98 protein-coding genes and 3 pseudogenes (2 of these 101 running past the window's edge) are annotated in these 115,343 nt (G+C 60.9%); 37 read left to right on the top strand and 64 right to left on the bottom strand.

Annotated elements, in window-relative coordinates; all coding sequences use genetic code 11:
* From ACSQ20_RS20080 to ACSQ20_RS20030, 11 genes are all read right to left on the bottom strand, one after another.
* A protein-coding gene (locus ACSQ20_RS20080) for a hypothetical protein (RefSeq protein WP_436023535.1) crosses the window boundary here: on the bottom strand, positions 1-856 show its 5' portion. 452 nt of this gene lie to the left of the window's left edge; the window shows 856 of its 1,308 coding nt (coding positions 1-856); the start codon lies at positions 854-856; its stop codon lies off the left edge, out of view.
* A 178-nt stretch (positions 857-1,034) separates the two neighbouring features.
* Complete coding sequence (locus tag ACSQ20_RS20075) at positions 1,035-1,535, bottom strand: phage protein NinX family protein (RefSeq protein ID WP_436023533.1); 501 nt, start codon at positions 1,533-1,535, stop codon at positions 1,035-1,037.
* Positions 1,519-2,334, bottom strand: coding sequence for an endonuclease/exonuclease/phosphatase family protein (locus tag ACSQ20_RS20070; protein ID WP_436023531.1), 816 nt, complete (start codon positions 2,332-2,334; stop codon positions 1,519-1,521). Before ACSQ20_RS20070 ends, ACSQ20_RS20075 begins: the two co-directional genes overlap by 17 nt.
* Positions 2,331-4,541 carry a VTT domain-containing protein gene (locus ACSQ20_RS20065; RefSeq protein ID WP_436025763.1) on the bottom strand — a complete coding sequence of 737 codons (2,211 nt, stop codon included), beginning with the start codon at positions 4,539-4,541 and terminating at the stop codon, positions 2,331-2,333. Before ACSQ20_RS20065 ends, ACSQ20_RS20070 begins: the two co-directional genes overlap by 4 nt.
* Before the next feature lie 160 nt (positions 4,542-4,701).
* Entirely contained in the window at positions 4,702-5,169 is a 468-nt protein-coding gene (locus ACSQ20_RS20060) for a thioesterase family protein (protein ID WP_436023529.1), read from the bottom strand.
* 152 nt (positions 5,170-5,321) lie between these two features.
* The gene (locus ACSQ20_RS20055; RefSeq protein ID WP_436023527.1) at positions 5,322-6,008 is read right to left on the bottom strand and encodes a hypothetical protein; all 687 of its coding nucleotides are present in this window, start codon (positions 6,006-6,008) and stop codon (positions 5,322-5,324) included.
* A 466-nt stretch (positions 6,009-6,474) separates the two neighbouring features.
* Positions 6,475-6,855 (bottom strand): helix-turn-helix domain-containing protein, encoded by a 381-nt coding sequence (locus tag ACSQ20_RS20050; protein WP_436023525.1) that lies wholly within the window; start codon positions 6,853-6,855, stop codon positions 6,475-6,477.
* Complete coding sequence (locus ACSQ20_RS20045; protein ID WP_436023523.1) at positions 6,852-8,015, bottom strand: NAD(P)/FAD-dependent oxidoreductase; 1,164 nt, start codon at positions 8,013-8,015, stop codon at positions 6,852-6,854. The genes ACSQ20_RS20050 and ACSQ20_RS20045 overlap by 4 nt, the downstream gene beginning before the upstream one ends.
* Before the next feature lie 13 nt (positions 8,016-8,028).
* Positions 8,029-9,393, bottom strand: a complete 1,365-nt coding sequence (locus ACSQ20_RS20040; protein ID WP_436023521.1) for an FAD-dependent oxidoreductase — start codon at positions 9,391-9,393, stop codon at positions 8,029-8,031.
* On the bottom strand, positions 9,378-9,692 hold the full coding sequence (locus ACSQ20_RS20035; RefSeq protein ID WP_436023519.1) for a (2Fe-2S)-binding protein: 315 nt from the start codon (positions 9,690-9,692) through the stop codon (positions 9,378-9,380). The genes ACSQ20_RS20040 and ACSQ20_RS20035 overlap by 16 nt, the downstream gene beginning before the upstream one ends.
* Positions 9,693-9,729: 37 nt before the next feature.
* Positions 9,730-11,346: an ABC transporter substrate-binding protein gene (locus tag ACSQ20_RS20030; protein WP_436023517.1), complete on the bottom strand. Its 1,617-nt coding sequence runs from the start codon at positions 11,344-11,346 to the stop codon at positions 9,730-9,732.
* Between the two features lie 278 nt (positions 11,347-11,624).
* Between ACSQ20_RS20030 and ACSQ20_RS20025 the strand changes: the two genes are divergently transcribed.
* From ACSQ20_RS20025 to ACSQ20_RS20015, 3 genes are all read left to right on the top strand, one after another.
* Positions 11,625-12,485, top strand: a complete 861-nt coding sequence (locus ACSQ20_RS20025) for a GNAT family N-acetyltransferase (RefSeq protein WP_436023515.1) — start codon at positions 11,625-11,627, stop codon at positions 12,483-12,485.
* Between the two features lie 7 nt (positions 12,486-12,492).
* Positions 12,493-13,419: a 2-hydroxyacid dehydrogenase gene (locus tag ACSQ20_RS20020; RefSeq protein ID WP_436023513.1), complete on the top strand. Its 927-nt coding sequence runs from the start codon at positions 12,493-12,495 to the stop codon at positions 13,417-13,419.
* Positions 13,420-13,521: 102 nt separating this feature from the next.
* A complete protein-coding gene (locus ACSQ20_RS20015) occupies positions 13,522-14,016 on the top strand; it encodes an Lrp/AsnC family transcriptional regulator (protein ID WP_436023511.1) in 495 nt (164 codons plus the stop codon).
* Between the two features lie 151 nt (positions 14,017-14,167).
* Here ACSQ20_RS20015 and ACSQ20_RS20010 read toward each other — a convergent pair whose 3' ends face one another.
* The gene (locus ACSQ20_RS20010) at positions 14,168-15,430 is read right to left on the bottom strand and encodes a hypothetical protein (RefSeq protein WP_436023509.1); all 1,263 of its coding nucleotides are present in this window, start codon (positions 15,428-15,430) and stop codon (positions 14,168-14,170) included.
* A gap of 1,208 nt (positions 15,431-16,638) precedes the next feature.
* On the opposite strand from ACSQ20_RS20010, the pseudogene ACSQ20_RS20005 reads away from it, so the two are divergent.
* Positions 16,639-17,072, top strand: a pseudogene (locus tag ACSQ20_RS20005) (isocitrate/isopropylmalate family dehydrogenase); the annotation flags it as partial.
* Positions 17,073-17,131: 59 nt separating this feature from the next.
* Here the strand turns inward: ACSQ20_RS20005 and ACSQ20_RS20000 are convergent.
* From ACSQ20_RS20000 to ACSQ20_RS19975, 6 genes and pseudogenes are all read right to left on the bottom strand, one after another.
* Positions 17,132-18,964, bottom strand: coding sequence for a hypothetical protein (locus ACSQ20_RS20000; protein ID WP_436023507.1), 1,833 nt, complete (start codon positions 18,962-18,964; stop codon positions 17,132-17,134).
* A 69-nt stretch (positions 18,965-19,033) separates the two neighbouring features.
* On the bottom strand, positions 19,034-19,804 hold the full coding sequence (locus ACSQ20_RS19995) for a hypothetical protein (protein WP_436023505.1): 771 nt from the start codon (positions 19,802-19,804) through the stop codon (positions 19,034-19,036).
* A gap of 162 nt (positions 19,805-19,966) precedes the next feature.
* Entirely contained in the window at positions 19,967-20,377 is a 411-nt protein-coding gene (locus ACSQ20_RS19990; protein WP_436023503.1) for a DUF4148 domain-containing protein, read from the bottom strand.
* Between the two features lie 263 nt (positions 20,378-20,640).
* Positions 20,641-20,997, bottom strand: coding sequence for a helix-turn-helix domain-containing protein (locus ACSQ20_RS19985; protein WP_436023501.1), 357 nt, complete (start codon positions 20,995-20,997; stop codon positions 20,641-20,643).
* A gap of 5 nt (positions 20,998-21,002) precedes the next feature.
* A complete protein-coding gene (locus ACSQ20_RS19980) occupies positions 21,003-21,305 on the bottom strand; it encodes a type II toxin-antitoxin system HigB family toxin (protein WP_436023499.1) in 303 nt (100 codons plus the stop codon).
* Between the two features lie 166 nt (positions 21,306-21,471).
* A pseudogene (locus tag ACSQ20_RS19975) lies at positions 21,472-21,947 on the bottom strand (IS5 family transposase); the annotation flags it as partial.
* Here ACSQ20_RS19975 and ACSQ20_RS19970 point away from each other — a divergent pair.
* Positions 21,947-22,328, top strand: a pseudogene (locus ACSQ20_RS19970) (MFS transporter); the annotation flags it as partial. The pseudogenes ACSQ20_RS19975 and ACSQ20_RS19970 sit on opposite strands and share 1 nt — an antisense overlap.
* Positions 22,329-22,441: 113 nt before the next feature.
* Here the strand turns inward: ACSQ20_RS19970 and ACSQ20_RS19965 are convergent.
* The 10 genes from ACSQ20_RS19965 to ACSQ20_RS19920 all read right to left on the bottom strand — a co-directional run bounded on the left by ACSQ20_RS19965 (position 22,442) and on the right by ACSQ20_RS19920 (position 30,663).
* Positions 22,442-23,236, bottom strand: coding sequence for a DUF4397 domain-containing protein (locus tag ACSQ20_RS19965; protein WP_436023497.1), 795 nt, complete (start codon positions 23,234-23,236; stop codon positions 22,442-22,444).
* A gap of 433 nt (positions 23,237-23,669) precedes the next feature.
* The gene (locus ACSQ20_RS19960) at positions 23,670-25,367 is read right to left on the bottom strand and encodes a ShET2/EspL2 family type III secretion system effector toxin (protein ID WP_436025761.1); all 1,698 of its coding nucleotides are present in this window, start codon (positions 25,365-25,367) and stop codon (positions 23,670-23,672) included.
* 666 nt (positions 25,368-26,033) lie between these two features.
* Complete coding sequence (locus ACSQ20_RS19955) at positions 26,034-26,810, bottom strand: HAD family hydrolase (RefSeq protein WP_436023495.1); 777 nt, start codon at positions 26,808-26,810, stop codon at positions 26,034-26,036.
* A 123-nt stretch (positions 26,811-26,933) separates the two neighbouring features.
* Positions 26,934-27,644, bottom strand: a complete 711-nt coding sequence (locus ACSQ20_RS19950) for an RNA polymerase sigma factor (RefSeq protein ID WP_436025759.1) — start codon at positions 27,642-27,644, stop codon at positions 26,934-26,936.
* Positions 27,644-27,979, bottom strand: a complete 336-nt coding sequence (locus ACSQ20_RS19945; RefSeq protein ID WP_436025757.1) for a cupredoxin domain-containing protein — start codon at positions 27,977-27,979, stop codon at positions 27,644-27,646. The genes ACSQ20_RS19950 and ACSQ20_RS19945 overlap by 1 nt, the downstream gene beginning before the upstream one ends.
* A 13-nt stretch (positions 27,980-27,992) precedes the next feature.
* Entirely contained in the window at positions 27,993-28,529 is a 537-nt protein-coding gene (locus ACSQ20_RS19940; protein WP_436023493.1) for a DUF4142 domain-containing protein, read from the bottom strand.
* Between the two features lie 136 nt (positions 28,530-28,665).
* Positions 28,666-29,058 carry a COG4315 family predicted lipoprotein gene (locus ACSQ20_RS19935; protein WP_436023491.1) on the bottom strand — a complete coding sequence of 131 codons (393 nt, stop codon included), beginning with the start codon at positions 29,056-29,058 and terminating at the stop codon, positions 28,666-28,668.
* 139 nt (positions 29,059-29,197) lie between these two features.
* Entirely contained in the window at positions 29,198-29,989 is a 792-nt protein-coding gene (locus ACSQ20_RS19930) for an anti-sigma factor family protein (protein ID WP_436023489.1), read from the bottom strand.
* Positions 29,986-30,507, bottom strand: a complete 522-nt coding sequence (locus ACSQ20_RS19925; protein WP_436023487.1) for a sigma-70 family RNA polymerase sigma factor — start codon at positions 30,505-30,507, stop codon at positions 29,986-29,988. Before ACSQ20_RS19925 ends, ACSQ20_RS19930 begins: the two co-directional genes overlap by 4 nt.
* 12 nt (positions 30,508-30,519) lie before the next feature.
* Positions 30,520-30,663 (bottom strand): hypothetical protein, encoded by a 144-nt coding sequence (locus tag ACSQ20_RS19920; RefSeq protein ID WP_436023485.1) that lies wholly within the window; start codon positions 30,661-30,663, stop codon positions 30,520-30,522.
* A gap of 235 nt (positions 30,664-30,898) precedes the next feature.
* Here ACSQ20_RS19920 and ACSQ20_RS19915 point away from each other — a divergent pair, with 235 nt between their 5' ends.
* Positions 30,899-31,627 (top strand): FadR/GntR family transcriptional regulator, encoded by a 729-nt coding sequence (locus ACSQ20_RS19915; protein WP_436023483.1) that lies wholly within the window; start codon positions 30,899-30,901, stop codon positions 31,625-31,627.
* 69 nt (positions 31,628-31,696) lie between these two features.
* Here ACSQ20_RS19915 and ACSQ20_RS19910 read toward each other — a convergent pair whose 3' ends face one another.
* Positions 31,697-33,439, bottom strand: a complete 1,743-nt coding sequence (locus ACSQ20_RS19910) for an IlvD/Edd family dehydratase (RefSeq protein WP_436023481.1) — start codon at positions 33,437-33,439, stop codon at positions 31,697-31,699.
* 322 nt (positions 33,440-33,761) lie between these two features.
* On the opposite strand from ACSQ20_RS19910, the gene ACSQ20_RS19905 reads away from it, so the two are divergent.
* From ACSQ20_RS19905 to araH, 9 genes are all read left to right on the top strand, one after another.
* Positions 33,762-34,727, top strand: a complete 966-nt coding sequence (locus ACSQ20_RS19905; RefSeq protein ID WP_436023479.1) for an ABC transporter substrate-binding protein — start codon at positions 33,762-33,764, stop codon at positions 34,725-34,727.
* 42 nt (positions 34,728-34,769) lie between these two features.
* Complete coding sequence (locus ACSQ20_RS19900; protein ID WP_436023477.1) at positions 34,770-36,299, top strand: sugar ABC transporter ATP-binding protein; 1,530 nt, start codon at positions 34,770-34,772, stop codon at positions 36,297-36,299.
* Positions 36,296-37,348 carry an ABC transporter permease gene (locus tag ACSQ20_RS19895; protein WP_436023475.1) on the top strand — a complete coding sequence of 351 codons (1,053 nt, stop codon included), beginning with the start codon at positions 36,296-36,298 and terminating at the stop codon, positions 37,346-37,348. The genes ACSQ20_RS19900 and ACSQ20_RS19895 overlap by 4 nt, the downstream gene beginning before the upstream one ends.
* A complete protein-coding gene (gene yjfF, locus ACSQ20_RS19890) occupies positions 37,345-38,469 on the top strand; it encodes a galactofuranose ABC transporter, permease protein YjfF (RefSeq protein ID WP_436023473.1) in 1,125 nt (374 codons plus the stop codon). Before ACSQ20_RS19895 ends, yjfF begins: the two co-directional genes overlap by 4 nt.
* Complete coding sequence (locus ACSQ20_RS19885; protein ID WP_436023471.1) at positions 38,469-39,395, top strand: dihydrodipicolinate synthase family protein; 927 nt, start codon at positions 38,469-38,471, stop codon at positions 39,393-39,395. The genes yjfF and ACSQ20_RS19885 overlap by 1 nt, the downstream gene beginning before the upstream one ends.
* Positions 39,396-39,434: 39 nt before the next feature.
* On the top strand, positions 39,435-40,364 hold the full coding sequence (locus ACSQ20_RS19880; RefSeq protein WP_436023469.1) for a Gfo/Idh/MocA family protein: 930 nt from the start codon (positions 39,435-39,437) through the stop codon (positions 40,362-40,364).
* 87 nt (positions 40,365-40,451) lie between these two features.
* Entirely contained in the window at positions 40,452-41,456 is a 1,005-nt protein-coding gene (locus tag ACSQ20_RS19875; RefSeq protein WP_436023467.1) for an arabinose ABC transporter substrate-binding protein, read from the top strand.
* 56 nt (positions 41,457-41,512) lie between these two features.
* Complete coding sequence (gene araG, locus ACSQ20_RS19870) at positions 41,513-43,063, top strand: L-arabinose ABC transporter ATP-binding protein AraG (RefSeq protein WP_436023465.1); 1,551 nt, start codon at positions 41,513-41,515, stop codon at positions 43,061-43,063.
* A 69-nt stretch (positions 43,064-43,132) separates the two neighbouring features.
* On the top strand, positions 43,133-44,158 hold the full coding sequence (gene araH, locus ACSQ20_RS19865; RefSeq protein WP_436023463.1) for an L-arabinose ABC transporter permease AraH: 1,026 nt from the start codon (positions 43,133-43,135) through the stop codon (positions 44,156-44,158).
* Between the two features lie 36 nt (positions 44,159-44,194).
* On the opposite strand, the gene ACSQ20_RS19860 is transcribed toward araH, so the two are convergent.
* Positions 44,195-44,782, bottom strand: coding sequence for a TMEM175 family protein (locus ACSQ20_RS19860; protein WP_436023461.1), 588 nt, complete (start codon positions 44,780-44,782; stop codon positions 44,195-44,197).
* 131 nt (positions 44,783-44,913) lie between these two features.
* On the opposite strand from ACSQ20_RS19860, the gene ACSQ20_RS19855 reads away from it, so the two are divergent.
* Together ACSQ20_RS19855 and ACSQ20_RS19850 are read left to right on the top strand one after the other, a co-directional pair.
* The gene (locus ACSQ20_RS19855; protein WP_436023459.1) at positions 44,914-47,007 is read left to right on the top strand and encodes an NAD(+) synthase; all 2,094 of its coding nucleotides are present in this window, start codon (positions 44,914-44,916) and stop codon (positions 47,005-47,007) included.
* A 351-nt stretch (positions 47,008-47,358) separates the two neighbouring features.
* Positions 47,359-50,334, top strand: a complete 2,976-nt coding sequence (locus ACSQ20_RS19850) for a hypothetical protein (protein WP_436023457.1) — start codon at positions 47,359-47,361, stop codon at positions 50,332-50,334.
* A gap of 10 nt (positions 50,335-50,344) precedes the next feature.
* Here ACSQ20_RS19850 and ACSQ20_RS19845 read toward each other — a convergent pair whose 3' ends face one another.
* Positions 50,345-50,881, bottom strand: a complete 537-nt coding sequence (locus tag ACSQ20_RS19845; RefSeq protein ID WP_436023455.1) for a peroxiredoxin-like family protein — start codon at positions 50,879-50,881, stop codon at positions 50,345-50,347.
* A 102-nt stretch (positions 50,882-50,983) separates the two neighbouring features.
* On the opposite strand from ACSQ20_RS19845, the gene ACSQ20_RS19840 reads away from it, so the two are divergent.
* Both ACSQ20_RS19840 and ACSQ20_RS19835 read left to right on the top strand, forming a co-directional pair.
* Entirely contained in the window at positions 50,984-51,775 is a 792-nt protein-coding gene (locus ACSQ20_RS19840) for an AraC family transcriptional regulator (RefSeq protein ID WP_436023453.1), read from the top strand.
* Positions 51,776-51,872: 97 nt separating this feature from the next.
* The gene (locus tag ACSQ20_RS19835) at positions 51,873-53,039 is read left to right on the top strand and encodes a DUF4382 domain-containing protein (protein WP_436023451.1); all 1,167 of its coding nucleotides are present in this window, start codon (positions 51,873-51,875) and stop codon (positions 53,037-53,039) included.
* 407 nt (positions 53,040-53,446) lie between these two features.
* Here ACSQ20_RS19835 and ACSQ20_RS19830 read toward each other — a convergent pair whose 3' ends face one another.
* Entirely contained in the window at positions 53,447-54,109 is a 663-nt protein-coding gene (locus ACSQ20_RS19830) for a hypothetical protein (protein WP_436023449.1), read from the bottom strand.
* Positions 54,110-55,029: 920 nt separating this feature from the next.
* On the opposite strand from ACSQ20_RS19830, the gene ACSQ20_RS19825 reads away from it, so the two are divergent.
* Both ACSQ20_RS19825 and ACSQ20_RS19820 read left to right on the top strand, forming a co-directional pair.
* Positions 55,030-55,566, top strand: coding sequence for a cytochrome b (locus tag ACSQ20_RS19825; RefSeq protein ID WP_436023447.1), 537 nt, complete (start codon positions 55,030-55,032; stop codon positions 55,564-55,566).
* 332 nt (positions 55,567-55,898) lie between these two features.
* On the top strand, positions 55,899-56,357 hold the full coding sequence (locus ACSQ20_RS19820) for a hypothetical protein (protein WP_436023445.1): 459 nt from the start codon (positions 55,899-55,901) through the stop codon (positions 56,355-56,357).
* Positions 56,358-56,395: 38 nt separating this feature from the next.
* Here the strand turns inward: ACSQ20_RS19820 and ACSQ20_RS19815 are convergent, their stop codons facing one another.
* The 3 genes from ACSQ20_RS19815 to ACSQ20_RS19805 all read right to left on the bottom strand — a co-directional run bounded on the left by ACSQ20_RS19815 (position 56,396) and on the right by ACSQ20_RS19805 (position 59,053).
* Positions 56,396-57,739 (bottom strand): leucine-rich repeat-containing protein kinase family protein, encoded by a 1,344-nt coding sequence (locus ACSQ20_RS19815; protein WP_436023443.1) that lies wholly within the window; start codon positions 57,737-57,739, stop codon positions 56,396-56,398.
* Positions 57,740-57,819: 80 nt separating this feature from the next.
* Positions 57,820-58,422 (bottom strand): DUF1571 domain-containing protein, encoded by a 603-nt coding sequence (locus tag ACSQ20_RS19810; protein ID WP_436023441.1) that lies wholly within the window; start codon positions 58,420-58,422, stop codon positions 57,820-57,822.
* Between the two features lie 34 nt (positions 58,423-58,456).
* A complete protein-coding gene (locus tag ACSQ20_RS19805) occupies positions 58,457-59,053 on the bottom strand; it encodes a short chain dehydrogenase (RefSeq protein ID WP_436023439.1) in 597 nt (198 codons plus the stop codon).
* Between the two features lie 110 nt (positions 59,054-59,163).
* On the opposite strand from ACSQ20_RS19805, the gene ACSQ20_RS19800 reads away from it, so the two are divergent.
* On the top strand, positions 59,164-59,652 hold the full coding sequence (locus tag ACSQ20_RS19800; RefSeq protein WP_436023437.1) for an SRPBCC family protein: 489 nt from the start codon (positions 59,164-59,166) through the stop codon (positions 59,650-59,652).
* A gap of 25 nt (positions 59,653-59,677) precedes the next feature.
* Here the strand turns inward: ACSQ20_RS19800 and ACSQ20_RS19795 are convergent, their stop codons facing one another.
* The 3 genes from ACSQ20_RS19795 to ACSQ20_RS19785 form a co-directional block, all read right to left on the bottom strand.
* The gene (locus ACSQ20_RS19795; protein WP_436023435.1) at positions 59,678-59,947 is read right to left on the bottom strand and encodes a hypothetical protein; all 270 of its coding nucleotides are present in this window, start codon (positions 59,945-59,947) and stop codon (positions 59,678-59,680) included.
* Between the two features lie 366 nt (positions 59,948-60,313).
* Positions 60,314-61,606 carry an RNA polymerase sigma factor gene (locus tag ACSQ20_RS19790; RefSeq protein ID WP_436023433.1) on the bottom strand — a complete coding sequence of 431 codons (1,293 nt, stop codon included), beginning with the start codon at positions 61,604-61,606 and terminating at the stop codon, positions 60,314-60,316.
* Positions 61,596-61,952, bottom strand: a complete 357-nt coding sequence (locus ACSQ20_RS19785) for a YciI family protein (RefSeq protein ID WP_436023431.1) — start codon at positions 61,950-61,952, stop codon at positions 61,596-61,598. The genes ACSQ20_RS19790 and ACSQ20_RS19785 overlap by 11 nt, the downstream gene beginning before the upstream one ends.
* A 221-nt stretch (positions 61,953-62,173) precedes the next feature.
* Between ACSQ20_RS19785 and ACSQ20_RS19780 the strand changes: the two genes are divergently transcribed.
* Positions 62,174-64,216: a hypothetical protein gene (locus ACSQ20_RS19780; RefSeq protein WP_436023429.1), complete on the top strand. Its 2,043-nt coding sequence runs from the start codon at positions 62,174-62,176 to the stop codon at positions 64,214-64,216.
* Between the two features lie 18 nt (positions 64,217-64,234).
* On the opposite strand, the gene ACSQ20_RS19775 is transcribed toward ACSQ20_RS19780, so the two are convergent.
* The gene (locus tag ACSQ20_RS19775) at positions 64,235-64,867 is read right to left on the bottom strand and encodes a CGNR zinc finger domain-containing protein (protein WP_436023427.1); all 633 of its coding nucleotides are present in this window, start codon (positions 64,865-64,867) and stop codon (positions 64,235-64,237) included.
* 92 nt (positions 64,868-64,959) lie between these two features.
* Here ACSQ20_RS19775 and ACSQ20_RS19770 point away from each other — a divergent pair, with 92 nt between their 5' ends.
* Entirely contained in the window at positions 64,960-65,850 is an 891-nt protein-coding gene (locus ACSQ20_RS19770) for an alpha/beta fold hydrolase (RefSeq protein ID WP_436023425.1), read from the top strand.
* On the opposite strand, the gene ACSQ20_RS19765 is transcribed toward ACSQ20_RS19770, so the two are convergent.
* The 3 genes from ACSQ20_RS19765 to ACSQ20_RS19755 all read right to left on the bottom strand — a co-directional run bounded on the left by ACSQ20_RS19765 (position 65,814) and on the right by ACSQ20_RS19755 (position 68,182).
* Positions 65,814-67,046 (bottom strand): MFS transporter, encoded by a 1,233-nt coding sequence (locus ACSQ20_RS19765; protein WP_436023423.1) that lies wholly within the window; start codon positions 67,044-67,046, stop codon positions 65,814-65,816. The genes ACSQ20_RS19770 and ACSQ20_RS19765 overlap by 37 nt on opposite strands.
* 94 nt (positions 67,047-67,140) lie before the next feature.
* Entirely contained in the window at positions 67,141-67,299 is a 159-nt protein-coding gene (locus ACSQ20_RS19760; protein ID WP_436023421.1) for a hypothetical protein, read from the bottom strand.
* A 208-nt stretch (positions 67,300-67,507) separates the two neighbouring features.
* Positions 67,508-68,182, bottom strand: a complete 675-nt coding sequence (locus tag ACSQ20_RS19755) for a hypothetical protein (RefSeq protein WP_436023419.1) — start codon at positions 68,180-68,182, stop codon at positions 67,508-67,510.
* A 398-nt stretch (positions 68,183-68,580) separates the two neighbouring features.
* On the opposite strand from ACSQ20_RS19755, the gene ACSQ20_RS19750 reads away from it, so the two are divergent.
* A complete protein-coding gene (locus ACSQ20_RS19750) occupies positions 68,581-70,038 on the top strand; it encodes an FAD-binding protein (protein WP_436023417.1) in 1,458 nt (485 codons plus the stop codon).
* Here the strand turns inward: ACSQ20_RS19750 and ACSQ20_RS19745 are convergent.
* Complete coding sequence (locus ACSQ20_RS19745) at positions 70,009-71,037, bottom strand: AraC family transcriptional regulator (protein ID WP_436023415.1); 1,029 nt, start codon at positions 71,035-71,037, stop codon at positions 70,009-70,011. The genes ACSQ20_RS19750 and ACSQ20_RS19745 overlap by 30 nt on opposite strands.
* Positions 71,038-71,234: 197 nt before the next feature.
* Between ACSQ20_RS19745 and ACSQ20_RS19740 the strand changes: the two genes are divergently transcribed.
* Complete coding sequence (locus tag ACSQ20_RS19740) at positions 71,235-71,648, top strand: SRPBCC family protein (protein ID WP_436023412.1); 414 nt, start codon at positions 71,235-71,237, stop codon at positions 71,646-71,648.
* A 125-nt stretch (positions 71,649-71,773) separates the two neighbouring features.
* Entirely contained in the window at positions 71,774-72,760 is a 987-nt protein-coding gene (locus tag ACSQ20_RS19735) for a hypothetical protein (protein WP_436023410.1), read from the top strand.
* A gap of 40 nt (positions 72,761-72,800) precedes the next feature.
* Here ACSQ20_RS19735 and ACSQ20_RS19730 read toward each other — a convergent pair whose 3' ends face one another.
* Complete coding sequence (locus ACSQ20_RS19730; RefSeq protein ID WP_436023408.1) at positions 72,801-74,111, bottom strand: hypothetical protein; 1,311 nt, start codon at positions 74,109-74,111, stop codon at positions 72,801-72,803.
* Positions 74,112-74,518: 407 nt separating this feature from the next.
* Between ACSQ20_RS19730 and ACSQ20_RS19725 the strand changes: the two genes are divergently transcribed.
* The gene (locus ACSQ20_RS19725) at positions 74,519-75,601 is read left to right on the top strand and encodes a TAL effector repeat-containing protein (RefSeq protein WP_436023406.1); all 1,083 of its coding nucleotides are present in this window, start codon (positions 74,519-74,521) and stop codon (positions 75,599-75,601) included.
* 43 nt (positions 75,602-75,644) lie between these two features.
* Here ACSQ20_RS19725 and ACSQ20_RS19720 read toward each other — a convergent pair whose 3' ends face one another.
* The 3 genes from ACSQ20_RS19720 to ACSQ20_RS19710 all read right to left on the bottom strand — a co-directional run bounded on the left by ACSQ20_RS19720 (position 75,645) and on the right by ACSQ20_RS19710 (position 77,791).
* On the bottom strand, positions 75,645-76,031 hold the full coding sequence (locus ACSQ20_RS19720; protein WP_436023404.1) for a DUF2917 domain-containing protein: 387 nt from the start codon (positions 76,029-76,031) through the stop codon (positions 75,645-75,647).
* Between the two features lie 270 nt (positions 76,032-76,301).
* Entirely contained in the window at positions 76,302-76,739 is a 438-nt protein-coding gene (locus tag ACSQ20_RS19715; RefSeq protein ID WP_436023402.1) for a cupin domain-containing protein, read from the bottom strand.
* 14 nt (positions 76,740-76,753) lie between these two features.
* Positions 76,754-77,791: a fatty acid desaturase family protein gene (locus tag ACSQ20_RS19710; RefSeq protein WP_436023400.1), complete on the bottom strand. Its 1,038-nt coding sequence runs from the start codon at positions 77,789-77,791 to the stop codon at positions 76,754-76,756.
* A gap of 332 nt (positions 77,792-78,123) precedes the next feature.
* Between ACSQ20_RS19710 and ACSQ20_RS19705 the strand changes: the two genes are divergently transcribed.
* On the top strand, positions 78,124-79,350 hold the full coding sequence (locus ACSQ20_RS19705; RefSeq protein ID WP_436023398.1) for an MFS transporter: 1,227 nt from the start codon (positions 78,124-78,126) through the stop codon (positions 79,348-79,350).
* Here ACSQ20_RS19705 and ACSQ20_RS19700 read toward each other — a convergent pair.
* From ACSQ20_RS19700 to ACSQ20_RS19680, 5 genes are all read right to left on the bottom strand, one after another.
* Positions 79,320-80,732: a diguanylate cyclase gene (locus tag ACSQ20_RS19700; RefSeq protein WP_436023396.1), complete on the bottom strand. Its 1,413-nt coding sequence runs from the start codon at positions 80,730-80,732 to the stop codon at positions 79,320-79,322. The genes ACSQ20_RS19705 and ACSQ20_RS19700 overlap by 31 nt on opposite strands.
* 133 nt (positions 80,733-80,865) lie before the next feature.
* Positions 80,866-81,456 carry a hypothetical protein gene (locus ACSQ20_RS19695; protein WP_436023394.1) on the bottom strand — a complete coding sequence of 197 codons (591 nt, stop codon included), beginning with the start codon at positions 81,454-81,456 and terminating at the stop codon, positions 80,866-80,868.
* 121 nt (positions 81,457-81,577) lie between these two features.
* Complete coding sequence (locus tag ACSQ20_RS19690; protein WP_436023392.1) at positions 81,578-82,195, bottom strand: DUF4136 domain-containing protein; 618 nt, start codon at positions 82,193-82,195, stop codon at positions 81,578-81,580.
* Between the two features lie 51 nt (positions 82,196-82,246).
* Positions 82,247-84,688, bottom strand: coding sequence for a CHASE2 domain-containing protein (locus tag ACSQ20_RS19685; RefSeq protein ID WP_436023390.1), 2,442 nt, complete (start codon positions 84,686-84,688; stop codon positions 82,247-82,249).
* Positions 84,689-84,700: 12 nt separating this feature from the next.
* Positions 84,701-86,017: a FecR family protein gene (locus ACSQ20_RS19680; protein WP_436023388.1), complete on the bottom strand. Its 1,317-nt coding sequence runs from the start codon at positions 86,015-86,017 to the stop codon at positions 84,701-84,703.
* A 466-nt stretch (positions 86,018-86,483) separates the two neighbouring features.
* Between ACSQ20_RS19680 and ACSQ20_RS19675 the strand changes: the two genes are divergently transcribed.
* The 3 genes from ACSQ20_RS19675 to ACSQ20_RS19665 all read left to right on the top strand — a co-directional run bounded on the left by ACSQ20_RS19675 (position 86,484) and on the right by ACSQ20_RS19665 (position 91,515).
* Complete coding sequence (locus tag ACSQ20_RS19675) at positions 86,484-87,200, top strand: response regulator transcription factor (protein WP_436023386.1); 717 nt, start codon at positions 86,484-86,486, stop codon at positions 87,198-87,200.
* 164 nt (positions 87,201-87,364) lie between these two features.
* On the top strand, positions 87,365-90,400 hold the full coding sequence (locus tag ACSQ20_RS19670) for an ATP-binding protein (protein WP_436023384.1): 3,036 nt from the start codon (positions 87,365-87,367) through the stop codon (positions 90,398-90,400).
* Positions 90,401-90,444: 44 nt separating this feature from the next.
* Positions 90,445-91,515, top strand: coding sequence for a response regulator (locus ACSQ20_RS19665; RefSeq protein WP_436023382.1), 1,071 nt, complete (start codon positions 90,445-90,447; stop codon positions 91,513-91,515).
* Positions 91,516-91,558: 43 nt separating this feature from the next.
* Here the strand turns inward: ACSQ20_RS19665 and ACSQ20_RS19660 are convergent, their stop codons facing one another.
* From ACSQ20_RS19660 to ACSQ20_RS19620, 9 genes are all read right to left on the bottom strand, one after another.
* Entirely contained in the window at positions 91,559-91,843 is a 285-nt protein-coding gene (locus tag ACSQ20_RS19660; RefSeq protein ID WP_436025755.1) for an H-NS histone family protein, read from the bottom strand.
* A gap of 269 nt (positions 91,844-92,112) precedes the next feature.
* Positions 92,113-93,510 (bottom strand): aspartate aminotransferase family protein, encoded by a 1,398-nt coding sequence (locus ACSQ20_RS19655; protein WP_436023380.1) that lies wholly within the window; start codon positions 93,508-93,510, stop codon positions 92,113-92,115.
* 31 nt (positions 93,511-93,541) lie between these two features.
* Positions 93,542-95,056, bottom strand: coding sequence for an NAD-dependent succinate-semialdehyde dehydrogenase (locus tag ACSQ20_RS19650; protein WP_436023378.1), 1,515 nt, complete (start codon positions 95,054-95,056; stop codon positions 93,542-93,544).
* A 128-nt stretch (positions 95,057-95,184) separates the two neighbouring features.
* Positions 95,185-95,673 carry an Lrp/AsnC family transcriptional regulator gene (locus ACSQ20_RS19645; protein WP_436025753.1) on the bottom strand — a complete coding sequence of 163 codons (489 nt, stop codon included), beginning with the start codon at positions 95,671-95,673 and terminating at the stop codon, positions 95,185-95,187.
* Between the two features lie 18 nt (positions 95,674-95,691).
* Positions 95,692-96,726: a N(2)-acetyl-L-2,4-diaminobutanoate deacetylase DoeB gene (gene doeB / locus ACSQ20_RS19640; protein ID WP_436023376.1), complete on the bottom strand. Its 1,035-nt coding sequence runs from the start codon at positions 96,724-96,726 to the stop codon at positions 95,692-95,694.
* A gap of 6 nt (positions 96,727-96,732) precedes the next feature.
* Positions 96,733-97,947 (bottom strand): ectoine hydrolase DoeA, encoded by a 1,215-nt coding sequence (gene doeA, locus ACSQ20_RS19635; protein ID WP_436023374.1) that lies wholly within the window; start codon positions 97,945-97,947, stop codon positions 96,733-96,735.
* A gap of 40 nt (positions 97,948-97,987) precedes the next feature.
* Complete coding sequence (locus ACSQ20_RS19630; RefSeq protein WP_436023372.1) at positions 97,988-98,980, bottom strand: cyclodeaminase; 993 nt, start codon at positions 98,978-98,980, stop codon at positions 97,988-97,990.
* Positions 98,977-100,002, bottom strand: coding sequence for a hydroxyectoine utilization dehydratase EutB (gene eutB, locus ACSQ20_RS19625; RefSeq protein ID WP_436023370.1), 1,026 nt, complete (start codon positions 100,000-100,002; stop codon positions 98,977-98,979). Before eutB ends, ACSQ20_RS19630 begins: the two co-directional genes overlap by 4 nt.
* 137 nt (positions 100,003-100,139) lie before the next feature.
* A complete protein-coding gene (locus ACSQ20_RS19620; RefSeq protein WP_436023368.1) occupies positions 100,140-101,540 on the bottom strand; it encodes a PLP-dependent aminotransferase family protein in 1,401 nt (466 codons plus the stop codon).
* 234 nt (positions 101,541-101,774) lie between these two features.
* Here ACSQ20_RS19620 and ehuB point away from each other — a divergent pair, with 234 nt between their 5' ends.
* From ehuB to ehuA, 4 genes are all read left to right on the top strand, one after another.
* Entirely contained in the window at positions 101,775-102,647 is an 873-nt protein-coding gene (ehuB, locus tag ACSQ20_RS19615) for an ectoine/hydroxyectoine ABC transporter substrate-binding protein EhuB (protein ID WP_436023366.1), read from the top strand.
* A gap of 78 nt (positions 102,648-102,725) precedes the next feature.
* The gene (ehuC, locus tag ACSQ20_RS19610) at positions 102,726-103,391 is read left to right on the top strand and encodes an ectoine/hydroxyectoine ABC transporter permease subunit EhuC (RefSeq protein WP_436023364.1); all 666 of its coding nucleotides are present in this window, start codon (positions 102,726-102,728) and stop codon (positions 103,389-103,391) included.
* Positions 103,388-104,056, top strand: coding sequence for an ectoine/hydroxyectoine ABC transporter permease subunit EhuD (gene ehuD / locus ACSQ20_RS19605; protein ID WP_436023362.1), 669 nt, complete (start codon positions 103,388-103,390; stop codon positions 104,054-104,056). The genes ehuC and ehuD overlap by 4 nt, the downstream gene beginning before the upstream one ends.
* A gap of 68 nt (positions 104,057-104,124) precedes the next feature.
* Positions 104,125-104,970, top strand: coding sequence for an ectoine/hydroxyectoine ABC transporter ATP-binding protein EhuA (gene ehuA / locus ACSQ20_RS19600; protein WP_436023360.1), 846 nt, complete (start codon positions 104,125-104,127; stop codon positions 104,968-104,970).
* A 288-nt stretch (positions 104,971-105,258) separates the two neighbouring features.
* On the opposite strand, the gene ACSQ20_RS19595 is transcribed toward ehuA, so the two are convergent.
* Positions 105,259-111,600 carry a hypothetical protein gene (locus tag ACSQ20_RS19595; RefSeq protein WP_436023358.1) on the bottom strand — a complete coding sequence of 2,114 codons (6,342 nt, stop codon included), beginning with the start codon at positions 111,598-111,600 and terminating at the stop codon, positions 105,259-105,261.
* A gap of 483 nt (positions 111,601-112,083) precedes the next feature.
* Positions 112,084-113,109, bottom strand: coding sequence for an AraC family transcriptional regulator (locus ACSQ20_RS19590; protein WP_436023356.1), 1,026 nt, complete (start codon positions 113,107-113,109; stop codon positions 112,084-112,086).
* Positions 113,110-113,286: 177 nt separating this feature from the next.
* Here ACSQ20_RS19590 and ACSQ20_RS19585 point away from each other — a divergent pair, with 177 nt between their 5' ends.
* Entirely contained in the window at positions 113,287-114,420 is a 1,134-nt protein-coding gene (locus ACSQ20_RS19585) for an acyl-CoA dehydrogenase family protein (protein ID WP_436023354.1), read from the top strand.
* Here the strand turns inward: ACSQ20_RS19585 and ACSQ20_RS19580 are convergent.
* Positions 114,401-115,343, bottom strand: partial view of a ShET2/EspL2 family type III secretion system effector toxin gene (locus ACSQ20_RS19580; RefSeq protein ID WP_436023352.1) — the 3' portion only. The gene runs 1,358 nt beyond the window's last position; the window shows 943 of its 2,301 coding nt (coding positions 1,359-2,301); its start codon lies beyond the right edge, outside the window; the stop codon is at positions 114,401-114,403. The genes ACSQ20_RS19585 and ACSQ20_RS19580 overlap by 20 nt on opposite strands.

Here is a 115,343-nt window from a genome sequence, read left to right as displayed (position 1 = left end):
TTTCGATCAACGCTGGCCCACGGGTGGTCCATTTCAATTCGCTATGGGCCGTGCCGTTGACAATACCGAGTGCGTCAAGCGCATCGAACGTGTAGCTGAGCAGATGCGAAGCCAACTCCGATGCAGGATCGAGCAATTCGAAGTCTTCCATCACCATTGCGTATCCGGGCAATAACCGAATGTTGGTACGCCATGCATCGGTCATGAAGTGGCGGCCATCTCGACTGACCGTATTGACAATGTATTGCACACCGTCGAGCCACGATTGCACAATCAACTCACGGTTGGGCTGCGCGAAAACGGTATGCGCGCCAAACGCGCGCCGGCATGCCGCGCGTACCTCGTCGAGACTTCGGCATATCGTGACGTTGTCCGACCCCGCACTGTCGAGCGGCTTTACGACGAGCGGCCAGTTGCCATACCGCTGCGCCCATGCAACGGCTTGTTCCTCGTCGCGAACGAGTGTTTGGTCGGCAGCCAGCAAGCCTCGGCGATGCAACGCGGCGATCATGCGGAACTTGTTCCGACGTTCAGGGATCGTTCGATAAAGATTGGTCGGTGTACCCGCCAGATGGGCGAGACGTTCGGCATAGCTGACGCCCATCTCGCAACCGGCAACAACATGATCGATGTCCATGTCGAGTATGACGCCGGCCGCTTGCTCAGCGGAACCGATATAGCCGAGATCGCCGCGATAAGGCGACATATTGATTCCCGCGCGGAATACGGGCGGCGGCTCTGCAGTCGAGCGAAGATGAAACAGATTGGCGCCCATCGCGTGCAGATCGTGCGCCAGCTCGCGGGCCATCGAATAGCCGTCGACAATCACGATGTTCTTGGTTCGACTCTCACCCATGCCCATATACCGCCCCCTCGCAGGTCGCGCAAGGGCACGAGGGCGTCGACGACGCGCTCACGGCCTTGCCGTGGCTCCATCGTATGCAAGTGGGCAAATTGCCGTGCTACTCGAAATCGTAGAGACCGATGACATTTGGATGAAGAATGCGGATATCCAATTGGCATGCCATGACAGGTTACAGACGAGGCACTGACCGGATATCGCTCGTTTCGTCGCCGGTGCGCTGACGATCTTCAGCGTAAGTCGGCGAGCCGCCACCCGCCTCTATCGGGACGACCACGCCGCGGCGCACCGCATGCGGTATATGCGGGTGGTCGTCGGCAACGGTGTCACCGAAACGCGATCGAACGAATGCGCGCAACAGCGCAATACGAGGCGCCGGTCCGTCAGCCTCTTGCGGTTGCGCGCAGCCGGCAAAGCGAATGCGGCAGCGCGCGGCGCCCGCATCGTTCGTCGTCAGCAGCAATTCGCGCGCCCGCTCGAGCACGTCAGCTGCATCGGCCCAGTTCGCCGCGGGAGCGAACCGTTGATCGAGCTTTCGTAGATCACCGTGCGTGAAGGTGACGACAATAGTAGGGTCGACGGCCGCGAAACGTATCTCCTCGTCATCGTCGACCAGCGCGCGCGCGCACCAGTAATCGAGCGCGGGCCCCGTCAGCTCAGCGGTGTTCATCATTACCTCCGTTATCCGCCGCGTCGGACGGTATATCGATTTGCGCGATCAGCGGGAAGTGATCCGATGCCCTGCGTGCAAGCGCACTGCGATGCACGCTGACGCCTGTCAGCCACTCGCCGGGGTGGACCCAAATCCGGTCGAGCGCAAACACCGGGCAGAAAGTCGGAAACGTGCGCGGTGCCGGCGCGCGGCGAAAATGCGTGACAAGCGTTCTCAGCGCCCGGCCATGCACGAACCACTCATTGATATCGCCGAGCAGAATAACGGGCAGCTCGCTTGTATCGAATGCTGCCAGCAGCGAGCGCACCTGAGCGCTGCGCTCACTTGCAGATAAACCGAGATGCGTCGCCACTACGCGCAAAATCGTCGAACCGCATTCGACATCCGCGTCGAGCGCCCCGCGCGGCTCCCGGCGATGAAACGATAAATCGACCGAGCGCGCCGCGCGAATCGGCAAGCGTGAGAGCACCGCATTGCCATAACGCCGGCGCGGCGTGGCAAACGTCGGCCCTTCGACGGCATACATGCCGCTAGTCTCGCGCAGGTGAGCCAGCAGATCTGGGGCGTCAGTGCCGCCGAGCGGTACCTCTTGCAGCGCGATCACGTCGGCATCGAGCTCGGCGATCACACCCGCCACGCGCTCTTTCATCCGTTGCGCCGCGTGCACCGTCCACGCTCCGAACCCACCGTGCACGTTATAGGTCGCGATACGCACCGAACGCGCGTACGCGGGTACGGGCTGCCTTATCAGGTCCGAAGTGTCTACGTCCAGGTCGAGCGTGCTCGTTGGCCCATTCATTGGCGTTTTCCTAACCATCGTTGCAGCATCACGGAGACGCCCACCAGCGCGACGCCAATGGCAATGAGCGTCGCCCATGCGCCGCCGCCCGGATGCCGTATCGCCGCGATCAATTGATGCGCGAACGTCACGGTCAACACAATGCCGGGCGTCATGCCCAGTACTGTGCCGATCAGATAATCGCGCAAGCTGATATGCGATGCGCCGGCCACGAGATTGACAATCGTAAAGGGTGCAATCGGCAACAGACGCAGCACCATCATCGTGACGATGCCGCGTTGTCCGATTCGCTCGCTGAGCCGGTTCGCTCTCGCCCCGGCCAATCGGCGCACCGCATCGCGCCCGAGCGACACGCCGATGCCGTAGGTTGTCGCCGCCGCAATCACGGTGCCGAAAAACGCGTAACCCATGCCTGGCCATGCGCCGAAGACGAGCCCCGTTGCGGCGATCAGCGCAGTGATCGGCACTGATAACACCGCTGCGACGACATAACCAGCCAGCACGATCAGTGGCGAAAACGGCAATGTGCCGAGTTGCTTGCCCCAATGGACCAGCAAAGCGAGATTGATGTGCTGGCCCAAGGCGGTAAAGCGCCATAGCACCGTCAGCACGACGACGCCGAGCACCAGCGCGCCAAGCAGCAAGAAGCGAGCCGTGAGCGACTTGCCGTGCTCCTCGGGAACGAACTCGCGCACCAGCGCTTGCGGTGCGATGGGCTGCTCCGGATCGAGCCATGCGTTGACCGGCACCAATGCGTCCAGGTCGCTTGTCGTCACCGGCGTGAAAGGCCGCAGCGATCGCCCTTCGTCGCGCCCAAGCGCGGCGATTGTAGCGTTGAGCCCGCCGTGGCGTTGTTGCTTTGCGACGATATCGTCGACGGGGACGTCGAGATGCTCGGCAAGCAGGCGATTTCGCCATTCGGCGATGACCGCACGCACACGCGCATCGCCGTTCGAATCGATAGCGATGTTGCATTCCGTGTCGAGCACCATCGATCGATTATTGAGGTTGGCGCTGCCGACCGTCATCAGCGTGTCGTCCACTATCATGACTTTGCTATGGATGTTCAGACAGCCGGACCCTAGCCCGTCGATATGCGGGCAATACATGCGGTAGCGGTCGTGGCGGTCCGCATCGACGAGCGCGCGATGCAGCCGTGCGCGCAATACACCCATCGTGGCTTCCTGAAGCCAGCCGCTTTGCATGCGAGGAACGATTACCGCGACATTCGGCCCGTCGGGCTCGGCAAGCCGTTCACATAGCGCTTCGCGTACGACGGCAGCGGTGAAATACTGGTTTTCGATGTAGATCGACCGCTGGGCCGCTGCAATGAAATCGGCAGTCAGCGCACGCACCTGCTGCGTTGGCATACGCGAGCGATAAGGCGGCGCCGTCAGCGAGATGCCCAACAGCACGTCAGGCAGATCGATACGCGCTTCGCTCGGCCATGGGTCGGCACTGTCATCGAGCGAGCGCTGCGCGCGAATCGCGATGCGCCTGCCACACGAGGCCTGCCACCGTGCACGCGCGAGCTCGCCGATGGCACGCGCGGCGTCGCCATCGAACATCGTCTGAACATCGTGGAATGGTCCGTATGCCGTGCCGTTCGGGTCGCGCCGGCGCGCGTCGTCGGGCGCATGCGCCGGCGTATCCCATCGCGAGCGCGTGAGATCTAGTCCGCCGACGAACGCGAGGCGATCGTCGATGACGACAAACTTTTGATGATGGGATGCGCCGCGCGGATGCGTGCCGTCGAGCCGGAACAAGACGCCGTGATGCGCACGCCAGCCGGTCTGGTACACCGGCAGCCATTCGCGCTCGAACGCATAAATCATGGCGAAGTCCCACGCCAAAATATAGATGCGCAAACGCCTGCGCGCCGCCGCCAGCGCTTGCAAAAATTCGCCGAGCGGTTCGGGCCAGCCGTCGTCCGCGCCTTCGGGTACGAGCTTCATGCGGCTGTTGATATCCCAGCCGACGATAAAGATCGTCCTTTGCGCTTTCGTCAGCGCTTCGCGCAGCGCCGAGAAATATGCCTGGGCATCGATTAGGAGTGCGAAACGATCGGCGTGACGTATCGAGTCGCAGTTGCGGCCTGCTTCGAGCAGGCCGTGCCGTGTCAGTGCGGCTGGCTCGGCACGAGGCGGCGCGGCTCGCTCTTGACCGCGCGCGCAAAGCGGCGGCCAGCCAGCATTGGCGACATGCATCGCTGTCGTTGGCGTGTCCGGATCGTCAAATGAACTCATGACGATGCGGCAGCAATGCGCGTGCCTCACGTCATCCGAACGCGGGATGACCTTCAGCGACTCGCTTTTCGCTTGGAATCGGCGCGGGGTCGGACCATGGGGTAATGGCGCTCGGGTGCGCTCATGAAGCGCTTTCGGCGACTGCTGGTGCGTCGTCTAGCGCGCGGGGCACTTCCCGCGCGAAGAGCATTTTGAATGCTTCCGGCAACGGCGCGAGCGAACGTGATTGCAAGCCGACACAAGCAAGCTTCAGATTGGCTCTGGCGATGGGTGTGCCGTCCCGCATCAATGTTTGACTGACTTGAAAGGTGCAACGACTCGCAAGCGATGCCGTGCCGGCAATCACCAATGTTTGATCGATTTCGGCGGCTTGGAGGAACCCAAGGTTGGCCTCGATCAACGCGAACGCGATGTCATGTTGTGCTTCGAGCTCGCGTGCACCGAGCCCGTTCGCGCAGAGCCACTCGGCGCGCGCCTGCTCGAACCAGCGCAAATAGGCCGTATGGTGCGCGACGCGGCCGGCGTCGGTGTCAGCGTGGTAGACCCGTACGGACCACCGCGGTATCGAAACGACATGGGAAAAAACCATTTTTTTCTCGCTTGCTTAGCATCGCCATTTCGGCGACGGCTTCATCGTAGAGATGCGGTCGATGTCGAGCCGCTACTCGAACGCGTAGTCGGCAAGGCTGATTTGCGGCGCCGGTCCGAGCTTGTTCGATCGCGGCGGCCGCGCGGCGTCGATCAAGCTCCAGAATGTCGTTTCTTCTGTATCGCTTGCCAGTGTGTCGCGTACATCCGTTCGTAGTACTGACGATATGTGAGGCTCTGCCCGGATACCTTTTGTACGCACGGTCGTTCGTTATCGCCGATGTACTGCCCCAATGCTCGTCGTGCCCACTCGCGGTCGCCCTGATGTTCCCCGGGTTTTACGTATTGCATAAAAATCTGCTGACAACCGACGCGGTGCGTCGCCAACTGATCGCCCAGAGCCCGAGGCCACTCACCGGACTTGAACGCGGCCCACAAGTCAGTTAGCTCGGCCAGCACTGCTTCGCCCTCCTCGTCAAGCGCGGACTCGGTGCTGAGTGCAATGTACGTTTGCTCAGCGAGTGGCGGGTCGCTCATCACGTCGTCGGGATCGATCTCGATTGGCGGAAACTCCGCGTGACCGAACTCGTGCGAAAGCATGGCGAACGTTTCGACCGGCATAGCCGCGGCATCGAGAACATAACGCCTGTCGACGACGATCGATTTCGCTTGGTGATCCGTGAACGAACCTCTACCCGGTGACGCGGTGACGCGCACGGTCCAAGCTTCTGCCTGCAGCCGATCCATCCGTGCTCGAAATGGCGTCGAGGCCGCGGTCATCGACTTGAGTGGCTCCAATTGAAGCAGCTCGAAAGCAACATTCAGCCCGTCAGCGCTCATGGAAAGTACGCGGTCGCGAGGATCGCAAGACAGGCGTGCGCCCCTGACCCTTTGCGGCAGCGCCGGTGCGTTCGCTGGCCTGATCTTATGCGACGAAGCAACGCTTTGCCCGGAGAGTGTCACAGTGAAGCGTGAGGATGCCAACGCTGCGCCCGACACGTGCCGCTCTCGCAAAGCGTGCAGGCGCTCGTCCCTGGGATCGGCGCCCGTCTGTGTCGTTGCGCCGTGCGCTGATGCGCGATCATCAGCCGTTTCTGAATCGGGGTGACGCTCAATGAAGTGTGTATGTGTTGCTGTCCTTTCGATATTGCCGCTCATGTCCCTGAACCTCCACTACTGTTGCTGCAGGAACAAACCATCGTAGGGACGGGGACAACATCACAAACGCGTTCGTCCGAAGCAGTGGACGCCTGAACGCAAAAACAATACAGACAAGTCTATTCATCAGACAAGGTGATTGCTTGAACTAATTGCAATCGCGATGATCGTGCGTGCTAGTGCCAGTGCTCGAAGTGGTGCGGAAGGCCCGCGCTTGCGCCGCGAAAGTGGTTGGCGTCATTCCGCACCAACGTTTGAAATGGCGGCCGAAGTGGCTTTGATCGAAGAACCCCACTTCCGCCGCAACGACCACACTAGGCAGTCCGGCCGACAACAGCGCCTGTGCGCGAGCAATGCGCAAGCCGCACAAATATCGATAGGGCGACGATCCGAAGCGCAGCCGAAAAACCGTGACAAAGCGCGAGACGCTAAGCGCGGCTGGGGCGGCCATCTGAACCAGGGTGAGCGGCTCCGTAAAATGCGCATCGATGAAAGCACGCGCGCTATCGAGGCCTTCCGATCGCGTCATGATGCACCTGCTGTTTTGAAAGCTGTCGCGGCTCGCTTCGTGAATCGATCGATCGAAAATGCGTCGAGTGCGATCGCACTGGTTCCCGTATCGACGAGTTCGGCCAACGTCTCGCCGACGCCCGGCCCCAGTTGAAAACCGGCACCGCAAAAACCGAAGCCATAGTAAAGACCATCCACCGCTGCGCTTGCGCCGATGATCGGTTCGCCGTCGGGCAGATAGCCTTCGACACCGCTCCAAGTCCGAATGACATGCAGCGGCGCAAGCGCTGGCACCAGACGCCTGAACTGCGCCATTTGGCGAACCATATTGAGCGGCGTCACAGCGGCCCGACAGGTATCGATATCGGCAGGACCGGGCGGGCCCCCGCCCAAAATGATATTGCCGCGTGGAATTTGGCGGAAATAGACACTTTCTGCCTTGACATGGGTGTAGACACCCATCGACGAACCGAATACGTACGGCACGGGCTCGGTAACGGCCATTTGCGGGCCATGCGCATCGAGCGGAACCGGTTCGCCGAATTGAGCACTGAGTCGATTCGCCCACGCGCCCGCGCAAATCACGAGTCGCTCGCAGCGATAAACGCGACCGTTCGCGTCTTCCACGCGAAAGCCGCCTCCGTCTCGCTCCACTAGCGTGACCGCCACGTTCTCCCGTATTTGCGCGCCGAGACGCGCCGCGGCGCGAGCAAACGCTGGCGCGGCAACGCGCGGATTGGCGTGACCATCGAGCGGGGAGATCGATGCCGCCAAGACTTTCCGCCCGAGCAACGGAAAGCGAGCGAACACCTCACGGCCTCGCAGTACTTCCAGGTCGAGCCCAAAGACGCGTGCCTCGCGCGCATAGTGCTCGAACGTTTCGACATCTTGTTCGTGATAGCAAACGCGCGTATGGCCCGCCGGCAGAAACTCCACGTCGTGCTGGAGCCAATGCGCCGCGTTCCGCCACGTCACCAGTGCACGGTTCGCAATCGGCAACTGATGTAACGCGCGTCCTTGCCGCCGTATTCCGCCGAAATTGACACCGCTTGCTTGCTGCCCCGTCAAGCCGCGCTCCAGCAACATTACTGAGCGCGCCCGCCGGCTCAGGAAAAAGGCCGTCGCTGTGCCCACGATGCCGCCACCGATCACGATGACGTCTGTATGCGTCGCACTCATCCGGCATGCATCCTTAGGAGTCCTCAACGATTGCCATCGGCAGCGGCTTGACAGGCGCTTGCGGCCTTAGCCTGCCCACTTCGCTCAGCGGTATCGATATAGTTGCGGCAATGACTTCCGCAGCGGCGTGTGCGCAATAGCGCCCTTGGCATCGCCCCATGCCCACGCGAGAAAATGCTTTGGCACGATTCGCTTCGCTGGCTCCCGTCACTTGCACGATGCGACGAAGTTGTCCAACCGTGACCGCCTCGCAGCGACAAATCACCGTATCGTCGGACAATGCCGCGGCCGCTTCGGCGGGCCAGGGAAAGGCGCGCCGAAGGCCCGCCGCAAAGCGTGAATAGCGCGCGAGCTGCTTGCGCAGCATCGCCATGCCATCGACCTCCCGGCCCTGGTCAAGCAGCACCGCAAGTGCAGCGAGACGGCCCGCACGCTCCGCCGCATCGGCACCTCTGACATGCGCGCCGTCGCCGGCGAGATAGACATTGCTCACGCTGCTGCGCCCATCGCGGTCAACCTTGGGCAACCATTGGCACCCTGCTTCGTCGAACTTGAATGCACAGCCGGACAAATCAGCCAATTGCGTTTCGGGCCGCAAATGATGACCGAGTGCGATCGCATCGCAGCTCAGGTCGAGCGGTTGCCCATTCGCCAATCGCACCGTCACACCACTGACGCCGTCGTCGGGCGTGCCATGGATCTCGATAGGCCGCACGCCGCGATGAACCAATACGTCAGCACGGTGCAGAATGCGCAACAGCGCCGCTCCCTTGATCAATGCACTCGGCACCGACAGCAAGGCCGGCAGCGCGCGCATACGCGTGCGCACGGTGGACGTGTCGAGCACGGCCGCCAAGCCGGCCCCCGCTTTGACATACTGCGCAGCAAGCAGATACAGCAACGGCCCGCTGCCGAGCAAAACGACGCGCGAGCCAATTGCACATGCATGCGCTTTCAGCGCGATCTGCGCACCACCGAGACTGTAGGTGCCAGCGAGATGCCATCCCTTCACCGGCATCAGCCTGTCCGTTGCTCCGCTGCAAATGATCAGCGCATCAAAAGCATGCGCGCGATAGCGCTCGCTCGTCACGACATGCACCTCACCAGGTGAAATGTTCCAGACCAGTGTCTGCGGCAGATAGTCGATGTGAGGTTTGATTGCATCGAACGCGTGATGCAGGGCTGCCGCACGCTTGGCCTCGGTGCCGTACAACGTCGCATACGAGCGCGACAATCCTTCGGACTGGCGGCGATAAATCTGGCCGCCGTCGCGGTGCCCCTCGTCGATCACAAGCGGCCGCCATCCGGCCTCGACGATCGCTTGCGCCGCGCGCACGCCGGCAGGCCCCGCGCCGATGACAATTACGCGCGCGGCCATATGCGTCCTCCTGCCATCCCGGGCTTCGTCACGATGCACATGCCGGGCGTGGCAAGCGTCGTACAGGCGCGCACGCGCGCACCATCCGCGCACCACACCCAGCAGTCCTGACATGCGCCCATCAGGCAAAAGCCGGCGCGCCGGCCATCGCCGAACTCCGAATCGCGCAATGCCGGAACGACGTTGAGCAACGCAACGAGCAGGGTGTCGCCGTTCGCCGCTTCGCATGCCATGCCATCGACGTAGATGCGAAACGTCTCACGCCGCTTTTCGCCCAGACGCACAAACCGTCCGTTCACGCGACACCTCCATCACGAGCGCAGCCGACGAACACGTTTATGCTGAAAGCCAGACGTGCTCGGCGAACGCGAAGCCCATCAAGCCGGCAAGGGGAATCGATCCGAGACCTTGGAGCTTCGCTGCATGCGCATCGATCGAACTCAAGAACATCGGGATGCCGACGCCGCCATTTTCGTGCACGAGCACCTGCATGTCGCCGTAGATTTTCTTGCGTTTCGCATCGTCCGGCTCTCCGCGCGCGGCCAGGAGCATCTGATCGAACTGCGCGTTTTTCCAATTTGCTTCATTCCATGCCGCATCCGACTTGAAGAATTGCGTGAAGAGCATATCGGCGGTCGGCCGCGCGTTGACGGACCCGTAACCGAGCGGATGCTTCATCCAATGATTCGACCAGTAACCATCGGAGGGTACGCGTGTGACCTGCAACGTAAGGCCGGCAAGCGGTGCTGCTTGCTGCAGCAGCATCGCCATATCGACCGACCCGTCTGCCGCAGGCGACGCGAATAGCTGCAGCGGCGTGCTGCCCACCTTCGCCTTCTGAAAATAGAACTTTGCCTTGTCCGGATCGAACGGGCGTTGCGGCAGACCAGCAAAGTAATAACGATTGGTCGGATCGATCGGCTGATCGTTGCCGATGGCACCAAAGCCCTGAAACACGGTGCGTCGCATCTGCTCGCGATTTTGCAGATACATCAGGCCACGGCGGAAATCGGCGTTACCGGTAATGCCACCTTCGTCGCGAATCACGAGATCGGTGTATTGGCCGGTCTTCGTCTCGAGTACCGCGAAACCGGGGGTACTCTTGATGCGCGTGGTTGAACGCGGGCTGACGGAGTTGATCAACTGCACATCGCCCGAGAGCAACGCGTTCACACGTGCCGATTCATCGCCGATACCAACCAACTCGATCTCGTCGAGGTGCGGCAGCCCCGGCTTCCAATACCGCTCGTTTTTAACGACGACTGTACGCACGCCCGGTCTGAACTCCTTCACTTTGAACGGGCCTGTGCCGATAGCGGTCGAAAAATCTTTGGTGCCGTCTTTGATGATCAGAAAGTGCGCGTCGGCCAGGATCGCAGGCAAATCCGCGTTGGGGCCCGCGAGCGTGATCGTCAGTTCGTTTGGCCCGGTCGCTTTCGCCTCGCTGATTTGGTCGGCCAGTGTCTTGGCCTTCGACGCAACGGCCGGATCTTTGTGGCGCGTCAGAGAATAGATGACATCGGCCGGCGTGAGCGGCTTGCCGTCATGGAATTGCACGCCCTGGCGCAGTTTGACGACCCATACCTTTGCATCTTTCGTATCGAATGACGTAGCGAGCGCCATCTTTGCGCCGAGGTGTGCGTCGAGTTCGGTCAGACCGTTGTAGACCATATTGCAGCGCACGTAATCCGTCGAGAGCGAGCCCTTGGCCGGATCCAGCGTATCGGACGTAGAGGCGGACTGCGTTGCCACCCGAATCTTGCCGCCTTGCCTCGGCTTGTCCTGTGCGCGTGCATTCGGGCTCGCCGTGACGAGCCCCGCGCCGGTCAGCGTCACGACGCCAGCGGCGACGAGCGCGCGCAGTGCGTCGCGCCGCGACGCACCTTTCGCTGTCAATCGCTCGAGAGCGGTCTGAACTGCACCTGCATCATATTGCGACGGGTCCTTGCTCATCGAGCTTCTCCACAAGTGATTGATGAAAAACTGCGGTAAGGCTTTATCAACTTCGCGCCGGATCACGAATGCCTCCCGTCGTATAGAGATTTAATCAATGCAAAAACAAAAATGTCTCTGATTCGAACAGGACCGACGCTATAAAGCACGCGTTTTTAGGCCGACCGACAGCAGAGTCTGCGGTGCTGCTGATACGGCCGGGTTGCGAAAAGATCGTCCTAGTCAGCGCCGGTGCCACGTGACACAGTGCGCTCGTCAAGGCTCCGAGGGGAAAACGCGTGTCCGCTCCGATTCACTACCGGCGCTTCGCTCAGTCAGATGTCGCGGCAGCGCACGCGCTGACGCTCGAACTCAAATGGCCGCATCGCGCGGAGGACTGGCAGTTCGTGGCCGATCTGGGTGACGGCATCGTCGCCGAATGCGATAACCGCGTGATCGGGACGGCATTCGTCTGGAAGTATGGGACGGATGCTGCTTCGCTCGGGATGGTGATCGTCTCATCCGCGTACCAGGGCGCCGGCGTCGGCCGGCGTCTGATGGAACGCGCACTCGAAACACTCGGCTCGCGCGCTACGGTTTTACACGCGACGCCAGCGGGGCGACCGCTGTACGAGAAGCTCGGCTTTGTGGCCATCGGCATGCTTGATCAGCATCAGGGTGCGGCGCTCCAGCCGCCGTTGGTCCCGCTGCCGCCAAGTGAGCGGTTGCGGCCGCTCGGTGCAAACGATACGCCGCGCCTGGTCGAGCTCGCATCTCGCGCAAGCGGCTTGGACCGAAGCGCCGTGCTTCCCGCGCTGATCGAATGCGCCGACGGCATCGGACTCGACCGCGATGGCGAGCTTGTAGGCTTCGCGCTCTTTCGTCGCTTCGGCCGCGGCCGAGCCATCGGGCCCGTCGTCGCGCCGCGCACCGCCGAGCCGTTTCGCGCGAAAGCGTTGATTGGCCACTGGTTGGCATCCAACCCGGGCAAGTTCGTGCGGATCGACGTGCCCGGCGACGCAGGCCTTCACGCATGGCTGGAGTCGCTCGGCTTGTTGCGCGTCGACAGCGTCGTCAAAATGGCGCGTCATGGCGAACGCCTTGCGTCGCAAGACCCGCAATTCGCTCAGTACGGCATCATCAATCAGGCCATTGGCTAACGCTCCGATGACATTCCTCTATAAAGCCGATCCCGCGCGCGGCGAAATTTGGGCGCGTCTTTTTGCGCAACGCGCGCCCGAACTCGGCTTTCGGCTATGGCCTGACCTCGGGGACACCGCCGACATACGCTATCTCGCCGCCTGGCAGCCTCCAGACGACATTCTCGGCACGCTGCCGAACCTCGAAGTGATTTTCTCGGTCGGCGCCGGCGTTGATCAATTCGACTTTGGCGGGATCCCCGCGCATATCCCCGTCGTGCGAATGGTCGAGCCTGGGATTGTCGAAGGCATGGTCGAATACGTATGCCAAGGCGTGCTCAGTGTGCATCGCGATATTTTCGAGTACGGGCGGCAACAACAACAAGCATGCTGGCGAGAGATACCCGTGCGACCGGCGTCGTCATGTCGCGTCGGTGTATTGGGACTTGGCATGCTCGGCACCGCGGTGCTCGAGCGGCTGCGTTTATTCGGTTACGCCTGCGCGGGCTGGAGCCGCTCGGCCCGCGCTATTGCAGGCGTTACATGCTATGCCGGAGCGGAAGAACTCGACGCGTTCTTGTCGCGCACTGACGTGCTCGTCTGCCTGTTGCCGCTGACCTCGGCAACGCGAGGGCTGCTCGACGCCAAGCTCCTCGGCAAATTGCCGCGCGGCGCCTCGCTGATACAGACCGGCCGGGGTGCTCATCTCCAGCAGCAGGATCTGCTTCGCCTGCTTGATGACGAGCATCTGCGCTATGCGCTGCTCGACGTCACCGACCCGGAGCCGTTGCCGGCCGACCACCCGCTCTGGGCGCACCCGCGCGTGCGCATCACGCCGCATATCGCTAGTGCCACGCGCCCCGAGACGGCGGTTGTTGCCGTGCTCGATAACATCGAGCGATACCGGGCAGGCTTGCCGATGATCGGGCAAGTCGACCGCGAACGCGGCTATTGATATAGACGTTTTATTGCAGCCGCGCTCGGCCGCTTCAATCGCGAACATGCGTGCTAAAGTAGTCAACGCGTTTTCGATCAAAAGGCAAGGCGATAACTGAAGATGACCAGCGATTGCAACAAGCTAGACCGAATTGACCTGCGCATTCTTTCTCAACTTCAAAAGAGAGGACGCATTACGAACGTCGAACTCGCGGATGCGGTCGGCTTGTCGCCAAGCCCATGCCTGATCCGCGTCAAACGTCTGGAGAAAGCCGGCTATATCGTGGGCTACGGCGCACAGATCCAACTCGAAAAACTCGGCGACGTCCAAATCGTTTTTACGGAAGTCACGCTGGCCGATCATCGCCGAGAGGACTTCGTGCGCTTCGTCGCCGCTATTCGCGACGTCGACGAAATCATCGAATGCCATCTTGCCAGCGGTGGCTATGACTACCTGCTCAAGTTCGTCACACGCAGCGTGAGCCACTATCAGAGTGTGATGGAAGGGCTACTCGAACGCGATATCGGCATCGAGAAGTACTTTAGCTACGTCATCATCAAGTCGCCGTTTGTGAAAACGCACTACCCGCTCGAGGTGCTGTTTCCTCAAGGATAGCGAGTACGGATCATTTCTGGGTCAACCAACTCCAATGACGGATCGATCACAATGTTCGAAACGCCTGTTCCATTGCTCCGCGAACGCCAAGGACCCCTGCCAAACAAAGCCTATCCACTACGCCTCAAACCCGGATCTGGACAAGTCTCGGTCATTGGCGAGTGATCGCGGTCCAGTCAGCAGGCGGTGTGGAAATTGCCGGGACCTTCACCGTGCCGGTATCGAACTGAACATTGACCATCTCGATCGAATAGACCTGCTTTGACTTGTCGTCGGTCCCGATCAGTTTCAACAACACGCCGGTCTTGTCATCGACCCACATCTTGAACGTGCTTGCACCCAGCTTCCGCGTCAGATAGGCGTCGAGGTGCCCTTCAATGACGGTGGCCTGGCGGCCCGCCACGTAGTCATGGCCGGCAATCTTGCTGGTCGCCGTCGTCAACCAGAATGCGTAGTTCTGCGGCAACGTGACTTCGTTCGCACCAGTGGCGCCGGCCGGATCGTCTCGATGAAGATAGACCGGCTCGCACTTGGCATTGCGATAGAAACGTGGGCCCGTGGCAGGCGCCTCGGTCTCGGCCAGTGACGATGTCTGAAACTTCGACTCGCTAGGAAAGTAAGTCATCGCCGACTGGCCATTCGAAACATGGGTGATCGGGTTGCCGGTGGCATCGGTTATCTTAACCAGGCTGCTTCGGTTCTGCTCGGAGATCTCGAACGCGACGTTGTCGCCTTGACTGTTATTGGAAAAGGAGATGCGAAAGGAGCCTCGGATGTCGCGGTAATGATCGACCGCGTCCAGCATCTTCTGCTGGATTGCCGCGATCGCGGGATCTCGAATCGCTAAAGACTCGCAGCGAGAGAACGGGTTCAAAGCGGATGGATCCATTTCGTCGTCGGCAGCGGATTGGCCGTTGCCGACTGTGCTGATGGTCACGGCTTTGACTACATCAGCACCTAGTCCGCCCCGAGAATAATTTCGCATCATTTGCACTGCGTTGCCCGTGCCCTTCCCGAGATAATTCCATCCACCTGGAGCCGTGTTTTGATTAAGGGTTCTGAGAGATCCATACTGATAGGTAGCCTGATTGTAGTAGCTATATTCGGCAGATGCCGTAAAGGCGTCGTTGGCTAACCACGCGTAGTACCTGTACGGATGGATATGTGCGAATATCCAACCATAGCCGGCCCATCGCCCCCCTGCCGGATCCAGGCGATCATCGCCGTTCCAGTCGCCCGATTGTCCGCTTCGATAGACGAAGACATCCGACCCCGCCCAGGTGCTGCAGCCTGGATATTGACTCGGATCGGGGTCATTATCGCAGTAGTAAGTGGTGGCAAAGGCTGGTGGCGCAAACAGGACAGTTGACAATACGACCGCGGCGCCTAATGGGCATTTATGCTGGGCATTCATCGATGACCTCTATACGGTTTCATCGCGGCGCGATGCAAGCCGCCGCGAAAGGTGTGCGGATTAGCTCGTGCTATAGCGTTACGGCAGGAGAGAATTGCGGATATTCAAATTCGAAAGAAGGCTCGGCGAATCTCGCTGCTCCCCGATGATTTTTGCAAATCATTATGCGCGCTGTCATGCGTTGTGCTGGACATGTCGAAGATGATATCTGTTGCACGTCGTCCGTGGCACTGCGTCTAGCCTGAAGGCACACCTCGTGTATCAGCTTTGCGCCGCGCCATGGTGCTCGCTGCAAAGGGTGAATGTGTGCAGGTAGCGGTAATGGTTTCGGCTTCAACGCACATCAGATACTCGGATATAAATTAAAAACGATTTTGAGTGTAAGTCCTTCGTCACAGAATTCAAGCGAATTTACTAGAGGATATCGTCCAGCCATCGTTCCGACGGCATTGTAAAAGTCTATCTATTTCGAATACCGAAAACACCTGAAAAAAGGTACTCAACTGGTGCTAGTTTTTATGTGACATCGAATTTGTCTGTGGGCCGCGCCGGTAATGGATTTACGATCGGCGAAAGCGGATCGGTTAGAGTTCAGATTTCTGGATTTAACGAATGAGGGGTAACCCATGCGGGCAAGCGATTCCGACGAAATTGAGCGAAGCGCGGTTTGAGGTATCTACCGGATAATGCGGCACTGGCAGCATTAAGCGGATCTTTTCGGGCACGGTACATCAACGGCACGACGTCGATTTATGTCTCACCCGAAGAGTTTCGTTTGCGGCGTGAAGCGGCCAAGTATCACGCGAGGCTGATGCAGTCTAAGAGCAGATCGCGTTCGAGTTGAAGCTGGCGGGGCTGGGTATGCCGGTGACAAAGTCTGCCGCAAGTGCATCGCAATCATTTCGGGTAACAGGCGCCCTCTTCCGACTCGAGCTCGCGGACAATAACGACGGCGATGACAATCGGCGCTGCTCGATCCGGACATGAACGTTCACGCCATTAGCGTCACCGATACGGAGGCGTCTGACCACGAGGGGATGGAGGCAGAGCTGCCCTGCGAGGTGTCGGTCGATCGCGTCATCGCCGATGGCGCCAACTACAGCATCGAGCGCACGCAAGCATGGTCACGCTGTGGTGCGCTATCCGTGATTCCCCCTGTCGGCCAACGCCGTCGTGCATGGCCAGAACACGACCGGCAGGCACGATCAGATCGGCAGCACATCGATATCCTGTGCGCCCGGTTCGTGCTCAACCCCGATCGCTTTGACGTTGTCGTCGCAACGAATCTTTTCGGCGATATCCTTTCCGACCTCGGGCCCGCATGCACTGGCACTATCGGGCTAGCACCCTCAGCCAATCTGAACTCCGAGCGCGCATTTCCGTCGCTGTTCGAGCCGGTTCACGGATCAGCGCCCGATATTGCAGGAAAGCGCGTTGCCAATCCGATTGCGATGATCTGGTCCGCCGGCGATGATGCTCGATTTTCTACGCAATCATTCAGGCAAGGAGCATGAAGCGCACGATGCCATTCTCGCCCGCCATCGAAGCCACGCTCGAAGAAGGGCCACGCACGCCCGATCTCGGCGGGAAAGTTGCGATGGATGAAGTGGGCACTGCTATCGCTCGCCGCGTCTTTCGATAATGACCGGTCTACGGCAATTGCTTAGTAGTCCTGTCGATTTCGGGCGAAGCGCACCTTCTTCATTCCGAGTCGTGCCTCGGGTGCATGGGTCGGATGATGTCGGCGTACGACGCAACAACGGATGCAGCCGTGCGAGAAAATTCGTCAATTGCATCGCGCTGACCGAGCAAGGCTGCCTGCGCTAATCGGTGCCGCCCCATCCGCGCGGCGACTTGCTCGATCAGCCATGCCTGCACGGGATCTTTCAGGCCGAGGTCCTCCTCGCGAATATCGTCGGTGCCGATGCCGCGCGATACGGCGTGACGCACACGGTGCGCGAGCAAGGTTGCATAAGCAGATGGGTCTTCGCGGCCCGCTGGCTCCATCTCGATCATGCGACCGAACCAACTGGCCGCGCCGTCCTGCAGGCCCGGTGCAGCGACTTCGGCTGCCGCGCAGAACTCGCGGTGCAGCAGCGCGCCTCCGAGTGCGCGCCATAAGATCTCCTCCTGCATGCGAACGTCCGCTACCGATTCGAGGTCGCTACGCACGAGAATCTCGGATGCCCGATTATTTTTGTTGACGGTGAACGTGTATGGCACATCGTCGCCGCGCTTGATTTGTGCGACGTTTCGGATAGTCTCGACCGAGGCTAGCTTTGGCCTCGGTAATCGGCTTACCGCCTGCGAAAGCAGGCTCACATCCATCGCGAAAATTTGCGCGAGCTTCGAGTGAATCGAGTTTCGCCGCAAGGCCGCGTTGACGCGTGGCTCAAGCACGCGTTCGATAGGCCGCGGCAAACGAGCCGCCCGATATACCGAACGATTTCCATCACGCGGTTGAGCCGGCAGGTTGGCGACGAAGCGCTCAGGCGGAGGTGAACGCCAATATCGATTAAATGGATGCTCAGATGGCGAAGGATCGCCAAAACGATAGCGATAATCGGACGGCGGCAGACCTGCTGCGTCGCGCAATGCTTTCGATACGCTCGCCAGAAATAGCGGCGCAATGGTGCCACGTGGCAAGCCGCGCACACAGTTGTGCAATTCCGTTGCAGCCAGACGACTCAACTTTCCTCTGTTCGAAACGGAGGGCGGGATCGATATCAAGCCCTGTTCGTAGTCAGCACGCAAATCCATCAGGCTATCGAGGAGATTGGCGGCCCGGCTGAAATGCGTCATCCACTGGTTGAACGCGAGCCGGGCGCCGCGATCGGCGGCGCCGTCGCGAAGCTCCATGCTCAGAATTCCGGCAAGCATGTCGGCTTCCTCGCATCGCACCAAGCGAAACGCGTCAACTGTTTTGGCGTCCCGCTGCCGCTCTGCAAATGCGGCAAGCGCTGTCCCTTGCATGATGCTGGCTTGCTTTTGTGCGGATAGCGATTTGAACACGGAGGCGAAGCGCGTCGCCTCTTGTTGCGTTACGCCTTTGATCGGCCTGCCCTCGGTCAGTTGCTTCGCGTGAGGTGCAATATCGGCGACGCCGTCTTCGTCTACGAGTACATCCAGCGCAGTCGATATCGTTAGCAGCAGACTCCAACAGCGAAGATCGTCGTGCGTGACGTCAACTCCAAACGATGTGGCCAAATTGGCCAACGTGGCGACGCCCTGCGGGTGGCCTGTCTCCTCCGTTACGTCGAGTCCGATCGCGTCGGCCACAGGCAGAACGTGTTGTTGCAGCGCGCGCTGAATGACCCGCGATGCACGGCTCTCGGCGCCCGTCGAGTCGGATACATCGGGTCTTGATTCAACGCGCGGCGTGCGTTGCGTTCGCTTGCGCGGGATGTCAGCCAGCTTGGCGAGTAGCAGCGCCCGAGCGCCAGTCGGAACATGTCGGGCGGATTGCCGATGCTCGGTGTGGTTACTATCGTCGCCAGATAACCCACCGTCACTGCTTCTGGATACTGAAACCATCGCAGTTATGTCCAGTTATTGGCGGCCGACTACGTGGTGAGTGTCGGCAACGCGCGTTGCAAAAAACGGCTACTGCTGCTCGTCCACGTCTCGCGCGGACGCCTGACGCAATGCGGCGGCGCGCGCGGCATATTCGGACAAATCAACACGTGCGGGTAACGGACGCGGGACATGGAGCGGGAGTCGTCTCAATCGTCCCATTACCCCCTCGTCTTTGAGGTTGGCATTCACTGCAAAAGATGGCACGAGCCCAGGTCGGCCATTTCGCCTCCAAGCCACGGCCTCGAAGTCGAAGTTCTCGACCTCCTTGCCGAGCCCATGTAGAGCAAGTTCCATGATTCGGCCAACCGATGTGTCTCTCGGATCGCCCTCCGTGCGGATCGCCTCTTGGACGTCTTCGGGATACACCGACGGCGGTGTTAGCTGTAGTCGTTGGATTGGAACGGTGCGGTGGCGATCGAGCATGCTGGCCAGCACCAGCCCGGTCGTTTCCTCTGGTTGTTCACCCTTGCGCAGCTTCGTGACGACTACCGACTTGCCCGGACCGATCCGCGCCGCACGCGCAACGATTTCAAAGCTGCGGTCATGAGTTAACTTGGCGGACAGCTCGTGGCTATTCGACTCGCGGCGTAGGTGGAATCGCACATTGATCGAGGCCAGAAATACGCTGCGATCCAGTGCCCCGCTTGCGTGGCCGGACGGTGCACCCGCCGGCTCCCGCAACGTTTTGCCCGATTCATGGTGCAAATGAACGCCGTCCGGCTGCCTGCTGCCGATAGAAACCATGATCGCGATAATCTCCAATTGGGGGTGCCGGTCGGCCAGCTGAAGGAGCAGCAAGAGGTCATCGTGAAGCAAATAGGCAGCTTAATGACAATGAGCGTTTTTGGGCTTATCGATGGCGAACGCACAAGCGGGCACGCGAAAACACTGCTTCCGCCCGCGTGCGCCGGATGGTCGTTCGCACAACGAATCAATCTGTCTCGTGGATACCGTGTCGCATCAATGTCCGAAATAGACCGAACATTGCGGGGTACCCGTGCAGGGTATGCCCGAATGCATTGGCGCACCCGCCTCCGATTTCCCGTCTGCCGCACCGCCCACCGATTCTTGCATTGCCGCCGCGGGCATAGCCGCGTCCTTCGTTGCTTGGCCGTCTTGCGCGAGGGCTGCGTGCCGTTGCGCGACTACGCTTTGCGCGGCCCAAAGATTATCGGGGTAGTGTTGCCAATCGCGCGGGTTGTAACCGGCTGCGACGAGTTCGTCGAGCTCCGCTTTAACCATCGCGCGAGTCGCCTGTTGCGATGATGCGTTGTGGTCCTGCGCGGACGCAGGCATCGTTAATACGAATGAGCTCAGCGCGACGAAAAGCGCCGGCGCCGATGCAATGGCGCGATTAAGTGAACGTCTCATGATGAAAACTCCCGGCCGTCGAGATGACGACGAGCGATGGATCATCGCGCACCGATCGGTCGGCGCACGACCCGCAGTTTGGTCAGGAGTCCTAATTTGAATGCCTTGACTTCCCTGCTCGCTTGTTAATTCGTTTGCTCACAGAGAATGGTTACAGCTGTGGTGCCCATTGCTACGTTGTCCTAAAGAACGGTCCTCCGTGCAACAACATCAAGCGATTCACTCCACCGCGCCACGCCCCGCCTACCCGCGGGGCGTTTTTCCTATCCGATCAGTACTTCAGCGGGGATTTTCAGTTCGCGATTCAGACGGCGGATCATCGACAGGCTTAGCCCGCGTTTCCGGCTGAGTACTTCGTAGACACGATTCAGGTTTCCGATATACGGTTGCATGTCGCTGGCCGAGAGCCCAGCTTGCTCCATGCGGAACTTGATCGCCTCGACAGGATCGGGAAGGTCGAGCGGAAAATGCTCCGCCTCGTAACGCTCGACCAGGGTGGCTAGAATTTCGAGGCGATCCCCATCCGGCGTGCCAACTACCGGGTCAACATCGACCAGGCCAGATACGATCTGCAACGCTTCCTGGTAGTCGCGTTCGTTATGGATTGGGCGGATTTCCATCTTCGTTACTCCAATTCAACGGTGTCAGCATCGATCTTGTCGTACTCACCGTGCGTCCCAATAAACTTGATGTAGACGACACCGATGCGGTAAGCGATTGCGACGATGAGCCGGTAGTCGTTTCCCTTGATATTGAATACCACGCGGTTTCGACCGACAAAGCTCGCGCTCGGATATCTGGCCTTGATGTCCTGCGGCGTCATCCAGACGGCCTTTACAGCCTCTTCGTGCCATGCAAGCAGCGACTGCCGCACGATCGGATGCTTATCGCAGAACGCCAGAAGAACTTTCTTAGCAATGACTCTCATTTGCCCAGTTTAGTCCCGTTTTGGGACTACGGCAAGACTCCCGTAACACGGGCATTCCGGCGTCTGTTACGAGAACGTTTGCCCCAGAGGTGGGCAAAACCGCTCTGCGAGCACCGAAAATGCTGGGTTCCTCGGAAAAACGGTTCACGAGGCTGTCGCCGGTGAAGCCGAGATCGAGCGCGAGTTGTCGGCTTTCGTTGCCTTCGTACGCCTTGTCCATCAGCAGGTGCAGCGGCCGATTCGGCGGTCCGAAGCGTTCGAGTAATGCGCGTCCGTGTGGCGCATCGCCGGCTTGGCCGGGCGACAGTGCGAACGTTATGGCTGTTCGAGCATCCGCGGCAACCATATGAATCTTGGTTGTCCATCCTCCGCGAGACTTGCCGATGGCTTGGGGTCCATTTTTTTTAACGCACCGATGCCGTCAGGATGAACCTTCACGATCGTGCTATCCAGCGATACCGCTTCAATCCGAACGCGAATAATCCGCGCGCGCTGCAACTCCGTGAATACTCGGTCCAGTACGCCGTTGCGAGACCAGCGGTTCATGCGCGTGTAGATCGTGTGCCAGCGGCCGAAACGGGGCGGCGGACCACGCCATTTACATCCGTGCTCGGCAACATAAAGGATTGCGTTGAGCAACCGGTGAACCGTTTCATCTCGGGCCACAGGCGGCGGGGCTTTTCGGCATCGTCGGCGCGGCGGGCGCGCTCGCCGCGCCGCTGGCGGGACGCTCGACCGACAAGCGCGGCCCGCGTGCGGTCATTTCGCTCTCGATCGTGCTCGACGTCGGCGTGCAGGCCGCGCAGATATCGAATCAGTCGCGCATCTATGCGCTCAAGCCCGAGGCGCGCAGCCGCGTCAACACCGTCTTCATGGTCTGCTATTTCATCGGCGGCTCGACCGGCTCCGCCGTCGGCGCTCTGGCGCGGCGTGCCTTCGGTTGGACAGGCGTGTGCGCGGCGGGCCTCGCCTTCGCGCTTGCGGCCGCGGCGAATCACATGCCGAGGCGGACTTAGCGTTCGGGGCACCACAAGCCTCGTGCGAATCGTTGGCCGAGTCTTCCGCAGGCGCCTGCCGCTTCCGGTCCGTAGCAGCCGCGACGCCGGCGCCTGCGGCAGCGCCGCGGACTGCTTGCCTCAATGCCCCGTCAACGAATTCGTCAGCTCGAGTGCGGTACCCGGCTGGCTGCCGCCCTGAGCGATCAGCAGGTGGATTTGGCCGGTCGTCAGCGCGCTCACCGATGTGCTCGAGGGCACCGTCGTGATGAGCCAGTCGGCATTGTTGGCGAGCGTGAAGCTCGTCGACTCGTAGATCGGCGTAGTGGAGCCGGCTGCCGTCACGATCGCCATGTACGTGCCGCCCGACAAATAGATCGAGTCCTGCCCCGACGCCGGCACGGCATTGCCGTACGACACGCCGGCCATCGTCGGCGAGCCGGACACACTCGTCGTACCCGGCGCGACGATGTAGATGTCGACGTTGGACGCGTTCGCCGATGCATTGAAGCTGCGCACGCGCGCGCTCGTGGAGAGCAGCCCCTTGTCGAACGGGTCGTCGATCAGGCCGATGCCGTAGCCGGTCGTGGTCGGCAACGCGATGGCCGTGTACTCGTGGCCGTTGGCGACGTTCGGGAACGTGCCGGATGCGAGTTGCGGCGAGGTCGTGCCTGTGGCCGTATAGGCGATGACCGTGCTCCCCGTGCCGATGTTGGTCAGATTCGTCACACCCTTGTATGGGACGTTGGTCTGCCCGGACGGGGCCGTGCCGTTGACGAACAGATCGAGGTTCGGTCCAGCCGGAAACGCGTTGATGAAATGCAACTGCGGGTTTTGGATGCCGAGTTCCCGGCCCAGATCGTTGCCGCCGCCGCCGCAAGCCACGAGGAATAACGCCGCACCAATGAACGCGGCCAAGTTTCGTACGTACTTCATGTCGCACCTCTGAATGATTGAAGAACCCCGGATCGTTTCTCGTCGTTGCGGGGCACTTGCAGGGAGCAATCGATATGCCCGGAGGTGCGTGAATCAATACACGAAATCGGTTCGCGTGTGCGGCGGTGGTGTTCGTCGATTAGCGGTGCGCTTCCAGCAAGAGGGAGGCGCGCGCGGCCCCCCTCGCCCACGTCTCGCTTTTACACATCGGGGCGTAGCGGCATAAGTGAACGTCCCATGATGAAAACTCCCGGTCGTCGAGATGACGACAAGCGATGGATCATCGCGCACCGATCGGTCGACGCACGACCCGCAGTTGGTCAGGAGTCCTAATTTGAATACCTTGGCTTCCCTGCTCGCTTGTTAATTTGCTCGCTCACAGAGAATAGTTACAGCTGCGCGGCCAGTTGTTACGTTGTCCTAACGAAGCGATTCATTCCATCACACCGCCGTCGATCGCTCGATCAAGTTCGCGTACGTCGGCCTCGGACAACTGGCCTCTGGTGCGCGCACGTTTCACTGTTGCTTTGAACTCTTGTATCAGCACGTCGGGGACGTCCATTTTTGCACGCTCCTCGCGCATTGCAATGGCGTCGAGAAGTGAAGCCAGCAAATCCTTGACATCTGCCCCAGTCAGATCAGGCGCCAGTTGAGGATCGGCAAGCATATCGTCGAAAGCTTTGATCTGCTCCGCGCCGAGGTTGAGGGTGCCCCCGGGATAGGAAAACAAGTCCAGCGCCTCGTACGTTTCATCCGGTGTTATCAGCCCCCCTGCCCTCGCCCTTCCGAGGACCTTGCGGTAAGCATCCACCGCGTCGGCTCGGCCCGAAGCCATAGCCCGGGCCAACGCCGATGCATCCGTCCCCCCAACAACCAGATTGGCGATTCGCTCACGCTCGGTGTGCAATAAGCCTCTCCCTAAGCCATTCGATACGGTCACATCCCACAGCATGTCGCCGATTACCGCGACCATGTCCGCCTTACCCCCAAGGAGTGCCCAATGCAGCAGGGACGTGGGCTCATGGCCGGAAAGCAGGTCAACAAACTCGGAGTCCGACACGTACCCCTCGGTCCATGCCTGATGCATCACACGTCCAAACGCGCGAACCGCAACCGCTTCGCCACGTAAAGCAGCCGCACTTAACCCTGAGAGCCCGCTCGGGCTTTTCGCAGCGATCAGCTCGCGCTTGGCTGAGTCTGTCGGGCAATGCGCGAGTCGCTCGCGCAACGCGTCTTCCGTCAAATGTCCGGCGAGTGCCATTTGAAATACTGCAAACGGGCTGTCACGTTGCTGCGCGTTGAGGAACTTGTCTTCAAATACACGCGCGCGTGGCGTCTCTTCGGGCAGAGGCCCCGTCAGCGGCCGGGTGTGGAAGTCCGGCGGTACCGCCGAGAAAAGCGCGATCTCATCTGCAGTGTCGGATCGATACAACGATGAACGCATGAAACTAGCGGCGGTCCATTGCTCGACTTGCTCGAGATCGTCCTCCACGATACGTGAATGCGTCAGCGGGAACTCGGGATCGAACAGACTGACCATGTAGCGCTTTCCGCGTGGGGTATCCAGCACGGCGAGTTCGGCCGCCACAGCGATTTTCCTATGCGAGGACAGCACGAAATGCTGATAGGCGCCTGTCTCCATCGCGTCGAACTGCTCGCGCATGAACGCGCCCCATTGCGAATGCCCGACAAGGCTCGTGTGAGGCGCATCAGCTTGCAACTCCGCAAACGCGTTATCGAGTTGTCTCGATGCTCCTAACTCGTGGAAATCCCCATGCTTGGAAGCCCAACGATGCGCAAATGAAGTCGTATTGCCGTCGGCGCGATGAGCCTGGAGTTCGCGTATGAATTGCACGGCCAGGCTCGGCTCATGTTCCACTCCCTGTAACGACTCTGCTCTATCCCAACGGATCGGTCCTACGTGGATACGCCTGTACCCGTTCACGATTTCACTCCGAGCGGGAGGGCTAGCTGCATAAAAGAGCTGGCCGACAGCCAAGCCGTCTTGCGTATCGCCCGATTCGGGCTCGCGATAGACCACTCTCACCGCGCGCTCCGGACCGTCTCCACGCGCGCGTCGGCAATATACTTCGGCAGTTGCTGGAACGTTGACGAGTCTGCCGGCGGGCATGGTCGTGCTAGCCGTCTCAAAGTAACCGAGCAGATGCACTTCTCGAACGCCAGGGTGGTTCACGGTGAGTTCGCTCGCGGCAAAGTCCGTCACTTCCAGTCGGGTGAGTGACGGCAGCGCCGAAACCCATTCGGGTATCGAAGTCAGCCCCGGCGGCAATCGCAGCACCTCTATGCTGCGTAACGTCGCGAACGCGCGATGCAATTCATCAGCGACGTCAGGCTCCATGGTTGGGTCGACAGTCTCTGCAGATGCATGGCTCAAGTCCAACGTCTTGGAATCGGTGCTTAAATTCCGACGCCAACGCAGGGTCACAAGGTTTCGAAAAAGCGCTGCGGCAGACTGTTGTGCATCCGCGTGCGACGGTGATTTCGATTGCACACGCGGGAATGAGGGTGCGGTATCGGCGAGTCCCGCAAGGCGCCCCGAAGCGCGGTTTGCCGCAGGACCGGAAACGCCAGACGAACCCCTCGAATCTGGTTGCTGACCAGACCAGTCCTGCGACGGAAAATCCCCCCCCTGAACCCTGCCGACCATAACTGACCTCGTAGGAGCAATCGTAGCGGTAACTGTAGCCAATGCCGAAGTTGAGGTCAGCTCCGCCTACGAAGCGCTAGCCGGCACGCCGAATACATCGTCGTCAGTGGTAGCGCCTCCGCGCACTGCCTACGCGGGCCGGCATGCTGTAGCGAATGATGCGTGCCCATGCCAGCGCCGCAGCGTCTCCAGATCAACGTAGCGTCGCTCGATTTCATCCATCAGCTCGGGAACAGGATTGTCAGCATCACCCAAATGCGACAACACCATCAACGCATCGTCGAAGCAATGATGGCGGGTGTAGGCGGTAGGTGTCACAACGGTCGGCACGCCTGCGGCACAAGCGGCGCGCAAGCCGTTCTCAGAATCCTCCAGAGCAATGCAGTGCGCAGCCTGCACCCCCAGCGCATCGAGTGCGGCCCAATACACGTCAGGTGCCGGCTTTTTCACAGCGGTCGTCGACGCATCGCAGACCGCCGCGAAGCGTTTGCGCCAATCCGCGCCGAATGGCGTCGCAAGCAGCACATCGAGATTATCGGGTGTTGTCGTGGTCGCGATGGCAATAGGCACGCCCGTCTCGTTCGCTTCGCGTATCAACCTCGCGATGCCCGGACGCAACGGCAACGTGCCGCCATCCACACGCGCGGCGTAGTGGCGCGTCTTGATCGCATGCAGTGCCGCCACGGTTTGCGCTGCCCTGGCGCCACTAGCTTCCTCGGGCTCGATACATCGCCAGTAATGCAAGATCCGCTCTTTGCCGCCCGCGACATCGAGCAGCCGCGTGTATAACGGCTCGTCCCAATGCCAGTCGAGCCCTACCTCGGTAAATGCCGCGTTGAATGCCTCGCGATGAGCGGATTCGGTATCCGCCAGCGTACCGTCGACGTCGAAAATCAGAGCTTGCACGGGCGTCTCCTCGGCAGCGTGGCCGTCTAAACGCAACCCAGCATAGGCTGTTACCCGCTTTCCGTGAATTCAGGATTTCTTTTGCCTTCATTAAGTAATCCTAACTATTCCCGGCATGCCCGGTTACAGGTCCAACCGAGCCAGCACGCCCGCGACGATGCGATCGCAATGCGTGCCGCCAAACGAGAACACATCTCTTTCGGCAAGATCAATTTCTTTCGCCAGCGACTCACGCAATAAACTGCGCGCCCGAAAATGACGCGAGCGCACAGTCGCCTCGGGGATTCCGAGACATTGCGCCGTTTCTTCGACACTGAGCTCTTCCACGCAGCGAAGTACAAACACGATGCGAAACGCCTCTGGCAACGCATCGAGCTTGCGCTCGAGCAGCGCGCGTATTTCGGAGCGCATCAACGCCTCCTCCGGTGAGCTGGAATTCGTCGCATCGGTCATGTTTCTGATGTCCGCCACGTCGCGCTCGGTGCCGTCACCGTCCGTCAGGCTGATCATCGGCGCAACGTTGTTTCTGCGCGCCTGACGTCGGTGACGGTTCATGCACTCGTTCAACACCACGCGCGCCAGCCACGTCGCGAGCGTAGCGTCCCCGCGATAATGGCCGATCGAACGAAACGCCGCGACATAGGCCTCCTGTAGCGCATCTTCGGCCTCGGCGTCGTCGCGCAAGCTCGCCCTCGCCAGCCGGAACAAACGGCGGTTATTGCATCGCATCAGACGAGCGAACGCGTCGCGGTCGCCCGCCGCGATCAGATGAGCGAGCGTACGGTCGTCCTCTTGTCCTGCTTGCTGCACATCGGATGCTGCCGCGCCGGTCATCATTTTCTCTCCACGACAAGCGTTCCTTTCATTATCGGATGCAACGAACATGCATACGAATAACGGCCAGGCACGCCAGTGACATAGTGCCACGCATGTCCCGGGGCAATCTCGTGCGAATCGAAGCGGCCGGGCGCGACCACGGTGTGGGCGACAAGGTCTTTATTCACCCAGACAACCTCGTCGCCCGCTGCCACCGTCACGGTCGCAGGGTTGAATTGCATTGCGTCGATGTCGATCGTCATGGTGTGCTTGTGCGCCAACGCTGTGCCGGCCCACAGCCCGCCGATTACAACGGCGACGCCTACGAACAGCGTCGGTGTCGTCCGTCGCATCGGTACCAGAACATTAGCCACCGTGCTTCCCCAATTCCATCTGAAGATGGCGTGCGTGCTCCAGATGTGCGACGAATGCGGGGCGCACCTTGACGAGCAGCGCTTTGAGTTCCTCGTTCTTCGCGTCGGGAATCAGGGTGTGATCGACCGCGTCGAGTACCGCCTGATGATAGGCCACTTCATGGTCGACATAGGCCTTGTCGAATGCCGCACCTTTTAACGTCTTCAGTTTGGCGACGTTGCTGTCGCCTCCCGCCTTCAAAGCTTGGCTCGTGGCATTGGTCTCAGGCGTCAAGCCGAGTTTTCCGGCGAGCGCGACTGCGGATTGATTGACGCTGGTGTGGTCGGCAATCATGAGTTGTGCGAACTGTTTGACATCCTTACTATGCGTTCGCGCATCAGCGAGTTTGCCTGCATCGATGTCGACTTGATTCGCCGTCACGACGATGGCGGCGATCTGCGCGTCGGTCGGTGCGCTTTGCTGTGCATATGCGTTGATCGACAATGCGGCCAGCGTCGCCAGTGCGGCGATCTTTGCTAGATGGGTCATGAGCGGTCTCCAGGAGGTAACGAGTAAATCGACGGCGAACGCTGCACGAGTTGGTTCGCCGTTCCTGCGCCGATAGACGTCACGTCTTGGCGACGCGTTCCCGTTTTCCTGGATTCCTGGAAAATTTCGCCCGGGCTCAGGGCTTAGCGACGTGCCATACGCCTTTGACGCCGTCGCCGTTCGCTTCGCCCGCCTTGGTGTCTTTCGCGAATCGATACAACCGGTGGCCCTTGTAGGCCCATTGTTCCTTGCCGTCGGCGGTCTTGACGACCGTCCAATCCCCGCTCGGCTTGTCGTAACTGTCCGCGGTCGCGGCCGGCCAGATCGTCGCACAAGCGCCCACGCAGGCACTGGCACCTCCCGCCGCTTTGGCATCGGCATCGAACGTGTAAAGCGTCATGCCGTTTTCATCGACGAGCATGCCCTGCCCGACTTTCGGCTGCTCGGCCCACGCAGTCGTAAAGGGAATGGCAGAAGTGCCAATGGCGACGGCGACGGTCGTCGCAACATTAAGGGCGGTCTTGATCATTTCGTTCTCCTATACAAAGTTGTCGACCAGAGTTAGCGCTTTAGCGCTTACTCTGGTCCCATGCAAAGTTGTCGATCAGAGTTAGCGCTTCAGCGCTTACTCTGATCCCATACAAAGTTAATTAATTCAAAAAATTGCGTTATTGCCACGAATCGGGCTTGCCGCCCAGCGCGCTGCATACTTCGAGCGCGATCGCGCGCAGCTTGGCCTCCGAGATCGGCCCGGAAAGTGCATAGCCGAGGTTGTTATTGACCCAGTAGAACGTCCGGCGATCGCCGTCACGCAGCAGTCTGAACGCTGTCTCGTTCGTCGGAATATGCGTGATATAAAGCGTCAACCGCGCGCCCGCCGTGCTTTCGTACATAAACTGCGCCGCCGGGCCGCTTTCACCCGGCAGCAAGCGGCCGCCGACCAGCGAATAACCGTATTCCTGCAGCGAAGGTACCGACAACGTCCTGCCAAGCCGTTTCGACAGCCAGCTCACGAGATGCGCCTCCTCGCGCGCACCCACTTCCACTGGATGACGAACTTCAGGCGTATAAACGGCATAGGCGATATCGGCACGACGTGCGAAAGCCGTTGGCTCGGGCTGCTTTTCGATGACACGCGGTGCAACGGCTGCGAGCGTCACCCCAAGCGCAATGCCGGCTGCAAGCCAGCTCGCCGCAACGGCCATGCGCCGCGGCCATGATGCACGCGTGCGCAATACGACGACGGGTGGTGCATCGCGCTCCGGCGTATTGCACAACGCCTGCAACGCCGTTTTTTGTGCACGCCACGAAGCCACATATGCGCGCGCTTGTGCATCGCGTTCAAGCCATGCCAACACGGCCGCGCGCTGCTCGTCGGGCAATTCCCCGTCGACGAACGCGCCAAGCATCTGCAAGTCGACGCCGTCAGGGCCCTCGGGTTCGCGATGGTGGTCATTCATGGCGTTCTTCTCACGACTTTGAGCGGGGCCGGCTTATGTGCCGGCCCGCCGTCCAGCAGCATCCGCATGTGCTCCCGCGCGCGCGAAAGCCGCGACATCACCGTGCCGATCGGCACACCGAGCACGGCCGACGTTTCGAGGTAAGACAGTTCCTCCACACCGACGAGCAGCAGCACTTCGCGTTGCTCCATCGAAAGCTGGTAAAGCGCATGCTGCACGTCACGCAATACCAGGCCGTCGACTTCCGTGGGCGGCGCTGCGAGACTGCGCCAAGGCGCGTGCTCGTCATCGACCGTCACTTCGCGCCGCGCCCGCAGTTGATCGATATAAAGGTTTCGCAAAATCGTAAACAGCCACGCACGCAAATTACTATCGGGCCGAAATGCGTTGCGGCGCACGAGCGCACGCTCTGCGGCATCCTGGACCAGATCGTCGGCCCACGCCGAGTCCCCCGTCAATGCGCGTGCGTAACGGCGCAGTTGCGGAAGTTTGTCGATGACGTCGGCTTCGAAGCTCATAGCCCGCGGAGGTCAATACCCTCCGCTTCCGCTGCTCGAGCTCGATGCGCTGCCGGAGGTCGTTCCATCGGTCGTCGAGCAGGCAGTGGCGGACAGCGACGCAAACGCAAGCGCAAACATCGTCAATACGGCGGGGAGGATTCGGCGCAATGTCATCTTCATCTCCTGGTTGTGCGATTCAAAGTGCGATTCAAAGCCTTTGCAAACGCCGCAAAAGCGATCCGCATGGAGAGAACGGCTAACCGCCCGCGATTATTCCGCGGAATCGAAATTTTTTCGGGAAATACGCGTGATCGGCATCGCTCCCCCTATGCTATGCTGCGAACACCTCCGCAGCCACTGCCTGCGCGGGTCTCGCGTCACGCGGTAGGAACACCGCATTCAAGGCACCATGGACTATCGGCATCTCAAGAATCGCAAGAGCATGCACGCGCGCATCGTGCAGGAACTCGGCATCGAGATCGTCAGCGGCAAGTTCGCGCCGGGCGAACGTCTCCCGCCGGAACCGGGTCTTTGCGAAGCATATGGGGTAAGCCGCCCGGTGTTGCGTGAAGCAACCCGTGTGCTCGTCGCCAAAGGGCTCGTCACATCCAAACCGCGTGTGGGCAGCGTCGTGCGGCCACGCGAAGAATGGCACATGCTCGATCCCGATGTGCTCTTCTGGACCATCAGCTCGACCCCCGAAGGTGACTTTTTTCGCTCGCTGCTAACGGTGCGAAGAATCATCGAGCCCGCTGCGGCAGCGCTCGCGGCAACGGAACGTTCGGAGGAGGATTTATCGCGGATTCGCAGCGCGTTCGAGCGAATGTCGCACGCCGGCACCGCAGCTGAATTGCTCGACCCCGATCTGGAGTTTCATCGGGCGATTATGGCAGCCACGCACAACGACATGCTCGCGTTTATCGGCAACATGATGTCGCTCGCGCTTTCGGAGTCGATCAAACTCACGAGCCGCCATCCCGACACCCATGCGCTGTCACTGCCGCGCCATCGGGCCATTCTGACCGCGATCGAAAACCGCGATCCGCTCGGCGCGCGCCAAGCAAGCCTGGTGCAACTCGAAAACGCACGCGCCGACGCAGAGACAATTCTAGAGGTCGCCACCCGCAACGCTCGTTAAAGCGACGCCGAGGCACGTAGGGAAGGCACCACACGGTGCCTTCTGCCTCGTACCTCGTGCCGTCTTCTGTCAATGCGAATGCGGCGGCACCTCGGCACCACGACAACCGACCAGGAAATCGAAGTCGCATCCTTCGTCGGCTTGCAGAACGTGGTCTACATAAAGATTGCGATATCCACTCGCATCGGCCGGCGCACGCCGGTCGACTTCCGCCCATGCGGCCAGCCGCGCCGTCATTTCCGTTTCGTCGATTTCGACATGCAGCCGCCCCGCCTCGCAATCGAGCTCGATCCAATCGCCATTGCGCACGACGGCCAGCGGCCCGCCCGCGCGGGCCTCCGGCGCGACGTGCAATACGACGGTGCCATAGGCCGTGCCGCTCATGCGCGCATCGGAAATCCGCACCATGTCCGTTACCCCCTGCGCCAACAACTTCGGCGGCAGGCCCATATTGCCGACCTCGGCCATGCCCGGATAACCTTTAGGCCCGCAGTTTTTCATGACGAGAACCGAATCGGCAGTCACATCGAGATCGGGATCGGCTATGCGCGCCTTGTAGTCGTCAAAATTCTCGAATACCACGGCCCGGCCGCGATGACGCAGCAGCGACGCCGTAGCCGCCGACGGCTTGAGCACCGCCCCGCGCGGCGCGAGGTTGCCGCGCAACACGCATAGACCGCCATCGGCAACGAGCGGATTGTCGAGCGGCCGAATCACCTCGGCGTTGTAGATCGGCGCCTCTTGACTGTTTTCCCATAGCGAGCGGCCGTTGGCCGTCAGTGCGCCCGGATGCGGCAACAAGTTCGCTTCGCCAAGCTGGCGCAATACACCAGGCAAGCCGCCTGCGTAATAGAACTCTTCCATCAGAAAACGCCCCGACGGCTGCAGATCGACGAGGGTCGGCGTGCCGCGGCCAACGCGTCTCCAGTCATCCAATTCAAGCGAGATGCCAATGCGCCCTGCAATCGCCTTTAGGTGGATTGCCGCATTGGTCGAGCCGCCAATCGCCGCGTTGACGCGAATGGCGTTTTCGAACGCTTCGCGTGTGAGCAGCTTCGACAGGCGCACGTCGTCGAGCGCCATTTCAACGATGCGCATGCCGGACAGATGCGCGAGCACGTAACGGCGCGCGTCGACCGCCGGAATGGCCGCATTGTGCGGCAGCGTGACACCGAGCGCTTCGGCCATGCAGGCCATCGTCGACGCGGTGCCCATCGTGTTGCACGTACCGGCCGAGCGCGACATGCCCGCCTCTGCCGACATGAATTCATGCAACGAAATCTTTCCCGCCTTGACCTGCTCGCTCAACTGCCAAACCACGGTGCCCGAGCCGATGTCGCGGCCCTGGTGCTTGCCGTTCAGCATCGGCCCGCCGCTCACGACAATCGCAGGCACATCGCAGCTGGCAGCGCCCATCAACAGCGCCGGCGTGGTTTTATCGCAGCCGGCCAGCAATACGACCGCATCGATCGGATTGCCGCGTATCGACTCTTCCACATCCATGCTCGCGAGGTTACGCGTAAACATGGCCGTGGGCCGCAGGTTCGATTCGCCGTTCGAGAACACGGGAAACTCCACCGGGAAACCACCTCCTTCGAAGACCCCCCGCTTCACGTGCTCGGCCAGCTTGCGAAAGTGCGCATTGCAGGGCGTAAGCTCCGACCAGGTATTGCAAATACCGATGATCGGCTTGCCGTTGAACTCGTGATCCGGGATGCCCTGGTTCTTCATCCAACTGCGGTACATGAAACCATTTTTGTCGGCTGTGCCAAACCACTGCGCCGAGCGCAGCTTGCGAGATTTTTCTGTCATGTTCGTATTCGATTGAGCCTTCAAAATAGTCCGACTATTTTGACAACTTCGTCGGCTGACCACTATTTGAGAAAAGCAAACTTTTGGTTGACTGCGAAGTCCGCTACCTGCCATTTTTGCCGAAAATCGCCGAGCTTGCAGGCGATTTCTCGGATCGACCGCACATAAATAGCATTACTATTGAGATTCGTGATCTGGGGAAAACGCTAATCGCGCGGCGTTGTCGCGATGCCTATAGTTTGGCTATTTCCGACACGCCATCGACGTGTTCGGAGTGCGGCAACAACGACAAACGACAACCAACGCGAAATTGGAGACACAAATGGGACGCACCGTACGCCAGACGCTCAAGGCTTTGTTCGCAGTCACGCTTCTCACAGCCGCCGTTACGGGCCATGCGGAAGACAAGAAGATCACGCTCGGCTTCGCCCAAGTAGGCGCGGAAAGTGCGTGGCGCACCGCTAACACTGTGTCGGTGAAGAGCGCGGCGAAAGAGGCCGGCATCAACCTGAAGTTCTCCGACGCACAGCAAAAACAGGAAAACCAGATCAAGGCGATCCGCTCCTACATCGCGCAAAAGGTCGACGTGATCGCGTTTTCGCCGGTGGTGGAATCGGGCTGGGAGCCCGTCTTGCAGGAAGCCAAGCGCGCCAAGATTCCGGTCGTGCTGACCGATCGCAACATCGACGTGAAGGATAAAGACCTCTACGTGACGATGATCGGCTCCGACTTCCTCGAAGAAGGTCGCCGCGCAGGCAAATGGCTCGAGGAACACTATAAGAATGACGCTGGCCCGATCAACATCGCCGAACTGCAAGGCACCGTTGGTTCCGCGCCGGCCAATGACCGGCATTCGGGCTTGATGGAAATCATCAAGAACGACCCTAAGTTCAAGATCATTGCTTCACAAAGCGGCGACTTCACGCTCGCCGGCGGCAAGCAAGTCATGGAAGCATTCGCGAAGACGTACGGCAAGAAGATCAATGTCGTCTACGCGCATAACGACGACATGGCACTGGGCGCTATCCAGGCAATGGAAGAAGCAGGCATGAAGCCGGGCACGGACCCGATCGTGGTTTCGTTCGATGCGACGAAGGGCGGCTTCAAGGCAATGATCGACGGCAAGATCAACGTCGATGTGGAATGCAGCCCGCTGCTCGGACCGCAATTGATGTCGGCCGTGAAGGACATCGTTGCCGGCAAGAGCCTGCCCAAGCGCATCGTGACGAACGAAACGGTGTTCCCGATGAACGTCGCGGCGCAAGTTCTGCCGCAGCGCAAATATTAAGCGCCGCAAGCGACCCAACGAGACCTTCCTGAGCGAATGCCCATGACCGGCTCCCTCGTGCTCGAAACCGTCGGCCTGACCAAGTCGTTTCCCGGCGTGCAGGCGCTACGCAATGTCGATTTGCACCTGTACGCGGGGGAAATCCACACGTTGATGGGCCAAAACGGAGCGGGCAAGTCGACGCTCATCAACGTGCTGACCGGCGTGCATACGCATGACGCCGGCGACATCCGCATCGGCGGTCAGCTCGTGAATTTCACCGCGCCGCGCGAAGCGGAGGCGGCCGGCATTCGCACGCTTTATCAGGAAGTCAATCTCTGTCCGAATCTGTCAGTGGCTGAAAACGTCTTCGCCGGCCGTCAGCCGATGCGCCGCGGCGCGATCGACTGGAAAGCCATCCGCAAAGGGGCACAAGCCGCGCTGGCGATGCTGAACGTGTCGCTCGACGTTACAAAATCGCTCGATACGTACCCTATCGCCATTCAGCAGATGGTGGCCATCGCGCGTGCGGTCTCGGTGGACGCGCGCGTGCTGATTCTCGACGAGCCGACCTCGAGTCTGGACGATGGCGAGGTCACGCAGCTCTTCGAAGTGCTTCGCAAGCTCAAGCGCTCGGGCATGGCCATTCTTTTCGTCACGCACTTTCTCGAGCAGACCTACGCCGTGTCGGACCGCATCACCGTCATGCGCAACGGCGAGCGCGAAGGCGAATATCTCGCGAAAGACTTGCCCGTCGATACGCTCGTCGAAAAGATGGTCGGCGACACGCGCATGGCCGAGCGTCAAGCGAGCGCCAGCAAGCAGGTTGCCAAAGCGGCGAACGCTATCGATAGCGAGAGCACGACCCAATTCCAGATGCAAGGCGTCGGGCGGCGCGGGCTGCTGCATCCGATCGATCTCGCGATCGAGCCCGGGCGCATCGTCGGGCTCGCGGGCTTGCTCGGCTCGGGCCGCACCGAAACGGCGCAGTTGCTCTTCGGTGCCGAACGCGCGGATACCGGCACGGTGAGCGTCGACGGCAAGGCCGTCAAGCTCGGCTCGCCTCGGCATGCGGTGCGCCATGGTATCGGCTACTGCCCCGAAGATCGCAAGAAGGAAGGTATCGTCGCGGCGCTGTCGATACGCGAGAACATCGTGCTCGCGCTGCAGGCGCGGCGCGGCTGGTGGCGTCCGCTGGGGCGCGCGCGGGAGAGGCGCATCGCACAGGATTACATTGCGTCGCTCGGCATTCGTGCGCGCGATGCCGAGCAGCCTATCGAGCTGCTCTCGGGCGGCAATCAGCAAAAAGCGCTGCTCGCGCGCTGGCTCGCGGTCGAGCCGCGCATGCTGATTCTCGATGAACCCACGCGCGGCATCGACGTAGCCGCCAAATTCGACATCATGGATCGCGTCCTCGCGTTGTGCGCCAAAGGGCTGGGTATTTTGCTGATTTCCTCCGAATTGAGCGAGGTGTTGCGCGTGAGCCATCGCGTGGCCGTGTTGCGCGATCGGCGCAAAGTAGCGGAGTTGGCCGGCGATCAACTCGACGAAGATGAAGTCTATCGGCTCATTGCCGGAGGCACCGCGTCATGAGGCAAGGGATCGTCAGTTTCGCTCGCGCGGCATCGAAGCATTCGCTGCTCTGGCCCGTGCTCACGCTCGTGCTGCTGTTCGCGCTCGACGTTGCGCATCGTGCCGATTTTCTTTCGATCGTGATGTTGGACGGGCATCTGTTCGGGGCCCCCATCGACATTCTCAATCGCGCCGCGCCACTCGCGATTGTTTCCCTCGGCATGACGCTTGTCATTGCCACGCGCGGCGTCGACATCTCGGTCGGCACCGTCGTCGCCATCGCGGGCGCAACGGCCGCCATGCTGCTTGCCGACGACCCGGCGCATGTCGATCGGGCGGTCATCGCAGCGCTCGGTGTCGGGCTCGTTGCGGGTGCATGGAACGGCTTGCTCGTCGCATTCATCGGCATGCAGCCGATCATCGCCACACTGATCCTGATGGTCGCGGGCCGCGGCATTGCTCAATTGCTGACCGGCGGCCAGATCATTCCGATTTCGGCGCACGGCTATCTCCGGCTCGGCGGCGGCTATCTGGCTGCGGTGCCGTGCTCGGTATGGATCGCGGTTGCCGCGACGGCGCTCACCGCCCTGCTGATCAACCGCACGGCGCTCGGGCTCTTCATTCGTGCGATCGGCATCAACCCGGTGGCAACGCGATTGGTCGGCCTGCGTGCCAGCGCCATCGTCTTCGGCGTGTATGTGTTTTGCGGCCTCGCCGCAGCGCTGGCCGGCGTCATTACGAGTTCCAACGTTCGCAGCGCGGACGGCAACAACGCCGGGCTGTTGCTCGAACTCGACGCCATTCTGGCGGTGACACTCGGCGGCACGTCGCTGGCCGGCGGACGATTTTCGCTTGCGGGCACGGTGCTCGGCGCACTCATCATCCAGACGCTCACTTATACGACGTATTCCATCGGCGTACCGCCTGAGGCAACGCTCGTTGTCAAAGCGATCGTCGTGTTGCTCGTGAGCGTCGTTCAGTCATCGAGCGCGCGTGAGGCGATCGTGCGCGGGCTCAGGCACGCGATCGATCTCGCGCGCACCAAACCCATCAGCGAGGCGGCGAAATGAGAGCCGTGCTATTGCGACTCATCGATCCGCGCACACTGCCCATCGCCGTCACCATCATTCTTTTCGCGGCACTGTTCGGCTTCGGCTCCGCGATGTATACGGGCTTCGGCTCGGTGCAAGTATTGGTTGGCCTGCTCGTCGATAACGCGTTCTTGTTGATCGTTGCAATCGGCACGACGTTTGTGATCGTCTCGGGCGGCATCGATCTCTCGGTCGGCGCGGTCGTGGCATTCACCACGATTCTCTGCGCGATCTGTGCCGAACGGCTGCACTGGCCCGTGTGGGCGATCGCCCCGCTCGTGCTCGCGCTCGGCGCTGCCTACGGTGCGGCGATGGGCGCGCTGATTCACTTCTTCCGCTTACAGCCGTTCATCGTCACGCTGGCGGGCATGTTCCTCGCACGCGGTGCGTGCTTTCTGATCACCACGCAATCGATCGAAATCAGCGAACCGACATTTCACGCGCTGGCAGGCTTTCATCTGTCGATCGGCGGCGGCGATCTCAACGCAGGCGCGCTGATCGCACTCGCCATGCTCGCCGTGGCAATCTATATCGCCCATTTCACGCGCTTTGGCCGCAATGTCTACGCTATCGGCGGCAATGAAAAGTCAGCACTCCTAATGGGTTTGCCGGTGGCAAGAACGAAGATCGGCGTCTATGCATTCGGCGGGTTGTGCTCCGCACTCGGGGGGCTCGTATTCACGCTGTATGTGTTGTCCGGTTACGGCCTGCAAGCACAGGGTATGGAGCTCGACGCGATTGCAGCGGCCGTCATCGGCGGCACCCTGCTGACGGGTGGCGTGGGCTATGTCATCGGGTCGGTGTTCGGCGTAGGTGTGCTCGGCACAATTCAAGCGCTGATCACATTCGACGGCACACTGAGTTCATGGTGGACCCGCATCGTTATCGGTGCCCTGCTCTGCGTGTTCTGTCTGTTGCAGCGGATCATCGAGCGGCAAGCCGCGCGCCGTAAGGCGAATGGCTCGGGGCTGGGCGGCCAGGCGGCAACGAACGAAGCCGCACCGCGCACCGGCACCAACACATTGCCGCTGAGCCTGAACGAGCGTGCGATCGACGTGCAGCCGATCGCGCAAATAGCTTTCCAACGAGGAGTCGAATAGTGGTGACCTTTTCCCGTCCGTTTTCGGGTCTTTTTCCTGTTGCACCGACGCCGTTTACCGAAACGGGCGATCTCGATCTCGAAGGCCAGCGACGCGTAATCGACTGCATGGTCGACCAAGGCGTCGACGGTATTTGCATTCTCGCGAACTACTCGGAGCAATACGCACTCACAGATGCCGAGCGCGACACGCTCATCGACGTATGTCTGACGCATACGGCAGGCCGTGTGCCCGTGATGGTGACCTGCAGCCATTTCAGCACCCGTATCGCAAGCGATCGCGCCAAGCGTGCGGCCGAGGCCGGTGCAAGCATCATCATGGTCATGCCGCCCTATCATGGCGCCACGATGCGCACCGATGAAGCGGGCATGTTCGAGCATTTCGCGCGCGTGGCCGAAGCAGCGGGCGTGCCCGTGATGGTGCAGGACGCGCCGCTTTCGGGTGTCGCGCTCAGCGTGCCGTTTCTCGTGCGTGTCGCACGCGAATTGCCGCTCGTGCGCTACTTCAAGATCGAGGTGCCGCAGGCAGCGGCGAAACTGCGCGCGCTGATCGCTGCGGGCGGCGACGTCATCGAAGGGCCGTTCGACGGCGAGGAAGCGATTACGTTGATGCCTGATCTCGATGCCGGCGCAACCGGAACGATGTCGAGCGCACTGTTGCCCGACCTCATTCGCACGGTGTTCGACGATTTTCATGGCGGCCGGCGTGAGGCCGCGCGCGCGGGCTATGCGCGTATTCTGCCGCTCGTCAATTATGAAAACCGCCAGTGCGGGTTGCGCGCCACCAAGACGGTGATGCAAGAAGGCGGCGTCATCAAGAGCGATGCCGTACGGCACCCGCTCGATGCATTGCCCGCGGCCACGCGTGCGGAACTCCTCGAGCTCGCGCGCGAAGCGAACCCGCTCGCGCTGCGCTGGGGCCGTTGAAGAACGAAAGCACGAAAGCACCGAAGCACGGATCGAATGATGAGCAAGACACTGAAGTTGGGACTGGTCGGAATCGGCAAGATTGCGCGCGATCAACATCTGCCCGCCATCGCTGCTGATGCGGGCTTCGAGTTGGTTGCTTGCGCCAGCCGTCACGCACAGGTCGAAGGCGTGCGCAATTATCCGACCATCGACGCATTGCTCGCCGCCGAGCCGCAACTTGATGCCATTTCGCTGTGCGCCCCACCGCAGGTTCGCTACGCGCAGGCGCGCGCCGCACTCGCCGCCGGCAAGCACGTGATGCTCGAAAAGCCGCCGGGCGCGAGCTTGCATGAAGTCGAAGTGCTGCGCGACACCGCGCGCAAGGCGGGCCGCACGCTCTTTGCGAGTTGGCATTCACGCCATGCACCGGCCGTCGAACCAGCGCGCGCGTGGCTTGCGTCGCGCGAGATTCGTTCGGTCGATGTCTACTGGAAAGAGGACGTTCGCAAGTGGCACCCCGGGCAGGAATGGATCTGGCAACCGGGTGGCCTCGGCGTGTTCGACCCCGGCATCAATGCGTTGTCGATTGTCACGCGCATCCTGCCGCACGAGATGGTGCTCACGTCAGCCACGCTGTTCGTGCCCGCCAACACTCAAACGCCGATCGCCGCTAACCTCGTATTCGCAGACGAATACGGTGCGCCTGTGCGCGCCGAATTCGATTGGCGTCACGGCCCGCGCGAGCAATGGGAGATCGCCGTTCAGACGAGCGACGGCAGCTTGCGCATCGAAGCGGGCGGCAAGTTACTGGAGATCGATGGTGCATCAGTCGACATCGGTCCCGAACGCGAGTACCCGTCGCTCTACGCCCATTGGCGAGCATTGATCGAGCGCGGCGAGGACGATGTCGACGTCCGGCCGTTGCGCCATGTCGCCGACGCGTGCCTGCTCGGCACGCATCGCGAAGTGGAGCCATTTGCGGACTAACGCCCGCATAAACAAGCCGCTTCGCGCGGCGTAAATCGTTTCACACCACACCATCGGCTCATCGAGACCGATACCAAGGAGACAGGTATGACCAGTAAGCTTCGTCGCTTAACGTTGTGCGCCGCGTTGGCGGTGTCGTTCGCCGCGCCGTTTGCCATGCAAAGCGCGGTTCAAGCGGAGGAGCCGCTCAAGGTCGGCTTTCTCGTGAAGATGCCCGAGCAGGCATGGTTCATCAACGAGCAAAAGGCGGCCACGGCACTCGGCAAAAAAGATGGCTTTTCGGTTGTCAACATTGGCACGCCGGACGGTGAAAAAGTGCTCGCAGCCATCGACAACCTCGGCGCACAAGGTGCGAAGGGCTTCGTGATCTGCGCACCGGACGTGCGGCTCGGACCGGCAATCAAGGCACGCGCCAACAAGTACAGCATGAAGTTCGTGACGGTGGACGACCAGCTCGTCGATTCGTCGGGCAAGCCGATTGCCGGCGTGCCGCACCTTGGCATGTCCGCTTTCAAAATCGGCAATCAAGTGGGTACGGCCATCTCCGACGAGATGAAAAAGCGCGGCTGGAAACCTGAGGAAGTGGGTGCCATTCGCATCACCGACTATGAACTGCCGACCGCCAAGCTGCGCACCGACGGCGCCACGCAGACGCTGCTGGCCAGCGGATTCAAGAAGGAAAACATCTTCGATGCGCCGCAAAAGACCACGGATGACGAAGGCGGCTTCAACGCGGCATCGCCCGTGTTGTCGAAGCATCCGAACATCAAGAAGTGGGTGATCTTTGCGCTGAACGAAGAGACGGTGCTGGGCGGCGTGCGCGCAACCGAGCAATTGCATATCCCGGGCAAGGACGTGATCGGCGTTGGCATCAACGGCGCGGGCGAAGCATTTGCCGAGTTCCAGAAGAAGGAGCCGACGGGCTTTTACGGCACGATCGCCGTAAGTTCGACGAACCACGGCAAGGAAAGCACGCAAAACCTCGTCGACTGGATCAAGGGTGGCAAGCAACCGCCGGCTGACACGCAAACGACCGGCAAGCTGATGACGCGGGACAACTGGCAAGACGTGCGCAAAGAACTCGGAATCTAAGCGCGGACGAAAGTCATAGCAAATCAGTAAAAGCAAAGGCAAGTAAAGGCATAAGCATGCATAACGCGAACGACATTGCCGAGGCAGCGGCGCCAGGCGAAGTGCCAGGCGCCGCGGCTAACGCGCCCTATCTCGAGCTCGACGGCATCACGGTCAGCTTTCCTGGCGTGCTCGCGCTCGACCAGGTGTCCTTGAATGTCCGGGCTGGCGAAGTACACGGCCTGATGGGCGAGAACGGCGCGGGTAAGTCGACGCTGCTCAAGGTGTTGTCCGGCGTCAATCATCCGCAAGCCGGGACATTACGTCTCGGCGGTGTCGAGCAACATTTTTCCGGCACCAAAGCGGCGATCGACGCCGGCATCGCCATCATCTATCAAGAGTTGCATCTGGTGCCCGAGCTGACGGTTGCGGAAAACCTGATGCTCGGGCAACTGCCGAGTCGCCTTGGTGTACTCGACGAGCGCGCGCTCGTGGCACGCGCCGTCGATACGCTGGCCCGGCTGGGCGAGCGTATCGATCCGAACACACAGGTCAAAGATTTGTCGATCGGCCAGCGGCAAATGATCGAAATCGGCAAGGCGCTGATGCGCGATGCGCGCCTCATTGCGTTCGACGAACCCACCAGCTCGTTGTCCTCGCGCGAGACGACGCAGCTTTTCAAAATCATCGACGGATTGCGCAGCGAAGGGCGTGCAATCGTCTATGTGACTCATCGTATGGATGAGGTCTACGAATTGTGCGATCGCGTAACCGTCTTTCGCGACGGTCATTCGATCGAAACCTTCGAATCGGTCGATGGGCTCGATCGCGATCGGCTGATCAGTTGCATGGTCGGCCGCTCCATTCGCGATGTGTATGGCTATCGGACGCGCACGGTCGGCGACATCCGAATCGAAGCGAAGGCATTGATGGGGCCGGGGTTGTCGGAGCCCGCGTCGTTCAACGCACGTCGCGGCGAGATCGTCGGCTTTTTTGGGTTGGTGGGCGCCGGGCGCTCGGAGTTGATGAAGCTCGTTTGCGGTGCGGTCCGGCCGACCGGCGGCCACGTCGAACTCGAAGGGCGCCGGGTCTCGTTCAATACGCCGCGCGATGCAGTGCGTGCCGGCATCGCGCTATGCCCCGAAGACCGCAAGCAAGAGGGCATCGTTTCGATTGCATCGGTTGCCGATAACCTCAATATCAGTGCGCGACGCCATTTCAGCATCGCGCGCTTCTTACTGAACGCGCGGCGCGAACGCGAGTTGGCCGACGACTACATCGCCAAGCTTTCGATCAAAACGCGCACGGGTGAAACGCTGATTGGCACGCTCTCGGGCGGCAATCAGCAAAAAGTGATTTTGTCGCGCTGGCTCGCCGAGCAGATCGACGTCTTCGTGATGGACGAACCGACGCGCGGCATCGATGTCGGCGCTCGCGCACAGATCTACGAATTGCTTTATGGCTTGGCCGAGACGGGCCGCACGGTGCTGATGGTGTCGAGCGATCTGGCCGAAGTCATCGGTGTGGCCGATCGCATCATCGTGATGAAGGAAGGCCGCGTCGTGGGCGATCTGCCCAAGGCGCAGGCAACGCCCGACCAATTGATCAAGCTCGCATTGCCGCAATAACCGCTTAACGCTTCGAACCGGCGCGCCCACCGCTACGAACCGGCCCGGCGCCCACGAATGAGAGACATCATGCAACAACCTCCGAGCATCCGCCCTGCCGCCGAACCGGCTTTGTCCTCGACACAGCACGCCTCGCCTGGGGCACCTACCCTCGCTGCGAAAACCTGGCGCGTCGTCAACAAGTCCGGCATCGTGATGGTGTTCCTGATCTTGTTCGCGGTGCTCGCGCTGGCCGTGCCGGACTTCCTGACGAGCCGCAACATGCAAGGCCTGCTGCTCTCGGTCACGTTGATCGGCTCGATTGCAGTCACGATGATGTTCGTACTCGCGCTCGGCGAGGTCGATTTATCGGTGGCATCGATCGTCGCATTTGCGGGCGTCGTGGCGTCCACGCTGATCACGGTGACGCACAGTGTGCTTTTAGGCGTCGTTGGCGGCGTGCTCGCAGGCGGTGCGGTCGGACTTTTCAATGGCGTACTCATCGCGCGCTACAAGATCAATTCGCTGATCGTCACGCTCGCGATGATGGAAGTCGTACGCGGGCTGGCCTTCATCGTCTCGAACGGCGACGCCGTCATGATTTCCGAAGAACGCTTCTTCGACCTCGGCGGCGGCTCGTTTCTCGGCATGTCTTATCCGATCTGGAGCAACATCGTCGGCTTCGTCGTATTCGGCTTTTTGCTGAGAAAGACGGTGTTCGGCAAAAACGTGCTTGCGGTGGGCGGCAATGCCGAGGCTGCGTCGTTGGCGGGCTTGCCGGTCATGCGCATCAAGATCACGGTGTTCGTGCTGCAAGGGCTCATTACCGGGTTTGCCGGCGTGATGCTCGCGTCGCGGATGAGCCTGGGCGACCCGAAGACCTCGGTCGGCCTAGAACTCGGTGTGATCTCCGCATGCGTGCTGGGCGGCGTTTCATTGACCGGCGGCGTGGCGACAATCTCGGGCGTGCTCGTCGGCGTGTTGATCATGGGCTCGGTGCAAAATGCCATGAGCTTGATGAACGTGCCGACGTTCTATCAGTATCTGATTCGCGGCGGCATCCTGTTGCTCGCGGTGCTGTTCGATCATTACCGGCGCAGCCGTCGCGTGCGGTAACGGATGCGGTATTCGATTGGGCGCGCGATCGACATATCATCGATCATGCGCCCGCATCGCGTTCTCCATGCGGCGGTCGGGCGTGAGCCACATCAACGCGACAGCGACAAAGAAAAGCGCGCCGACGTGCGCCAAGTCTGCCGCGCTAAACGCAATGCCGAGCGCGTAAAGCACGATTGACGCCTTCCCTTTGATATCTCGCCCGAGCGCTTTGGCCAGCCCGCTGTCCAAACCATGAAGGCGCACGAGCCTGTCTTGCAACACGTGATAAGCGAATGCGCAAGCAAGCAGGTTGATGCCATAAAGCATCGTGGGCCAACGTGCGAAATGGTTCTCGCCCATCCAGCCCGTGGTAAACGGCAACAGCGACAGCCAAAACAGCAAAAGCAAGTTCGACCATAGAACCCCCGCGCTGACGCTGTGGCTCGCCTGCAGCAAATGATGATGGTTGTTCCAGTAAATCCCTACATAGACGAAGCTGAGCACATAGCTCGTCGCCGTCGGCCACAGCGGCACCAGTGTGGCGAGATCCGCACCATGCGGCACCTTGAGCTCCAGCACCATGATCGTGATGATGATTGCGAGCACGCCGTCGCTGAATGCTTCAAGTCGATTTTTTTCCATTGCGTTTCCTATGGTGAGAGGCATGCGCATGGTGCGCTACCGTGCACCATTACGCTAGGATGCGACAATACGCGACAATTATCGATGGCGGCTGCCCGCCGCTTGTCGCCGTTGCAAGGAACGATTTCGCCATGACCGACGTGCCGGCCTTTTTCAATCTCTATCGCCATAACTTCGCGCGACTCGCCGTCGCCGTCCCGCCTGTGCGCGTGGCTGATCCAACCTTCAACGCGCGCGAAACCATCGCGCTGATGCGCGAAGCCGACGCCCGGCATGCCGCACTCGCGCTGTTTCCCGAGCTGGGTCTCTCCGCGTACGCATGCGACGACCTTTTCCAACAGCAAGCATTACTCGACGCATGCCTTGCGGCCTTGAGCGACGTGCTCGCCGCCTCGCGCCAACTGTCGACGATTGCCGTGGTCGGCCTGCCGCTGGCCATCGACGGCCAGCTCTTCAACTGCGCGGCCGTCGTGCATCGCGGTTTGCTGCTCGGCATTGTGCCGAAGACTTACCTGCCGAACTATCGCGAATTCTACGAGGCCCGGCAATTTGCGCCCGCAGCGTACCTTCAGCGCGAATCCATCGATCTCGTCGGGCAAACCGATGTGCCTTGCTCGGCCAATCTGCTGTTCCGCCTCGAGCAACAGCCGCTCTTCACCTTTCATATCGAGACCTGCGAGGACCTGTGGGTGCCCATCCCACCGTCGTCGTTCGCGGCGCTCGCGGGTGCCACGGTGTTGCTCAATTTGTCTGCCTCGAATGTAACCGTCGGCAAGGCCGATTATCGGCGCCTGCTCGCGGGAAGCCAATCGGCGCGCTGCCTCGCGGCTTATGCGTACAGCGCGGCAGGTTACGGCGAATCCACGACCGATCTCGCGTGGGACGGCCACGGCATGATCTACGAAAACGGCAATGCGCTCGCGCAGACGCAGCGATTTGCCGACACCGCACAGTTGATTTGCGCCGATATCGATCTTGATCGGCTCGTTGACGAACGCATGCGTCAAACGACGTTCGGCGACACCGCGCACGTGCATCGCGAAGCCGCTGCGCGTTTTCGCACAATCGATGTGCCGGCCATCCTGCCACGCGATATCCATCTACCGCTCGAGCGCAGCTACGAACGCTTTCCTTACGTGCCCGCCGATCCCGCGCGGCGGGACGAGCGCTGTCGAGAAATCTACGACATTCAGGTGCAAGGTCTCGTCACGCGCATGCGGGCGACCAAAATGAAAACGCTGGTAATCGGCGTGTCGGGCGGGCTCGATTCGACGTTGGCCCTGCTCGTATGCGTGCGCGCAGTAGACCAACTGAAATTGCCGCGCGATGCGATCCTCGCTTGCATTCTGCCGGGCTTCGGCACCGGTCAACGCACGCTCGGCCAGGCGCGCCGCCTGGTTGCCGCGCTGGGTTGCCGCGCACGCGAAATCGACATCCGGCCAAGCTGCATGCAAATGCTGCAGGATATCGGCCATCCGTTTGCGAACGGCGAACCGGTACATGACATCACGTTCGAAAACGTGCAGGCCGGCGAGCGGACGAGCCACTTGTTCCGCATGGCGAATATGCATGGCGGGCTCGTGGTCGGCACGGGCGACTTGAGCGAGCTCGCGCTCGGCTGGTGCACCTACGGCGTGGGCGATCACATGTCTCACTACGGCGTCAACGCCAGCGTGCCGAAAACACTGATTCAGTATCTCGTGCGCTGGACGGCCGATGAAGGCTCGCTCGGCAAGCGCGCCGCCACGGTGCTGCGCGATGTGCTCGAAACGGACATCAGCCCCGAATTGATTCCGCCCGGTGAAGACGGCGAAATCCAATTGACTGAAGCGGCCATCGGCCCTTATGAGCTACAAGACTTCAATCTCTACTATCTGCTCAGATTCGGCTACCGTCCGTCGAAAGTCGCGTTTCTCGCGTGGAGCGCCTGGCATGATCGCGCGCAAGGTCTCTGGCCGGACTTGCCCGAAAACAAGCGGCACCAATACGGCATCGCTGACATCAAGCGTTGGCTGGCTGTTTTTCTGCGCCGCTTCTTTGAACAGCAGCAGTTCAAGCGCAGCTGTCTGCCTAATGCGCCGAAGGTCGGCTCGGGCGGCTCGCTGTCGCCCCGAGGCGACTACCGCGCGCCCAGCGATGCGAGCGCCGCGGCGTGGCTCGCAGATCTCGACGCGGTGCCGGACACCGAGTCGGCGCTCGATATCCGTGCGGCCGGCGGCGCGTGACGGCAACCGGATAACAGTCAAGATCACCTCGTAGGCCGCATCAACTCATCGGGCAACTCATCGCGCATTGCGTTCGGGCCGGTCGCAATGACTTCGCAACGCGCGCCCCCTGCGCGGCGCTGCGCCGCTACATTGTCGGGTTTCGCGGCACCCTCGAATGCGGGTGTCGCGCAACATGGGTCATGACCAGGATTCGAATTGACTACCAAGTCCACCCGCACCGGCACCGCAGCCCATTCAATCCATCGGCACGAACGGTCGAATGACAACTCGCGCGGCAGGTGGAATATCGCGCCGAGCCGCCATGTGAACTCACCGACTCTGGACTGGGTTGCGCTACGGCCTCACACAATGGCACGTCCACCATCGAACGTCGAGCAGCGAATCATCGTGCCGCACCGCTCGAGGCTATCGGCCGAGGAAATCGATCGGCGCGGGACCATGCGCAACCCCGCCGCAGTTGCTGCGCGCTTCGAACGTATGCGGGACCTGCTGCGTCAGATGGTCGATGAGACGTCGAACGACAAGCCGACGATCCGCGATGGCGATGTCTGGTTGCTCGAGTTGCTTGCCAACATGAAAGAAGGCAACTTCGTCACGCAAGACCCCATCGAGCATGTCAATTGGGGGCGCATTCGGACCGACCAGATTCAAACGCAATTCAGCGAGTTTTCGGCTGATACCGTCGCACATGCCGAATCCATTAAACAGCAACTGCAGGGGCGCGAAGTCGCCGTGCTCGGCTTCGTCGCGCGCGAACTCGACGAGCCTTTGCGCCAGAAACAGTGGGACTCGGCCGATGACATCGTACTCGCCGCAGGCGATCCGCATGCACTGCACCAATTTATCGAGGCGTTCGATTATTTGCGATGTCGATCGCCGAAGGATGTGCCGGAGTCAAAGCGTCAGAAACGATTGATCATTGCCGATTTCGAATTCTATCGCCCCTTGCTTCGACGGCTCTTCGGTGTCGCGCCTACGGGCACCAACGAGCGTTTTTACTATCGTCAATCGTTGCAAGCCTTGCTACGCATGCACGGCCCGCAGTCGCCACGGCTCGACGTGACCGTCGAAATCCCCGGGTCGCTCGAAGACCTCCCCGCGCCAAGCACAAAAGCGATTATCGGTACCCAGGCCGATCAAACTGAGTCGCTCGCCGATATCGAGCAGCGGCTAGTCAAAGTACGCGAAGTGCCGTGCCTCTTCGTCGGCACCAACAAAGTAACGAAGCTGGCGCATTTGAATGCCGCATTCAGCGGCACAACGGTGACGATCAATTCGCTGATGACGCTCATCGACGATCTCGGCAACCCGGACGAATGCCATAAGACTTACGCTGCGAACGCTCGCGGCTTGTCCGGCGCCGACGCCAACAATTCAGGCAAAGCCGAATCGTTTGCGCGCGTCATTCAAAGCGTGCTCAACGGCGAGCATCCAACGATTTCGCGCGAGATGCTTCTCGATCGTCTCAAGAAATTCGGTGTCACCGGCAAGATCTATTTCATGACCGATGACCGCGGCGCCGAATTTCCCGATTGGGATTTGCTCGAGCCGCATCTGGATAGCGAGTTCAAAAAAAGTGTGATTGAGGAATTGAAACGGCGCGTCGGCGGGCAGGATATGCGCATCCAGCCGGTGCCGGGTGTCGAAATGACATGGTGGATCAACACGGCGGGCGGAATAGAGGCTTTGTTCGGGTACTTCGAGCGCGCCTATAAGAAGCGTCTGGCTAAAACCAACGAAGACATCCCGCGCAAGGTGACAACCGCATGCGTTGCGACCCTCGTCGAGATGGATCTCACAACGGGCGACTATGAGATGCGCACCTACTCGGGCGCCACCACGTATGACTTTCGTCGCCCCAGAGCAGACCTCCCCAATCGCGAAACCTCTGAAGCGTGGTACGTCGAGCCAGGCAGCCACAATCCAGAGAATCGATCGATGCAGGAGATTATGGATGCATCGCCCGAAGGCGCGCGCTCGCCCTCGCTGCCATGGGTCAAAGTGGTCGAAGCGATGCGCGCGGATGGCGTAGTCTTCGCGAACACGAGGCCTGTCGCACGCGTGCCCGACTATAAGATCACATTCCACGGTGCGGATCAAAGCACGCGTGGCACCGCATTGCAAATGTCGATGAACATGCTGATGCAACGCGACAACACGGGCCCGCGTGCCAGCGCGCGCACGCCGCTGCCTGTCATTGCTCCCAACCGACGCGGCATTGCGCCGGCTGCCGCATTCGATTCTTATGAAATCGGCAGGCGGATAGCTGGGTCGGATGCACTGATATTCGATAAAACGCCCATCGAATTCCTGGCGCGCGCGAAGCGTTTTTACGAATATTTTTCTGCGCTCGTGCTGACGAGCCTACATCCTGATTTCGCGAACGCCGCGGTGCTCGTCAATGAAGAAGACGAAGGCATGTCGATTCTGCAAGAGGCCGTCAAAACGCAGTATCGCTACGGGCTCAGCGAAGACCCGCTCTCGCTAACGCTGCCGTACGCCAGCGAGCGCGATGCGCTCGACAAGCTGGCTCGCCACTGGAAACAGTACGAACGCTTGGCAACGGCCGTCACACCGGAAGCACTCGGAGGCAGCATCGCTCCGACGGCCGATTTCGATGTCCGCGCCGCACTCGACGAATGGCGCGACGAGCGACACCCCGCTATTGTCGTGCTTGCATCGGGCAAGGCGGTGGCGCCGGCACTCGTCGAAGAAATTCGCGTGATTGCTGAATGCATCGCGAGACTGGACGCCGATGCGATTTCCGGCGGCGGAGCCAAAGGGCTGATGGGCGCTCTCCAGCAGCACTATCAGCGATACGCGACAATGCTCGGCATTGACGGAAAAGTGGCCGGGATCAGCACGACAATGGTGATCGGCAAGGAAACGCAAACGGGCCAGCTTTCCAGCGCGCTCCAAGTGAAGCACGTGAGCCCCGAAATTGTCACGCGGATGCACCAGCTCTTCGCGGCCGATGTGGCAATTGTCGCCGCGGGCGGAATCGGCACCGCGCAGGAAATCGGATTCATCCTTGCTGCCAAAGCCGCGGGTATCGAGCCCTTCTCCAGGCAACCGGTGCTGCTGGTCAATTCGATCATGTCCGACGGCAAGCGGCTACTCGACGGTTACCTCGAATTTTTTGGCGCGGCGCCCGGGACAACGCGCGAACAACGCATAGCGACGGGACGCCGCTTGCTCGAAGAGATCGGTGTCTATGTCATCGACGCACCGGCGGGCGGCCTCGCCGACTCGCTCGACAAGCGTTTCGCGCAACTGCGCGCCGACAACCCGCGCCTACTCGAACGGCGCCGCCTGGTTTCTTGAAGTGGTGCCGTCACACTGCACCGACATACTCGCCGCGGGCGGGATATCGATGCTCGATCGTGAAATCGATGGCCTTAAGCATTTCGTTAAAGGCCGGCCGCACGAACGGCATCGATTGCACGCTGGCGTAGTAGATGGTCCCGTCGGGCTTGAAGAGGAACAGGCCCGGCTCGGAAAACAGCGGCGGCTCCTCGATGCCGATCGACGTCTTGCCGCGCGAGGCCGACACGTAGAGCCCCCATTCGCGCGCTTTTTCGAGTTCGAGCCCGTAGCCGATTCGCAACTGAGCCGCTCCAACCTTCGCGGCCATCTCATTCGCCCTTGCTTCGGAGTCCGAACTAATCGCGACAGTTGTCACGCCTCGCTCAGCAAATGCCGGCGTCAAACGCTCGAGCTCCTTCAGATACATCGCGCAAATCGGGCAATGAAGACCGCGATAAAAGCACACCAGCGTCAGATATTCGGGCCGCTCGTGCGCGAGATCGAATGGGCCGTGAGCCACGGTCGGCACGGCGAGTTGCGGGGCGGGTTGTCGTGGAATCAACATGATGTGGGTCCTCTGATCTTGATGGGTCGGGCCGCTTGACTTTCCTTATTGACGGCGCACCCTAACTTTTTCATACTTTTGGTCATGCCACGTCCAGATAACATGATCGAAAGTCCACAATCGATGAAACCCGATGCCAAACTCGAAGCCAAGCCCGACCGGCTTTCCGCTTTCTTTCGCGCCTTCGCGTTTACCGTCGTCGAGACAGCGTCAGGCGCGTGCCGCGGCGACGCCGTTCTTCGTGCGGTCGGTACCGCGGGCATTGCGAGCCGGCTCGTGCTGTCCGTCAGACCGGAGCAGGCGAACGACATCCACGCCCCGATCCTCGCGAATATTTGTGTGGGCTTTGGAGGCGGGCTCAACCCGTTGCTGAGCGCGCTGCCGGCGAGCGTCGAGATCGCGTTGGACGACGACTCGGGCCTGCGCGCCGTAGCCGATCTCCTCGTGGCCGAAGCTAACGATTCGCGTTGTGGCAAGCAAACGGCATTGGCGCGACTGAGTGAAGTCATCGTTTTGATGATGCTTCGCCGCACCATCGATGCCGGCGCGACTGCCCCCGGTTTGCTTGCGGGACTGTCGCATGGCGCGTTGCATCGTGCGCTGGCGGCCATGCATGACGCACCGTCGCGCGCGTGGCGAATCGAGGATCTCGCGAGTCTTGCCGGTTTATCGCGCAGCCGTTTCATGACGCTCTTTCGCGAGATCGTCGGCACCACACCTAGCGCGTATCTAACCGCCTGGCGGCTGATGCTCGCACAGCGTGCGCTGGTAGACGGCGAGCGCATCAAGTCCGTTGCAACGCGGGTGGGTTTTGGCAGTGCATCGGCTTTCTCGCGTGCGTACGCTCGCCAATTTGGACGCCCGCCTGTGCACACCCGCCACGAGGCGCCGTAGCTATCCGCCGTTACCGTTTGTTGCAAACTGACAGAATAGTTACGCCGATACAGACATATGCTTCACGCACCACTGGCGCAAAACGACAGGTGCTGCGATGAATGCCATCAGGAAAACCCTGGCCTACGTGTCGTTCATTTCTGCTGCACTCGTTGCAGTGTCCTGCGGCGGGGGGGGCTCAGGCAACGCGCCCACCGGCACGCTCCATGTCTCGATGACCGATTCGCCCGCATGCGGCTTCGATCACGTGTATGTCACCGTGAGCCAAGTGCGCGTCAATGCGAGTTCGGCCGCGGGGGATAACGATAGCGGTTGGAGTGACATCACACTCGCCACGCCTCGCAAAATCGATTTGCTCTCGCTGACGAACGGCGTGATGACCGCGCTTGGCGCGACCACGTTGCCGGCGGGCCAATATCAGCAGATACGCTTGGTTCTCGCGCAAAACCAAGGCAATACGCCAGCAAATTCAGTAGTCCTGACGGGTACCACGACCGAGCAACCGTTGTCGACGCCAAGCGCGACGCAAACCGGGTTGAAGATCATTCGGCCGTTCACCGTGCCCGCGAACACGACGGTCGATCTCGTGCTCGACTTCAACGCCTGCAAATCGGTCGTTGCGCAAGGCAACGGCGGCTATACGCTCAAGCCGGTCGTAACGGCCACACCCACCGCCATCAGCGGCACGATCGACGGGTACGTCGCCCCGGCTCAGGCTGGCGCGACCGTGTATGCCGAGCAAAACGGCAATGTGGTGAGCGGCACACTCGCGGATAGTACCGGGCATTTCGTGCTGACACCGCTTGTCGCCAGCGCAGCCAACGGCAACTATGACGTCGTGATTGCGCAAGCCAACATAGCGAGCGGCATCATTGCGACAGTGCCCGTTGCGGTCGGCGGGACAACCCATGTCTCGACGCTCAGCGCGCCCATCACGCTGCCGGCTTCAACGATGAGCAGCGTGAGCGGGACGGTAACCCCAACGGCGAGCGCGGCCGTTCGCGCACTGCAAGGAACGACTACGGGCATTTACGAAATCGCATCGGTCAACGCGAATCTCAGTACCGGCGCGTATGCGCTGAGCCTGCCGACCGCATCACCGATGGTCGGCGTGTATAGCAACGCCCTGCCGATTGCGCTGACTACGGCTACGACGTCGGCCGGTCAGTACACGATCGAGGCCGATGCGGCGTCAGGCGCTACTCAAGCGTTGGCAGTGAGTGTCTCCGGCGGCCCCCAAACCAACGTCAATTTCAGTTTCTGATGCTGAGCGCTTTGTGCGTCGATCAGCGGTAGATCGACGCACAACGTCGGCAAACGATGCACGAGCCGTCGCGACGATCAGTACCCCGGCGACTCCCGCGCCCATCGCATCGTCCGACGCATCGCCGATCAAACGAGCTCGGCCCGGCCGGACGATGCGCACGGACTGCATGGCCGGATAGGCCGGCGCATCTTGTGGCCGGCTGCCATTCGTCCCACGGCAACGTGGCATCGACGAGCGAGCGGCAATTCGGTTGAACGAGTCTTGCCATTCTGCTGCCCCACCCCGGAAGCAGCGGAGCGGCTCGCCGCGGATGACCGATGTCAAGCCTCGCGTGCCGCTTGCCCTCTTCCCTGGTCACCTGGTGCTCATGCCGCCGTCCGGCTGCCGCGATCAGCCGACGCGCACTACACGGACACGTGGACATCGGCTAGCCTCCGATAGACGCGCCACCATACGCCCATGCCGGCCGCCGGAAGATCACGCGCCATGCCGGTTGCGATGCCGGTCGCGCCATTCGTTTCGCGTCGCGCACACAGGTAATCCGCGGCGTTGATCAGCGCCAGATACATGCTCGTTCCATATTCCAGATACTGTTTGCGTTCGCCATCGGGCAGTACGCGTCCGCCCGGCTCGAGCCGCAGCCGCCCGGCACATGCGATCGACCAGGTCGAGATGTCGTGAGCGCTCGGTGTTTTTTCCGCCATCACCGAGTGGCTGTCCGCCGGGTTTATCGCGAGAAAACGATAATTGCCCGTGTAATCGAATAATTGAATGCGGACACGTTCTGCAAATTCGACGCGATCGCCACGCTTTTTCTTGATTCCGGCGGCCGGTACGAACGTCCAGATATAGTCCGAATCCGGGCGCACTCCCGGGGCTGCAATTTCCGTGTGGAGCGCCGACGGGCTGCGTTTTCCGTGCAGATGTCTGACCATCGCGAGGAATACAGGGTCTCGGCTGGCACAGCTCCTCAACACCACGGGATCGCCGTAGCGAATCGTTTCGTCTATCAGCGGTTGCTCGCACACTGCCTCGGCATCTTCACTGCGCGTGAATACGACATCCATTGCTTACCCCGTTGCGCTAGTGTGAGTGAATCGTTCGGCAACAGGTACCCGATCGATCGCGCATCAACTGCGCTAGACATCGACTACCTGGCGTCGACTATTCCTTAATGCATGAACGAGGTCGGTCGCGGCTGCGGCGAACGCATCCATCCCGTCCATGAAATGAGAATCGATTCACCGCAGGACTAAGGGTCGTGGTGCGTCGTGTAAAGACGTCGCGGTTTCATGATTTGGCCCTCTCGCATATCGAGGCTGGCTGGATGTCCGCGTGCCTCTTCTCTCCAAGAGACGATCGCAACAGCCGTGGCCCTCGATTATTTTATAAGGCGGCACCCAAATCGAACCTTCAATTGCGGAACCGCCTTCCCGTAAAATCTACCGTTTATTAGCACGGTACGGATAATTTAGTTAATGTTGAATCAACTGTCAAGACGGCTTTATCAAAAAACATCGACCTATAAAAGGGGCGGCAGCCGGCATCAAAATCACTCGCAAAAACAGCCTAAGCCTTTGCTAGGAAAGACATTTGCGATGCTTGAAGTATTTAACATTTGGAAAGAAAATATGGGCATCGCGCGCTTGATACAGCTGCCCCGGATCGGAATGGAATGGTTATTTAATTCGGTACTTTTGATTTTATTTTGCAGTCATCAACCCTGGAATTAACAATTTTTAACATTTATCAATATCGTTGATTGTCCTTTCACACGTTTTGATATCGTTTTTTCATTATCCGGCTCGATTACAAATAACGCCTGCTACGTAATCGTCGGCGCAAGCGAACGCCCTCCCGCCATCGGGTTTCCAGAACCACCGCCCTTGTGCGCGCGACCGATTTGGGATCTCACTTTGTCCGCTTAAGGTTGGGCTAAGATCGACGTGCGATCCTTCGTGCGTTCGTGAATAACTAAGGAGTCCTAATGAGTGTCTCGCAATCCTCGAAGGCTGCAACGTACGACGGCTTTGCGCGCTTCCTACATTGGCTCGTGGTGCTGCTCGTTGCATCACAGTTTGTCATCGGCTGGGCGATGCCGGACGTTCATCGCGACACCTTGCCGGAAGGCTTGATCGCCTGGCACTTGGGCGTTGGCGCAGCGCTGGTTGCCGCGGTGGCCGCTCGTATCGTCTGGCGGCTCACGCACCGCCCGCCACCCGACACACAGCCGCCACTCCTGCGCTTCGCCGCGAGTGCGACACATGCGTTGCTTTATGTTGCGCTCATCGCTGTTCCATTGCTTGGGTGGGCCAACGCCTCGTCGCGAGGCTGGGCGGTCAAACTCGCCGGCGTCGTCAACCTTCCGGCGCTGGCAGAAAGGGGCTCGTCGATCGGACATGAGATGGGTGACGTCCATCAAGCGCTGGCCTGGGTGCTGTTGGCATTGATTGCAGCGCACGTCGGCGCCGCGCTTTATCACCGGTTCGTTTTGAACGATACGGTTTTACAACGGATGATGTAGCGTATTCGGGCAGTCGGGCTTTGATTCGCAACCGGAAGGACGATCACGGACCAAGCGGCGTATAACCGAGGGCAGCAAATCTGCACAGCGAGAATTCAATGCATGTCCATCAGTCGCGCGCTGCCGCGGCCCGGGAGCAAAGCGATCTTTGCGAGAACATCGCATCGTTTCCGACCCGCCGTTCCGCGGCGACCCCACTTGCCCTATTCAGCGGACCCGCCGGCTTGCCTGTTGCCAGACCAAGGCGTGACTCGGAGGCAAGTAACCTGGCAAGCAGCGCTCGTGTGGCACGTAAGTCGAACGACCCCGCCGAGCAGATAACGCGGCGGAACATGAACGCGTGGTTCAATGCGACCATGCCAATCTACGCTGTACAGGCGTTGCGTGGAGATGGCACGTCACTTCCTCCTTCCAAAGAAGACATCATCAACGCCGCGCTATCGAACGACACCTGCCACATTGCAATAGTCGGCACGTTCACGCACATCGAAACAACGGGTGCTGGGCCTCGTCTAGGGGTCGAGAATGCCATCGATAGGCTCGGCGCAATGCTCACCTTTTACGGGAAGCGCGTCATCTACGTGACGGGCAACGCCGCTTCGACCAGAACCGAAATCGAGAAGCTTTGCCATGGCACCCGACCACCCGAGCAACGCGGCTATATCACGCGAGACCCAAGCGGCAGCGCAAGCCATCTGCCGCCCGCGAGCGACATGCCGTCGAGCCCGGCGACGTATAGCCGTGCGCCTGACCTGATCATCACCGTCGAAAACAAACCATTGGCCGCTTGAGGCTTTACGCCCGCTGACGGCGTGAGGCGGTAGCGCGATCAGAAAGATGCCTCGCAGTTGCGCAGCCTCCCGGCAATCGCATCAAATGAAGGCCTGCTGCCGACGTCTTCGCTCAAGCACGCCGCGGCGAGCGCTTCGATCTCGCGTACGGCGGGCGAGCTTCCCTCCTCGCAACGCTCGATCAGTTCCTCGAGCAGATAACCAAACGCTCGCACCTCCAACCGCTGCAATAAGAAGCCGAGCGCAGCATCATCCACGTCATAAAAAGACGCCGCCCCGAAATCTCCGAGCAACGCACGCCCGGCGCCCCCGTGCAAAATATTGTGCGCGTATAGATCGCCATGCATGATGCCTCGCGCATGCAAATGACGCGCAGCCGTTGCGATGCCGTATGCGAGGCGCAATACCGATGCAAGATCGAATCGCGCATCCGCGGCGTAGCGATCACGCGTGCAAGATTCGAGACTCGGCGGCGCGGCGAGATTGGCAAATGTCGGATCGATCAGTGCCATGACAAGGCCGTGTTCATTCATCGGATGCTGTTTCACATTGCCGATTACGCGAACCAGATTCGGATGATGCCCCGCGCGAATGCATGCGGCCATCTCGCATTCCGGCAAACCGTCGCTCGTCACTGCGCCCTTGAAAAGCTTCAAGGCGACCGGCTGAGGTGTTTCGTCTTGATTGTCGAGTCGCCTCGCCGCGCGATAAATCACCCCTGATGCGCCCTCCCCCAACTGCCGCTCGAGCGTGAGCGCGTCCCAGTGGACGTCGGCGATCTGCGTATCGATTGCGCTTGACGGCGCGCGCTCCAGCGCTTCGGCGAACGGGTTGCCCGCATAAGCGAGCCATGCCAGCCGCGGCAAGCGTAGCAGCCATCCTGGCAACTCGCGTAACCGGTTTGCCGAAAGGCGTATCAGTTCGAGCCGCGAGCACGATGACATTGCGTCGGGTAACGTCCGCAACCGGTTCCCCGCAAGCATCAACTTCTGTAGCAGCGAACAGTGACCGATCTTCGCCGGCAGCGTTTCGATCGCGTTATCGGTCAAGATCAACCAGCGAAGCTTCGGAGGAAGCGATCTGCCCGACACCACGCGTATGCGGTTCGCCTTGAAGCCAACCATGCTCAGCTGTGCGCACTCGCCCAATACCTCCGGCAATTCAGTGAACTGGTTATTGGAGGCAAAGATGATTCGCAATTTGCTCAGTCGCGCCAAGTCATCGGGCAGCGTCGACAGCGCATTGCCGGAAAGGTCGAGAACTTCGAGCGTGTCGGCAAGATCGAAAATCGCGCGCGGAAATTCGGTCAACCCACAAGCGAGTTTGAGTTGCCGGGCGCCTGCAAATTGCCCGGACTGCAGTTGGTCAAGCGAAGTCGTCACAGTCGGAAGTAAGGTTCGGCTGCCGGTGAGAATCGGGCAAACTCGTCGATTCTACCCGGCATCCGCGCGACCACCCGCTATTACCCGAATGGGCGGAGCCGCGAACTCTGCGCGTCGATGCGCAGATCCTCCATCAACACCGTTTCGATCGGCTCGTGCGATGCGCCCTCGCTGACGACCTTGATCGGCAGCGAATGCTCTTCATCGAACCACAACGCGTAGCGCGATACGCCGTTCGCCGTATGTCCGGGCGTTCCGGTCACGATCACATGCGACGCCCGATGCGCGCCGACCATCTCGACGCCTGCGGCTTGTGTATCGCCGTGCTGTTGCAGCGTACGAACGTTGACGAGCAACGCGCCAATGTCGGACTGATCGACGCGGTGACCCTTTGGGCTTCGAATCATAGGGTTGTCAGGGCTCAAGACGAGCTTCGGGAACGTATCGAGGCCACGTGGCCATAGCAGGACCTCGCCTGTTTCAGGACTGTAGACAAGCGTCGCACCGGCATGCGGACGAATGAAGTCCATTCTGACGAAGCCGGGTTTGCGATAACCGTACAGAGCTTCGACCAACTCGGCGCCCGCTGACATCGATTTCAGTGTGACCTGATAATTCGTCAGCGCATCGAAGCGTGCTTGCGCGACAGCGACGAAGTCGCGGTCTGTGGAAAGCGCATTCATCAGTGCATTGACCAACGTAATGATGAACGCACGGTCAACGTGCGGCCAAGATGACTTGGCCCGTGATGTTTTGCGTCACACAGGTCAGAAACGCCTGTGCAACCACGGCGGCGCGCACGCCTTCGTGCGGGTCGCGACCCATCGCCTGCAACGTTTCGGCCACCCATCCCGGGCTCACCGCGTTGATGCGAAGCTTGCCGGCAAGCTCGAGCGCCGCCGCACGCACAAACGCTTCAACGCCCGCATTGACGACACTGACCGCGGCGCTTCCTGGCACAGGATGTTGCGCGAGCACGCCGCTCGTGAGCGTGATCGAGCCACCCGGCTTGACGGCCTGCTGTGCGCAACGCACCAGATTGACCTGTCCCATCAACTTGTTCTCGAGGCTGAATGCGAAATCGTCGTCAGTGAGCGCGTCGAGTGGCGCGAATTTTGCGCTGCCGGCTACGCAGATGACCGCATCGAGTGCGCCCGCCTGGCGGTATAGCGCGGCAATCGACGCCTTATCGGCGATGTCCACCGTGAGCCCAGACCCTTTACGGCTAGCGCCGATGACCTCGTGCTCGCGCGACAAGAGACCTACGATTTCTTTGCCCAACAGCCCTGTGGCCCCGATTACCAATATCCGCATCGCCGCCTCCTATACTCCACTCGAACGTGATCGATTGTGGCGCACCGCTTTGCGGCACGCAACGCCCGCGAGAATCCACCTGCATATCGCGAAAAAGGAGGGAACAACACATGGCGGAATTCCGTCTGGCCACCTTATGGCGCATCGAGGCGCCGATACAGGCGGTGTGGGATGCGATCCATAATTCGATGCATTGGCCGCGATGGTGGCGCAATGTCGAGGCAGTGCGCGAATTGGAGGCGGGCGCATCCGATGGTCTGGGCGCCGTGCATCGCTATACGTGGAAGGGCGTGCTGCCTTACCGCGTGATCATCGACGTCCGCGTCACGCGCGTCGCGCCGCTCGTTGCGCTCGAGGGCCAGGCCAGCGGTGCGCTGGAAGGCGTGGGACGCTGGCATTTCGAAGCTGACGGCGGCCGCACTCTGGTGCGCTACGACTGGCATGTCAGAACGGCCAGTGGCTGGATGAACGCGCTCGCGCGCACACCGTTTGCGCGCGGGGTATTCCGGTGGAATCATGATTGCATCATGCGCGAAGGCGGTGAGGCGCTCGCGCGTCTGCTCGAGGCACGTCTGATCGATATTGAAAACATCGAATAACGAAGGTGCCTCGAGGCTGCAATTCTCAGGCGTATCGAGGCTGCATGGGTAGACGATCCGCAATCGCACCGGCGGCGTTGCTCAGTGTGCGCCTGGCGTCGCCGAGCATGCGTTTGCTTCGTTGCAGCACGCCTTCGCTGTCAAGGCCGACCGCGGCGTCACCGGGCGCAAGGACAACCTGGGCGTCGTCCTGGCCTAATTTCTCTATTGCCTCCTTCGCCGCTTCATCGGGGGGTAGCCCTTTATTGAGGGCCTCTAAATATGATTTATCCAGCTTGTCCTCGGCACCTTGCAATATGTCTCGCGCTCGATCCCCGGCGTCACCTCCGCCGCTTCTTCTCGCCATAAGAAATTGCACGGGCTGAGCGTTAGTTCGCACTCCTAATGAACTTGGCGACCGTGGACCGATTCCATGTAACCCTGCTAGCTTGGGATGGGCTTCGGGGCTAAGGGCACCGCTTGTCGATACCTTGTCCATACCACCCGATTGTTCGCCCTTGTGAGAAAGCCGAGCGACCCAACTCGCTGTTACGCCAGCTACGCGATTCATTGACTTCGCCCTCCATGAAAGTAGGAATTCAGGTTGGCCGATAACATACCGCTTGCGCCATCACACTTTCAGCACAATGCGAGCCAATCGATGACATACCGAACTCGCCATTCACCCCACGGTGTTGTCACGTGCGACGACTGCGTCCGCGCGTAGCTGCAAAAACCGTCGGACCGCCGGATCAGGCTCGAGCCCGATCGCGAGCCGATACGCGTCGCTGCTCGCTTGCCATGCACCAATGCGTGCCGATAGCTCCGCGCGCACGGCCCAGTAGGGCTGATATTCGGCAAGCCGCGCATCATGCGAGAGGGCGTCGAGCGCGGCCAGGCCAGCCGCGGCGCCGGCCGTTTCGGCAAGTGCCACTGCGCGATTGAGCGCCGCAACCGGCGAACCGCTCAGCGAGCACAACACATCGTACAGCTGCACGATCGCGCGCCAGTCCGATGCGCCACCGTGCCGGCGCACCGCGTGTGCCGATTGCACCGCGGCTTCCAACTGATAGCGGCCAACGCGCCCCGCACGGCTTGCACGACTGAGCAGCGCTTCCGCTTCGTCGATGGTGGCACCATCCCATAGCGCCACATCCTGCTCGCTCAGCGGCACATAAACCCCGTCCGTCGTACGGCGCGCCGCACAGCGCGCGTGCGTGTGAAGCATCAGTGCAAGCAATCCGAGCGCCTCAGGTTCGTCCGGCAATAACGAAACCACCAAACGCCCGAGCCAGATTCCCTCATCGGCCAAATTGCGGCGGCGCGCGTCGCTGCCGGTCGGGTCCGACCAACCCTCCGAATACACGGCATAGATGGCATCGAGCACCGCATCGAGCCGTTCCGGAAGCTGGCCTCGCTCGGGCACCCCGAGTGCGATGCCGGCCTCGCGGATCTTGTTCTTCGCGCGCACGAGCCGCTGGCTCATCGTCGACGGCGCAACCAGGAATGCCGATGCGATGGTGGCCGCATCGAATCCAAGCACCGCCTGCAGCACCAGCGGCGCACGCACGCTGCGCTCAAGTGCCGGATGCGCGCATGCGAACATCAATTGCAAGCGCTCGTCGGGAATCCCCGCCGTTCCATCGTCGGCATTGCAATCCGCTTCGAGATCCGCCAGCCATTGAAGGTACTGGCTCGCCTCGGCTTCGCGGCATCGCCGCCGCGCAGCGTCGACCATGCGTCTGCGCGCGACCGTCAGCAGCCACGCATCGGGCGTGCGCGGCACGCCGATGCGCGGCCAATCGGCGAGCGCTGCCGCGAACGCATCGGCGAGCGCGTCCTCGGCGCCCGCTACGTCGCGGCTGCGCGAGGCGAGCACCGCAACCAGCTTCCCGTAGCTGTCCCGGGCTGCCGTTTGCGCGGCGCGCGCCGCGGCGGACGCGGCGTTGACGTTGGCGTTTGTATCAATACTCACTGCGCGGCCAAATTGGACGAACCTCCAACGCACCGTATTGCGCGCCCGGGCAGCGTGCGGCCCACGCCAGGGCTTGATCCAGATCGGGCACGTCGATCAGGAAGTAGCCCGCCAACTGCTCACGCGTTTCGGCGTACGGCCCATTGAGCACTTCGGTCTTGTCGTTTCTCGTGCGCACCGTCGTGGCGTCGTTGCTCGGGCGCAACCGCTCACCTGCGCGCAGTACTTGCGCTTTTTGAAGCGCCTCCGCGTAGGCGCCGAACGCGGCGGTCATCTCAGCGCCCTGCGCGGGCGTCATCTCGCGGACTTTCGCCTCGTCACGATAAATCATCAACAGGTATTCCATGAATTGCTCCTTCGGTTATGGCAACGCACCGCGCGCTGCATGAACAATGTCGGACGGCCTGCGACGATTTCGACATGCAGCGCAAAAAATAATTGTTCGAGGGATATTACCCGTACTTGCGAGAAAGCTTCGGTTGGGAAAGTGATGCTTCGCGAAGAGACGGGCGTGAGGTGCTTCGTCGATTTATCGTGCGTCGCAACGAGTGTAAATGGAGAACAGGCATGCGGCGCATTGATGGAACCTCGGACTCGGGAGCGTCTCGCGACCCGCACGGCGTGAACGCGTCGGAGTCGCCTGTCGCGAATGATCGGCAGAAGATGCCGCAAGGCGACCCCGAATTGCCGCCGTCGTCGCGCGTCGCAGGCAAGATACCGACCGACGAATCCGAGGGCCTCATCCGACGGTCTGCGCTACCGATGCCACCGACGGACTACGCCGGCCAGGCGCACGTGGCCCGGGTTCTCAACGACGCCCAAAACGGCGAATCGCTCACGCGAATTCCTGCGGCCTACGCAAAAAACCTTTACTACAGGCGCGGATTTGAGCCACAAGCGGTGCGCATCCCGCCGCGCGCGCTACTCGCCAACGACATGCACACCGCATGGATACCGCGCGGCTATTCGATCGAACTGGAGGTCGGCCGTGGCGTTTCAGCATCGGCGCGGCGGCTCTTTGTCGTGCGCTCCGGCGAAGCGCTCGCGGAATTGACCGTGGATGGACAAGGGCGCGTCACCGCATTCACAAGCCCGTGGAGCGCGTCCCCCGACGATGTCGCAGCGGCATTCGAGTGCCTATCCTCCATTCCGCTGTTCCGCGCGACAGCTCAGCGCTTCGACGTTCCATCAATGACACCACAGGCGCGGGCGCACAAACTGGAAAGCCATCTATTGAGTTCGGACGGCGTTCGATGGGAAGCTCAACTCCCGAGCGGCAACCTAGTGGACCTCAAAAGCATTACGACGGCGAAAAAGGACGGGGGCATTCCATTATCGTTTCGCGAAATACCGCGGGAACATTGGAACGGCCCGCTGAACGCGCTGATGCACCGAATCGCGGGAACGTGGACCTTGCCGGACGAGCGAAAAAAGGTCATCGATGTCGCGCTGGAGCTGGTGCGTGAACTCGAACCTGCCAATGCGCTCTCGATATTGCGCACCTTCTCGCGCGAACTGCCGCGCATTGATCAGGACAGGGACTACGCCGTCGACTGCACGATGAAGGAACTCAGTCGCCTCGCGCCGCTCACTCCGGACGCACACGACGACCACGCAGCTATCTTGACCAACATCACCGCGGCAATGCCGGCGGGCGCGGACATGCCCGCTGAAATTCGCGAACATGTGCAGCGCCTACCCGGCGAACACCGGGCGGGACCCATCGGCGAGTCTGTGCGACGCGGATCGATCAGTGATGAATCATTCAAATCGCGTTGGCGCGATAGCTGCACGTTGCCCGATTCCGCGCAAGCACAAGCTCTGCCGGCCTTCGCCGAGGGGCTGCGCCATCTGCAGGACGAGATCTTCGCCCTTGCACAATGGCAAGCAATCCGCGATGCCGGTTCGCGCCTGCTCGCCGACGAACCCGTCAAGCGCATGCAAGTCGCTGGCCTGCTCGCGCAAGCAATCGTGAAACTACCCGTTTCAAGCCGCGGTGAAGCGTTCGCGCAGTTGAAACATGACATTGAGGCCTCGCACGATACGTTCGACAACTATCGCGCGCGTACTCATCTCTCCGGGGCGCTAATCGGCATGATCGACGCTTTGCCCGCACTGGCCGGCGCATCCGCCATGTCGGATACACGATCGCCATCGGCAACCGAGGCGGCGCGGTGGATCATCGATCAGATTCAGGCACTCCAAATAAGCCGGGACGGCAGCGCAACTTCGGCGCTCTTCGGCGCGCTGGGCAAGAACCGCGGGTCATTTGCCATCCTTTTAGACGCCGCTCAGAAAACGCCCGACGAATCGGAACGCGAAGCGGCACTCAGTACGCTTTGCATGATGTGCGCGGGCTTCAGCGGCCTCCATGGTTCGGTGGCGACGCTTCGCTGGTACCGGCTGGCCGAGACTGTGCAGGAAAGCCTGCCGGAAGCACGGCGCGCAGCGCCATACCGATTGTTGACGATGTTCAATCCAGATTCCAGCATGCCCTACGCCCTACAAGCAATGGTTTGGGCTGGCCCGGAAAACGTCGGAAAAGGCCCATCGATTCTTCGTTTTCACCCAACCGAAGACACGGCCACGATTGCCGAGTTGGAAGCATGACGCACAGGAAACCACCGCCTAACGTTTACCTTTCAGCCGCGCTGCCGAAACCTGCTTCGTCGCAACATAGTGCCTTTGTGCCTTCGCTCGATTGCCGCAAGTCGCCATCGAGCACCACCTGCGTGATTTACCACGCGAAAGATCGAGAAAAAGCCAAGTGCACGCGCTGCATTCTCTTACATCGAGAACGTGCGATTGCGCGAGCAACGCATGCACAGTCAACGCAAGGCGGTCTTTGATTAACGCCCCTCCCGAATGCCTGGAGAAGACCTTCCAATATGCAAGCCCCGCGTCGGGAATAACGAGTTCCGACTGCGCGACTGCTTGCGCCACGTGCGTTTGTAACGACAAACGCGCAACCCGCGGAACACGCGTTCCCGTTGCGATCGCCGAAAACACCATATACGCCGTTTCGCGAAAATCGATCAACGCATCGAGTAGTGCATCGGGACTCGGGCGCGCATCGCGCAGTGTGCGCTGTTCTGCCGACGTCAAGAACCCATGACGACGAGCCCATTTCAGAGCAAGACCCCAGTCGGTTATCTGCTCGTTATCACGCGTCTTTCCGCTGCCGCCACACGTGTTTATAAAATCGAGTATCGGGTGCCCGCCGATATCGATACCCGTATTCCTATCGTTTTTCCTCGTCATACTAACCTAACCTCCTTGAACCATTTTACTGGTTAGTGTACCGTCTACGAAACCGCCGTGATCATCAATGCGTCAAAGGAAAGGAAAGGAAGATGGCACCCTCGCCTCACCAGTCCACTCATGCGTTGCCGCTCGACGGCACGTTCGTCTTCGAAGGCCAGTCAATCCGCTACGGCGTCATGGGCGACGGCGAGCCGCTCGTATTCATTCATGGCACGCCGTTTTCGTCGCAGGTATGGCGGCGCATTGCGCCGATCGCCGCGCAGTTCAGGCGCGTCTACTATTACGATCTGCTCGGCTATGGCCTATCGGCGCAGCACGATGCGCAAGACGTATCGCTTGGTATACAAAACCGGGTATTGTCGGCATTGTTCGGGCACTGGGGTATAAGTCGGCCCGATGTCGTCGCCCATGATTTTGGCGGTGCAACCGCGCTACGTGCAGCGGTGCTCGATCATTGCGAATACCGTTCGCTGATGCTCATCGATCCGGTAGCAGTGGCGCCCTGGGGCTCGCCATTCGTCCGGCACGTTCGCGCTCACGAGCAAGCTTTTGCGGAGGTCCCGGCCTACATTCATGCGGCGATGGTCGACGCCTATCTGCAAGGTGCCGTGCATCGCGAATTGACAGCCGACGCGCTCGACATTTATGCATCGCCCTGGAAAAGCGAGGTCGGTCAGGCAGCGTTTTACCGGCAAATCGCGCAGATGGATCAGCGCTACACGGACGAAGTGCAGCAACGTTATGGCGAGATTCGCTGCCCCGTGTCGATTCTCTGGGGAAACGAAGATCGTTGGATTCCAATCGAACGCGGCATCGAGTTAGCCGCACTGATTCCCCGCGCGCAGTTCGCAAGCGTGTCTGGCTCGGGCCATCTGATGCAGGAAGATGCTCCCGAAGCGATCGTCGCGGCGTTGATGGGGTTTTTGCAGTTGGCGCAGGGGCGTCAGCAAACTTCCGATTCGGCGCACACGCGGCATTGAAGCGCCGCGCTACGCTTGTTCGTGCGACGCTGCACGAACAAGGACAACGCCCATACGCCGAGACCACCCAGCGCGAGCAATGCGCCTACCGGGCCAGGGGAGGTCCAGCCGAAACCGCCCGCGATGGCAAGGCCACCAAGAAACGGACCGAGTGCGTTGGCCGTATTGAAAGCCGAATGGTTGAGCGCTGCCGCCAAGCCCTGCGCATCTTCTGCCACGTCCATCAGCCTCGTTTGCAGCACCGTGCCAAGCGCACCGCCGATGCCGATCATGAATACGAGTACCGTGATCGCCCCCACGTTTGGAGCGGCGAACGGAAACAACAGCAGCGTGACGGCACTCCAAACGAGCAACGCGCCGGCGCTCGGCATCAGCGCACGATCGGCAAAAACCGGCACCACTAGATTGCCGACCGTCAGTCCGACCCCGAACACGCTCAAAATCAATGATGCGGTAGTCACCGAAACATGCGTGACCGCGTTCAGCACATCGGCCAAATAGGTATAAACGGCGAACAGCCCGCCAAACCCGATGGCGCCGATGCCGAGCGTAAGCCATACCTGTGGCCGCGCGAGCGCACCGAGTTCACGTAATGGCCCGGCGCCCGGTTCGGCCGGTGCGAGCGGTGCCCACAGGCGGACACACGTCATCGTGAGCGCGCCGAGCATGCCTGCGAATGCAAAGCTCCAGCGCCACCCGATCGCATGGCCCAACCAGTTCGAAAGCGGCACGCCGACAATCGTGGCAAAGGTCAATCCGAGAAAGACGCGGCCAACCACGACGGTGCGCCGATCTTCCGGTACAAGTGACGTTGCGACCAGCGCCGCGACGCCAAAATACGCGCCGTGAGGCAACCCGCTCAGAAAGCGGAACACGAGCATCCAGTGGTAATTCGGTGCGATTGCGCTAAGGCCATTGCCGATAGCAAACATGGCCATCAATGCAATGAGCAATGTGCGGCGATCGAGACGCGCGCCCAGCACTGCGAGCGTCGGCGCGCCGACGACAACCCCAAGCGCGTACGCGCTGATGACGTGACCGGCCGTTGGCGGGTCGATACCGAGGCCCTCGGCGAACAACGGCAATAGGCTCATCGTCGCGAATTCGGTGGTGCCGATCGCAAATCCGCCGACGGCGAGCGCAAATAGCACGAGGCCGATATGTTTTCCAGTACGCGCCTGGGTGGAACGCTGCATGACATCGCTCATCGCTAGCCGAGCCGGACGATAAAGCCGGCAATTCTACCGATATCGGCAAAACCACGTACGGCGTGGCGCCGGTGTATGTCGCTTAATCGACAAGACGCACGCCGAGGAACGTGGCCTGCGAGCGGCGGATACGCTCAGCCTCGCGGTGGCGAGCCTGGAATGAATAATCGGCGTCGAGCGGCAAATGGGGGGACGCGAACAGATCGCTGATCTTTTGGAACAAGGCGAAGATGTAGCTCATGGCAGCTCCGGACGATTAAGGGTTTTCCCTAGAATGGATTCTAGGTATTTCCCCCTACATCGTCTAGTGCAGCGCACAATTTTTTTGATGCGCCCGCCGGCATTGGAGTTCATCGTCATATTGCGTTGCAGCATAACAACACTTGTTGCGCCTACACGGCCGTCGCGCTTGCGGCCGGAACTATTAGTTCAGTACCTATCGCTCGCAGTTATTCGTTGTCGGCATTCGTTTTCGGTTCGTCTGATTGGGCCACTGCGGGTTGAACAGGGGGCGCGAGATCGAGACGAACATCGACTTCGCGGAGCAGATCAGCCCACCCCTCTTCCGAAAGTGGGGTCGTCGTGGGCTGTGAGGTTGCAGCCACGTCGGAACCACCGGCGATCTGGAGCGACGTAGGTGTCCTTAGCGCGTCGCTGATCTGCCTCAATAACTTGGAGGACGGCTCGGCCGGTAACTCAGATCGCGGCGACACCCCGGCAGAAAGTGCTTCGAATAACGCGGCGGTCCGCTCGGCCGATGACTCAGATAGCGGCGGCACCCAGGCAGGAAGTGCTTCGAATGACTCGGCGGTCCGCTCGGCCGATGGCTCAGGCAGCGGCGGCACCCAGGCAGCAAGTCCTCTCAGCGCTTGCTGCCGGGCGTCGTCCTCTATAGCCGGAAGCCGCAGCGCCGGCGCCGATATCGCTGGGGTGCTGCCATCGCCAGCGCCCGGCTCTTCCTTCTTCGATCGCACCGGACGCCGCGGAAGTCCGCCAATTTGCCCAGAAGGTTCGTCTCGCGCAGAAGGAGACCCGAGGGAAGACGGGGCGGGCGTGCCTTGATCGGCGGATTCATGATCCACCGGATCTGTGCGCCGAGGCAATCCGCGTTCAATGCTCGTCATAACCAGTCTCCGTGGCAATAGAACAGTCGCTGCATTTGAGCACGCTCGCGTGCTGCGATTTGCTCAGGAGCGAAACGTAGACGCGATTTCCGAACAAGCCGCGATAGATGAAGCAACCATGTGATACGGCCCTTGCCTTGATTTTCACCCGGGCGTTCGCCTGACCGGACCAACGCAGAATTGCACGCAGTGACACTCCGCTCTGCGCCCATTGGCAAGACAACCGCAGATCGCGGCGCCAACATCACGCCATACGTGGCCTTCCCGTCAAACCTCGCGCTCCGCGCACGAGCCAACGGATAGATTGCCACTTCCCACAAAGAGTGAGTTCGAAACGAACGACGTTTTTGTATGGACCAGACGAGGAGACAACCGTGAGATTCGACAGAAGACGTTTCATGACGAGCGCAATCGCGTTAGCGGCAACCGTGGTCGGCTTCGATCCGGCGCGACGCACGTGGGTTACGCAAGCGCAGGCCGCCACCGCGTGTCCGCCATTCGTCGCGGTGCCGCCGCTCGACGGCAAGCTCGCGATGGACCCGGCGACCCTTGCCGCCAATACGCACGACGCCGGCAATATGATTCACCGCGCGCCGTGCGCAGTCCTTTATCCCGCCTCAGTGAACGATCTGCGCAAAATGATTCGCTATTGCGCCACTTTTCACATTCCGCTCACGGGCAATACCGGCAAGAACAGCGTCTTTGGTCAAACACTGGTCGATAGCGGGCTGATCGTCAATATGCGCTCGCTCAACACGATTCATTCGATTTCATCGACGAGCGCCGATGTCGATGGCGGCGTGCAGTGGATGGATCTGATCAAGGCCGCCTATGCGCAGGGAGTCACCCCCGCATCGATCACGGGCTACACGCAGCTCGGCGTGGCCGGCACACTGTCGATCGGCGGACTCAACGCAATCAGCAGCAACCGGAACGTGTGGCAGGTCGATCACGTGAAGCAGTTGCAAGTCGTGACCGGCGTGGGTGACGTCGTGCAATGCTCGTCCTCGCAGAACGTCGATCTCTTCGATGCAATGCGTGCGGGGCTCGGGCAATGTGGTCTGATCGCGCGCGCCACCGTCGAGATGATCCCGGCACCGCGCATGGTCAGGCTTTATCGCGTTCCCTACGTCGATATCGCCACGGCGTTCAGCGACATTCGAACGCTGGTTGCGCGCGGCGGAAGGCCCGGTGGTTTCGATTGGGTTGCGAGCGTCAACATGACGGGCCCCATCGCCCCGATTGCACTGTGGGCCGCCGTGTTCTTCAACGACACCGCACCGCCGCCCACGGCCACGTTGATGAGCGGATGCAGTGCGCTGGCACAGGCAGGACAGTTCGTAGACATGCCATACCTCGATTACATTTTTCTCGTCGACACGGCGGTCAATGCGCTCAAGGCGAGCGGCAACTGGGAAGGCCTCGTCAAGCCATGGATCAACGTCATTTTGCCGGATAGCGCCGCGCAGACGTTCGTCGAGTCGGTCGTTCCGGCATTGACCGCCGAGGATCTCAGCGCGACAACCTTTCTCGTCATCGAGCCGGTAGCGTCCGGTGCCGTTGCGCCGCTGCTGCGGCTGCCGAGCGCGTCCGGCTGGCACTGGATCTTCGGACTCCTAACTAATTCGCTGACGCCGAACCCGGACCCGAGCTTCGCCACGCGGATGCTCGCACGCAACTACCAGCTATGGCAAAGCGCTGTTGCGATGGGCGGCACGCGGTATCTCGAGGATGCCATTCCATTTACGAAAGCCGATTGGCAATTGCATTACGGTGCGATGTACGAACAATTCGCAACGTGGAAACACCGCTTCGATCCGTTCGGATTATTCGGCCGCGGTGCCGGAATCTTCTGATCGTGCATCCGCATTGGCAGCGGGCTGCGATGACGCGAAGGCGGCTCTCAACTCGCCGGGCGTCATGCCGAACGCCTGTCGAAACACGCGATGAAACGTACCGACGCTGTCGAATCCGCACGCCAGGCCAATGTCGGCGATCTTCATCTTGGGATGCGATATCACCATTTGACGTGCATGCTGTATGCGGTGCATACGTACCAACTGTGCGAAGCTCGCCCCCGTCGGTTCGAGCAGGCCGTGCAATTGGCGCACGGACATGGCGAGGGCGCGCGCGGCGAGCGCCGGCGACAAGTCGGGCCGCCTCGCGTGGCGTTCGATGAACGCGCTCACGCGCCGCCGTTTCGCTTCGCGCACCGCATCGCGCATGGCTTCGTGTTGCGGCGAGGCAAGGCCATATGCAACCGCGGTCAAGCGCGCCAGCGTCTGCGTGGCCACCTCGGCCGTGGGGGCGTCCATCGAGGGCGCCTCGCGAACGAGCAGTTCGAAATAGCCGCGCACGAGCGCCGTCATGCTCGAGCGCATGTCGAGCGCGCGCGCACGGATCGTCGGCGGCCGATCGAGAAATGGCGTCACGCGCGCGAGCGGAATCCGGACCAGCTGAAAATCGAACCGCCCGCCGGCCGTAGGCGCGGTTCTCATCGGACGGTCCGAGAAACCGATTGCCATTGCGCCGGTGTCGGTCACGAACGGTTGCCGGTCGTCCGGTGTATCGAACCAGGCGCCGCTGCGCTTTTGCAGATAGACGTACATGGAATCGCCAGGACGTTCCGCGATCTCGTGCTCCCCTCGCAAGCAGATATGCGAGCACGCTTTCACCTCGACCAGTGCGGCATCGGCGAACGTGATTGTTTTGAGGGTGGCGTCGAACGTCTGGGTACTCCGAGCCGCTTCCCGTTGCGGGGTCATGCCGTAAAAATTGAGGCAGAGCGTTTCGCGCCAATAGTCGAAACGCTCGCGCTCGGGCACCGCCATCGTCGAATACAACACGGTCGGCATGATCGCTGGCTCCTTGGGTGGTCCGCACCACCCTACCAAACGCTATTAATATTCACGTTCGGGTTCTATTGCGTAGCTATTTTCCGTAGTTGATGCGCAGATTTGCGAAGGCCAGTAGCAGATCACCGCTCAACGGATCTCGTGCGAGCGCGCCATCATCGACTTCCACCCGAGAACAGCAAAACCAAGGAAGGACAATGGCCACAAAACTTACCGTCGAAACGCTCGTCAACGCACCCATCTCCAGGGTCTGGAATGCTTACATCACGCCGAACGACATCATGCAGTGGAACACGGCGTCTGAGGATTGGCATACAACGAACGCTACTGTCGATCTGCGCGTCGGCGGCGTTTTCTCGTCGCGCATGGAGGCCAAGGACGGCAGCTTCGGCTTCGATTTCGAAGGGACCTATACCAAGGTGGTGCCCAACGAACTGCTCGAGTTCTCGTTTGGCGACCGCACGGCATCGGTGGCATTCATACAAGGGACGAACGGCGTGACGGTTCGTGTCGAGTTTGATGCCGAATCCGAAAATCCAATCGAGCAACAGCAGCAAGGATGGCAGGCGATATTGAATAATTTTGCAAAGTTCGTGCAGGCTGGTCAGTAGCGTCTTGGGCCTTCATCTATTGCGCTCGGTTCGGTTTCATCACCAAGAACTCGTGTGCTTGCCAGCGACGGCACGCAGACAGTTGTACGATTTCTCGCCTGACCACCTATTCAGTACTACGAAACATGACACCAAGACCCGTTGGCGGGACGGGCCCGTCTGATCCCATCGAACCTCACAGACCCGAAGATGCAGGTACGGAGCCAAATCCGCCGGACGTCAGTGCCGCGTCGGAGCGCACTGCGTCCGGGCCAATCGCCGGCTTGCCGGGGCGCGGCCAACCGCGCACCAGCCAATACGAGCCATCGCGCTTCAAACCGATAAGCGCCCAGCCCGATACCGTAGAAGCGACGGCGATACGCCGCGAGGCGCGTCGATTTAATCGCACGCCGATGGAGTTGCGCACGCGTGTGGCTTATGAAGTCATCGAGGGCACTGCTGATTGGCCAGCTGAGCAGCGCGCGGAGCCACTCGGCTTCATTGCTCGCTACATTGATTTGCTTCCAAACGAAGAGCAAGAGGCATCAGCGCTCAACCCGGACGGGGCCCGAGTCGCGATTTTCAATCGTCTATTCGACGAAACGCAGGACTGGTCGTCGGAACACGCTCGAGCCGTGTTGCTATCGCTCGTCGATAGCATTCCGCACCTGCCGAAGCACTTCTGGCTATCGACCATCAATCGCGTTTTCGGGCGATGCGAAGGGATGCCCAACGACGTCCGCAGCGAGTTGGTAAGCCAAATCGCATCGCGACGAATGAATCTGGGCCCCAACGACGCAGGGGTCTTGATTGAAAAGACGCTGCAGGAGATCCAACGGGCACCACGCCAGGATTGGCGAACGGCAATCGACGGTCTATGGTCATTTGCGTCCCAACAGCCAGCCGACGTTCGCGATGTGACGCGCAAAGATCTGATTCGCATCTCCGGCCACATGGAGCCTGAATTGGCCGCCGGTTTCCTGTGTGTGTTGATTGCACGTGCGCAGGCCGAGGGCAAAGCAGAACGCACGGCACTCTGGTCCACGATCGAGCAAGTGATGCATCGGCTACCGCTTCAACAGCAGTCCACGGTGGCCGCCCGCCTCCATAAGGCGCGCAGCATCCCAGATTAGGACCTCCCCAAATGAACGTCCCAATCGGAGTTACTCAACCTTAGTGCTCACCGGTGCGGTCATTCGCATTGCGAACGCCATTCAGTGCCCGGCTCATTCTTTCCTGAAAGCTCTTATTGGCTGAGTCGCGCTTGCGATAGCTCGCGCCGCTGCCAAAAACAATCTCCTTTCGAGATTCATCGAGCTTGGTCAACGCGACCAAGGCATGAAATGCCAGCGTCTGATCGACCTGAAAGTTCTGGGTGCGCACCACGCTTAGAAGCACTTGCACGGCCTCGCGCGGATATTTCGATACGAGCTCACGCAAGCCTTCGTCCAAGTCGACGATGTTTCCCAGGCCGCCCGGGTGCGGCTTCGACGGAAATATTTCCTTGATCTTTTCGTTCTTCCAAAAGAGGTCGTCGTGCGGCGTGCCACCCGCCTCCTCTCGCTTGGTAACGAAGGTCCGCGGAATCAAGTCGTAAACTTCCTGGCCGGCGGTAAGGCGGAACCCCAAGGCGTCGCCTCTCGTCGTCAACGCCGTTGCTATCGCATCGAGATTGAAATCATCTCTTAATATTTCCAGCGCGCGGATTCGAGCGGCGGTGGAGATCTGGGAATCCGAGGAACGCAGCACGTCCACGCAAAGAAGCCCAATCATCGCGTCGACAAAAGTCTGTAGGTGGTCGTCGCGCGTACTTTTTGTGTTCATGAATTCGACGCGCACCTCTGCGGTCTCGAGGATCTTGTTTCCGGTGAATAGTGTCTTGAGTTCCGCCAGCGCTGCACCCGATCCGTTCACCGCGCGCAGCAAGGTGACGTAGGCAATGTTGTACTGCTTCACGAGATCAAGATGCGTGCGGATCGCGAGGCTTCTTCCAAGCTCCCATCGAGTTGCCACCCACGGATTGGAGCTATCGAGCGGAACTCTTGTATGGTCGTACAACGTCTCGTAGCTTTGAAGGCGATACGGAATCGTCAAGTTGAACGGGTTATATCGGGCAACCACCTCCGGCACATAATGCAACTCTCCTTCTCGCTTCAAATAGGGCGGATATCCGCTAAACACTTCTTCGGGATATCTGAGGTAACGAGGGGGGAAATTGGCATCAATCGTCGCATCGAGTCGCGCCAGATATTCGTCGGGAATGTCCGCGTTCGGGGCGCCGACCGGAGCCGCCGTCACACCGTCGCGGCGAGGCTGGTCAGGCGGCGACGCAAAAGGCGATGATCTCGGCGGCGGAAATCGCTCGTCGGGTGCGCGCGGCGCCGGCCCCCGAGCAACGCGCTCCGGCTTTGCCGCGTCGCCGCCCACTTCATAGCGGTGCGGTTTGCCCGGACCCTCCGCGCCACTCACATTCGACACCATCATTTACTCCTGTTGTCTAACGCACCTATTAATAACATCAGGGCAAATTCCCGGAAGGTCAGTTGCGAAACAACGCGATTTGCGGCGAATGTTTGCACGGCCCGATCGAGCGATGCACATGGCTTGGCGGCTCGCAGCCCAATGTCCTGTTCGGTCCCCGGTAGCCAGCTTCGCTGGAAGAAGGCGTATGGTCTGCGCGCAATGTTACAACTGCTCTCCTTTCATCCCAACGCAATTGCATTTAACACGCTATGTATCGGATACATATTGAAGGGCTCGCATGCACCGGACCAACATCGCCTGCAAATGCTCGAACCGAAGATGCGTCACAGTCATATCCGCGTTTTTTCTTCAAGCAACCCCCTGCCCCAGATAGCCTTGCCGGCCTTCAAGCGCTTCGGCGTCCCGTCGTGAGCTCGGGAACGCGTACAACAGCCGCCAGTTCGGTCATTCACGGTACTACTGTCGATTCGACGCACGCCGAACACGATCTCGCATTGAATGGCCCGCCGTACAGTTTCAGCGCGGCCGACATTGCCAAGATCGCCAAGAACTATGGTAGTAATCGAACTTTGCAGCAGCTTCGGATGCTTCATGCCCCGCTCCGTAAGCTTCACTACAGCGACGCCGATATCATCAAGATCGCCGCGAACAACGGCGGAGCCTACGCCCTCGAGCAGGTGCGCAGGCTTCATCCAGCGCTGGTCAAACTCCGCTACACGAATGCCGATATCGTCAAGATCGCAAGCAACAACGGCGGTGCACTAGCATTGGAAAAAGTGCACAAGCTTCATGCTCCGCTAAAAGCGCTTGGGTACGAGCTGCCCGATATCGTCAAGATCGCGGGCAATATCGGCGGCGCACGTGCATTGGACAAGGTGTGCGAACTTCACGACCTGCTAACAGCGCTTGGCTACGAGCCGCCCGATATCGTCAAGATCGCGGGCAATATCGGCGGCGCACGTGCATTGGACAAGGTGTGCGAGCTTCACGACCCGCTAATAGCGCTTCGCTACGAACCGCCCGACATCATCGAAATCGCTGGCAAAGACGGCGGCGCGCAAGCATTGCAGAAGGTGTTCGATCTTCATCACGCGCTTGACGCAATCGACTATGCTTGCGCCGATATCGTCAAGATCGCTCGTAAGGCCGGAGGCGCGCGGGCATTGCAAACAATGTGGGAACTGCACGCCTCGCTTGACACGCTCCGCTACACGCGGACCGATATCGTCAAAATCGCCGCGAACGGAGGCGGTGCTCAGGCGTTACGCCAAGTTTCGAAACTCCATCACGCCCTGATCAAGCTTGGCTATACAACGGCCGATATCGTCAACATGGCGAGCCACGACGGTGGCGCCCCCACGCTACGACACGTGCGCGCGCTCCACGAGATACTGATCGCGAGCGGTAAAGACAACGACGCTATTGTTGCTATCGCCAGCCAACGGCGTGGCGCCGTCGGCGCGCTAAAAAGAGCGGCGCAAGCGGCCTGAGCCCCATGCTCAGCCGCATTGCGCAAACCTCGGACGGCGCAGCTCAGGCACCCAGCGGCGGCGCCCCTGCCGAAAACCACGCGTGAATGCGGTCGAGCCATCTACGCAGCAGCCGTCGTCGTTCGCTGCATTGGCTCGTCAGCGTCACCTGTAGCGGTGCCTCGCCTTCCGCGCTCAACCACACCCGTTCGCCGCGCGCGAGGCGCACGACATCGCCCGGCCGCAGCCAGTAGTCATCGAGGCAGCCTGCGCGCGTCAGCCATACCGAGGCCCCTTCTGCGCGCACGTCGGTGTCCGCGTGCATGCGCCACCCCACCGGGTTGCCCGGCTGGAGCGTGGCGTGCACGACGATCGTCAATTTCGCGCCTCGGGCCTGCGAGCGGCGCAGGGGTAGCGTGCGGCAATCGAACTGCGGGGTGCTTTCGGTCATCGTTCTCTCCGTCGATTGAACCGGCAGACGGAGGGCGCCACACAAACAAAAAAGGCCCCATCCGTTTCCGGGGGGCCTTGTCGTGCATCGTGCTGTTTCTAACGCGCGTACGCCCCCGATGATGCGCCCCAGTGGGCGTGCATCGGGCGATTAATGGCGATGTGGGCGAGCGTATGCATATCGATGAGTTTCCATGCGAGCCGCATACTTGTCAACGGAATTTTGAGATGACGTGCAGCCTAGGGTTTGGCTTGCTCAAACCTGAGTGAATTAGCCGAGGCCGCTATTTGCGTACGGGATCGAATTGGTCTTGACGTTCAAATCGAAGTTGCAAGCCACGATGGCCTTGACCGGTTCGGTCGCGCTCAGATTGACAGGCTGATGCGGCACATTGCCCGGTATATAGACGAAATCGCCGGGCTGGTTGAGCATCGACTTTTGCATCGCGCGCCCGTATCGATGTTCAACGTTACCGCTCAGCACATAAAGGATCGTCTCGGTGCCGGCCGGGTGCAGATGGGGCGGAATGGTTTCACCTGGCGCGATGACCGCCATGTACATGAACAGCGAGCCCGGGCGTTTCATATACCCGGCGGCAGCCTGATAAGAAAATGCTTCTCCGGGCGCGCCGGCCTCGGCGTGCGCGTCATTGCGGCCGGCCGTGGAGAGCAGCACGATATCGTCGTCCTCGTCTATTTCGTGATCCATTTGCCGCGCTCCGCTTACACGTCGTAAACAATAAAGGAGATATTCATGATGATTCCGTAATAGTGGTCCATCAGCAGACGTCCGCCGCTGACCTCCGGTCGGCCGAGGCCGTTGACCACACGCGCAGTTCGATGGCGGTGATACCAGCGCAACAGTTCGTTGAAATAAATGCAATGCGCGCGTGTTGCCGGATATAACGCTTCATCGATACGGGGCAGCTCGCTCCAGTGCGCGCGCGGACGCGCGTGGTGCGCATTGTGATAGCCGTAATTGAGGAAAATACCGTTAAGCCACGGCCGCTTTGCACTGAGCAGCGACGAATACGTATTGCGCTGTTCATATTCGCGATCGAGTTGCGGCATCGGTGCACCCAACGCAATCACATCGAAGGTGTGGTGAAAGCAATCGTAGATACGCAAAATGGTAAGCATTCCTAAGTATGCGGAGAAGATCCAAAGCCAACTCCAGGGCGATACCCAAAAAAGAATGCCGTAGCCGCTTGCCCGGAGGATCAGCACCGTTCCTATCCTGGCTTTCAGTCTCCGATGGCGCGGCTCGATGAGCGGCACCGCGAGCGAGCGAATACGCGCCGCGATACTGAGTACCGGAAAGTACATGTACTCGAGACCGATCGTCAGTTGCCTCAGCGGCGCGGGCAATTGCGCGACCCAGCGCGTCAATGAAAAGCCGTCGTATCCCACGCGGTTTCGGTGATGATCGAGATGCTGTTTCTTGAGCAATGCATACGGTACGTAGCAGGCTCCGCTGACGAGCGTCATCGCTTTGCCAAGCCAGGCGTTCAGTGCAGCGCTTTTGGCCATCGTCTCGTGCATGCACTCGTGCGTAAGCAGCGCGCTGAGGATCATCGTATGCACCATCAGCAATGCGCCGGCTGACGGCACAAGCCAACCGTGCCGCGTCACCAGATAGAGCGCAAAAGCATAGCCTCCAAAAGTATAAGTAACCGTCGCGAGATCGACGAGCCGGCGCCTGCCAAGCTCCCACGTCGACCGTTCAGAAGACGTATCGCAGGAACCGCTTTGTAGCATCATGGATTAACGCAACCGATAACAGATAGAGACGGAGCGCAACGACGCGTGGCTGCCGGCTCGGAAACGAGCCGCATCCTCGAGACAAACCTCCGGAACTCCGTAGCCGGTTTGCTTGTCAGGCCCGGTTCCGCATAGCGGGCGCTCACACGCTACCAATTACATTTAGGAATCCGAATTAAATGCGCGAAGAAACGCTCGGTTATGCGAAACGAGGCCGCAATACAATGCCAACGATCACCATCCATCTGATGAATGCACTGTGACAGAATCGGCGTGACGCCTATGCAGCGCAGTCGAATTGCCAAACCATTTGCGTTTACCCGAATCAGCCGATGACTATCCGTTCGCCTTCGCTTTCTCGCCCGCCCATCCCGCGTACGGTGTGGGCGCTCGGATTTGTCAGCCTCTTCATGGATCTGTCATCGGAACTGATTCATGCGTTGCTGCCGATATTTTTGGTTTCGACGATGGGCATGAGCGTCGTTGCGCTGGGCGCGCTGGAAGGCGCCGCCGAAGCGGCGACGATGATTGTCAAAGTGTTCTCCGGCCCGCTGAGCGACTGGCTCGGCAAGCGCCGTGGCTTGTTGCTCGTCGGATACGGGCTGGCAGCGCTAACCAAGCCGCTGTTTCCGCTCGCCATGTCGAGCGCCACCGTCGTCGTCGCACGCATGGTCGATCGCATCGGCAAAGGTATTCGCGGCGCGCCGCGTGATGCGCTCGTCGCAGACGTTGCGCCCGCAACGATCCGCGGCGCGTGCTACGGGCTGCGCCAATCGATGGACACCATCGGCGCCGTCGCCGGCCCGCTCGCCGCCATCGCGCTGATGTTCGCCTTCGCGGACCACATCCGCACCGTGCTCTGGTTTGCGGTCATTCCCGCATTCGTCTGCGTCGGGGTGTTGCTGTTCGGCGTGCGCGAGCCCGATCGCGATCCCGACACGACGCCGCGGCGTTTCAAATCCCCGTTGCAATGGAGCGCAGTGCGTGAGTTCACGGGCCGCTACTGGTTCGTCGTTGCGATCGGCGCGACCTTTACGCTTGCACGTTTCAGCGAAGCGTTTCTCGTCTTGCGTGCGCAGCAGGCGGGGTTCGACCTCGCGTGGGTGCCGGCAGTCATGGCGGTCATGAATATCGCTTACGCGTTATCGGCCTACCCTGTGGGCAAATTGTCGGATCGCGCCGATCGCCGTGTGCTGCTCGCGATCGGCCTCGTGTTGCTGATTGCGGCCGACCTCTTGCTTGGCTATAAGACTTCGCCCGCGTTCGTGTACGGCGGCGCGGCGCTATGGGGCCTTCACATGGGGTTCACCCAAGGCATCCTGGCGGCCATGGTCGCCGACGCCTCGCCGGCCGCGCTGCGCGGCACGGCCTTCGGTTTGTTCAATCTGGCGAGCGGCGCTGCGATGTTGTTCTCGAGCCTGCTTGCCGGCTGGCTTTGGCAAAGCTTCGGTGCCCCGGTGACGTTTTGGGCGAGCGCCGCGCTCGTTAGCGCGCCGTTGATGATGTGCGCCTTTGCGCCGCGCCAAAGTCAAACGGCAATCACACAGTTGCGGCCATGATTCTTTGCGCGATTCAACCGTTCGTCTGCCGCATGCATCAGAGCATCGCATGTCGTGCCGTCGTGCGCGTATTGCGCAATGCCAATACTGACCGTCACCGAGAAACGCTCTTCGCCGCTCGTGAAAGGTGTCGCTTGCACCGCCGAGCGAATTCGCTCGCCGATCATCAACGCGACATCGAGCGCCGCACGCGGCAGCAACACCATAAATTCTTCGCCGCCAACGCGCGCAATGCCGTCGTGAGGACGCACCGCATCGAGACAAATCTCGACAACGCTCCTGAGGACCTGGTCGCCTGTCTCTCGTCCAAACTGGCTATTGATGCGCTTGAGGTTATCGAGATCGAGCGCAAGCAATGAGAACGGCTTTTCGCCAGTACCAGCCTGCATGATCTCGCGCTCGACGCGTTCGATAAACATTTTGCGGTTGATAGCACCCGTTAGCGGATCCGCAGCAGCAAGCTGCTCGAGTTTTTGATTGGTCCGCTGCAGCTCCTGTACCGCGCTCTCGGTGTGTGCCATCGATTCGCGCAGACGCGCCATCAACTCTTCTTGACTGTAAATGGTCGAGAACGAGTGCGTCGTATGAAAGGCCTGCACGATGCCATAGCTCAGCAGCAGGAAACCGCCGGCAAAAATGGCATGGGCGAGCCACCACATGTGGTTCCACGGCTTACCAAGCAAAAACGCGAAGGACGAGAGTCCAAAGGCCACGACCGAAACGCCGAAGACGAGCATTAGCGGCGAGCGCAGCCTGCGCATGAGCATGCAGCCGACATTGACGAGCGACACGACCATGGCGCCGCCTTCGAGTGCAAGCCGCGTCCCGAGTGCACCCGCAAAAGGCGAATTGGCCAGCACGGCGACGAGCAGATCGATGACGATGAACCCCACGATCCAGGCCGACCAAAACCAACGGTCCTCTCGACGCGCGAGTGCATCGGGCGATGACTGATAAGAGAGCAACCCGGCAAATAGCAACAGTGCCATGACGAAACGCGAGGCGGGCCCGTACAGCAAAAAGAGCCACATATTGTGATGCGCGAGCGGCGTGAATGCGCCATGCGGCGCATAGATCGCCGCAAACCCGGCGAATCCAAGTGTCAGCCATCGAAGAATCGGCTCGCCAGAGCGCCGATAGCACTGCCACGTCACGTAACAAACAAAGAGACCCTCTAACGTCGCAACGCCAATAGCGATTTCATGAAACAGATGATTTTCGAAAACAAGGCGGGAATCTTGAAAGTAGTACAGGTAGGCAATCAGATACGCAGGTAAAAGCGCAAACGCGACCAGCAATAAATCGGCATACCAACCGGTGATGCGGCGGACTATCCGCGGCGGATCGTCAACGTGTTGCTGCAGCTGTATCGTATCGATCATGGTAGTGGCCCGCTTCTGCCTCGTTGTCGAGTAGGTCTGACTACGTATGAAGCACGCGCGCGTTGCTGCGGCGATTACGGCATTCTACGGAAGATTACCGCCATCTTGCCACTCGAATGGAAAATGAATTAACTCATTGGAGCACGTCTGCCTCATTCAACAAACGATCGACGAACTGTTGCAACGCATGCTCGAACCGTTCTGTCTGGATGCGCTCTCGCAGTGCGGTGAGGCTTGACTCGGCTTCAGCAGGAAGTCCGCGCTCGGAAACGAATTGAGCATAGCGCTCGCGCACGTCGGCATCGGTGACGGCACCGGGATGCAAAACTGAACGCAAGTACTCGCCGATCGCATGTTCGACGCACGGCGAAAGTTCGGCCGACTCGTTCGATGCGGGGCCATCGTATGTCGCACTCCGACAAAGACGGACCTCGGCCGCGGCGGCTTGGCGCAACAGCTCGCGTGCAATCAATCGTTGTTTGAGATCGGACCGCAGCGCGGCGGTATCGGGCTTGCCCGATACCGCCAGCGCCGCATTCAACGCGGCGTCGGTAATCACCACACCATTGACGTGGGCGACGACGCCCACGTTGCTCGCGAGCGCTACCGCCTCCGACCTGCCCTCAGATGGCGTACTCGCCAAAACGGCCGCCATCAGACATGCTGCCGAGGCCTTCGTGCATGCCCACCTCTCGTCGACCATCGATCTTATCCGTTCGCTCATGCGTTTTGCACGCGCCTGCCCGCGGGCTTTCCCGCGCTCGCGCATCGTTGCGCGAATCTATCAGCGGCCAGCACAATGCGAACCTGACAAGCTTGCTAGTTAGGTGAGCTCAACAACGTTATCAGCCTCCGTACATGTTCGCGGATACGATAACCGGCGTCGTTCCATCCTTGCCCGGATGCAGCTTGACGCGCCAGTTTCCCTGCCCCGGATAGGGCATGCGTGCAAAGACGCTTTCAATCAGATAGGGCATCGCACGGCCGACATCCGCGTAACGATCACGCGAAGACGCGACAACCTTATACACTTCATGACCGCTCGCCCGGTCAAAAAAGCGCAGCGTCAGCGAATGAACGAACGCCTTTTGACCCGGCCACAGAAACAACCACGAACGCGGGGGCTCACGACAATCGCCATTTTCCGCGCAATGATTTCCTTCGAGCAACGCAATCGAGTTCGGATGCGTTTCGTATGCTAGCGAGACGCGATAGCGCGCCTGTGCCTCAGGCGCTGCTTCAAAGCCGCGTTGCGCGAGCGCTTGCCGCACTGCGGCTTCATAACCCGCAGCGCCGGCCCGCATCGCCGGCAACGGACCCGGCTCGAGTACATAGCCGCTCGATTGCGGCTCGAGGCGCACGGCTGGATCGGACGATGCGCGAACGTCCGATTCGATACTGGCGCATCCGGCGATCACCGCGGCAACGCACAATGTCATGGCCATCACGATTGGCGCTCGCATGGTTTGTCTGCCCTCCACATGGCAAAAATCAGGCACCGCTCTTGACCTCTCTCATCCGTGGTTGGTAGCAATATCGTGCGTCGGCAACGCGATCATGACGGATGTCCCGCGTCCCGGTTCGCTGTCGACACGCACCTCGCCGCCGTGCCGCACCACCACCGCTTTGATGAATGCCATGCCCAGGCCGGCCCCGCTGGAACTTGGCTGCCCCGGCGCCTGAAAACGACGGAACGGCTCGAACAGATAGCGCTGCATCGTCAATGGGATACCGTAGCCCCGGTCCGCCACGATACATTGCACGCGTCGCGGCTCGTGCGCGATCATCTTGACCGTTACGTCGACAACGGTATCGTTCGGGCTGTACTTGATTGCGTTATTGATGACGTTCACGATGGCGCGCGTCATCAGCGAACGGTCGGCGTAGACCCAATACGGTTCCTCATCGAGGTGCGTCTCGACACGAATGCCTTTGGTATGGGCCTGCGGCCAGACCTCATCGCTGGCGTCGCTGACGATATCGACAAAGTTCGTCGGCTCGAGCGAATACGCCTGCGATTCCGCGCGCGCGAGTTGTACGAAGTCGTCCGCCAGCTTCAGCGCTCGTTGCGCATGCCGTTCGATGCGCTCGAGCAGCGCGCGCGTACGGTCCGAATCGGTGCTCGTCCGCTCGAGTTCTACGAGCGCGAGAATCGATGCGTGCCGCGAGCGCATGTCATGCGAAAGAAGCTGCAACGCATCTTCGCGCCCTCGCTCGGCTGCGTGCAATGTCGTGACTTCAACGAGTGCCGCAACCCAACTGCCCGATTCCTGACCGTGTTCGTTCCTGCAGCGCGCATAACGCAGCAGATAATCGTGTCCGGTCCGGTCACGAATTTCCAGGCCGCGTTTGACGATGCCGACCAACGGCCCGCGCGGATCGAGGATAGCCGGCCAACGTGCGCGCACATCGGTTTCCTGATCTCCCGATGCATCCATCGTCTTGATCAGCGAAAACTCGCCCAGCACCGCACTCAACCCGCGTCCACACGGCTCGGGCATACCGAGCCGAACAAAGTGCGAGCGCGCTACCTTGTTTGCGAGCAGCACGACACCTTGACCATCCGCGACAAGCACCGGCTCCGGCACGCTGTTGAGGCTGTCCCATACGAAGCGTTTCATGTCCTGCAAGCGCTGAGCGGCGCGCTCGACGAGTGCGATCTGCCGCTCGAGCATATCGCCGCCGAACGCCCGCTCGGGCATAGGCGGTTCGGGCAACAGGTGCGGTTCCCTATCGAGCTGAGCGAGCTCCCGACGCAGGCGGGACATGGTCATCTCGAGCCGACGCCAGCTCCAAAGCGGATAAAGCGTAGCCAGTGCGATGAGCGCGGGAACGGGCGAAAGCCAAATGTGCGCTTGATTCAGCAGCAACGCACTGGCGAGCAGACAACATGCTGAAAGCCCGATCGCGAGCAACAGCGTGCGCCACGGCGACAACACAAAAATGCCCGCCAGCAAGAGCACCGCGGGCAACAACGACGCGCTGATGGTCCAGCCTGCGCGCGCGGGGCGAATCAGGCTGCCCGTCAAGAGCGCGCTCAACGCATGCGCATGCACGGCAACATCGGGCAGCGGACCAATCGTGCCCGATATCGGCGTGACCACGTGGCCGTATAAGCCGTCCGCCGTGACGCCGACAAACACCACCTTGCCGCGCAGCGCATCAGGCGTCAATGTGCCGTCAAGCAGTTGCGCGCAGGATATCTCGCCGAAGCCTCCCTGCCCCGATCCGAACGGAATCAGCACGCGCGGTTCCAATGGCAGCGCAGCCTCGAGCTCACGCGTATTGGGCGCGACATATCGCCCGCCGGCCAACGGCACCGTACCCGCTCTGATCGCCTGATAAACCGGCACGTCGATGTATGGCCTACGCGTGAGTGGATCGCCACTGACCAGTGCGACGGTGCGCACGATGCCGTCAGGGTCGGCTTCCAAATCGACATGTCCGAGACCAGCCGCGGCGCGGGCAAATCCGCCCTGCGGGAGCAACGCCGCGCCGGACATGCCGTTTTCGGGGTGCGTCAATAACAGCGGCAGGTAAGTCGGCCCGGCACGAACTGCATCGGCCAGCACGGCATCGCCGTCTGCCCGCTCCGTCAGCAGAACGTCATAGACGATCGCGGCGGCACCCGCTGCGCGAACGGCGCGCAGCACGCGCGCTTGTTGCTCGCGCGACCAAGGCCACCGGCCGAACGCGGCAATGCTGTCGTCGTCGATGCCGACGACTGCAATCTCGTTCACGAGCGGCCGAGAAACGAAAGGCAACAGGCGATCGTAGGCCACACGATCCAACCCGGCCGTTGCATGCGTCATGATGCAAACTACCGTCACCAGAATTGCAAAGCAGCCGAGCGCGAGCCACTCGATCAGATATCTCCTCGCCTCGCGGCCTATGCAATGCGGCAGCAACAGGGCTTTGCGGTCATGCGGCGTTTCACGCCCGGGTTCATGGCTCATCTGTGCATAGGTTCAATTGGCGAGCGTAAAGGAATGCACGCCTGATGCAGTCTCGTAGAATCGGCCCCTTTCGAATTGCTCCGCTACGACAACCCAGTAATAGACTCCCGGTGGCAAGCCCGCTACGGCGAGGCGGTCGACCGACAAGTCGACTGCGTCGATGAGCGGGTCGCGCAGATCGTCGTTGCGCGAGAGGATGAAACGGAATTGCGTCGGTACGCCGGCGCGGCTTGCCAACCAGCGGAACGTGTAGTTGCGTGTGCCATGCGCCGGCGTGGCCGTTGCGATGACTTGCGAACGACGCCGCTCGAAAGCGTAGATGCGCCCAATACCTTCGAGCCCCGCATCGTCAATGCCCGACACCCGAACAAAGTAGGTATCGTCGGCCAAATCGTCAAATGAAGCATTCGGCCCGTTCGTGCGCAACTCGCGAATGCGATCGAGCATGCCTGCATCGCGCGCGATTTCGAAATGGTAGCGGCGCGCGCCTTCGAGCGGCATCAGTTCGAAGCGAACGTCCGGGTCCGACTGAACACGATCCGGTTGCATGAGCTCGGGCGCGTGCAACAGCGCCACCGCAGTGCCGACCGGCTTGCCGGCCTGCGTAACGTTGCCATAGCCCGCCGGCAACAACTGCCCGGACGTCATTGATTTCTTGTTGACGTGAAGCGCCAACGCATGCTCGCCATCGACCGCCACCGTACCATCGAGCACTTCTACAGCACTTGCTCGCGGTTCGGTGCTCACACGAAAACGCGTACCGCGCACACCCGCAACAATCGACGGCGCATGGATCTCGAACCGATCCTGCTTGGATTTCGCATGCGTCACTTCATTGTCCACCTCACCCCGGCGCAGGTCGATGCGCCGCACTGTGCTGCCGTTCACGACGGTGCGGGCCAACTCGCGGAATTCGACTGTGCTCTGTGGCGCAATGCTGATATGGGTGCCATCGTCAAATTCAATTGTTGCAAAACCGTCTGCGCCCGTGCCAATTGCATCGCTCTCTCCGAGCGATGTCCCGTTCGCAAGCGGCAGCGGCGGAGCGGCACGACTCAGCCGCTCGACCGCACCGCTCGTCGCCACGACCCGAGCGGCAAGCGAATCTCGCTTGAGCAACGCGACCGGAAGGCGCAATGTGCTGCCCGGTTGAAGCCTGCGCGGAGCTGCGACGTGATTCAACTGTGCCAGCACGCGCCAATCATTGCGATCGCGCAAGTAGCGCTCGGCCACGCTATAGAGCGTATCTCCGGGCAGTGCCCGATAAGGGACCGTGCCTGCCGGTACTTCACTACCCGGCAAATCAGCTGCGTGCGCTGCGTGCGGCACGAAAGCCGCGAATACAAGGCACGCTGAAGCAAGTGCGTTTGAACGGCGCGACTTCTCGCGATGGATTAACGATTGCTGCTTGAGCAGAAGCGGAAAAATGACGGGTTCTGATGACATCACGTCGGGAAAAGAAAAAGTGACCTGATGTTACGCAGGCCATCTCAATTTTTCAATCGCTTTTATGCGCCTACCGAACTGCTTTGAACGACAGAACCAAGCGGTAATTGTAAAGCGCTAACGATGTGCGTGCGCATCAGCGACGGGGATGCGCAATCATCGTTGAAGCAACAATTCTTCAATTGAAAAAATCAGCCAAATGTGAACAACTGTTAATTCCAAAGATTTTGCTGTCCCTGCACACCCAGCAATACCACTTTCTCGGCCCAGCGTTAGAATGCGCAGTTTGTCGCGCCGGATTCGGCAAGCGTCGACGAAAGCCTATTCGCCTGAGCGCACGGAGCAAACAGTGAAGATTGCCTATCTGGAAGACGATGAAAGCCAGATTGAACATATTCGCGAGGTTTTAACGGCTAAAGGACATGAATGCCGCGTATTCCTCGACGGGAGCCAGTTGATCCGCCAATTGAAGCGCGAGGCGTTCGACATGTTACTGCTCGATTGGCAAGTGCCGGGCGTCACAGGTCATCAGGTCACGCTATGGGCGCGCGCAAATCTGAGCGAACGCGTGCCGATCATCTTCATGACAAGCCGTTCGCAAGAAAGCGATATCGTCTCCGCGCTTGATGCGGGCGCGGACGACTACATGATCAAGCCGATTCGCAAAGCGGAGTTTATCGCGCGTATTGACGCGCTCGCTCGCCGGGTCAGTCCCGAGCCGGTACCTGTGCCGCCGCCAATCGAAATCGGCCGCTATCGCGTGGACGCAGCCACTCGCACCTGCGTGCTCGACGGCGTTCCGATCGACCTCACCAGCCGAGAATTCGATCTCGTGCTGCTGATGTTCCAGTACATCGGCCGCATTTTGTCGCGCGAACATATTGGCGGAACAGTTTGGGGAAAGCCGCCGCACGCGATCTCCCGCACGCTCGATACGCATATGTCACGGGTTCGTTCGAAACTGCAGTTGCGGCCTGAAAATGGACTGAGGCTTCACCCCGTCTACGGACATGGGTATCGGCTCGATATCGTGCCGGATGCACTCGAAAAACTGAGGAGTCCTTAATAAAGGAATAAGGGAATAAGGGCAATCCCTACTCGGCGCAAACGTTTGGGTGCAGGCGATATCAACTTTCTCTTGCTCCCGCCGTTAATAAAAATACAGTGCCGCCGAATATCGGGCGCAATGAGCCGAATGGCCCTAATTTCCGAGGTGTTTTTTCGAGTCAGATGATGGATGCCACGACCGATGCGCAAGCTGACGCGTCGCCCGTCCCGTCGCCCGGCAAGCGGCCTGCGGCGCGTTGGAGGCGCGCAGGAAATCTGCGGCTGCAGAGCCTTCTGCTGATCGCAACGCTATGGCTCGCCCTCGGCGCGTTGACGATGTGGGACGAGCACGTCGAAATGAACAATGCGCGCGTGGGTGCCACTGCACTTGCCGACGCGCTCAGCGCGCACACTGTGCGCGTCATACGCGAAGCCGAGCAGGTTGCCGCGCTCGTGTCCTGGCAGGTGCAAAACGACGGGGTATCGATTCCACTGGCCTATTACGTCAGTTCGGGGCTTTTAAAGCTCGACGTCTTCGTTCAGGTGGCCGTCATCGATGCGCAGGGCTATCTGCGTGCGTCGACCATCCCGAATTTCAAGCCGATCGATCTTTCCGATCGAGCGCATTACAAAGTTCACCGCGACAATCCGAGCACCGCGCTCACAATTGGCCGACCACTCATTGGGCGCGCGAGCAAAAAACCATCGCTGCAGCTTTCGCAACGCATCAACAGTCTCGACGGGCGCTTTCTCGGCGTCGTCGTGGTGTCTGTCGATCCCTCCTATTTCACGGAGCTTTATAACGGCTTGCGAATCGGCAAACAGGGCATCGTGAGCGTTGTCGGCACGCGCGACTTCGTTATCCGGGCGCTGCGCGCCGGACAAAACAACTCCGTCGGAGCCGCGCTACCGCCGGGTGACGCGCTACGGCGTGCCCTGTCGCACGCATCGACTGGTACGCTGCGCACTCCGTCGTTCGTGACAGGGCTCGATAGTGTCGTCAGCTATCAAACGCTCGCGGGCTATCCGCTTGCCGTCACCGTCGGCTATTCGACGCAGGAATTTCTCGCGCCCTGGCGCATGCGCAGCGCGTTCTTGCTATGCGCCGCCATCTTGCTGTCGTTGCTCATCATGCTCGCCGACCGCCGCACGCACATGCTGGTCGAAAGCCTCGCGGCCGCGAACTTGCGCGAAATGGCCAAGGCCGAGCAACTCGAGCAGGCCCGCTCCGATGCAGAAGCCGCCTCGCGCGCCAAGAGCGCGTTCCTTGCCACGATGAGCCACGAAATCCGTACGCCGATGAATGGCGTGATTGGCATGAGCGAAGTCCTGGCGCGCTCGACGCTGACCATCGACCAGAAAGAGATGGTCTTTACTATCCGGGACTGCGCGTCGGCACTGTTGCAGATCATCGACGACATCCTCGACTTTTCGAAGATCGAAGCCGGCAAACTGCAAATCGAATCGGTGCCAATTGCCATCGAGGAAATCGTCGACGGGCTCACATCCTCGCTGGCGACCGTTGCCGATGCGCGCGGCGTCGCGCTGCGCACTTATGTTTCTCCGCGCTTGCCCGCGCTGGTGATGTCCGACGATACGCGCTTAAGGGAGATTCTGTACAACCTGGTCGGCAATGCGATCAAGTTCTCCGGTAGCCGGCAAGATGTGCCGGGACGTGTTTCGGTCAGAGTCGAACCGGGTGAAGAGAACGCATCGACGATCCGTTTCGAAATTGCCGACAACGGCATCGGCATGGCGCCCGATACACTCGCGACGCTCTTTCGCCCCTTCAACCAGGCTGAAGCATCGACGACGCGCCGCTTTGGCGGCACCGGTCTCGGTCTCGCGATTTGCCGTCGCCTTGTGACGATGATGGACGGCGAGGTGTCGGTGGCAAGCGAACTCGGCAAGGGTTCGACGTTTACGGTCAGCCTGCCGCTGCAAGCGGTGCCGGACGCCGCGCCGCGCGTATTGCCCGATCTTTCGGGGCTCTCGTGCGTCGTCGCGCAATCGGCTGATTTCGATGCTCACGATCTGGCCGACTACCTGCGCAGTGCGGCCGCGGATGTTGCCATCGCGCACGACGCCGAGGAGGCGGACCGTCAGCTCGCGCATGCGGTAGGCCAAGCCGTGCTGATATGCGGCGAAGACCGGCGCTATGCGGCCGGCGCGTGCCCGGCGGGCCGGGTCACCATCACGCCGGCTCGCGGCCTGATGCTGCATTCGGAAACCGATGGAAGCGTGTCGATCGGCGCCCAGGCGCTGCGCCGTCGCGCGTTGCTCGACGCAGTCGCGCTCGCCGCCGGCAAAGCCGTGCTGCCGGCCGGTACGTCGGGCGACGAGCACGGAGCTGCGACGTTTCGCGTGGCGCAGAGCGGTGCCCATGGCCCGAAGATTCTCGTTGCTGAGGACGACCAGATCAATCGCAAAGTGATTTCGCGTCAACTCGAGTTGCTGGGCTATGTGGCCGATATGGCGAACGATGGCGACGAAGCGCTCAAGATGTGGCAGAACAAACCCTACGGGCTCGTCCTCACCGACCTTCATATGCCAAACCGCGACGGCTATGAACTCGCGCAAGCCATTCGCGAAGAAGAGTTGCGTACGCAACGCAAGCGTGTGCCCGTCGTCGCGTTGACCGCGAACGCTATTCACGGCGAAGCAAGCCGAGCCAAGGCATTCGGCATCGACGACTATCTGACCAAACCACTGAAGCTTGCGTTGCTGCAGCAGGCGCTCGAACATTGGATTGCGACGGTGCATATCGCTGCCGACGTCGAGCTCGGCGCCGTCGAGAGCCCGACCCCAAGCCCCACGCAACTTGTGCCGCCAGGCAACCGGAAGCCGATGACGGACCCCGAGCGCATCATCGATCTCGAGGTGCTGCGCGCCATCGTAGGCGACGATCAGGAAACGGTGCTCGCGTTGCTGGGCGAATACGTGGAATGTTCGGCAAGCCTGGCCGTGCAATTGCGTACCTGTTTGAACGAAGGCCGCACGCACGAGGCAGCGGCGATTGCGCACAAGCTCAAGTCGTCATCGCGTTCGATCGGCGCGCTCGCACTCGGCGAGCTCTGTGCGCGCATCGAGAGCGATGCGAAGGAAGGCGTCGAAATGTCTTGTACCGAACTGAGCGCGCAGTTCGACGCGGCCTACAGTGAGGCCGTCGAAGCCGCGCGGATTCTGTCGCAGGCCTTGCCGGCAAGCCGAACGGGCTGAGCCTGCAAACCTTGGGGCCACCTGCGCGCGCAATGCGCCAACAGGTGAGCCCGTTGAAAGACGATCCGTCAATACTGATTGCAGCCGAAACCGAAGCGAGCGCCCGCCGCGTTGCGCGTCTCGTCGAGGACGAATTCCGCTGTGTGCGCATTTCGACCCGTACAGAGTGCATTGTTTCGGACTTCGAAGCATTTCGCCCCGTCGTCGTCGTGCTTGCTTTCGATAGATTCGACGCAGCCACGCGCTACTGCGACCGGCTCTATGGCGCGAGCCGGCTAATTCATGCGATACCGCACAGAACGATCGTTCTATGCGCGGCAGACGAATTACGACGCGTCTACGATTCATGCAAGCGCGGCGTGTTCGACGATTACGTGTTGTTTTGGCCAACCACGAACGACGGGCCGCGCCTTGCAATGGCCGTGCACCATGCGCTGCACAGGCTCTCCAAAAGCTCGCCCGATGCGGTGAGCGCCGGCCAATTGGCAGCGCATGCGCGACATATCGCGAGCTTGGAGCCAACGCTCGCCGAACTCGCGCGGCGATTCGCGTGCGAAGTCGACCGTACGGGCGCGGTAGCCGCCACCGCGCAACATGAGGCCGGCGACGCGTGTGCCCGCCCGTTTCGACGTTTGGGGGAATCGGTGGACGCGCTTTGCCACGCCGCCCAAGCGCTGGCGGTGGCGCTTGGGCCGCAACTGCGCGCAGCGCGGGCGATGGGCGAACTCGCGCAACGGGTGCGGCCCGCTGTGCTTGTAGTCGATGACGATGCGTTTCAGCGTTCGCTTCTCGCGCGATTGCTCGACGGCACAAAGGTCGATCTGAGTTGCGCCACGAGCGGTGCACAAGCGTTCGGCGCAATCTGGAATCGCCGCCCGGACCTCGTGCTGATGGATATCGATCTGCCCGATGTGACCGGCATGGAATTGACGCGACGGTTAAAGTCGGTGCGCCCGCTCGCGCACATCCCCGTCATTATGGTGACAGGACACAGCGAACGGACCGTGGTAATGGAAAGCTTGCGAGCCGGAGCAGCCGATTTCATGGTGAAACCGTTTCGCCGCGCGACACTGCTGCAAAAACTCGAGGCGTTTTTGCCTGGCGCAATCCTATAAGAACCGGGATGCGCCACGTTTTATTTGCTTGGCGAAAATCCCATTAGCTCTTGATGCGAAACTCCTCGGGATCTTTGCCTTTGAGCCAGCGCGGGTGCGGACCGCGGCCACCCCAAGTTTCGCCCGTCTCCGGGTTACGGAACTGTGGCGCGCGGTTCGGCGCCTTGCCTTTGCGCCGCACGCCGAACACATCTTCGGGGGTGAATCCAAACGTTGCGATGGTTTCGCGGATCTGATTAAGCGCATATTGTGCTTCAACCTGACGCGCATTTTCGATTTCCGCGTCCAACTCCTGCTTTTTCGCGAGTAATTCTTTATAGGTCGCCACGGACAAATTCCTCCAATTTCGTGAGCTTAAACGGATCGAATTTTAGCGGCGCCTGCGGTCGCTGTGGAACGATGAGCGCAAAATTTCTCAATTTGCCGGCACTCGCTGTCACTTTCCACAACTTGGCGAAGCAGTGCTGCCGTCTTCCGTCAGTCGAGGACGGAGGATAAAACGAAAGAAAACAAAAAAAACCGCCAGCCTCCGTCTTGCGGCAAGGAGACTAGCGGGGCGCTGCGAGATTTCAGTGAGATTTTGCGGTAGCCGGCGAATCAAGCGGTAGCGGTCGCTCCGGCGACTTCCGTCGCTACTTCATCGACCGCCTCACGCGCCAAGCGTATGATTTCGTCCACATCGGCACGCGTGGTAACGAGCGGCGGCGCGAAACCGAGGATGTCGCCATGTGGCATCGCACGCGCGATCAACCCGCGTCGCAACGCCGCGGCCGACACACGAGGCCCGATCTTGAGCCCGGCATCGAATGGCTGGCGCTCGTCCTTGTCTGCCATGAACTCGAGCGCAGCAAGCATACCCGCTCCGCGTACTTCACCAACCAGCGGATGAGAGTCGAAGGTCGCATGCAACTGCGCGAGCAAATATGCACCAGTCTGTGCGGCGTTCTCGGGAATGCGCTCGCGCTCGAGAATATCGAGGTTCGCCAGTGCCGCAGCTGCGCAAATCGGATGGCCCGAGTAGGTCCAGCCGTGCCCCATTGCGCCGAATTCCTGTGAAGCCTTGCCGATCACATCCCACACCCGTTCGCTTACGATCACCCCGGAAAGCGGGGCGTAAGCGCTCGTCAATCCCTTGGCGACCGTGATCAAATCGGGCTGAATGCCGTAATGCTGCGATCCCATTTTCGAGCCGAGGCGACCGAAGCCGCATACCACTTCATCGGCAATCAGCAGGATGTCGTGCTTTTTCAACACTTGCTGGACTGCGGGCCAATAGCCGGCAGGCGGCGGCAGAATGCCACCCGTTCCCATTACGGGTTCGCCGATGAATGCGGCGATGGTGTCCGCACCCTCGCGAGCGATCAGCTTCTCGAGCTCTTCAACGCAATAGGCGACGAACTGCGCTTCGCTCATGCCGACCGGCGCCTTGCGGTACCAGTGCGGACACACGGTGTGCTTGACCCGCTCGATCGGTAAATCGAAGTATTGATGAAAGCTCGGCAGACCGGTCAGACTTCCGGTGACGATGCCCGAGCCGTGATAGCCGCGTTCGCGCGAGATGATCTTCTTCTTGTTCGGACGGCCCAGAACGTTGTTGTAGTACCAGACGAGCTTGATCTGCGTTTCGTTGGCATCTGAGCCGGACATGCCGTAATAGACCTTCTTCATGCCATCGGGCGACCAGTCGATGATGCGCGACGATAGCTCGATGATGGTGTCCGTCGAATGGCCCACATACGTGTGATAGTAAGCGAGCTTTTTCGCCTGCTCGTAGATGGCATCGGCCACTTCGGTCCGGCCATAGCCGATGTTGACGCAGTAGAGACCGGCAAACGCGTCGAGGTACGAGCGGCCCTCGTGATCCTCAATGCGGATACCGCTCGCCCCTGTCACGATGCGTCCAGGCAGCAAGCCGCTCGCGTGGTCATGGGCATGCGTCGACGGATGCATGAAATGGGCGCGATCCGCCGCAAAAAGACGCTCGAGTTCGGTCATGAGTTTCTCCGTATAGATAAAGTCGATTAAATCAGCGCGCCGCCACAGCAGCAGCAACCCGTTCAGGCGATACAGCATCGGTTGTCGGCAAGCCGAGTTGGCCGAGGCAAAAATATTTGGTCTCGACGAAAGGTTCGAAGCCCTCCGCGCCCCCTTCACGACCAAGACCGGAGGCCTTCATTCCGCCAAATGGAATCGGCGCGCCCGTGAATTTCACGCCGTTGACCGAGACCATCGCGAAATCGAGCCGGCGAATCAGTTGGAAAATGGTGTTGAGGTTCGTTGCGCAGACGTATGCGGCGAGGCCGTATTCGGTATCGTTCGCACTCCTAATGACTTCGTCGAGCGAATCGAACGGTGAAACGGCCGAGATCGGTGCGAAATTCTCTTCGTCGTACACGCGCATGCCGGGAGCGGCGTCAGCAATAACGGTGGGCTCGAAGAACCAGCCGCCCAGTGCGTGAGGCGAGCCGCCGACGGTAATGCGTGCACCGGCCTCGCGCGCGTCGGCCACGCGCTCGATCGTCGCGTCGAACGCCGCCTGATGCATCAGCGGGCCAATATCGACATCGGCCTCGAACGCAGGACCGACCTTCAGCGCACGAACGGCATTGCTGTATCGGTCGACGAACGCACCATATAGTTCGCGCGCAACAAAAATGCGATTGGCCGCGCAGCAATCCTGGCCGGACGTTTGAAACTTGGCGGCCACCGCGACTTGCACGGCCTGCTCGAGATCCGCATCGGCCGTGACGATGAACGGCGCATTACCGCCCAGCTCCAGTGCGACCTTCTTGATACCAGCATGCGCGGCAGCACGTGTCACGAGTGCACCCACACGTGTGGATCCGGTAAAGCTCACCGCGCGCACACGCGGGTCGCCCACCAGCGTTTGCATCGCCAGGTTCGGGTCGCCGAGCACGACGTTGAACACCCCGCGTGGAAAGCCGGCTTCCTCAGCCAATTGCGCAAGCGCAAGCGCGGAAAAAGGTGTTTCATGAGCCGGTTTGACCACTACTGTGCAACCGGCTCCAAGCGCAGCCGCGGCCTTGCGCGTGATCATCGCAACCGGAAAATTCCACGGCGTGATAAGCGCCGCCACGCCGACCGGTTCGATGATCGTCCCCGGATGTGCGCCATCGATATGGCTCGGCACATTGCGCCCTGAAAGGCGCTTTGCCTCATGGGCGAACCAGTCGATAAAGCTGGCTGCGTATGCAATCTCGCCGCGCGCTTCTTTAAGCGGCTTGCCTTGCTCGAGCGACAAGATCGCGGCGAGATCGTCGCGATGACGCAAGACGAGTTCGTGCCAGCGCGACAACATCGCGGCGCGCTGATTGACGGGCGTCCAACGCCAACTTTCGAACGCACGCTGCGCCGCAATGACCGCGCTTTCGATTTGCGAGCGGGTGAGCATCGGCACATGGCCCAGCACGCTCTGGTCCGCCGGATTGACGACGGCGACGGTCTCGGTGTTATCGCTATGCACCCACCGTCCGTCGATATAGCAAAGCGACTTCATCAGTACGGGATGACCCAGCAACATGGAAGGCTCCTTCGTTTGTCGATCCATGTCTGTCACTTTAGCGGCCGTTGCGGCGCGACATTTTCGGTTTCGTGCGGCTGCGAGCCAATTTTTTTCTGTTCGAAGCACTGCTCACACGACTTTTTCGTTCATCCGCCTTCGTCGCCCTGCCCGACCCACGACGGCACATCTGCCGGATAACGCTTCACCACCTTCGTCACGATGTACGTAAAGTAGCGTTCAATGCCAAGCTCATCAGCCAGCAGCGAATCGATGAAGCGCTGATAGTGATCGATATCGCGCGACGCCACGTGCATCACGTAATCGACGCCGCCGCCCGTCGCATAACACTGCTCGACCTCGGGCGCCGCCGCCACGCGTTGCTCGAAACGCCCCATATCCTGAGCCGTATGTCGCGCGAGCGCGATTTCGACGATGATTCGGCTGCCCTTGAACGCGGCAGTCCAATCGACGTCGGCGCGATAACCGCGAATCAGACCGCTTTCTTCGAGCCGCCGCACGCGCTCCCACGCCGGCGAGATCGACAAGTTCACTTCCTCGGCCAGCCGCGACTTCGTGATGCGGCCGTCGCGCGCCAAAATACGCAAGATGGCAAGGTCGTATCGGTCCAGCTTGATCGCGTTCATGGCACGGGGTCAAGCGCTCGCGCAGCCCGCGGCTATTCCGCGTTCGACCACATCGGCTACCACCGCGATCGTGTCTCCGACTTGCACGAGGCCCGGAAAATGCCGCGCGGCGAGCAAGCCGCTGCGACGTGCCCGGTATTCGCGCGGCCGCGCACCGGTGCGCGTCGCATCGTGAATACGCGCGAGCAGCTCTCCTGCTTCGACACTCTGTCCGAGGTCCTTGCACATTTCGAGCAAGCCATCGTGCTCGCTCGTCGTGTAGCAATCGCCATCGGGCATATCGAGCAGCGTGGTCGTACGCGCACCGTTGTGTCCGTTGCCGGCCGATGCACAGATGCCGGCATTGACCAGAAAACCGCGCAGACCCCGCTCGGCAACGCCGACACTGGCTGCGCTCGCGCTTCCGCCACCGCCGAGCTCGGTGGTCACGAACACTTTTCCCGCCGCTTCCGCGGCAGTATCGAAAAGCCCCACGCTATCCAGTTCGAGCATCCGCATCGAATACGGCGCGCCGAACGCGCGCATCGCGGCATCGGCACGCGCTTGCTGCTGCGCGTCGGCCAGCACGTGGATTGCCGCAAACGGCACGAAATCGAGCGTTTTGCCGCCGGCATGGATGTCGAGCACGTAATCGGCCAGCGGCAGCAAATAACGTTGAACGTAGTCAGCAATTTTCTCGGTGACCGTGCCGTCGGGCCGCCCCGGAAAACTGCGGTTCAAATTGCCCTGATCGATCGGCGACGTTCGGCTGCCCGCGCGGAACGCCGGGTAGTTCATGAACGGCACGATGATCACGCGGCCCGTGACATCGCTGGCCTTCAGCGTCGACGCCAGTTTCGAAAGTGCAATCGGCCCTTCATACTCGTCACCATGATTGCCCCCCGTGACCAATGCGGTGGGCCCATCGCCGCGTTTGATCACGGTGATCGGAATCATCACGGCGCCCCACGCTGACGCATCGTGCGAATACGGCAGCTTCAAGAATCCATGCTGCTCGCCCGGCGCGTCGAAATCGATCGTCGGCTGAATCGGAGAAGCTCGCATCGTGCATCACTCCTTCACGAAAAGCCGCCGCGGTGTATTACAAAAAGGCTCGACGCCCGTCTCGGTAATCAAAATGCTTTCGGTGATCTCGAGGCCCCAATCGTCGAGCCAGAGCCCCGGCATGAAGTGAAACGTCATGCCGGGTTGGAGAACGGTCTTGTCCCCCGGGCGCAGGCTCATCGTGCGCTCGCCCCAGTCGGGCGGATAGCTCGCACCAATCGGATAGCCGCAACGACTGTTTTTCTCGATGCCGAATTTACTTAGGACTGCGAAGAATGCATTGGCGATGTCTTCGCAGGTGTTGCCGGGTTTCGCGGCGGCAAGACCTGCCTCGATTCCCTCCACGACGGCACGTTCCCCCTCGATGAAATGCTTTGGTGGTTTGCCGAGATACACCGTGCGCGAGAGCGGGCAGTGATAGCGCTTGTAGCAGCCGGCGATTTCGAAGAACGTGCCGGCGTTTGCGGCGAACGGTGTGTCGTCCCAGGTCAAGTGCGGCGCTGCGGCATCGGCCCCCGTCGGCAACAGCGGCACAATGGCAGGATAGTCGCCGCCATATTCGCCGGTGCCCGTGATGCCGGCCGCCGAAATCTCGGCGACCAGATCGTTTTTGCGCATACCTGGCTCGATTCGCTCGACGATATGCGCATGCATTTTTTCGACGATGCGCGCCGCGATACGCATGTACTCGATTTCGCGCGGCGATTTGACGGCGCGCCGCCAATTGACGAGCCCTGTCGCGTCGACCCACTTCGCTTGCGGCAGATTGCGCACGAGCGAAACGTAGGCCGCCGCGCTGAAGTAATAGTTGTCGAGTTCGACACCGATGCGCACGCCGCTCCAGCCACGCGCCTCGATGACCTCGCGCGCGAGGTATTCCATCGGGTGACGCTCGGGCGACTGCACATAATGATCAGGATAACCAACGATCTGGGCGTGCTCCATGAACACGGTCCGCTTTGCACCATTCGCATCTTGCCCGCGCCCGAACCAGAGCGGTTCGCCGTCGAGCGCCAGCAATACACACTGATGCACGTAAAACGACCAGCCGTCGTAGCCCGTTAGCCAGGCCATGTTGCTCGGGTCCGTCACGATGAGCAAATCGATGCCCGCGCCTTGCATCGCGCGACGCGTCTTCGCAATGCGCGCATCGTATTCGGCGCGTTCGAAAGGCAAGTGCACGGTCGGCGTCGTCAAACGCACGGGGACGGGTTGCTGCATGATGTTTTCCGCCATCTTTTTCCTCTCGGATCAACTAGACTCATTCGTTGCAAAACGTCGTGCCGGCACCCGCGGCGCGCACCCTTTCCAGCGCGAGCGCCGCGATCGCCGTGTCCTGCGCGCCGGTGCCGGTTAAATCGCAAATCGTCACGTCGTTTGCGCTCGTACGTCCCGGCATCTTCCCGGCAATGACTTCCCCCAGTTCGGCAAACGCCGCATCGTGCGCCACCACGCCGCTTTCGATCGCATGGTGCCATTCGCCGAGCACGCGCGTCTGGCTCAGGCGATCGCAGATATAACGTGCCGCTGCGAGCGCTGCCGGAGCAATTTCGTTCTTGTGTTCGGCGTCCGATCCCATCGCGGTGATATGCAGGCCAGCGTGCAAATCCGCCGCGTGTACAAGTGGCTCGCGGCTTGGTGTCGTGGTAATCGCGATGTCCGCTGCAGCTAACGCGCCATGCACGTCGTGCGCCACGTCGCATTGAATGCCCAGCGTATCGCGCACGTTGAGCGCGAATGCCTCGGCCGCCGGCTGACTACGTGCCCACACCGTCGCTGCGTTGATCGAGCGAACGATGGCAAGTGCTTGCAGTTGCAACCGCGCCTGCTCGCCCGCGCCGATCACCGCAACGCGGCTCGCATTGCTGCGCGCGAGCCAGCGCGCCGCAACAGCACCTGCCGCGGCCGTGCGCACGGCCGTCAGGTAACCGTTATCGAGCAAGACCGCCTCGGTCAAACCAGTCTTCGCACTCAGCACGAGCATCAAGCCATTCAAGCTCGGCAAGCCCAGTGCCGGGTTATCGAAAAACCCCGGGCTTACCTTGATCGCAAAGCTATCGAAGCGCGGCAAATAGGCGGTCTTGACGTCGACCTCGCCATGATGCTGCGGCAAATCCAGCCGCAAAATCGGCGGCATGGCAACGGCCTCGGTCGCAAGCGAAGCAAAGGCCGCTTCGACTTGATCGATCGCTGCGAGGTCGAGTGGAACGAGCCGGCGAAGCGTCGCTTCGCCGACGATGGAAATGGCGTTCATGGCAAGTCCGCTCCGGGTTCCGCATCGGTCGCGGCTGCGGCAAGCAGCAAGCGTCGATGCAGGTTCATATCGATGTTGGCCCCGCTCACTACGATGACGATGGGGCCGGACGCGCTATCGCTTGCCTCGTTGCTCCCGCTTGCGAGCCCACCTTCGAGCACCGCCGCGATTCCAACCGCCGCGGCGCCCTCGATCACCAAGCGCTCTTGCTGATAGGCGTGGACGACAGCTCGCGTGATCGCGTCTTCGTCGACGAGCAAGGCATCGTCGATCAACGCTTGCGTCATCGCGAACGTATAGCGGTTGCCGAGGCCAATGCCACCGCCCAGCGAATCGGCGAGCGTATCGAGCTCATCCACGAGCACGGGCTTGCCCGCTGCCAGGCTGGCATGCATTGCGGCGCCGCGGCGCATCGTGACCCCCGTGAGGCGCACCTGTGCGGAGCATTGCTTGGCCGCAAGCGCCACGCCGGAGAACAATCCTCCGCCCGAAAGCGGCACGACGATATGCGCAACGTCAGGCAGCGCCTCCACGATTTCCAGGCCGATCGTGGCTTGCCCGGTGATCACCGCGGGGTCGTCAAACGGCGGCACATAGGCGAGGCCCGCTTCGCGTGCAAGACGCTGCGCTTCGACCTCGGCGTCATCCTGACTCTTGCCGACGATGCGCACTTGCGCACCGAGCGCGCGCACAGCATCCACCTTGTTTTGCGGAACGAGCGCGGAAAGACAGACGACCGCTTCCATGCCGAAGCCGCGCGCCGCATGCGCGATGGCGCGGCCATGATTGCCGGTCGAAGCGGTGACAACGCCCTTCGCACCCTGCCCGGCCAATTGCGCCAGCGCGTTCGTCGCGCCGCGAATCTTGAAGCTGCCCGTCGGCTGCAGGGTTTCGAGCTTGAAATAAACCGGTACGCCAGCCACCCGGGAAAGCGCGGCAGAGGCGATCAGCGGCGTGCGAACGACGCGCCCCTCGATCCGCTGGCGAGCGCGGTAGACATCGGCTAAAGACAAAGCGGACATAGGCGGGCGCGTTGATACAGCGTTTCAGTGCTGCCCAGTCTAATGTCCTGCAAAAAGGAATCCGATTGTCCTAGTTCATTTCGTTCGCACTGCTTAACGATTCACGTGAGCGATTCACGCGGTTCGCGTTGCATCGGTCAATCGAGCGGATGCACTTGCGGATACTGCTCGAACACCTCGCGCACCGTTTCGAGTGCCTGTGCGAAAACCGCGTCGGTGACCTCGGCGCCCACGCACAGGCGCACCGCATTGGGCCGGCTTTCAACCCCGCGCACAAGAAACGGATCGGGCGACGTCACGGCGATGTCGCGCTTGCGCAGCGCCCGCACGAGATGGTCGGCCTGCCAATGATCGGGCACACGCAGCCATACCGAAAGCGCATGCGGATGACTTCCCTGAATGTAGGGACCGAGAATCTGCGTCACCAGCGCCTGGCGTCGCGCCAGGCATTCGCGCTGCAGTGCAACCAGATGCGCGGCTGTGCCATCGTCGATCCAGCGCGTGGCGACCTCCGCCATCGGCGACGTCGCCATCCAGCTCGACACGCGCAGCGTGCTTTCGGTGCGCAGCGCCAGCCTGCGCGGCGTGGTGAGGTACCCGATACGCAGCCCGGCAAGCACCGATTTCGTCATGCTCGTGCAATAGAACGACAGCTCCGGGATCATGCTCGAGATCGGCGGGATCGGCTTGACCGGCAGCGGACCGTAGACGTCGTCCTCGACGACATGCACGCCATAGCGCTCGGCGATGCGCGCAATTGCTCGACGACGCGATTCGGGCATCAGCGCCACGGTCGGATTATTGAGTGTCGGCGTGCAGACGAGTGCCGTCACACGCTCGTTATCGCAAAGCTCTTCGAAATGCTCCGGATGAATGCCAAACTCATCGATTTCGAGCCCTTTGAGCGTAAACCCCAATACGTTCGCAGAACCGATCACGCCGTGATCGGTCAGACTTTCGCAAACGACGGTGTCGCCCGGTCTAACGAGCGAAGCAAGCGCAAGGAAGATGCCATGGGCTGCCCCGTTGGTGACGAGCAGCGTATCGGCCGAAGCTCGCATACCGAGCCGCTCGAGCCAGGCCGCGCCTGCGCGTCGATGATGCTCGAAGCCGGCGATCGGTCGAAACGCGCGAATCCACGGTTGGTCCTCGATCTTCGCGAGTTCAGCGCACACGTTGCGCCAACTGGCGTCGTGCTCGGGCGTATGAATGATCCGTGCGATGGAAAAATCGATGACAGACCGCTCGGCCGTATCGAGCATGTAGCTCGCCATCTTTTCCGTCACCCGCGGGGCGACGAAACTGCCGCGCCCGACTTCGCAACGAATCAAGCCTTGACGCTCGAGTTCCTTGTACGCGTTCGTGACCGTCTGCACGCTGATCTGCAATTCGGCGGCGACATCGCGCTGCGGCGGCAAGCGCGTGCCGGGCCGCAGCACGGCGCCCTCGATATCGCCTGCAATCGCTTTCACGAGCCGCTTGTATTTGGATTCAGCGCCATGAACTGTCCGTACTGCACTGCGCCATTCGTCGATCACGCTCGGTCTCCCTTCTGCGAATTTCAGATTCGGATTTATCGGATTTACCCATGGTGCGACACAACCGCCAGACAGAATTATTGTCCTAGAGCAATCGCGATAAAAAAATGGCTTTGTATCCTGCGTTCAGAACAGGGTTTCACGACATTGCATCGGCCATTGCCCGATGCAGCCCTGTCCGATCAGGCCGGCGCCCGCCGAATCAGACGCACCAACCCAATGCACGGGAATGTCATGAAAACCACTCGATTCAGTCAATTGTCAGGAATGCTCGTCGCCTGCGGCATTGCCGCAGCCGGTTTTGCCATGCACATTTCGGGCGCATCGGCCCAAACCGAAACGACGCTGCAACGTATTCAGCGTACCGGTGAAATCCGCATCGGCTATGCGAACGAAGCGCCATTCGCGTATACCCAGCCCGACGGCAAAGTGACCGGTGAATCGCCGGAAATCGCGAAAAAGATTTTTGCCAAGCTCGGTGTGAAGAAGGTCGATGCGGTCTTGACCGAGTGGGGCTCGCTGATTCCGGGCCTCCGCGCGGGCCGCTTCGACGTGATTGCCGCAGGCATGTACATCACGCCGGAACGATGCAAGCAGGTCGCATTCGCCGATCCGCAATACCAGATTCAAGACACGTTGCTGGTGCTCAAGGGCAACCCAAAGAAATTGCATAGCTATGGCGATATCGCCAAATTGCCCGATGCGAAACTCGCCGTGATGGCCGGCACCGCCGAAATCAAATACGCGCGGGACGAAGGCATCAAGGACGCGCAATTGCAACAAGTGCCGGACACCACTTCCCAATTGCAGGCCGTGCGCGCACGGCGTGTCGATGCGGCCGTCGGCACTGGCCTCACGATGAAAGCGCTGGCAAAAAAAGATGCCGAGCAAGTCGAGGTAACCAGTCAGTTCACGGATGACCCGAAGCATACTGGCTATGGCGCGCTCGCTTTCCGTCAAGACGATGCCGACCTGCGCGCCGCGGTCAATAAAGCATTGCACGCCTGGCTCGGCACCCCGGACCATCTACAGACCGTCGCACCGTTCGGCTTCGACAAGGCCAACCTGACGACGAAAACGGCGGATGAAATCTGCAGCGGCAAGTAAGCTCGCATTTCACTCAGCACCGATCCGGCCGAGGCTCGAAGCGGCCAATGCCGGAACCCGCCAAGCCAAGGAAACGCCATGTCCGAATTGCTCCCTTTGCTGTTGCGCGGCACGCTCGTCACGGTGGAAATCGCAGCGCTCGGCACGCTGCTCGCCATCGTCATGGCGTTCGTTGCCACTGCAGCCAAGCTTTCGCCTTTCGCACCGCTGCGCTGGATCGGCAATGTGTATGTGGAAGTGTTTCGCGGCACGTCGTTGCTCGTGCAGCTTTTCTGGTTCTTCTTCGTGCTGCCGCTGCCGCCCATCAGCTTCAGCATGACGCCGTTTTCAGTAGCCATCGTCGGTCTCGGTCTGCATTACGGCGCATACGGCTCCGAAATTTTGCGCGGCGCGCTGCGTTCGGTCCCAGGTGGGCAGTTCGAAGCCGCGCTGGCGCTGAATATGTCGCCGCTCACGCGCATTCGCCGCATCATCCTCCCGCAGGCGATGGTCAATGCGCTACCACCGGCGACCAACCTGATGATCGAATTGCTCAAAGGCACGTCGCTCGTTTCGCTGATCACGTTGTCCGATTTGTCTTTTCGCGCGCGTCAACTCGATGAAGCGACGTTCAAGACCGCCGAGATCTTCATGCTCACGCTCGTGATCTATTTCGTGCTCGCTCAACTGCTGGCCACCGTCATGCGGCACTTCGAACGGCGTGCTGGCCACGGCTACGGCGTCGCACGCGGAGGTGCGAAATGAACGATGCGAACCGCCTCTTCGATCTCGGCTACGCCGAGCGCATCTTTCCCGCGCTCATTCATGCTTCGGTCTATACGATCGGCATCACGCTTGTCGGCTTCGCCATCGCACTGGTGCTGGGCCTTGTGTTTGCGGTGCTTCGGCGCAGCCCGATCAAGGCCGTCTCGCGTACCGTGGCCTTCATCGTCGAATTCATTCGCAGCACACCGCTTCTGATTCAGGTCTATGTTCTTTTTTATGTGCTGCCTGTCTATGGCGTGACGATGTCCGCTTTGGCGGCGGGCACGCTCGGCATTGCACTGCATTACGCGTGCTACACGTCAGAGGTTTACCGCGCCGGCTTGAATGGTGTCGCGCGCGGTCAGTGGGAAGCGGCATGTGCGCTTTCGCTTTCGCCGTGGCGCACTTATCGAGGCATTGTGCTGCCGCAGGCGATACGCCCCGTCATTCCGGCACTTGGCAACTACCTCGTGGCGATGTTCAAGGATACACCCGTGCTCTCGGCGATCACTGTCGTCGAACTGATGCAGCAAGCGAAAAACATCGGCTCCGAAACATTCCGTTACCTTGAGCCCATCACGCTTGCCGGCATCTTCTTTCTGATCATCAGCGTGAGCTTCGCAGCACTCGTGCGACGCGTCGAGCGCGCAGTGAGGCTACCGTGAAAACGCCCGTTGACACGCCGCAAAGCACATCTCCCCCACCAAACGCTACCTCAGTCATGGAGCCCCGCATGAAGCGAGACGACGAACGCGCACTCGGCCAGCCGCACGACGACACGATTCAAGCGCCGGCGAGCGTGCATGCCGCACCGATGGTGCGTTTCAGTGGTGTCACAAAGCGTTATGGTGCGTTGACCGTACTCGACGCGCTCGATCTCGAAGTGGCGCCCAACGAAAAGGTGGCCATCATCGGACCGAGCGGCTCCGGCAAGTCGACGTTGCTGCGCGTGCTGATGACGCTCGATCCACTCACGAGCGGCATGATCGAAGTCGATGGCGAACCGCTTACGCACATGCAGCGTAATGGTCAGCTCGTGCCGGCATCGCTGCGCCATTTGCGCGCCGTGCGCAGCAAGATCGGCATGGTGTTCCAGTCGTTCAATCTTTTTCCGCACATGACCGCGCTGCAAAACACGATCGAAGCGCCGATGCATGTGCTCGGCCTCGGACGCAAGGAAGCGGTGGAGCGAGCTCGCGAATTGCTTTCGCTGGTTGGGCTCGCGGATAAATGCGAGCATTATCCATCGCAGTTGTCAGGCGGCCAGCAGCAGCGCGTCGCGATTGCGCGAGCGCTGGCGATGCGCCCGAAGGTGATGCTGTTCGATGAAGTGACGTCCGCGCTCGATCCCGAGTTGTGCGGCGAAGTGCTCAGCGTCATTCGGCGGCTTGGCGAAGAACATAATCTGACGATGCTGATGGTCACGCATCAAATGGGTTTTGCAAAGGATTTTGCCGATCGTGTCTGCTTCTTTTCGCAAGGCAAGATCATCGAGCAAGGCCCGCCTCAGGAATTCTTCTCCGATCCGAAGCACGAACGGACCCGGCAGTTTCTGCGCGCCGTGCGCGAAGCGCTCTAAGCGCCTAGTCAACGCCCAGGCCATTGCCGCGCGGGCAATTCGAATTCGTCCGCGCCGACGATGCGCGTCGCGCGCATCGTTGATGGACCTGGATAGTGTGAACACGCCCTAAGGCGAGTTCGCCCACCGCACAATTCGTTAATGGTCAGCGCCTGCGAAGATTATGTAGCCGCTTTCGACTTTTTGTATAGGTGCTTTCCGACAAGCGAACAACGTCGTCATAGCCTACGGTTGACACCGATTCACGCGACACGACATAAATCGGGACGTGAAAAGTAGTCGCCCGCCTCATTCCTCCAGATTGCCCGTTTGGATCGTGCGCTCGACCAACGCCACTACGTCCGCGTAATGCGCCCGCTCATCAGTGGCCGTGGGCGGCATGACACCCAGTACACTATCGGAATACCGGCGCACATCAACCACGATGTTTCGCAACAGCGTTTCAACGGCGTCGAAGTCTATCTCGTACCACTCCGGCGGTCCACTCCCCTGTTTGTCGCCGAGTAGTCGTGCGGCGACCTCATCGGTCGCCCGTAGCGCTCGCGCGATATGTTCGTTCGCGTCCGGGTTGCCATCTTTGTCGACTCCGTACTCTTCCGACGCCGTCGTTTTTCGTGCCGCCGTGGCAATGAGCATTTTCCGCCAGACTGGCAACGACTTTCTCGTTTGCGTGACAGCCTGGATGATGAAGCCCTCCAGGTGCTCGAGCTGGGTCAGGTTGCCAGGAGGAGTGTCGTCAAAACTTTCCGCATGCAGTCTCGCCGTCCGAACCCTCCCTGCAATGCTGTGGTCGCTAAATGTGGCCATCGGGTTCTCGGTGGGTTGTAGCCCGCCCAGCAACTGCACGAGGCCCCACAGGCGGTAGCTGGTCTCCCGAGCGGTGCCGTCATACCTCGTTTCAGCCGCGATGCCGGCCGCACGCTCGAACAGGACTTTCTGCGGAGCAGACGGCGGCACTTTCGCAACGACCGGCGGATTGACCGCGTCCCACCACTGCCGCAACCAGTCGGCCGCGCGCTCGTATCCCGGGATGTCGACGAGTGCACCGGGCAGATGCCCTCGAACGAGACGACTCAGTTGCCGCAGGTCGAACGAGAACCTCAGCAAGCTGCCTTGTGGAGCAAGCGCTCCGATCCCGGTCAGACGATAAGCTCTCGCCACTTCCGCACGCAACGACGCGATGCGTGCGCGCCACGCGGCAATGTCGTTGGCGCTCATCCCGGCTTGACCGGCCCGCTCTCGTTCGGCCAAGTAGCGCTGAAAGTGGCTGAAATCAAGATCGAGATCGCGCAACCTCGCTTCCGCGGCAGGTAGACGCTCGCCGCTCTCGATCGGGGCACCACGCGCGCGATCGAGCGCCGCGATCGCCATCTCGAGATTCTGATGAAAGGCGGCTAGAACAAGGGCGTATCCGGCATTGCCCCTTGCCCGGCGTATGACTGTCTCGAGACCGAAGCCGGTAGTACCAAAGCCCGCCGTTATGCGCCTTAGCGTATCCGTTACGCGTTCACGCAAGCCGCGCAGCCCTCCTTTGAGCTTGTCGACGTCCGGCGTGGCGCCGCGATCGAGTTCGCGTAATGCCTCAATTAGTGCAAGCGCGTCATCGCGACGCGCCGCTTCGATCGCGGTAATCTCATCGCCGATGGGCCTCAGCGACGATTCGCGGTCGCGGGCGACCGATAGCTCCGCGGCGCTGCGCATCGCCGGCACTGCCGCGGACGAGGACGATTGAAGGAGCAGCAACGCTCGTCTAAGCAGCCTCTTGCGCTGTTCGTTGAGTTCGATCTGGCGTGCATCGGCCTCGTATCTGCGTGTGGTCATGTCCCCAACCGCTTTCGTTCCTCGGTTAGCCGTCAGCTCAACCGGACGCGGATAAGCCGACTCCTTGACGTGATCGGGAGCGACGCCTCGCTTCGGCCTGGATACCGGATAGAAGACCGGCGCGTTGTGGCTGTTGTCCGGCGTCGCATCCATGACCGACGCAAGTTCATCAAGCACGCGAGCGAGACGATCGAGGTAATATCCGGCGATATCAGTCGCCGTGGGCCTCGGCGGGTCCGGTTCCTCCGCGGAATCCCTCTCTCCAATCGGCTTTGGCGCCACCGCTGGCTCGGACGTCGACGATCGCGGCGGTACCGGCAATTCAGGCGTCCCGGGGGACGCAGGTCCGCCCGGGCCCGCAGTACGTTCCGACAGGCGCGGCTCCACTTTGCCGCCACGATTTCCCGGTACGCCAGGGTTCCCCGGCGATCGCTCTCCCTCCGATGGCGGCAACCGCTTTGTACCTCCGCTCGGGCGCGAACCGCGCGCCTGCGTGTCGTCGCGACGCTGGGCAGCTCCGCCCGATGGCGCCTTCGGTAGAGGGGGCGTGTTGCCTCCGGACGAGCCAGCTCCTGACGGCGGATCATCGGGGTCGTCGTCAGGGTCCTGTTCGCCCTGCGCATCACGGGCTTCGACCAACACGGCGTCCGGTCGATCGCGATAGACCGTGACGAGCAACTCGCGCAATTCGGCGATGCATCGTGCATAGTCAAGCGAAGCGTCGTCGGCGAACACGCGCGGATACTCTGGCAAGTCCGTCAGCGCTTCGACATCCAGCCACTCGCGCGCGAGCTCGACGAGTTCCTGCACGACGCGCTGCGCAAACGCGTCGTCGCGACTGGGGCCTCGCACGGATGCATCGAGCTGGCCGAGTTCGCCAAAAAACATGCCGTAGTAGCGCACGACTCGCAACAATTCGTTTTCCGCGCCATCGCCGCGAAACAGGTTGTTGGGGCTGTCGGGATCGATCGTGCCGGCAATTGCCGGCGATTGGGGGCCGTGGCCCACCGCGTCCCTCGCACGCGCGTCGAAGCGTAGACCCTCCAGGTCCTTTATCTTGAGCTCGACGATACGACCGACCTCATCGACGATGACGATAAGGTTTTGCGAGTGCAGCTCGGCATGATGAAACGTCTCGGTCTGGATATCCCATAGCAGCTGCGCCACCCGCGGCGCGAACTCGTTGTCGATCCATGCCTGTTGCGTGCCGCACCGCTCGAAGAGCCGCTGCCCGAGTTCTGTCTCTGCGAACTCGGGATCGAATACGGTATGCGCGGCGAGCGCGTGATCGCCGCTGCGAAAACCACGTGAGGCCGTCGGAACACGTCGCAACAGCATGCTGATGGGTGGTTGACCTTCGAACTGCACAACGACCCCGGCTGGCTCTTCGCAGTATTGGGCGACGCCGTACAGCGCTTCACTCATCGCCACCGCCTTCTCGATATGGACAGGCAGCAAATCCTTGCCCGGTGTTCGAACGCTGCGCGACGGATATTTGAACTCCCAAGGTCCCTCTTCCGTATCGCAAAGAACGCTGCGACGCGAGTCGAGCAAGGCAGCCGGAAAATAGCCGTCGGGCGGCCTGCCAAGCTCCATCCCTACTCGACGGATATCCGACGTGCTCAAATAATGCGCAACGAACCGCACACATCCGGCGGCGCCGCGAAGCGGCTCGGCTGTCGCGTCACCGAAGACAGTCAGGGACCCCCCCGTCGCGGCCAGCGCCTGCGGGTCGATATCCCAATAGGGTGCCCATCCGGCTCGATTCTCGCTGATCCATTCGCGATAGGCGATCTCGGCCGTGCCATATTCGCGGCGGGTGCGCTCGCGGTCGAAGTCGATCAGCCGTTCGTCGGGGCGTGCGCCGTTATAGCGCTGCTGCGTTTGGAGATACTCACGCGCATATTCAACAAGCGGTGCGTGAGGACCCTCGACCGGCGCGGAGAAGATTGCTGCTTCGGCGCTCGCGGACGGCGTCGTGAGTTCGGGCCACCCCGGCGCGATTGTCCACTGGCCGTCGAACATGCGACGAGCGGGATCGAACGCGTCCAGCGTGGGCTCGCCAAGCGGATCCCTGATTGTCGGGTTCACAAGCGAGCGGTTTGGGTCAAACCATGACGCCAATGCGTCGATCTCAGAGGGGCGGGCTGGATTGAGCGGATCGAAGTCGGTACCGACGCCGCCACGAAGGCCTTGCATGACTTGCAATGCATGGTCGTACGCTGCAAACCCCGCCTTGAGCACGCGCCCGGGCTCGTATCCTCCGCCTTCGTCGCCGCTGACCGGGGAGACGCCCAACGGCGTCTCGAGCACGGTCGCCCGGCCACCCGCCACGGCGCTCCACCGTTCGATGCTGACGGGCCCGCTCGGAAAGCGGCCGGGATCGATGGCAAGGACCTGCAACGTCCCGTCCTCGTCGCGAACGCAGACTGTCATCGCCACGCGAATGCGCACACCGTCGGGATCGAAGACCCAGACTTTTCCGTTCGGCTCGATTCCTCTTCCCCTTGCCTCGTGCACCGCGATTTCCGCGCATGCGGTTGCCCCTCGGGGTACGCCCCAAACGAGGTTCGGATGAGCGGCAAGATGCGCATGCAGCGCCCGTGCATCCTCGAGCGATTGAGGTGTGGCGCGTGTCGCAGGCGCGATGCGCGCACGCACGGCCACGACATCCGATCGCGGTTCGTGGACCACTCGTGCGCTGAGCGCGGCGAGGCTCAGCGACAACGACGTGAGCGTGCCTACCTCATCGTGCTCGTCACCGGCAATGGCAACTTCCACGATCCGTCGTCTTGCATCTTGCGCGACGGCGGCCACCGCCCCCTTTTCGCCGTCCCAACCGAACGCACCGCTCGGAAGCCATCGACCGATCGTAACGGCATCGCGCATCCCGCCCGTCGAGATGGCCTCGTTCGAATCGCCGAGCATCGAGGTCACTGCTCGCAGTGCGTCTGCCACGTCGATCAGAACGGGCGTCTGCGCAGCGGCATCGATCATTTGTGCATAGTGTCGCTCAGTGGCTTCGTCGAGGCGCACGAATCCGTCCCGCGCGAGCACCAATGCGATTCGTGCGGCCTCGGCATCGCTCGCCCATGGCGCTTCTGCGCTGCCGTCCGCGTTCCGGGCCGCTATCGCAAGTCCGGCAAACGAAGGATCGATCAGATAGCGTTGTTCGCCTACGCGCACGATGGCGAACTGGTGACTGACTGGAAGCCCGAATAGAGCATTGCTATCCACGCAAGCTGTTGCCACGTTCTCCGCGGCGTTCCCCGCGTACGAGGCAAACGAAAGCGCTGCAACCCGCGCACGCGCCGAGTCGTCCGCGAACGGGCGTGCGTCGTCGACAGCGGCTTGCACCAGGATGCGCCAATCCCCGGTCGTCGGATGGCCGCTCCGCACTGCCTGGTACGCGGCCATGCGGCGGCCCGGCGGCGTACGGTCGACCGAAGCCGGATCCGCCAGCAGACGCTCGATTTCGGCAAGGCGCTCGGGGTGCGGCCCCTGCGGCGCCCGGGCACGCTCGGGAGATCCCAACCGCTTCGCGACGAGATTGACGCTGGCGATTTCTCTGAGTTGGGCGATTACCTGCAGTATCTGCCCCTCAAGCATATCGGGCTCGCGCGGCGGGAGGTCGGTCGCCTCGTAGTCGACGACGGGATCGCACAGGTAGACGCGACCGTCCGCGTCGTAACCGAGTTCCGGATCGTTGAATTCGGGGTCGTTGTGAAACGGCCGTCGAAGTTCGATCAACTCGCGAATTTTGTCGAGGTCCTCGATCGTTCGCTCGTTGAAACTCGTGGTCCGGCTGTGATCGAGCGCGAAGCGAGCGCCCCCGGCAAGTCTCCCGTGAGCCGTTTCGTCCGACTCGGCGAACACCAGGACGTCTTTGTCGGTCCCCTCCCACAAATCCAGGTACTGCGCGACAAGCCCGCTTTGCAACCGCCGAGGCGGCCCGTAGTAGGCTTGCACGGGGAATCCCTCCTCCCGCCGACGTTCGAGGACCCGTTTCCCGCGCGCGAGGAGCGCTGGCGCATCGACATCGTCGAAGAAGACTTTGGCAGCCCATCGTCCGGCCAGACGAAAGACGACCCCCTCCTCCCCCCACCCGAGCACCTCTCCTAAGAGAGACTCGGGGCGCACGGCGCGCGCGGTACCGTCCGCATCGACTGTCACGATCTCGCCATCGCGCATTTCCGCATTCGCAAGCGCCGGCGTCTGCTCTGCCCTTCGAGGAACGAAACGGCGAATAGGGCCGTCGCCGCGTATGATGCGCTGCCCATTCGGACCGCGCGCGATGACGGGCTCCTGCACCAGAACTTCGCGGCCGGTAATGGTCGCCCAACGTTGAGCGAGCGACGCCGGTCCCCCCTCGACAGCGCCGTCGACGACGAGGTAAAACGGCTTGTGGCGATCCGCAAGCCCGAGCGATGCCACGATGGCCTCATGAATCGAGATCGCGTTGCCGTCGCGATCGAGCAAGGTAGCGTCGTCGCCCGCGGCTCCGATCACCGTGCTGTAGCCGTCGGGACCGCGCACACTGAACATACCAGGCGGTCCGGCCATGAACGAAGCGGTCGGCAGCTCCGGGGGCAACCAGCGCAACGAGTCAGGAGACACCTCCTGTCCACTGTCGTCGCCATCGTCATCGGGCCCAGGCGTGGCGCGCGAGCCAGGATCGTTCGGCGGAGGCTGTTGGGGCGGAACGCCCCCCGATTGCCCTCGCGGCGTCCGGTCTTGCGTTGGCGTCTCAGGGGCGGCTTCGCGACGCCGCGGCGCCTCATCGGAACCGGTGCCACGAACCGGCGGCATGCCGTGCTCCTCCATCAAAGGAAGTAAACGCGGTTGCGGCGAGCGGGCGCGCGGCGCTGTGCCTGCTCCACTACCGTCGCCCACGGTAGATTCGCCTGACGGCACGCGGCTGGGCATCCCGGGTCGTGGTGGCGCGATCGTGGCGCTCGTCCGCTTCAACATCTTCACCGATTCTCTACTTGTGACTCAGCGATCAGGTTACGCGGGCAGCCAGCCACATTTTCGGTTACAAGCGAAGCCGTCGCCAAGACGCCGAACCGCTCGGCCGCGCCCGATGAGCTCGCTTTTATCCCTCCTCCTGCGGGGTCGTCTTATTCAACCGGTTTCGCCCCCGCCATCTTATAGAGCGTCTGCAGGATGTAGTTGAAGAGCTTGTGCAACGACAGTGTCGGCGGGCGGGCGGCGGGCGATCCGCGCGCCAGCCACGGCTCAGATGCTGGGCGTCGGGGCGCGCGTGCCCCATGGCGTTTTCGGCGTCGGCCCCTAGCTCGTACGGGACGACGGCTTCTCTCGTCGATAGTCGCTTGGCCGCGCGCCCGTCCATTTTCTAAACGCGCGATGAAATGCGCTCGGCTCGGCAAAGCCGATCGATTCAGCGATCTCGGCAATCGTCGCGCTCCCCGCTTGCAACGCGGTGATCGCCATGTCCCGCCGCAGCGCATCCTTGATCGATTGGTAGGTGTAGCCCTCGCGCTTCAAATGGCGGCGCATCGTTGCCTCAGCCACGCGCATCTCGGCCGCCAATGCGTCGGCGGCCGGCCACTGCCCGAACGGCCGTGCACGCAAGGCCCGACGCACATGCGCGCCCAGGGAATCGGGGTTGCGATATTTGACGATGAAGCTCGCGGGTGCCTCCCGCAAAAACACTTTCAACGACTCCGCTGTTTGCACGACCGGCAAATCGACGAAGACCGGAGCGAGATCGACATAGGACTCCGGCTGAGCGAAGGCTAGATTCTCGCAGAACATCAACCGATATTCGTGGCCGGCCGCCGGTTCGACACATCGAAAGCGGGCCGACAGTACCGGAATACGTCGGCCCACGAGCCAACACACGACGCCGTAGACGACGATGAAATACGTCGCGTAAGCAAACATCTCCTTGTCCGGCACACCGGCACGCAACCGATAGCGCAAGCGCACGCGTTCGCTCGTCGAATCGATTTCGACCGAGAGGTCGTCAAGCACGAGCCGCATGAAACCCACCGCACGCGCCAATGCCTGAGCGCCGTTGCGTGCGCTCAACGCCGACTGACACATCGCGATGAAGCTGCCGCTTTTCATCGGATGCGAATCCTGGCCAAAAAACTCGTCATCGAGCGTTCGCCCGATCGCATTCCAAAGCGCACCGTATTGCGCCGACGAGACGCGCGCTGTAGGCGACGTCAGCAGCTTCGGTGCGATGCCGGCGGCATCGAGTAACGGCAGCGAGTCCGCGCCGCGCCGCGCGGCGCACCGGAGTGCCTCTTCGACGAGGCTGACAGCAATGGTCCCTTTCTCTTTGTTCATCGACATCGTTGTCCGGTGGCAAATGCGCTCATGCAAATTGAGCGGCTTGAGCATCGAAAGCCACGTGCAGCCTTCATACACTTCGTCGCGTGACAGTGTAAGACGCGCGAGGATTCCCGCCAAGCCAGCGTGGGCTCAGGACGTCAGAACGCGAGATCGAGAGGCAGGGGGCCTACCATGAACGATATCTATACCGATGAACAAAGAATGGTTCGCGACGCCGCGCGCGAGTTTGCTGTCGCCTGCTTGGCGCCGCATGCGGCAACGTGGGACCGAAATGGCGCGTTGCCGCAGCAGATCGTCACGCAGATGGGCGAACTCGGCCTGCTCGGCATGATGGTGCCGTCCGAGTTCGGCGGGACTTATACCGATTACGTGGCTTATGCACTTGCGATCGAGGAAATCGCCGCGGGCTGCGCCGCTTGCGCCACGCTGATGAGCGTCCATAATTCCGTTGGCTGCGGCCCGATCTTGCAATTCGGCAACGCGGCGCAGCACGAGCGTTGGCTACACGAACTCGCGCTCGGCAAGACCATCGGCGCGTTCTGCCTGACTGAGCCGCAGGCAGGCTCGGAAGCAAACAACCTCAAGACGCGTGCAACGTTCGATAACGGCCACTGGACACTCACCGGCAGCAAGCAATTCGTGACGAACGGCATGCGTGCGGGCGTTGCTGTCGTGTTTGCCGTCACCGATCCCGAGCTCGGAAAACGCGGCATCTCCGCTTTTATCGTGCCGACCGACACGCAGGGTTTTCATGTTGGCCGCCCGGAGAAAAAGCTTGGCATCCGCGCATCGGACACCTGCCCGATTACGCTCGATCGCTGCACCGTGTCTGACGAGAACTTGCTGGGTATCCGAGGTGAAGGGCTCAAGATCGCGTTGTCGAATCTCGAGGGCGGGCGTATCGGCATCGCGGCGCAGGCGGTCGGCATTGCGCGTGCATCATTCGAAGCGGCGCGCCGATATGCCGAAGAACGCATTCAATTTGGCAAGGCCATCAGAGAGCATCAAGCCATTGCGAACATGCTCGCCGATATGGCTACGCGCCTGAACGCCGCGCGGTTGCTCGTGCACCATGCGGCGCGTTTGCGCAGCGACGGGCGGCCATGTCTGTCGGAGGCATCGCAGGCAAAGCTCTTTGCATCGGAAGCCGCCGAGGAGATTTGCTCAAAAGCAATTCAGATTCACGGCGGATACGGCTACCTCGAGGATTACCCGGTGGAACGCCATTACCGCGACGCGCGCATCACGCAGATATACGAAGGCACGAGCGAGGTTCAGCGGATGGTCATCGCGCGAGCGATGTAGCACGTTCCAAAACTTGCTGAGGACTACTTACGGCTTGCAAGCGCTCGTCTCCGACGCTGAGCAGATAGTCCGCGTCGCTCCTCGATATCGTGCCGCTTGCCTGCACCGCATACACAACCTGTGCGAAGGCATCGCACGCCGCAGTGCGCTTTTCCTCGGTGGCGACAGCGAACGCCCGTCTGCCGTCGCTCGTACGCGCATCAAGCAAAGCGATAACTTGCTCGCGCGTCAACGCCGCTGCAAGAAAGGGGGAAGCAAGCAGTTTACCGATCAGTCCTACCGTCCGAGCTTGGTCGTGTAGCAGCGCGGACGCGAGCGCGTCTGTGCCGTCGCTCCTGCGCGCACGCAGTAATTCGAACACGCGTTCGGGTGCAATCGCGCCGTGCTCGACCAGTTTGTCGAGCGCCTTGCAATACGTCAATGCGGCGACCGAAAGTCCGTGCCACATCGCGTAGTGAAAAGCCGACAACCCGTGCGTGGTCCGACTGCCATCGCCATCGGGCCAGCGCGCGGCGAATGCTGTCGCGGCTTCGTCGCGGGACAGCCAGCCTTCGTGAACACCCATTTGCAGCATATGGCTGAATGCAACGAAGGCAAGCTCGCCGTTCTCCGAGAGCGCATGCGCGGCAGCGGGCGCACTGCCTGAATTGCGCCCCTCGAGCAATTCGAGCGCTTGCGCGCCAGACAGCAGGCCGGCCTCGCACAACTCACCGATCACGCGGCCGGCCGCGAGAACCGCGTTGCGATGCCCTCCCGCACAGGCGAGCGTCATACCGGACACGCCGTCTTTGCCTCGTGCGGCCAGCATTGCCATGCGCTCTTGCGCACTGTTGCACGATGCGACGCATTCGCGCAGCACCTCCGGGGTGAGCTCACCCGATTGAAACAACATATGGACGGCGCCGGGCGTCATGCGCTCGCCA

It is taken from the genome of Trinickia sp. LjRoot230 (assembly GCF_964253315.1).
Lineage (GTDB): Bacteria > Pseudomonadota > Gammaproteobacteria > Burkholderiales > Burkholderiaceae > Trinickia.
Note: the sequence above shows the minus strand (reverse complement) of the source record. Positions and strands in the feature narration are given on the sequence as shown.

Coding starts and splice junctions, on each gene's coding strand:
- ACSQ20_RS19925 (WP_436023487.1), bottom strand. CDS start 30,507: ATGAGCTTCGAAGCCGACGTCATCGACAAACTTCCGCAACTGCGCCGT.
- ACSQ20_RS19715 (WP_436023402.1), bottom strand. CDS start 76,739: ATGGATCACGAAATAGACGAGGACGACGATATCGTGCTGCTCTCCACG.
- ACSQ20_RS19720 (WP_436023404.1), bottom strand. CDS start 76,031: ATGACCGAAAGCACCCCGCAGTTCGATTGCCGCACGCTACCCCTGCGC.
- ACSQ20_RS19810 (WP_436023441.1), bottom strand. CDS start 58,422: ATGAATGCGCTTTCCACAGACCGCGACTTCGTCGCTGTCGCGCAAGCA.
- ACSQ20_RS19805 (WP_436023439.1), bottom strand. CDS start 59,053: ATGCGGATATTGGTAATCGGGGCCACAGGGCTGTTGGGCAAAGAAATC.
- ACSQ20_RS20065 (WP_436025763.1), bottom strand. CDS start 4,541: ATGCATGTCGCCAATGCTGGCTGGCCGCCGCTTTGCGCGCGCGGTCAA.
- ACSQ20_RS19670 (WP_436023384.1), top strand. CDS start 87,365: ATGATGGATGCCACGACCGATGCGCAAGCTGACGCGTCGCCCGTCCCG.
- ACSQ20_RS19855 (WP_436023459.1), top strand. CDS start 44,914: ATGACCGACGTGCCGGCCTTTTTCAATCTCTATCGCCATAACTTCGCG.
- ACSQ20_RS19905 (WP_436023479.1), top strand. CDS start 33,762: ATGGGACGCACCGTACGCCAGACGCTCAAGGCTTTGTTCGCAGTCACG.
- ACSQ20_RS19825 (WP_436023447.1), top strand. CDS start 55,030: ATGAGTGTCTCGCAATCCTCGAAGGCTGCAACGTACGACGGCTTTGCG.
- ACSQ20_RS19710 (WP_436023400.1), bottom strand. CDS start 77,791: ATGATGCTACAAAGCGGTTCCTGCGATACGTCTTCTGAACGGTCGACG.
- ACSQ20_RS20015 (WP_436023511.1), top strand. CDS start 13,522: ATGACCAGCGATTGCAACAAGCTAGACCGAATTGACCTGCGCATTCTT.
- ACSQ20_RS19845 (WP_436023455.1), bottom strand. CDS start 50,881: ATGTTGATTCCACGACAACCCGCCCCGCAACTCGCCGTGCCGACCGTG.
- ehuA (WP_436023360.1), top strand. CDS start 104,125: ATGAAGCGAGACGACGAACGCGCACTCGGCCAGCCGCACGACGACACG.
- ACSQ20_RS19950 (WP_436025759.1), bottom strand. CDS start 27,644: ATGACCGGCGCGGCAGCATCCGATGTGCAGCAAGCAGGACAAGAGGAC.
- ACSQ20_RS19785 (WP_436023431.1), bottom strand. CDS start 61,952: ATGGAATACCTGTTGATGATTTATCGTGACGAGGCGAAAGTCCGCGAG.
- ACSQ20_RS20020 (WP_436023513.1), top strand. CDS start 12,493: ATGACATTCCTCTATAAAGCCGATCCCGCGCGCGGCGAAATTTGGGCG.
- ACSQ20_RS19840 (WP_436023453.1), top strand. CDS start 50,984: ATGATCGAAAGTCCACAATCGATGAAACCCGATGCCAAACTCGAAGCC.
- ehuB (WP_436023366.1), top strand. CDS start 101,775: ATGAAAACCACTCGATTCAGTCAATTGTCAGGAATGCTCGTCGCCTGC.
- ACSQ20_RS19990 (WP_436023503.1), bottom strand. CDS start 20,377: ATGAGACGTTCACTTAATCGCGCCATTGCATCGGCGCCGGCGCTTTTC.
- doeA (WP_436023374.1), bottom strand. CDS start 97,947: ATGCAGCAACCCGTCCCCGTGCGTTTGACGACGCCGACCGTGCACTTG.
- eutB (WP_436023370.1), bottom strand. CDS start 100,002: ATGTCCGCTTTGTCTTTAGCCGATGTCTACCGCGCTCGCCAGCGGATC.
- ACSQ20_RS19745 (WP_436023415.1), bottom strand. CDS start 71,037: ATGCCGACCGTGTTGTATTCGACGATGGCGGTGCCCGAGCGCGAGCGT.
- ACSQ20_RS19940 (WP_436023493.1), bottom strand. CDS start 28,529: ATGACCCATCTAGCAAAGATCGCCGCACTGGCGACGCTGGCCGCATTG.
- ACSQ20_RS20000 (WP_436023507.1), bottom strand. CDS start 18,964: ATGGTTTCAGTATCCAGAAGCAGTGACGGTGGGTTATCTGGCGACGAT.
- ACSQ20_RS19650 (WP_436023378.1), bottom strand. CDS start 95,056: ATGTTGCTGGGTCATCCCGTACTGATGAAGTCGCTTTGCTATATCGAC.
- ACSQ20_RS19770 (WP_436023425.1), top strand. CDS start 64,960: ATGGCACCCTCGCCTCACCAGTCCACTCATGCGTTGCCGCTCGACGGC.
- ACSQ20_RS19690 (WP_436023392.1), bottom strand. CDS start 82,195: ATGCGAGCGCCAATCGTGATGGCCATGACATTGTGCGTTGCCGCGGTG.
- ACSQ20_RS19780 (WP_436023429.1), top strand. CDS start 62,174: ATGCGGCGCATTGATGGAACCTCGGACTCGGGAGCGTCTCGCGACCCG.
- ACSQ20_RS19920 (WP_436023485.1), bottom strand. CDS start 30,663: ATGACATTGCGCCGAATCCTCCCCGCCGTATTGACGATGTTTGCGCTT.
- ACSQ20_RS19910 (WP_436023481.1), bottom strand. CDS start 33,439: ATGACAGAAAAATCTCGCAAGCTGCGCTCGGCGCAGTGGTTTGGCACA.
- ACSQ20_RS19735 (WP_436023410.1), top strand. CDS start 71,774: ATGACACCAAGACCCGTTGGCGGGACGGGCCCGTCTGATCCCATCGAA.
- ehuC (WP_436023364.1), top strand. CDS start 102,726: ATGTCCGAATTGCTCCCTTTGCTGTTGCGCGGCACGCTCGTCACGGTG.
- ACSQ20_RS19880 (WP_436023469.1), top strand. CDS start 39,435: ATGAGCAAGACACTGAAGTTGGGACTGGTCGGAATCGGCAAGATTGCG.
- ACSQ20_RS19915 (WP_436023483.1), top strand. CDS start 30,899: ATGGACTATCGGCATCTCAAGAATCGCAAGAGCATGCACGCGCGCATC.
- araG (WP_436023465.1), top strand. CDS start 41,513: ATGCATAACGCGAACGACATTGCCGAGGCAGCGGCGCCAGGCGAAGTG.
- ACSQ20_RS19860 (WP_436023461.1), bottom strand. CDS start 44,782: ATGGAAAAAAATCGACTTGAAGCATTCAGCGACGGCGTGCTCGCAATC.
- ACSQ20_RS19595 (WP_436023358.1), bottom strand. CDS start 111,600: ATGCCGCCGGTTCGTGGCACCGGTTCCGATGAGGCGCCGCGGCGTCGC.
- ACSQ20_RS19585 (WP_436023354.1), top strand. CDS start 113,287: ATGAACGATATCTATACCGATGAACAAAGAATGGTTCGCGACGCCGCG.
- ACSQ20_RS19590 (WP_436023356.1), bottom strand. CDS start 113,109: ATGAACAAAGAGAAAGGGACCATTGCTGTCAGCCTCGTCGAAGAGGCA.
- ACSQ20_RS20060 (WP_436023529.1), bottom strand. CDS start 5,169: ATGGTTTTTTCCCATGTCGTTTCGATACCGCGGTGGTCCGTACGGGTC.
- ACSQ20_RS20045 (WP_436023523.1), bottom strand. CDS start 8,015: ATGAGTGCGACGCATACAGACGTCATCGTGATCGGTGGCGGCATCGTG.
- ACSQ20_RS19835 (WP_436023451.1), top strand. CDS start 51,873: ATGAATGCCATCAGGAAAACCCTGGCCTACGTGTCGTTCATTTCTGCT.
- ACSQ20_RS19960 (WP_436025761.1), bottom strand. CDS start 25,367: ATGCCCGCCGGCAGACTCGTCAACGTTCCAGCAACTGCCGAAGTATAT.
- ACSQ20_RS19985 (WP_436023501.1), bottom strand. CDS start 20,997: ATGGAAATCCGCCCAATCCATAACGAACGCGACTACCAGGAAGCGTTG.
- ACSQ20_RS19765 (WP_436023423.1), bottom strand. CDS start 67,046: ATGCAGCGTTCCACCCAGGCGCGTACTGGAAAACATATCGGCCTCGTG.
- ACSQ20_RS19750 (WP_436023417.1), top strand. CDS start 68,581: ATGACGAGCGCAATCGCGTTAGCGGCAACCGTGGTCGGCTTCGATCCG.
- doeB (WP_436023376.1), bottom strand. CDS start 96,726: ATGCGAGCTTCTCCGATTCAGCCGACGATCGATTTCGACGCGCCGGGC.
- ACSQ20_RS20030 (WP_436023517.1), bottom strand. CDS start 11,346: ATGAGCAAGGACCCGTCGCAATATGATGCAGGTGCAGTTCAGACCGCT.
- ACSQ20_RS20050 (WP_436023525.1), bottom strand. CDS start 6,855: ATGACGCGATCGGAAGGCCTCGATAGCGCGCGTGCTTTCATCGATGCG.
- ACSQ20_RS19760 (WP_436023421.1), bottom strand. CDS start 67,299: ATGAGCTACATCTTCGCCTTGTTCCAAAAGATCAGCGATCTGTTCGCG.
- ACSQ20_RS20075 (WP_436023533.1), bottom strand. CDS start 1,535: ATGATGAACACCGCTGAGCTGACGGGGCCCGCGCTCGATTACTGGTGC.
- ACSQ20_RS19630 (WP_436023372.1), bottom strand. CDS start 98,980: ATGAACGCCATTTCCATCGTCGGCGAAGCGACGCTTCGCCGGCTCGTT.
- ACSQ20_RS19895 (WP_436023475.1), top strand. CDS start 36,296: ATGAGGCAAGGGATCGTCAGTTTCGCTCGCGCGGCATCGAAGCATTCG.
- ACSQ20_RS20010 (WP_436023509.1), bottom strand. CDS start 15,430: ATGAATGCCCAGCATAAATGCCCATTAGGCGCCGCGGTCGTATTGTCA.
- ACSQ20_RS19740 (WP_436023412.1), top strand. CDS start 71,235: ATGGCCACAAAACTTACCGTCGAAACGCTCGTCAACGCACCCATCTCC.
- ACSQ20_RS19935 (WP_436023491.1), bottom strand. CDS start 29,058: ATGATCAAGACCGCCCTTAATGTTGCGACGACCGTCGCCGTCGCCATT.
- ACSQ20_RS19700 (WP_436023396.1), bottom strand. CDS start 80,732: ATGATCGATACGATACAGCTGCAGCAACACGTTGACGATCCGCCGCGG.
- ACSQ20_RS19980 (WP_436023499.1), bottom strand. CDS start 21,305: ATGAGAGTCATTGCTAAGAAAGTTCTTCTGGCGTTCTGCGATAAGCAT.
- ACSQ20_RS19850 (WP_436023457.1), top strand. CDS start 47,359: ATGGCACGTCCACCATCGAACGTCGAGCAGCGAATCATCGTGCCGCAC.
- ACSQ20_RS19775 (WP_436023427.1), bottom strand. CDS start 64,867: ATGACGAGGAAAAACGATAGGAATACGGGTATCGATATCGGCGGGCAC.
- ACSQ20_RS19685 (WP_436023390.1), bottom strand. CDS start 84,688: ATGAGCCATGAACCCGGGCGTGAAACGCCGCATGACCGCAAAGCCCTG.
- ACSQ20_RS19655 (WP_436023380.1), bottom strand. CDS start 93,510: ATGACCGAACTCGAGCGTCTTTTTGCGGCGGATCGCGCCCATTTCATG.
- araH (WP_436023463.1), top strand. CDS start 43,133: ATGCAACAACCTCCGAGCATCCGCCCTGCCGCCGAACCGGCTTTGTCC.
- ACSQ20_RS20070 (WP_436023531.1), bottom strand. CDS start 2,334: ATGAATGGGCCAACGAGCACGCTCGACCTGGACGTAGACACTTCGGAC.
- ACSQ20_RS19875 (WP_436023467.1), top strand. CDS start 40,452: ATGACCAGTAAGCTTCGTCGCTTAACGTTGTGCGCCGCGTTGGCGGTG.
- ehuD (WP_436023362.1), top strand. CDS start 103,388: ATGAACGATGCGAACCGCCTCTTCGATCTCGGCTACGCCGAGCGCATC.
- ACSQ20_RS19830 (WP_436023449.1), bottom strand. CDS start 54,109: ATGGATGTCGTATTCACGCGCAGTGAAGATGCCGAGGCAGTGTGCGAG.
- ACSQ20_RS19800 (WP_436023437.1), top strand. CDS start 59,164: ATGGCGGAATTCCGTCTGGCCACCTTATGGCGCATCGAGGCGCCGATA.
- ACSQ20_RS19705 (WP_436023398.1), top strand. CDS start 78,124: ATGACTATCCGTTCGCCTTCGCTTTCTCGCCCGCCCATCCCGCGTACG.
- ACSQ20_RS20040 (WP_436023521.1), bottom strand. CDS start 9,393: ATGGCCGCGCGCGTAATTGTCATCGGCGCGGGGCCTGCCGGCGTGCGC.
- ACSQ20_RS19730 (WP_436023408.1), bottom strand. CDS start 74,111: ATGATGGTGTCGAATGTGAGTGGCGCGGAGGGTCCGGGCAAACCGCAC.
- ACSQ20_RS19965 (WP_436023497.1), bottom strand. CDS start 23,236: ATGAAGTACGTACGAAACTTGGCCGCGTTCATTGGTGCGGCGTTATTC.
- ACSQ20_RS19820 (WP_436023445.1), top strand. CDS start 55,899: ATGAACGCGTGGTTCAATGCGACCATGCCAATCTACGCTGTACAGGCG.
- ACSQ20_RS20055 (WP_436023527.1), bottom strand. CDS start 6,008: ATGAGCGCTGACGGGCTGAATGTTGCTTTCGAGCTGCTTCAATTGGAG.
- yjfF (WP_436023473.1), top strand. CDS start 37,345: ATGAGAGCCGTGCTATTGCGACTCATCGATCCGCGCACACTGCCCATC.
- ACSQ20_RS19900 (WP_436023477.1), top strand. CDS start 34,770: ATGACCGGCTCCCTCGTGCTCGAAACCGTCGGCCTGACCAAGTCGTTT.
- ACSQ20_RS19930 (WP_436023489.1), bottom strand. CDS start 29,989: ATGAATGACCACCATCGCGAACCCGAGGGCCCTGACGGCGTCGACTTG.
- ACSQ20_RS19695 (WP_436023394.1), bottom strand. CDS start 81,456: ATGAGCGAACGGATAAGATCGATGGTCGACGAGAGGTGGGCATGCACG.
- ACSQ20_RS19945 (WP_436025757.1), bottom strand. CDS start 27,979: ATGCGACGGACGACACCGACGCTGTTCGTAGGCGTCGCCGTTGTAATC.
- ACSQ20_RS19755 (WP_436023419.1), bottom strand. CDS start 68,182: ATGACGAGCATTGAACGCGGATTGCCTCGGCGCACAGATCCGGTGGAT.